Raw genomic sequence first — 115,343 nt, 5'->3', positions numbered from 1 at the left:
AATTGCCGGTATATAAATTGCGCTTTCTGGTATAGAAAGCAATGCTATTTTTTCATTAATAATCACTACAAAAAGCAGCAACCAACTAAACCACAAAGAAGGTTTCATCCAATTATTTGCGGTGGTTTCTGTGGAACGATAAATAGCTAAAAATGAAATGACTAAGAAAAAATAGTCTATAAATTTCCACCAACTAGGTGCAGTTGTTGTGCTACAACAAGCAAGAACACTACTTTGTGCAATAAATATAAAAGGTGTTGCAACACAATGAATCAAACAAAGTGAACTAGCTATAGCACCTATATGATCTGCTTTTTGATTTGTAAATGTCATATTTAATAATAATTTTATATCCTTACGTTTATCTAAGTTCCAACACTATTCCTCAATCTTTATATCTACAGAAGTTCTAGACTGCCAACCAGTTTTATCCGTTACAGAATATGCACAATGATAATCTCCAGTATCTATATCATTTGGAATTGTAATAGCAATATTAATTTCATAACTAGTTACCTCTTCGTCTATAGAATAGTTTTCTATAAATATGAATGGATTTATAGCTTGTTTTATATCTTCTAAATTACATTCAGCTACTTGGTCATCATGTGTATGATGGTCAAAATTATGGTGAATATCGATGCTATAAGCAGCCAATGCCTTATTATCTGTAACTTTAGCTCTAAAACTATAGGTTTCTCCTCTTTTTAATACGGCACAACCTTGCGGAAATCCTTCGTTATAATTAATGCTTATGGTTGGTTTTTCTTCATCTTTATCAATACTATTATCACTAGAACAAGAAGAAATTAGTATTATAAATGATAAAATATAAAAATGTTTTAATCTAAATTTCATGGTAATTCGATTTAAAACCGTACAGTATAAATACTATGCGGTAAATTTTTATTTAATTAAGCAGTAATATCTATATGAGTTTCATACTCTTTGGTATTTCCATCTTCATCTTTTACTGTAAAAATGATATGATACTCGCCAACAGGAGCAGTTGCAGGAACATCTATATGCTCATGAAATTCAATAGAAGTTTGCTCATGGTATTTCCCTAAAAATTCTTGTTCAAAATCCCATTCTACCTCTCCAGCCCCAACAGTTAGTCCGTGTGCTTGAGCATCCACAGAAATACTATGAATACCATTTACAGCATCAATCTTAAATTCTGCATGAAAATCATCGCCTCTGGCGACAGTAGTATCAATAGAAATTTCACTTAAAGTAATAACATCTAAAATTTGAATATGTCCTTCTACTTCTGTGCTGTTTCCTTGTTCATCAGTAACTGTAAGCTCTACATGATATTCTCCTGCCGGCGCATTAGCAGGAACATCTATATGCTCATGAAAAGTAGGATTGATTGCTAAATATTTAGCATCAGTAAATACTTGTTCAAAACCCCACGCTACTTCTCCGTCTCCAGGAGTTAAATCGTGCGCGTGAATAGAAAGCGTAATACTGCTTACAATGGCTTCTGCGTTAATTTCGCCTTCTAAATGAATGTCTGATCCTTTGTAAGCTACTTGATCTGTGGTATGATCACTACCTTTTCCGTACTCAAAATTTGAAATAATTGGGGCATTTAATTCGAGGTTTTCATCACTACTACATGATTGTAAAGTAATTCCGACAAAAGCAATAATTGCTAAAAATTTTAAATTTGATTTCATACTGTTTGTTTTCATTTGTTTTAATTTTACTTGTTGATTATTGATTATTGATTAATTTTAATTGATTATTATTTATTGAACATTGTTAATTGATAACCGATAATTGATTAATGATTTTTCGATAAATTTTAAAAAGGTATGGTTAGGGATAACGATAGATTCCTACCAGCTTCTGGCACATCTATCAATCGGTAAAAACTGGTGTGATTGTAATATTTGGTATTAAATACGTTATTCAGTTTTACACGCATTTCTATGGGAGTCTCCTTTTTAAACACATTTATTTCTGATGAAAAAGACATATTTAAGACTTGATAACCTGCCGTTTTTTCTTCCGGAGGAACAATTTCTTCTTGAGATGCAGTTATTCTATAATCTGCCACTAATTGCGGCTTTTTAAAAAATAACAGTTCTTTAAATTGATAATTGGCAGATAATAACCCCGATAATGGCGGTGAAAAAGGCAAAGTAAATCCTTCTTTTGGTCCGCTTGTTTGTCTAGAATACACATACTCTACAGAAGCATCTACTTGCAAGTTTTTATTAAGGGTGGCATTTGCTCTAAACTCTCCTCCTATTCTAAAAACCTTGGCTTGGGTGTATTCATAAATTTGTAAGGTTTCGTAATAATTAGAAGTCGGATTTAAATAAATATAATTGTCAAAAAAGTTTACAAACGGACTCACACCTACACTAAACCATTTTGTAGTATGATCTATATCCAAATCTAATTGATATGATATTTCTGGGTCTAAATCTAAGTTTCCTCTTTCATAACGATACATGTGATAGTTCACTCCATCAGAAGCCAACTCATTTGCCAAAGGCATTCTAAAACTTCTACCTACATTTACTTTATACGTTGTGTTATTGTTGATATAACTCAAACCCAAAGAAGCGCTTAAATTTCCAAAATTCAACACTTTATCTTTCGCCCTTTGTAAAAAAACAGAAGATGTAGATCCATCGTTATTTTTGACGGTTGATGGAAACCAATCTTTATACGTTTTGGTATCTAACAATCCGTAATCATAACGCACACCTGCTAAAACGTGTAAATTATTATTAATTTCAAATTGATCGTATCCAAATACACCCGCTGTAAAACGATTGTATTCTGGAATTAAAAATCCCCAACCATCAATATTATTATCTTGATATTCCATATTTAATCCAACAACCATATTGTGTTGATTGTTAGGTTTAAATACATCTCTTACATTAAATGAGTAAGTGTTTTTATGAAATACACGTTCTTTTGTATCCGACGGTTTTGGCATATAACCATGCGGAACAGGTTCTGAATGTTCTTCTCTATGATTATTTTGATAACCAAAATCGAAATGCAACGTAGAATTATCTTTCTTTAAAGTCGTATTATTGGTAATTTTAAAGTGATTTACTTTATGAAAAGGTAAATCGATATCTCTACTAGAAGCATCATAATCAATACTAGAAGTTCTTACTTCTAAACCATGCGCATTTGCAAAAAATCCGTTTTTTGCATTTACATTACTAAATACAGTTTCCGATGTAATTTTATCATCAATAAAACCAACACTTACACTTGCATTTGCCTCGTTACCAGCAGTGTTTCTTAAATTATTGTCATGTAAATCAAAAATGTAATTTTCATAATTAATTTTATCCGTAGGCACTTTGTAATCTCCATAATCTCTATAGGTTAATCGTGCGCGATAAAACCAATGCTCTTTTCTAGATTCAACTCCCGTAGAAATTCCTACTAAATCATTATTGGTTTCTCCTAAAATATTGACTTCCCCTTTAAAAGTATTTTCTAACGGAATTTTATTGGGTTGAATATCTACAACACCTGCAATTGCATCAGAACCATACAACAACGAGGCCGGACCTTTTATAATTTGTATATTTTCTATTCCTTGCTGATCAATTTCTAAACCATGATCGTTTCCCCATTGTTGCGCTTCGTGCTTTATGCCGTTTTGCACTACAGCAACTCTGTTAAATCCTAAACCTCTAATAACGGGTTTCGATTGTCCGGAGCCAATATTAATAGTGCTAACTCCAGGTATTTTACTCAAAGTCTGCATCAAACTATTTTCTCTATTATTATTGAGAAACTCTTTAGAAACCGTCTGAGAAACAAACGAAATTTCTTTATTTTTTCTTCCTTTAGACTTGCCCAACACTTTAATTTCTTCTAGCAGTGTAGAAGATTCTTTTAAATAAACAGGAATTGAAATTTTCGCAGATTTAACTTGTACCGTGACAGTTTCGGCATCAAAACCAACATGAGATATTTTAAAAGTATACGTTCCTTGGTCTACATTATTGATGCTGAACTCACCTGTTTCTGATGAAATTGAAAATAGATTTTCGCCAATAATATTAGCACCTTCTATAGGTTGTAAAGTCTTGGAATTTAACACAGATCCTTTTATTTGATAAGAATCTTGCGCAAACGCAATAGAGCACAGGCTAAAAGATAGCCAGATACTCAATATATTTTTAAACATAATAGTATACTATAAGATTTGAAAAAATGCTCTTAAAATAGAACCATCACAAAATCTATACACCGCTATATTTTAAGGATAAAATCTAGGAACTTTATCAACCTTAAAATAAATAGTTTACTAAAATTACAGCTAAGAAAAATAATGCTAGTTATACCCTTTCTTTGATAATGATTATATAACATCATCCAAAAAAAATTATAAAAAGCGCGTTAACTCTTTTAAAATAGTTAGTAATAAAATGTATAGAAAACTTATACCATAAAGGGAGGAGGTCGAGAAAAAAGTTCTCTAGGAATTGCATTATTAAAAATAACACTTCTGTAGTTTATTACTATTTCTTGCTGAATAAAAAAATCAATATTTTTAATTTCAAGATCACTAAAACCTGGCGCAAGTGTTGGCGTTAAATTATGTACAATCGCATGATCACATATAAGACAATACGCTGCATGTTCTTTATCATCTGTATGAGACAACACATGAAGCCCTGCCATTTTCATCGATAGAAAAAGTACAAGAAACAGGTATGTAATATTATTTTTATGGCGACTTAGCTTCATTAATCTATTAAAAAATCTAAAAAACGAGATAACTATTTTATTAAAATTAACTTAATGCTTATAGCATTTCTTACTCTTCAATAATTTCCAATTGGTATAATGAGCAAAAGCAATTAAAGAAGCTCCGATAACTGTATTTATAACCTCAAAAAGCTCCGATAAATTAAGTCTCCCTAAAACTACAAATAGAAACCCAAAAATAGCATAGACCAAAGGTTTTACATTTTGATGTGTCTTTATATAACTTGGCCACAAAGAAATTAAAATAAAAAAAAGTCCGAAACTAATAAACGTACCTTCAATATATTTATTCCCTAAAAAATGCAGACTACTTAAAGATGAAAATGAAAGAATTAATGGTATTGCTGCACAATGCACTGCACAAATTAAGGAGCTTGAAAGCGCAATAATATCTATGGTATTGTTTTTAATTTTCATTTAATTCTATTTTATAGTACTTGCAGTCATTAATAAAACATTACAAGATTACCTGTTAAAGCAACAAAGTCGCATTACAAGTTTGCAAACATATTATATTTTTTATAATATTGCAATAGAATCGCATTAATTATTGCAAATAGATCGCATCAAGATGAAAAGAAGAAGTACTCCTACAAAAGAAGCTGTTTTAAATGTATTAACAAAAACAGGAAAAGCAATGAGTCAGGATGCAATTGAAAAGAAAATAAATATTGACATCAACAGGGCTACCATTTACCGCGTATTGAATCGTTTTTGCGATGATGGAATTTTACATAAAGTGGTTGCAGAAGACGGTAAACAGTATTTTGCATTATGTTTAGATTGCGATAAAGAACATAAAACAGTGCACCACTTTCATTTTAGATGTTTAAAATGTGATACCATAGAATGTTTGCCAGGTGAAGTTAATTTTTCAGTTCCGGAGAATTATTTGGTTGAAAACGTAAATTGCGTTTTAACCGGAACTTGTAAAGATTGTTCTTAGTTTTATGATCACTTAACATTTCTAAATTATACTATTTTTTTTAATCTACAACTATACAGTATTTTGATTACTAAAATTAAAAAATAACAACTTTACGCTCAATTTTAATTAAATTGTTTCTCTACTTGATAAACGATTCAAATATTAATATTCTGCTGATATATCAAAAATAATTACTTTTTTATTTCTTTCTATATATCAATCTTTAACAAAGAAAATTTACTTAAAAAAAATCATATAAACAATAATAGTTTAGTGGTTTATATTTAACAATCCTTTAACTACATCCTTTTAAAGCATCCTCTAATTTCGCATATCTAAACCAAGAAAATATGAAATATTTATTACTTACAACCCTTTTATTAATATCCTTAATAAGCACCACCAAAGCACAAAATAAACCTGCCTATCAATTATTTAAAAATAATGGAAAGACTGCTAATTATAACAAAATGATTAAAGATCTTGCTGATAGCGATATGGTGTTTTTTGGCGAATATCATTACAATCCTATTGCACATTGGATGCAATTAGAAGTGAGTAAAAGTTTGTTTAACATTAAAAAAGACTCATTATTCTTTGGAGCTGAAATGTTAGAAAGCGGAAATCAATTGGTTTTAAATGAATATTTATCTGGATTGTACCCAGAAAGTAAAATGATTCCTGAAATGACACAAATGTGGGGTAATTACCAAACTGATTACAGACCTTTGGTTGAATTTGCAAAAACCAATAATCTTCGATTTATTGCTACAAATATTCCTAGAAGATATGCCGCTATGTTTAATAAAAAAGGAATGGATGCTTTAAAAGAATTAAGTCCGGAAGCTCTTGCTTTAATTGGCCCAGATTTAGAAAAATATTTTGACCCTACCGTAAAAGCGTATGCAGAAATGGCTGATAAAATGGGAGGACACGTGCCACCAAACATGTTAAATATACAAACGGCACAAGCTGCAAAAGACGCTACTATGGCTCATTTTTCTCTTAAAAACTTTAAAAAAGGAGATTTATTACTTCATTTTGAAGGTTCATACCACTCTAACTACGAACAAGGTATCATTTGGTGGATTCAGAAGATTCAACCAGGATTAACACTAAAATCAATTACTACTGTTTCTCAATCTGAATGGAGTAAAATGACTAAAGAAGAAAAAAATACGATAGCCAATTATATACTTGTAGTTGCCGATAATATGACACAAACAAAAAGTTAGTTTACTAAATCTAACTTTCTTTTACAATAAAAAATCCTAGAATTACTTCTAGGATTTTTATATTTTTAGTAAACGTTAAGCTTATTCTATTGTATTTCCTTTTTCATCAAAGTACATTACATCTCCAAATTTTTCTAGCGTTCCTTTTAGTTCAGAAACTTTACCTTTAATATAAATAACAGATTTAAAAGGATCTATGTATTTTTGAGACATTGCCATAATATCATCTACATTTACCTCATAATATTTTTCTACTTTACTTTGTAAATAATCATCAGGTAAATTATAATCATCTTTTTGCATGGCAAACGTAATATATGGTATTGGCGCAATTGCATTTAAAGATCGTGTATAACGACCAATTAAACTGTTTTTAGCTATTTTTAAATCTGATGCGCTTACTTTTCCATTTCTTAATCGCAACATTTCTAAAATAATGTTTTCTATTGCATACGCAGTTTGATTATTACGTACACTTGTACGAACAGTTCCTGTACCACCAACGGCAGAAGCGCCAACAGAAGATCTAATAAAATAACAAAGCCCTTTATCTTCTCTTAAATTTTTATATAAATAGGATAATTGACTTGCTCCAAAAATTTCATTTAACACCTGTAACTTAATATCATCTTTAAAATAAGTATATGCATCCCCTAAATGCCATCTAAAAGAAATATCAGACTGAACTGCATTTGGCGCATCTACAACCACTATTTTCCTTTTTTTAATAATAGAAGTTTTTTTATTTATAGGGCTATTCTTAACATAAGGTTCTCCAGATTTCCAAGCACCAAAATAACGCATCATTAATTCTTTACATTCTTTTTCTGTAAAATCTCCAACAACTACTATTAAAGAATTATTAGATACAATTCTATCATTTTTAAAGTTTTCAATATCAGAAACTGTTAAACCATTATAATTAGCTTTCACTTTTTCTTGAGTTTCAATAACTTTCTTCTCATTGCCAAATAACAAGGAATCTATAATTTTTTCTATCGAAAACTGTTTTTTAGGTGTATTTACTTTTGATATTTTCTTCTTATCTTTTTCAATCTGTTCTTCATGTTTTTTTTGAATGTAACTATCAGTAATAACAGGATGTAATAGCGCATCAGCATAAACATCTAACAACATATTTACATCTTGCTTCATCCCTTTTATTGTACCACCATTCATACTGGCATTTAACATGGCTCCATAATATTTGGTTATAGAATCAATTTCTCCGTTAGGATATTTTGCTGATAGTTTCTCAAAATATGCTGAATTTAAAATTTTCTTTTCTGCAAGCTTTGTTTCTTTATCATAACCTGGCAACTCTATATTTACAGATATTGTAAATTTTGGATACTCTTTTACAGGAGCCAAATAAATACGAAGTCCGTTGTTTAGCTGTATAGGAATTAATTTACCTACATTTAATTTTGCAGGCTCATCTGCTTCTGGAGGCATAGAACGATCTACTTGTGCAATAGCCTTAAAGCTAAAACAAATAGCAAATATTAATATATAAATATTTTTCATTTTTACTAAATTATTCTGGGTGATAAACAATTACTACTTGATTCTTTTTATCTAAATATTTTTTAGCAACTCGCTGAATGTCATCAGTTGTTACCTTATTAAAATCATCTATAAGATTTCTAATGTCTGATGTTTTATTATATAAATGATAATAATTAGTTACCTTATCTGCAAATGTTTCTGCATGATAAAAGTAGTCTACATGAGCAGATTCGAATTGCTTTTTTACTTGTTGCAATACAACAGCATCGACAGGCTCATTTTTTAAAAGCGTTATTTGTGCTTCTATTTTTTCTAGTAAATAAGGTTCACTATTTTTATTCTCAACATTTGCAGTAATACGCAATGTTCCTTCCTTTTCCCAAAAATCAACTGAAGATTTAATACGTTTAATAATGGTGTCTTTCTTTAAATTTAGATGATTTTCAAAATAAGAGTAATTACTACTACCAGATAAAATAGCATTTATTATTTGCATCGCAGGAGCATCTGCATCACTTTGTGACATTAACGGATATCCTACTAATATAGATTCTTCTTTTAAGCCTTTTACAGTTCTTTCCGTATGTTTTTCGACTCCAGATATTCTATCAAATTTTATAGGTCTTTTTATCTTTTTCCCTTTCGGGATATCTTTAAAATAAAGCTTTATCCATTTTTTAGTTTCTTTAATATCAATATTACCGGAAACCACTAAACAGGCATTATTAGGAATGTAATAAGTCTTTAGAAACGCATCAAAATCTTCTTTAGAAGCAACATTAAGGTCTTCCATAGAACCAATCATATTATGTCCGTAAGTTTCATCAGAAAATAGTTTAGACATCATTTCAAAGTAAGAATTACCCAATGGTTTACTATCATAACGCATTCTTTTCTCTTCCTTTACAATCTCTCTTTCACGATTAATACCTTCTGGCGTAATTACAGGGTGTAACATTCTTTCTGACTCTGCCCAAAGCCCCAATTTAAATTCGTGTGCAGGCAATAATTGATAATAATAAGTTACATCATAATTGGTATATGCATTGCAATATCCACCAGCATCTAAAATAATTTTCTCAAATTTTCCTTGCGGAATATTTTTTGTTCCATGGAATAAAAGGTGCTCATAAAAGTGTGCATATCCTGTTTTCCCTATCTCTTCATTTTTAGAACCTACATGGTATTTAGTCCCAACAATTACATTGGGTTCGTTTACATCTTTATGAAGAATAACATGCAATCCGTTTGCTAAATCATATTCTTCAAAATGAACATTGTCCAACTTTTGCCCACAAATAACCAGTGGAATAAAAAAGATGAATACTTTAAATAATGACTTCATTTTTTTAATTTAAATTTTATAATAATACGAACTCTTTATAGCAGAAAGCTTGTGTATCCATTAAAAATACAATTTAAGCCCAACCACTAAACTTAGATAATCATCGCTTTTTGAAACATAATTAATTGCTTCGTTAGATAAGCTTGTCGCTTGCCAATAATCACCAGTAAGAGAACATTCTAAGGTATTCTCGTTTTTAAGTTTTACATTAAAACCTAATTTGGTGTTTAAATTAAAAGAGCTGGTTCCTGTATAATCTGCAACGCTATTTCCAATCCAATCTACATAAATGTTGTTGGCTGCATAAGGGTTATGTTGCATATCTAAAACATGGTGATATAAACCAGAAACATTTGTAAAAAATGCCACTTTTGTAGAAACATCTTTATGCAAGCCAAGAGCTACTTTAGGTTCTAAAAACTGATAATCGAATTGATACGCATAGTTTAAATCTAATTGTTCTACATTAGAATAATTTACTCCTAAGCTCACTTTATTCAATAACTTTTTATAGAATAAAATGTTTGCCTCAGTTTTAAAATTATAGTTTGTAGCATTAAAGTTTTTAGCATAATAAGCACCTAATTCTTGCCAAACTTTCCCTTTCCCTTTTAAATATTCGGCATTTAAATTAATAGATAATAAACTATTTTTTTTATACTGATTAAACACAACATTAAATTGTTGATTTAAAAAACTATACTTCGTTAATTCATCATTCTCTTCTACTCTTACAATGTTTTTATCTATCCATCTTTCTGCACCGTATTTGGTTGCACTTTCTACAGATAAATCCCAATTATTTTGTTTAAAAAGCCAATGCAATTGTAATTGAGGTATTACTCTTTTGGTTTGAAAGCCGTTGTCTATATTTTTTATATAAGACCCTAAACCCGTGTTTAAGTAATAGTTTGCAGTAACCTCTGTATTATTTTCTGGAAACTTATTTCCTAATTCAGAATCTGTTTTAAAAAACTCTGTACTTAAAGCTAAACTCAATAAATGTTTTTCGTTAAACTGATAACTTGCAGAAAGCTTTCCATTAATTTTTAAAGCCGTTAGCTCATTTCTAGTATCTGTTTTTCTAAAATAAAAATTGGTATCATAGTTTAAATAGCCTCCTAAACTTAATTTAGAATTTACTTTATGAGCCGCACTTATTTCAAAATTATAATTCTGATGATTCCATAAACCTGTTGTTTTTTGAAAAAAGTAGTATGGAGAATTATACTCCGAAATTCCGTAGGTTAAATTATTTTCTACATCTTCAATTCTAGTATTTAAATATTCTAGGCTACCATAAAAAGTCCAATTTGTATTTTCTAAGGCCGCTAAAGAAGCTGTTTTAAAATACAATCCGTTTTGTTTTTTATATTCTTGCGGATGTCTTAGTTTTCCTTCACCATACAAATATTTTATGGTTCCATAAGAAAACTTTGTAAGATTAGATTGATTGATTAACGATGGAATTTGAAAATACCTGCCTTCAAACAATTTAAACTGAAAATCTCTCTCAATAACAGAAAGACTATCTATTGTTGATGATTGCGCAAAACTACTGAACACACAAAATAATAAAGAGAATGTTAAAAACACTCTCTTTATTGTTACACGGTTTCTTTTTTTATTTGTTATAACCATATTTATCTGGAAAATCTATTGCTTCAAAATCTATAGTTGAATTGTTTGTATCTAATAAAATAGTTCTACCAAAACGAGCAGTAGCTACTTCATCAATTTTTCTTCTATTACTTAAACCTGTATATGAAATTGCTCCATCAGCATTTAAATAAGTAAAACCACCATCTATAGAAGAAGGCATACGTTTAAAACCTACTGCTGCTGAATTTTCTAAAATATCTACGCCATCTACAATATTTTCAATAGAAATTTTCATTACTTTAAAGGTAGAAGTAGATCCTGGTTCGGTATAATCTACAATAGCAGAAGCATCAAAAGTTGCATCACTGTTAACTAAAACAATACTTCCTGGTGTAGACAATCTAAAAAAGTTAGTCCCTTCAAATATATAAGTGTTAATCATGTTTGGTACCGCTGGGTTATCAAACTCAAAGAAAGAATTTCCAGTACGCCCTTGTGCTTCTAACCAATCTATAGAATAATGCTCTAAAGTTGCATCTGTATTATCTAACTCTCCATCTGGATTTGCACTTGCTTCCTTATAATTAATAGCGTTTAATGCAATTACAATACTTTTACCAGCAGCTACAGGATAATCTGTTCCTGTTCCTGGTATTTGACTCATTACATCTGTATATACATAATTTTCATCAGTTAATACCGAATAAACTGAAACGTCTCCTGTTCTACCAGAATCTCCAAATAGATTCGCGATATACATACCATCTGCATATAATGTTTCTGATGAATTATTAAAGATTTCAACAAACGAATCTTTAAACAAAGTAACATAACCAGATCCAGATGTGTATATTTCTTTAATAACCAAACCACCGTCTTGGTTAACCGCATTTACTTCTACTGTTGTTGCAACAGTTTCTTGTCTTGCGATTATTATATTATTTGCAGTACCACTTAAAGTATATTCATCTGTAGAATGTGCTACTACAGCAGTATAAGTTCCTACAGGAATATCAGAAAAAGTTGCCAAACCATTTGTATCTGTATTCATTGTTAAAGTAGAATTATCTATAGTTTGTGTAATTGTTACATCTATATCTGTTAAGGATATATCACTAAGACCACTTGCTAATGTTACTTTAACTTCTAAATTTCCTAAATTAGGAATATCATCTTCATTATCACAGCTAACAATTACTGATATTAAGAGAAATAATGCAATTAACTTTGTTAAACCTAGTTGTTTTAAAATTGTTTTTTTCATGTTGTTGTTGTTTTACTGTTATTGATTTATTTTTATTTAATTAATAAGGTTAAATTAAAACCTACTGATATTTTATTATTCAATGTTCTTCTACTTCCTAAAAATTCATAAGTTGGGTTGTTCCATGGAGCGTTATTGGCGTAAAAACTAAAAGAATGTCCTTGTTTCGTTTCTTTACGTATCTGCAAATTAAAATTGCTGTAAAAAGGAGTTGCTGTTGTTGTATATGAATTTCGATCTCTTTTTAAGTCATCAAATTCTGGATCCATTCTATTTTCTTCAGGAATTTCTATATAAGTACCATCTATATCATAATATGCAAACGGATATAAACCTACACCAATATACTGGCTACTTTCCTTAAAGTTTAATTCCGCTGAAAGTGTTAACACAAACCTTAAAGAAGGTATATGCTGAATTAAAGTTAAAGTACCAAAACTTCTAATTGCCTTTGTTAAATTATTTTCATAAACACCATATCGTACAGAATTGTCGCCAACAACATAACTAGATTTATCAATATCAAAACCGGTATTTGTTACCACACTTTCTAAATAACTATATCTAAAATTAAACTGCGTATTGGTTGCTTTTATTTTCTTTGGACTTATGGTAGCTTCCACTCCATTGGTAGCAACGTAATAATTGTTATTCATTACACTTACCGTTCTTGGTATGTTATTTACCTCTCCGGTAGGCTCAACTGTTGGTTGCACTCCTATTGGCGCATCTATTACTTCATAAACAGCTTTTGGCAATAGTAATAACTCGTCTGTTGTAGAAATACCTCTGCGCATGTCTTTTTTAAAATAGGTGAAATTAAAATTCATAAAAGAAGGAGACCAGTCAAAACCAACCTCTTTTAAATCGGAATAATTAGGTTTTAAATGCTCGTTTGTAGGTTGATAAACATAGGTTGTTACTATTGCTAAACGTTCGTCTGGATTCTCTGCATAATATTGAAAATTGATATAATCTATGTACGATCTTCCTGGGTATAATTGCACCATTGCCGGTGCTTTGTAAGAAACTCCCCAAGCTCCTCTAACCTTAAAATTATTATGTTTTGATGAAAAAGACATACGTGGAGACAGTAAATTGTAGCGTTCTAACATGTTATCATATCTAAGTCCTAAATTTAATTGTTGGTTAGAAGTCTCACCAGATCTTTTTATAATTGTTTGATGATAAGCAGAAAAGATTTTAGATGCAGGGATTTTTTCAAATGTTGCAGATCTACTCCCAGCAATATCTTGTGTATGCGCAATATTACCAGTAGCAACTCTACCGCTACCTGTATTATCATCAAAAGAATACTGCAAACCAGTTTCAAAATTAAAATCTAAACTCTTATAACTTGCATTTTGAGATGCCTCAATTCTTCCATTTAAATTGATGGGTTTACCTTTAATATCTCTAGTTTGATTAAATGCATTCGGAGAATAGTTGGTATTATAAGTTCCGCTTTCTATAGATTCTATAATAGGAAAAGGACCGTTAATAACGTAAGTATCATAAAAAGAATGTTGATTAACTATACTACCGCTAAAATTATAACTTACTTTCCCTAAAAGTGATGAACGAAAATCTCCTGAAAGCGTTGCTTGATAAGAAGTGCTTTTTACATCTGCTTCATTCTTAAAAACTTCTTCTGGTTCATGACGATTTCCATCATCTGAATGTCCTATTCTTAGAGAGGTAAAATGATTCCATTTAACACCTTTAAATACGGGTAATTTCCAACGTAATCCTAAGTTAAAACTTTGATAAAATAATTTACGTTCTGTTGGCGCGCCAGAAGAATACGCATAAGATAAATCGGTATTTAAAACACCTAATTTATTTAACTCATATCCTTTTGCTACAGAAGCCTGATAATTTGTAGATGAAACATTGGCAGAAACAATATAAGGAGATTTACCAACTTTACTTTTTACTAAAATTCCACCAGAAGATAAATTACCATATTTTGGTGATGCAATACCTGTTATAATTTCTACAGATTCTACATTAGCTAATGTGATGCTTCGTAAATCTACACCGCCACCAACAATAGATTTCCCTCCATTTAAAGTAGATGAATTTTTTGTTTGCATATTTGCATCTGTACTAATTGCCGCACCATCTAAAATAACAGCAGTACCAAAAGAGTTTACATCAGAACTTACTGCACTTCTTAAATTAGCTTGTTTTGTAGAGGTTAAGTTTGTTTGTTCCATTTTATTACCAGGAATTAAACTTAACACATCGCCTAAGTTCATTGCCTGAACTTGTTTCATTGCTTGACTTCCTATTTTATACGTAGATGTTCCTTCTCTACTTACTGTCTTTTTTGCGGTAACTACAACCTCATCTAAACCTAATAAATCTTCATGAAGTATAATTTTAATATTAGATAAATCTGATTCTAAAGACAAATCAATTTCTGCTGTTTTATACCCTAAAAGACTTACATTTAATATAAAATTTTTATGAGGTATGGTCATCAAAAACTCACCATTTTTATTCGTAAAGGTTCCGAGGTTTAAATCTGTAACAATTACGTTTACATCAGAAAGTGGTCTTTTGTTATCGTCTATAATACTACCTCTAACATCTATTTTTTGAGAAAAATCTATTTTTTCGATAGCAATCGTATTATTTTTAAGTAATTCTATGTTATAATATCTTTTAGGTAGCGCTTTTATCAGCAAGGTTTTTGCTTTTATGGTACCTTCTTTTAAATGCATAGGAGAAACATCCTTAAACATATCTGACCGATAAATAAAAGTATAATCTGTTTGTGCTTGAATAATGTCGAAAATTTGATCTACAGTTACGGTTTTATCCTTATTTATTTTAATTTCCGCATTTTGAGAAATAACGTCAATTGAGGTAAAACTAAATACTGTAGAACAAAATAATAAAAATACTGTCCTCATAATAAAATTTTGAGTTCGCTTTTTGAGCCACTCTTGAGTAAAATTAATTTTCATAAATTTGTAAAGTATTAGTTAATCTTTTAATTAATATTTCTTTGGGGATAAAGCGATGTACTTTGAGCGGTATTGACTTTATCCCTTTTTTTTTATTTTAAAATTATTTTGCTATCGTTTACGGTATAATTTAAATTAGAGCTTCTTTTAATCGGAATTAAAATTTCTTCAAGTGTCATTTTTTTACTTAAAAGACCATTAAACTTAATCGTTTCTAATTTTTTATTTTCAAAAACAATATCAACATCATACCACCTAGATAAAACTTTCATAATTTCTTTTAAAGTTTTATTTTTAAATGAAAAAGAACCTAACCTCCAAGCAGTTTCATTGTAAATGTTAACCGTTTTTATAGCAATTTCTCCTGTTGATTTACTAATAATAGATTGTTGCCCTACTTTTAAATTATCTTTAAAAGCAAAATTACTAACAGCTACTTTTCCTTCTGCCAAAGTAGTATATACACTTTCTTCGTCTTTGTAGGCTTTTATATTAAACTCTGTTCCAAAAACTTCTACTTCTTGTAAATTAGAAATAACTTTAAAAGTTGCGCCATTATGATTTTTACTTGACGATACATCAAAATAAGCTTCTCCATAAACCAATTCTACTTGCCTAGTTTCTCCTTTTTTAAATACTGTTGGATATTTTAATTTGGTTTCAGAATTTAACCAAACTTGCGTTCCATCTGCCAACGTAATTTGAAACTCTCCTCCTCTTGGAGTCGTTAAATAATTATAAGCTATTTTAGATTCCGTCTTATTTGTTTCAACTTTATCTTCAAGATTAATTATTGTTTCTTGCTCTTTTTTATAAATAATCTCTTCTCCATTACTTGCTACCGTCTTATTATTATAAACTGTACCTGCTTCTAAAATAATATTAGATCCATCATCTAATGTTAAAGTTGCTTTATCTACACCAGATTCTACAGTTGTTACAAATGTGTTTAAAACCTCTGCAGGTTGTTCTTTATTATCAAAAACATATATGTATGAAAACATAAATACAACCACTGCCGCTGCTGCATATCCAGACCAAACGGGGAGAATCCTTAATTTAGATTTCTTTTTAGAATCAATAGAATGCCTTATTTTTTTATAAGCAGCATCTAAATCTGGTTTATTCATTGCGCTATCTATATCATAAGAGGTTTTTATGTATTGCTCAAATGTATTTTGATTTTTTTCCTTTTTTAACCACAACTTAAGAGCATCCAACTCTTGGTCTGTAATTGTATTGGCGATGTATTTTATTATTATTTTCTTCAACAGATTGTCTGTTTTATTAAATTTATATTAACATTACGTTGATTTTACAAAATACCCTTAGCTAAAATCTAATTATTTTTATCATATTTGTTTTTTTAAAAAAAAATTAACCCAAACAATTTTGAAAATCCCTATAGAAGACTCTATACTAGCTATTAATATAAAAAAAGATGATGAAAAGGCATTTAAAACATTATTTGATCGTTACTATAAAAAACTAGTAGATTATTCCTTCAGTTTTACGCACAATTTGCAAGAAGCAGAAGATATAGTGCAACAAACCTTTATAACCCTTTGGACTAATCGAAAAAAAATAAACACAGAAAAATCAATTAAAAGTTATTTATACAGAATTACTCAAAACAGTTATATAGATACTTATAGAAAACAAAAACATAAGGAGAGTTTTTTTGATGAAATTAAAGAACGTGCTTTAAGCAATAGAATTAATGATGATGATGATTTAATAGAGCAGCGAATTTCAAAATTAAAAATTGTAATTGAATCTTTACCCGAAAAATGTAAAGAAATTTTAAAAATGAATAAATTTCAAGGACTTAAATATAAAGAAATCGCAGATCAATTAGATATATCTGTTAAAACAGTGGAATCTCACATGCATACTGCCTTTAAAAAAATACGTAAAGCTTTTAAAGGTGACGATTTCTTTTTATTTGTTCTCTATAAAATTATTTAATTAAGATTCTTTTAGTTAAAAAGAATCCTTTATTCAATTTTTAATACTCCGTTCTTATTAAACTTCTCTAATTTTAATTACTATACCTTACTAAAAGAAAAAATCCATTTTATGAATCAACATATAATCTAGCTCTTTTAATAGTTTTGCAAACATAACTAATTATTTTTATTTAGACTTAATTTAAATAATAAAACTTTTACGCATAAAAAAGACCTTGAACAAATGTCCAAGGCCTTTTCGTCTAACCAAACTTAGTATAAAAACTAACTACTACTATCTTTAAGGATCTTTTTAGATCCGTATATCAATCCCAAACTTATTAGAAACAACATACCTATTAAATTATCTATAGGTAAACCCGGAGGTGGTGGTGGTCCTGCAGGTGGTGGAGTCATTGTTTGACTAAAACCAAAAAACGGAACCATAAAAACTATTACTATAAGGGTAATCTTTTTAATCATATTTATTGTTTCTTATCTATATGACTCATATTAGTTATAAAAGTCACTACAAATAAAAAATAAAATTGCCTTTTCTGTAAATATTTTCGATGAATGGTACTTTAATGGAGGTATTGCTTAATCATTAAGCGATGTTCAGGAATGCTCTTATCGTAGTTTTCTACTAATAACTCTAGTATTTGCGGGGCATTAACACCAATTTCTTTTTTATGCTGATATCTTGATACATATAAATTATAAATATCATTATTTTTTTCAAAAATTAAAAAATGGGTATCATTTAATTCTGTGAAACTAATTTCATTTCCAGAAAAACTATCTGATCTATCTAAAAAGAAAGGTGAGAACTCGTAATATTTAAAAACATTTTCCATAAATAGATATTTTTTTGAAATTAATTCTTTTCGATTATACCAATTCTGCAGACAAACCTAATTGTAATAATTTAGAACATCTTGGTTCTAAATCTTTAAGTTCCCCAGATTTAACCGTGCATTTTCCTTTATAATGAACCAAGGTTGCACATTGCTCTGCTTGCTCAAATGAATGATCACAAACACTAACTAAAGAATCTATTACGTGGTCAAAAGTATTTACATCATCATTATGTAATACTATTTCATGCTGAAAGACTTCTTGTTCTAAGACATCAACCTCTTCTTGTATTTTTTCTTTTGTACTCATAATCACAAAATTACAATTTATTGTATTTTAATGCAACCCAATTATTTCTTTCTATAACAGTATCTAATTTTAAATTGTATTTAGAAACTTCTGCATCTATAATTGGTATATCTTCTTGATAAAAACCACTTAATAATAGAATTCCATTATCATTAAAACAATTAGCGTACGCTTGCATGTCCATCAATAAAATATTTCTATTGATGTTCGCAATAATCACATCATATTTTTTATTGATTAAAAGAGAAGCATCTCCTTCAAAAACCGAAATATTTTTACAATTATTTCTATCTACATTTTCTATTGAGTTTTCATAACACCAATTATCAATATCAATGGCATCTATTGGGGTTGCGCCTTTCATTTCAGCAAAAATTGCTAAAATTCCGGTTCCACATCCCATATCTAATGTTTTTTTACCTTCTAAATCTAATTGCAATAAATGTTGCACCATCATGTGAGTTGTTTCATGATGACCTGTACCAAAACTCATTTTTGGTTCAATTACAATATCATATTTTAGATTTGGATTTTCATGAAATGGTGCACGAATACTTACGATATCTTCCACCTGAATAGGTGAAAAATTCTTTTCCCATTCTGCATTCCAATTAGTTTGTGCTATTTCACTGTGGTTGTGCTCTATAGAAAACTCTTCTGAATTTATGACAAAAATATCGTTTAAAATATCCGCATTCCAATCGTCTTTTTGAATGTAAGCCGTTACTCCGTTTTCATTTTCAACAAAACTCTCAAAACCAACTTCTCCTAATTCTGCAATTAAAATTTCTGTTGCTGGTTCTTTTGGGGTTACTGTAAAATTGTATTCTATATATATATTGTCCATAAACTTCGTGTAAAAAAAAATGCATCGAGATTTTAAAATCTCGATGCAAATTTATTGTAAATATCTTTAATTACGATGCTTAAATAGCTTTAATAATTCCTGTAAAATCATCTACATTTAATGCTGCTCCACCAATTAAACCACCGTCTACATCTGGTTTAGAGAAAATTTCTTCTGCATTTGCAGGTTTTACACTTCCACCATATAAGATAGAAACAGCATCTGCTACTTCTTTATTGTATTTTTTAGCTACAATACTTCTAATAAAAGCATGCATTTCTTGCGCTTGTTCTGCACTTGCCGTTTCTCCTGTACCAATTGCCCAAACTGGCTCGTATGCCAAAATAATGCTTTTCCAAGCATCTGCTCCTAAATGAAATAATGCATTAGAAATTTGGCTTTCTACTACTGCAAAATGGTTTTCAGATTTTCTATCTTCTAACAATTCTCCAAAACAAAAAATTGTTTCTAAATCATTTTTTAAAATAGCATCCACTTTTGCTGCTAATGATTCATCTGTTTCATTAAAATAAGTTCTTCTTTCAGAATGTCCTAAAATAACCGTTTTAATTCCGATTGCTTTTAACATATCTGCAGAAATCTCTCCGGTATAAGCGCCATTTTTAGCTTGGTGCATATTTTGAGCAACAACTTCAATTGCAGAACCGTCTGCTGCTTTTATTGATGCTGATAAGTTTACAAAAGTAGGAGCAACAATTACACGAGTATTTTTTAATTTCTCTTTTTTAATTGCTTTTTTTAAATCTTTGATAAGTTTTTTACTCTCTTTCTTATCATTGTTCATTTTCCAGTTACCTGCTACTATTTTTGTTCTCATAATTATTATTTTATAACCTAAAAGGTCCTTGTTAATGTTTTTATTAATTTGGATGTAAATTTAAGAAATGAAAAGACAAAAAACACATAGAAACGCAAATAGTTACGATAACGTTTTTTCTAAATAATTTGAAGTACATAAAAAACACTTTAGACTGCTATCTATGCGTAAAATGAAGCTAATAAACTCCTTTATACGATCAATCAAAATCTTTAAACGAACCTGGAATCTTTTAATTTCGCAAAGCTTCTATCATTGCATTATCGGAAGCTTCTGTTGCTTTAAATAACAATATCTTCCTGTTTTCATTAACAACGACATATCTCGGAATCCAACTAAGATTTAAGAAACCAACCAAATCTCCCGTTTTCATTCCTTTTGGTAAATTGTAATGTTCTCCAATAACATTGTAACGTTTTACACCTCTTTTCCATGAACCTTTTTTCTCATCAACAGATAAAAACAAATAAACTACTTCTGGAAACTTCGCTTGTAATTCTTTTACTTTTGGCATTCCTTTTATACAATCTCTGCACCAAGAAGCCCAAACATCAATTAAAATCTTTTTCCCTTTATGTTGATTGATAACTTCTTGAAACGTAGCAACCTCATCGTTTAAATTATATACTTTTTCATTGAGCGCTTCTTCTGAAAATTCGGTTGGTTTTTCGAAATTACAACTCACTAAAATTGATACTAAAATTAGAAATGATATTTTTTTGAACATGAATTATTTTTTATTTTTTGTCATCTAAAATTTCCAATACTTACAATTAGACGCTTTATTTAAAAACAAAAATACCTACTTTTGCGTAACTTTTACAAAACAAATGACAACACAAGAACTTATTGCCCAAATTAAAGAGAAAAAATCATTTTTATGCATTGGATTAGATGTGGATTTGAATAAAATTCCACCTCATCTTTTAAAAGAAGAAGATCCTATTTTTGCCTTTAACAAAGCAATTATCGATGCCACGCATCATTTATGTGTTGCCTACAAACCTAATACTGCTTTTTATGAAGCCTACGGAATAAAAGGATGGCAATCACTTGAAAAAACGATTCAGTATTTAAATACAAATTACCCAGAGATTTACACAATTGCAGATGCAAAACGTGGAGATATAGGTAACACTTCTACCATGTATGCAAAAGCTTTTTTAGAAGACTTAGCGTTCGATTCTGTTACCGTTGCACCTTATATGGGAAAAGATTCTGTAGAGCCATTTTTAGCTTTTAAAAATAAACATACCATTATGTTGGCATTAACTTCTAATGAAGGTGCTTTCGATTTTCAAACCAAAGAGGTAAATGGTAGAGAATTATATAAAGAGGTTTTAGAGACTTCTAAAGGATGGAAAAACTCTGAAAACTTAATGTATGTTGTTGGTGCTACAAAAGCAGAATATTTTGCAGAAATTAGAAAAATTATTCCTAATTCTTTTCTTTTAGTTCCGGGTGTTGGCGCACAAGGCGGAAACTTGCAAGATGTTTGTAAATATGGTTTATCAGAAAATATTGGCTTGCTTATTAACTCATCTAGAGGTATTATTTACGCTTCTAAAGATGAAAGTTTTGCAAAAAATGCAGCTTTAAAAGCTGAAGAATTACAACAAGAAATGGCAACTATTTTAGCAAAATAATTACATGAAACTTCAAGACCAAATAGCACGAATTTTAACGTTTGATAAAACGCCAAAACGTATTATTAGTCTTGTACCTAGTTTAACCGAATTATTGGTAGATTTAGGCTTAGAAGATGCTATTGTTGGCATTACAAAATTTTGTATACATCCTGCTCTCTTAAAAGAAACCAAAACAATTGTTGGCGGAACAAAAAGCATAAATATTGATAAAATAAAGGCTTTACAGCCTGATATTATACTTTGCAACAAAGAAGAAAACTCAAAAGAAATTGTAAAAATCTGCGAAGAAATTGCAACCACGCATGTTTCTGATATCTTTACGGTTGATGATAATTTAGCGCTTATAAAACAATACGGACACATATTTTCGGTAGAAAAAAAAGCCTCAGAAATTATTGAAAAGATCAATTATGAATTCACTAATTTCAAGGAATTCATTACGCATAAAGAAACAAAAACAGCAGTCTATTTTATCTGGAAAGATCCTTGGATGGCCGTAGGAAATAACACTTTTATTAATCATTTGTTAGCATTAAACAAGTTTGATAATATTTATCAAAATAAAGAACGTTATCCAGAAATCGATTTAGAAGAAATGAAACTAAACACAAACCTAGATTTCATCTTATTGTCTTCTGAACCATACCCTTTTAAGAAAGAACACATTTTAGAAATAGAAAATTACACGCACCAAGCAAAAGCAGTATTGGTTGATGGAGAAATGTTTTCTTGGTATGGAAGTAGATTAATTAAAGCTTTTGAATACTTTAAAACGCTTCATTAAAGTAATCGTGATATAGTAGAGATACCACAATTAAGTATAAAAAAGAAAGGCTATTTAATTAAAAATAGCCTTTCTTTTTTATCATTAGTATTATACTATTTAACGTATCCTGTATTCTGAAACATTAAATTATTTGTATCCATTTCTGCCTGAGGAATAGGTAATATTAATTCTTCTGCATCAAAAGACAAAGCACCAACATTTTTTTGAGTTCTCTTTATATCATGAATTAATTGACCTTCAAAAGACAACTCTAATTGTCTTTCATTAAACAATACATCTAAAGTTAATGCAATTAAAGCACTCGCGTTAGATCTTGCTCTAACAGCATTAACTTCATCTAAAGGAGGTAAACCTACACTTGTACCTTCTCTAAAGTTAGACTCTGCTCTCACTAAATGCATATCTGCAATTCTTAAAACAGAAATATTGGCAAACTGATTTGTATACTTTGATGTTAAAGTTCCACCAGTATCTGAACTAACATATGTAAAACTATATCTTTCATCATTTGCAGCATCATCAAACAAATTGAAAAAACCTATTTGTAAATCAATATCTCCCTGTCTACCTCCAAAATCTTGCGAAGCATAAAATGTAATAAAATCATTATCGCCACCTTGAGACGTTACTTGAAAAGCAAAAAGATCTTCTACACTATCAACATCATTGTTAAAAGCACCACTATAAGTTGGCGCTAAAGTATGACCACTGTATAATATTACATCATCTGCGGCATCTCTTGCCGCTGCATAATTACCTTGTTGAAAATATACTTTAGCCAATAAAGCTTCTGCTGCATATTTATCTGCATAAACATCATTAGTTGCTGGTAATTTAGAAAAAGCATCATTTAAATCAGTTATAATCTGAGTGTAAACTTCTTCAACAGTACTTCTAGCAATTGATAAATCTATACCATAATCAATAATACCATTTAAACGTAAAGGCACACCTAACTGAGTATTGCTTGCTCCCGCTACATAAGGTTTACCAAAATGACGAACTAAATCAAAATACATTAAAGCTCTTAAAAATTTAGCCTCTCCTTCTGCAATATCTGCAGCACCATTTGTTATTACCTCTAAATTATCTATAACTAAATTTGCTTGGTTAATTACTTCATAAGAATTTCCCCAAACTTCTTCTACAAAAGCATTGTCTACTAAAACACTTTTAGAATTAAATTGCCTTGGATCTACAAAAGTACCACCCCAACTCATTTGAGTTGTGTTTCCTAACAAATCTGCAATTATCTGAGTTCTACCTCCAAATGTTGCATCTTCTCCGGCCTCTGTATACGTACCTACTAAAATATTAAGAACATTATCTTCTGTAGACAATGCCTTTTCTGAAGATATACTTTGTGCTGGCTCAATATCTAGCTCTTTTTCACAACTAATAGTTGTAAAAAATAAAACTAAAATTAATGTATATTTTATTATTTTCATTTTTATAAAGTTTTTAAATTAAAAAGTTACGTTAAGACCTATTGAAAGCGTTTTTGCTGCAGGAGCAGAATAGAAGGTTTGACCTACACCACCTGCATCACTTCTAGATTCTGGATCATAACCTGTATAATCTGTTATTGTTAACAAATTAAGACCACTAAAATATAGTCTTAACTTAGATAATCCCATTTTAGCAATTACTGATTGAGGAATTGAATACCCTAATGTTATGTTTCTAAGTCTAATAAAATCTCCTTTTTCTAAAAATCTTGTAGAATGACTTGTACCATTACCAGCACCTAATCTTGCTTGTGGTACATTTGTTATATCACCTGGGTTTTGCCATCTATCTAATTGATCTACTGTTTGATTATCAAACCAGTCTCCATTTGCAGATTGAAAACGTCCTCCACCATTATAAATACTTGCTCCCCATTCTCCTTGAAAAGTCATTGTAAAATCGAAATCTTTATAAAGAACAGTATTTGTAAGACCTGCTATAACTTCTGGAAAAGGATTTCCTGCTACAACTCTACTTGCAGCATTAGAATCGTTTGTAGTACCTCTATCTAAGCTTCCACTTCCATCATCTGTATTTAAATAATACAACGCATCTCCATTATCAACATCTACACCAGCATACTCTATAAGATATAAAGAATTTACAGCTTCTCCTTCTCTTAAAATATTCTGACCGTTAACAACATCTTGCCCATCTGGTAATTCAATTATCTCATTATTATTTGTTCCAATATTAAAACTTGTAGTCCATTTTAAATCCTTTGTTTGAATGTTTTTAGAAGTTATAGAGAATTCAATACCATCACTTTTCATTCTACCAATATTATTATTAATCCCCCCTTGCTCTGGTGCTCCAGAAGATAAAGGCAAAGGCTGCTCAAATAATAACTCTTTTGTATCTTTTACATAATATGCTACTTCTCCTGAAAGTACTCCGTTAAAAAGCCCATATTCTATTGCAACATCACTTTGGTCTGATGTTTCCCAACTTAACTCATTATTACCTGCTTGAGTTGGGGCAATACCTGGTTTTTGATTGTATGAAACTCCACCAAATAAACCTCTAGAAGCAAAATTCCCTATTTCTGCATTTCCTACTTGACCGTAACTAGCTCTTAACTTTAAGAAAGATATTGCAGAACTCTCTGATAAAAAGTTTTCTTCAGAAAGAATCCAACCTGCAGAAAAAGCAGGAAAAACACCAAATCTAGAATCACTACCAAATCTTGAAGAACCATCTCTTCTAAAACTTGCTTTAAATAAATATCTATCTTTATAAGCGTAAGTTGCTCTAGTAAAATAAGAAACAAAAGCATATTCTGTAAAACTACCAGAACCTGCAGTAATTTCTGCAGCTGAACTTATTGTTTGAAAATCGTCTGTTGGAAATTGTTGACCAGTAACACTGTTAAATCTTCTTTTACTTTTATTTAATTCTGTACCAAGAATAATATCTAAATCATGATTTTCTCCAAAAGTTTTATTATAGCTCAAATAATTACTAAAAATATAGTTCTCTGTATTAACGTTAGAAGCATAAGCCTCTCCGTTTGTAGATTGAAAAGGAGCTAAACTTCCTGTAAAACTATCTTCTGTCTGAGAATATAGATCATATGCAAAATCTGAATTAAATTTTAAGTTATCAGTAAATTGATATGCCGCAAAAACCTTACCTGTTACTCTTCTAATAATTGTATTGTAATAAGCATGCTTATCTTGTAATAAAAAATTTGCATACGTTGTGTTTGCAAAAGGCTCTCCATCTACAAAATCAGGAGAAATTGGCGCAAGAGCAATTGCTTGTAATGGCGATACAAATGCATTATCATTTCCAATTCTATCAATATCCGTTCTAGAGAAACTTAAGTTCATTCCTGCAGAAAATTTATCTGTTAATTTATGAGTAATGTTTAAACGTGAACTAATTCTGTTCAATTCATTCCCTCTAACAATCCCTTTTGTATCGTTATATGCTCCAGAAAAGAAATAAGTAGTTTTTGCATCTCCTCCAGAAATAGAAAAATCTGCATCTCTAGTATATCCTTTAACTAACGCAAGGTCTTGCCAATCGGTATCATAAGTTCCTTCTCTCCATGTATTATTAGAATATCTATCTAATCTTTCTTCTACATAGCCTTCTGCTGGCCAACCACCAGTGGCTAACCCATTTTTTCCAGCTTCTAAAAACAACTCAACATATTGTTCTGCATTTAACCAATCTCTAGAGTTTGCTTTTTCACTTACTCCATTAGAGATATTTACAGAAAACTTTGCTTTTCCTTCTTTACCAGACTTCGTTGTAATAAGCACAACTCCATTTGCTCCTCTTGCTCCATAAATTGCTGCCGAAGAAGCATCTTTTAAAATATCTATAGATTCTATCTCATTAGGACTCAAAGTTAATAATGGATTTGTTGGAGACCCATTATTAGACTCATTGCTGTTTATTAATGGAATTCCATCTAAAACATACAAAGGATCTGAACCTGCACTAATACTAGACTGCCCTCTAATTCTAAAATTTAGACCACCTTCTACCTTACCATTTGTTTGGCTAATTTGAACACCAGCAGCCTTACCTGCTAATGAATTCATAACACTAGGTGTAGGCACATCTGCAATATCATCTGAACTTAATTTTACAATATTGTCTGTTAATTTTCTCTTGCTTTGAGTACCATATCCAACAATAACAACTTCATCTAACTCACTGCTACCCTCCTTTAACACTACGTTAAATTTGCTAAACTTACCTATTTTTTTTTGATTTGGTTTATAGCCTAAATAGCTAAACACCAAAATATCTCCTTCGGTGACAGAAATAGCATAATTACCTTCAAAATCAGTTTCTGTACCTGTACTAGTACCTTTAACAGCTACACTTACTCCAGGTAGTTTTCCTGACGCATCTGAAACAGTACCAGAAACAGTTTTCTTTTGCGCGAAAGTAATTTGCACAATAAACCCTAAAAATAGTGTTAGGGATGCTTTTAAAATTCTTCTCTCCATTATATCTTATTTGAATTAATTATGTCAAACATCTTAAAATTTTCTTAAAATAAAAAGGGAAATGTTAATTTATTTAAAAATAATTCAATAAAATTAATAATAAAGAGAATATAATACACTAATATGGTAATTTTGATGATAATTCCATAATGAGGAGCCGTTAGCTAAAAAATACAAACAAAAAAGACTCTGCTTTGTAAAAAGCAGAGTCTTTTTTAAAATATGTTATTTATTTTCTATATTCTTAATCTTGCAACGCAAACACCTGCTTTAATAACGCAGTACTGCGTAAACCTACATTTTCTCTAATTCCTTTTTCTTCAACTTCAATCATTGTAAAAACACCTTTTAAGGCTTGATTGGTAACATACTGTGTTAAATCTGGATTTACACTCTTTACAAAAGGAATAGAATTATACTTACTAATTAAGTTACTCCAAACTTTATCTGCCCCTACTTTAGAAAAAGAGTTTTTAATTACTGGACTAAAACTAGCCGTTAAATTATCGGTTGTTTTACCCTGTAAATAAGAAGTTGCAGCATTTTGGTCTCCTAAAAGAATTGTTTTAGCATCTGCAAACGTCATATCTTTTACTGCATTCACAAAAATTGGAGTTGCCGTTTTTACAGCATCTTCTGCCGCTCTGTTTAAAACTTTAATTCCCTCATCTGCCAAATTACTTAAACCTACTTTACGTAAACCTTTGTCTACAGCTTGTAGTTCTTCTGGCAACATAATTTTTACCAAATCGTTTTTATAAAACCCGTTTGTTGCAGTTAATTTAGAAACTTGATCCTTTATTCCTTTATCTAAAGCCTCACGCAAACCATTACCTATTTGCTCTTGACTTAAACCTGTACTTTGTGAAACTTGGTTTGCTACTTTTTGTAATTCTGCACATCCTACTAACTGAATTGCAATTACTAAAACTAAAATTCTTTTTATCATTTTTATCATATCTTATCTACTCTTTGGAAACTATTTCCCTTTAAAAGTCACTATTTACTTAAAACTATCTGTTTTTTTATCATAACCATAAGGGCAATGTTTACACCCACTTTTACAGCAATGACCTCTTTTTAGATGAAACTTTTCTGTAAACACTTTATAACCTTGTTCGTTTACATAAAAATCACCTTCTTCTAATTCTATTCTTTTATTATACACACTACAAAAATAGTTTTTAATCCATTAAAAAAGCGTTCCTAAGAACGCTTTTTAAACTTTTATTTTTCTTTTCCTGGAGGAAATCTAGAAATAATCTCTTTTACAAACTCTTTAATTCTAGCCTCTTTTTTTTCTCTATTCTGAAGTTTTAAAGCCCCAGTTCCTATTCCTTGCCAAATTAATTCTTTTTTCTTTTTATCAATAAAATCAATAAACAAAGTACCTTCTGTATATTGAGAAACATTAATATTATTATTCATACCTCCCATCATCCATGGGCTCCAACCCCAACCGTAGCCATAGCCAAAACCATTATTTTGATTTACGTTTACTTTTTCTCTAGATTTAGTAAAAATACTCACCAACATGTCCGGATTATCGGATTTAGTAAACCCTTGAGTTAATAATTCTGACTCAATAGCTCGTAAAATTCGTTTTTTATCTAAATCGGAAATTTCTGCTTTATCAATTCCTGGTTTGTAAAAAGCAAAGGTTTTATATTGATTAAAATCTACCTTGCTATCATAATCTGTAGTAACTTTTATCGCACTACACGAAGTTAAAAGCGCTGTACTTAACAGAAATAAAAATAGTTTTTTCATGAGATGTGTTTTTAAATTATTGAATCGATTATGGCATCATCTACTAAATTAAGAAGCGTAACAAATAAATATTTTACAACTTATATTACATTTCAAAAGGTTTACAAGATTACCTTATTATTTGTCAAACATCTTCTTAAAACTACATTGTTTACTTTCTAAAAATGTAATTTATAAATGCTTCTACACTTCTTATTACAAGCAATAAACATGCCAAACCACTCGTAAAACTCTAATTAACAAGCAACATGAATCGTATAACAAATAAAACACACCGCTTTTAAAATCTATTGATGCTTCTATGTTTGATTGACAATTATAAAACTAAATAAAGACTTTTTCTTTAATCATCTTTTAAAAAGAAGTTTACACAAATATATTTATTTTGTTATGATTATTGTTTAACTTTAATAAATGATTTTAATTGCTAAATTTCTAATACCAAAAGGTTTTGTAGGCATCACCTTATTTCCTTTTATTTTTCTAAAAAAGGAAGATTTAAAAAACGATAAAGTTTTGGTAAATCATGAAAAAATACATTTAAAACAACAAGCTGAATTGTTACTCATATTCTTCTATATTTTTTATAGTTTAGAATGGATTTTTAAATTTTTAAAACATAAAAATGGATATCTTGCCTATAAAAATTTAAGTTTAGAACGTGAAGCTTATCAAAATGAAAATAATTTTAACTACATAAAAAATAGAAAATTTTGGGCATTTATAAAATACTTATAAAACTAACTGTTGTGTTTTTTTTCTTCGGATGTTTTAATGGCTGCAAGCCAGCACCAAAGAAAATAGCCATACAAACGGTTGACGTTTCAAAGAAAAAAGCCTCAATATTGAAATTTCCAAAATACCTAAATTCAAATTATGTATTGGGAAAATTTGATTATTCTAAAAATATAGACTTTGCTATGGTTCCTAAAGAAAACGCATCAAAAAACATCTATGTACGAAAAGAAGTATTGACTGCTTTTTTACAAATGAATGATGCTGCTCTAAAAGATGGAGTTTCCTTAAAAATAATATCAGGAACTAGAAATTTTGAATACCAAAAACGTATTTGGGATTATAAATGGAATGAAAAATATAAAAACATTCCTCCTTTAAAAAGAGCAAAAAAGATTTTAGAATTTAGTTCTATGCCTTCTACTTCTCGTCATCATTGGGGAACCGATATTGATATCAACAACCTTAATAATTCTTATTTTACAAAAGGAAAAGGGCTAAAAGAATATAATTGGTTGCTTAAAAATGCTCAAAAATATGGTTTTTATCAAGTGTATACTTCCAAAGAAAATGGAAGAACGGGGTATAGTGAAGAAAAATGGCATTGGACTTACCTTCCGCTTTCATCATTATATGTAAAGTTTTACAATGCCAACATCAAACTAAAAGACATTAACGGTTTTAAAGGTTATTCTTACGCCAAAGAATTAAATGTTATTAAAAATTATGTAAATGGAATTAATCCGGAAATTATCAAAAAATCAATAAAAAACTAAAAACTTACATCTTTTTTAATAATTCACTAAATTGCAGTACTAATTCTATACAAATATTACGAATGAAACAAATTCTACCATACAAACCAAAACACAAAGTACGTATTGTAACTGCTGCTGCTCTTTTTGACGGACATGATGCTTCTATAAATATTATGCGTAGAATTATTCAAGCCACTGGCGTGGAAGTTATTCATTTAGGTCATGACAGATCTGTAGAAGAGGTGGTAAACTGTGCCATTCAAGAAGATGTAAATGCTATTGCAATTACATCTTACCAAGGCGGACATAATGAGTATTTTAAATACATGTTTGATTTATTGCACGAAAAAGGAGCTGGACCTATTAAAATTTTTGGAGGTGGTGGCGGTGTAATTCTTCCTAAAGAAATAAAGGAATTAATGGATTACGGAATTACAAAAATCTATTCTCCAGATGATGGTAGAGCATTAGGTTTGCAAGGAATGATAAATGATTTAGTGCAAAAAACAGAAGAAGCCCATCCTAACCTTCCCAAAGGGAAGGAACTCCAATCTGACTTAAAAAATGTTGAAAAAATTTGTAATGAGGATGGTTCTTGGTTACTAGGAATGGGAAGCGACAAAGTTTTAGAAAACTTAAAAAACAAAGACGTAAATACAATTGCAAGGTTAATTTCTCTTGCAGAAAATAACCACACAGATTTTACAAAAATTTTCAACAAAGATTGGAACTCCTCCCCTTCAGGGAAGTCGGGAGAGGCCTCTTCTCCCGTGCTAGGAATTACTGGAACTGGTGGAGCAGGAAAATCTAGTTTAGTTGACGAATTAGTCCGTCGATTTTTAATTGATTTTCCAGAGAAAACAATCGGAATCATTTCTGTTGATCCATCAAAAAGAAAAACAGGAGGCGCACTTTTAGGAGATAGAATTAGAATGAATTCTATAAATAATTCTCGTGTTTATATGCGTTCTTTAGCTACAAGACAATCTAATTTGGCTTTATCAAAAAATGTAAACGAAGCTATTGACGTTTTAAAAGCTGCTGAATTCGATTTAATTATTTTAGAAACTTCCGGAATTGGACAATCTGACACCGAAATAACAGAACATTCTGATACTTCTTTGTATGTAATGACTCCGGAATTTGGCGCTGCAACGCAATTAGAAAAGATTGATATGCTAGATTATGCGGATTTAGTTGCCATTAATAAGTTTGATAAACGTGGTGCTTTAGATGCTGTTAGAGATGTGAAAAAACAGTACATGCGTAACAACAATCTTTGGCACATTCACCAAGATGATTTACCTGTTTATGGAACGATTGCTTCTCAATTTAACGATCCAGGAATGAATACTTTATACAAAAGTATTATGGACAAGTTGGTTGAAAAAACTGGCGTAGATTTAAAGTCGAGCATGGAAATTACCACAGAAATGTCTGAAAAAATCTTTGTAATTCCGCCTGCTAGAGTTCGGTATTTATCTGAAATAGCAGAAAGCAATAGAACGTATGATTTAAATGTTGATAAACAGGTTGTGGTTGCTCAAAAATTATATGGAATTTATCAAACGATATTATCTATTACAGAAAATAATACGTCATTGCGAGGAACGAAGCAATCTCTTCTTACTAAAACAGGACTAAATAGCGACGAGATCCTAAAACAAGTTCAGAATGACAAGTCCAATGTCATTCCGACAGAAGGAGGAACGACTGACGAGGAATCTCAAGCATTCTTCTTAAAATTATTGCTGAACCAATTCGAAAAAGTAAAACTAAACCTCCATCCTTTAAATTGGGAAATTATCTTAAACTGGGATGAGAAAGTTCAGAAATATAAAAACGCAATTTATACGTTTAAAGTACGTGATAAAGAAATTAATATAGAAACGCATAGTGAATCACTTTCGCACACTCAAATTCCTAAAATAGCTTTACCCAAATACAAAGCTTGGGGAGATTTATTACGTTGGAATTTACAAGAAAATGTTCCGGGAGAATTCCCTTACACCGCAGGATTATATCCGTTTAAAAGAACTGGTGAAGACCCAACAAGAATGTTTGCTGGTGAAGGTGGTCCAGAAAGAACAAACAGAAGATTTCATTACGTAAGTTTAGGAATGGATGCAAAACGCCTTTCTACAGCTTTTGATTCGGTTACCTTATATGGAAATGATCCAGGGAAAAGACCTGATGTTTATGGAAAAATTGGTAATGCAGGCGTTTCAATTTGTTGTTTAGACGATGCAAAAAAATTATATTCTGGTTTTGATTTAAGTCATCATATGACTTCTGTTTCTATGACCATCAATGGACCAGCACCAATGTTGTTAGGTTTTTTTATGAATGCTGCGATTGATCAAAATTGCGAGAAATACATTATCGAAAACAAATTAGAAACACAAGTTGAAGCTACTTTTATAGAATTTTATGATTTAAAAGGTTTAGAAAGACCAAAATACCAAGGTGAATTACCTGAAGGAAATAATGGTTTAGGTTTAATGCTTTTAGGTTTAACCGGAGATTTGATTTTACCTTCTGAGGTTTATCAACAAATAAAAAAAGACACATTAACTCAAGTTAGAGGAACGGTACAGGCAGATATTTTAAAAGAAGATCAAGCACAGAATACGTGTATTTTTTCTACAGAATTTGCGTTGCGATTAATGGGTGACGTACAAGAATATTTTATTGAAAAACAAGTGAGAAATTTTTATTCGGTTTCTATATCTGGATATCATATTGCAGAAGCCGGTGCAAACCCAATTACGCAATTGGCGTTGACATTGTCTAACGGATTTACCTATGTAGAATATTATTTAAGTAGAGGAATGGATATTAATAAATTCGGCCCCAATTTATCTTTCTTTTTCTCTAACGGAATTGACCCTGAATATTCTGTAATAGGAAGAGTTGCGCGTAAAATTTGGGCAAAAGCCATGAAAAACAAATACGGCGCAAACCCAAGAGCTCAAATGTTAAAGTATCATATTCAGACTTCTGGTCGTTCTTTACACGCACAAGAAATTGATTTTAATGATATTAGAACAACATTACAAGCATTGTATGCCATTAATGATAATTGTAATTCTCTACACACAAACGCCTATGATGAAGCCATTACAACGCCGACTGAAGAATCCGTAAGAAGAGCGATGGCAATTCAATTAATTATCAATAAAGAATTAGGTTTAACAAAGAATGAAAACCCAATACAAGGTGCATTTATTATTGAAGAATTGACCGATTTAGTAGAAGCTGCAGTTTTAGAAGAATTTGATAGAATTACAGAACGTGGTGGCGTTTTAGGCGCTATGGAAACCATGTATCAGCGTTCTAAAATACAGGAAGAAAGTTTGTACTATGAGACTTTAAAGCACAATGGAGCATTCCCTATTATTGGTGTAAATACTTTTTTAAGTTCTAAAGGATCTCCAACAGTTCAGCCAGCAGAAATTATTAGAGCAACGGAAACAGAAAAGCAACATCAAATTAAAACGAAAGAAAACCTCAACAAAATAAATCCGAAGAAAGTTGAACAGCAAATTGCAATTTTACAAGAAGCAGCAATTAAAAATGAAAATTTATTTGATAAATTAATGGAAGCTACCAAAGTGTGTTCTTTAGGACAAATTACGGAAGCGTTGTTTAAAGTTGGCGGACAGTATAGAAGAAATATGTAGAAGGTAATTTCTTTATAAAAATAAAAATCCGCATAAATTATATGCGGATTTTTTTTGATTTAAATAAATCTACCATTTTTGTTAATAGTGTGTTCGAAAAGATTACCAAAACTAGAAGTTTTAGAATGTTTAGAGTTTTAAAAAAAGGCAGCAATATAAAATTACCACCTTTCTAATTAACTGTAGTAAGAATCCCCCAACTCTTAAACAGTATTTTAAAATTACTTTTTAAACTCCTTGCGCATCACCAATAACACGATCTATAAAATCTGTATTGATATATAAAAGCCTTGCTAAGTTGTACAAAACATTTACTTCGCTATCATCTATTTCTCCATCGGCATAAGAAATAATAGATAAATCTCTTAAAATATTTAGCTTTTGCATTACAGACAACACAACATCTAAATCTTTGGTAAGTTGTTGTACTTCGCTAATCATTTCATCTTCTGTAAGCCCTTTTATGGTCATCATGCAGTTGGCAAAAACTTTGGGAGCCACAATACTGCTTAAGGCTTGTATTTCAGAATCATCTACAACACCATCTGCATTGGAAATTAAATAGCCTCCTAAAAACATTAAACGTTGTATTTTCTCTGAATGTTCGCTTTCATCCTCTAAATTTTCCGGTTCCATTAAAGACATAATTCTTTTAATTTCAACCTCCATAGCCTCTTCTGTAATTTCACCTGAAACAGATGTATTAAAAGCAGCATACGTTTCACTTTTATTAAAAAGTTCTAAAGCTTTAATTCTTAACGGACTGAAAGGATGAGTGCTATACCAGTCTGAAGGATCTAAATTAGAATCATTCAAAACTTCTTCTAAATCTACAAATTGTTCTATGTAGGCATTTAGTTGAAAATCTAAAGAATCTGTGGTTACACCAGATGATAATTTAAAGAAAGTACGCCCTACAGCTTCAAAATTTTGACAACATAACAAGCCTGCTCTATCAGCACTAATTTCTGCATTTCTGTTCCAAGCATATAATTTCATTGCGTGAATTGGAGCTAAATCATTTTCACCAGTATCTAAAATTTGTCTTACAGGATAATCGAAATGTTCAAAAAGCACATGTCCTATTTCATGACCAACTACAAAAGTTAATTCTTCTTTAGAGAAACGTTCTAAAATTCCGGATGATAAAATAATGTATAATTTATTATCGTCTGGCGGATAACAAGAAGCGTTAAAAGTATCTCCTTGGTACACAAAAAACTCAATATCTGCTTTAAGCATTAACGTTTTTTTACAATGCTCTCCTATTTCATGAAGCATTGGCGCTAAGGTTTTTGTTAACCTTAAACTAGATTTTAACAAATGCTTTCTAGACTTAAATTTACCACTATTCTTATTTACTTTTTCTAACGTTTTTTGTATTAAATCGTCTTGTTGAAAAGCAATAACATAATCTCTATCGCCATCATAAACTAATAAGTTTAAGTCGATATCAGCCCTATTATTTGTATAGATTCCTTCTACAGTTTCTGCTTCTGCTTTATGATTTAAAGCATTTATCTCTTCTATACGTTTCGTATATTCTGCTGCTAATTCTGTTGTTAAATTTTGAAAAACAATACTAGCTTCTTGTATTTTATCGAAATTTCCTGATGCTTGTGCATCATTTAAATCGGTTAACATCTTTTCTTGCGCTGTATTTAAAGCCGCTTGATGTTCTTTTTCTAATTCTGAAAGTGTATGTGCTATATATGACATAATATTTTTAGGCTTTAACTGTTATTTTTGAATTAGAAATTTTCATTAACCTTCCTTTTAAATCGAAAATCCCTAAAATTTGATCATCCCCTTTTTTAGCAACAATATTGTTACCTGGTAATTCTACTTCATACCCTTTTCCTTTTAAATAAAAGTACAAACTGTATTTATGAGGAAACGTATAGTTTGCAGCAACCTTTGTAAAATGAGAGCATATTAAAGCAGGTGCTGTTCTAGCTTTACTATCTGCTTCGGCAGATGTAATGGTAACATAAACAGTTAAGCCTTTAAAAGTTAATGGCACATAACAGCTTTCTTTTGCCATTGCAGAAATAATTGTAGAAAAATAAACTCCAGGATCTGAACTAAATTCTCTTTTAGATGTTGTAAAATCTTCAATTTGATAAGCTTCCCCTATCGTTTTTGCCGCTAGAGCAGTTTGTAAAAACTTTTCTGGAATACCACTTTGTGTATTTCCCCAAGCCCATAGCCAACTTTTTTCATTTTCTGAATAAGTACCTAAAACTTGAATATCAAAAACTTTATCGTCTCCATACGTTAATTTACCTTCTAAGATATCACAAGTCCAACCTAAACCTTCTACCATTTCTCCAAAAACCTCTTGTTTTTCGGTAGAAATTACAAACGATTGATTGTACAATTCTTCAATAGTTACTTTATTTTCTTGTTCATCTGTGGTTGCTTGTTTGTTTTCTGTTTCAGATGTTGCCGTTTCAGCTGTTGCTGCTTCTGGGGTTCCTTCTGCAAATTCTTCTAACTTTTCTTCTAATAAATAAATAATTCGAGCAGTTCTACGATCTACATTATCGGCATTCATAACAGGGCTGTGATCAATTTTTAAAACACCTTCTTCAAAAGTAATTGCACGGTCTAAATTATGTTCGTCGTTTTCATTAACGATAACAACTTCTTTTAATCCGGCTTTTAAAAGTTCAATCCCCATATCATCAACACAAATAGCTTTAAAAGCTTCTATTAATGGTTGAAAATAGATTTTAGGAAACGTATCATTATATAAATGAGAAAATCGATCTTCCATTAAAGTGTTCCAAGAAATATTTAATGGAACGGTAAAACCTGCTGCCGTATTAATTTCTGTTTCTAACGCTGGAAATAATTCTTTTTGAAATGCTTGGATAATTCTTTTTTCTTTAAGTCCCATAATTGTATTGTTTTAATTTTATTAATTTTGTATTTACTTTATAATATTTGAAGTAATTTTTCTTCTAAAATAGTCGCTAATTTTTCTGGTAAAGCTTTATCAATATTTATTGATATGGTTAGTGTTTTTCCTTGATATTTAAGAGCTAACTTGTCTGCTTGTTGCAAAATAATAGTATCAACACCTTGCCAAGCTTCTTTACCTAATTCATCTGTTATAATTTGATGTACCGCACTTTTTAATGCTGCAAAAACATCTTGAATATTTAGTCTGTTATTTAATTCACTTAGAGAAATATCATTGATATCGAATTCTTTTATCTGACTTCCAAGTAGACTTTTTTCTCTTTGCAACCAACGTTTTAATTGCAAAACAGTTACAGCTTCTTTTTCTGATGATAAAGGCCTACTTATAGTTCCTTTAGATAACTCTACAACCATTTTTTTAGGTTGTTTTACAGTAATCATTGTAATAGTATGCAGGTTAAAAAAAGTTACTTCTTCTTGCTGAGAAAGCATACAAACCGATTTTTGATGGTTATTGTCTTCTTTAAAATCTAGAATTATGCCTTCTACATAACCTCTGTTGTTAAATGAAATAGCAATTAAAATGTCTTCTTCTTTCTTAAAAACAGATCGTAAGATTTCCTCTGGCGTTTGGGCTACAAACGCTTTATAATAATGTGTGTTTTTCATGATAAAAAATAGTGCTATAAATCTGCTATGAGATATTGGTAATCTTGTGGTAACTGTGTAGATAAAAAAAGAAAAATATCATCTCTATCTGTAGTTTTGTAATCGAAGTAGGTTAAAGTTTTCTTTTTTAAATTAGGATAACTCATTTCAATTAAATACATCCCTACTCCTTCGGTTAAATACTTATTTCTTTCTTGTATTTTTCGTGGTTCATGTTTTTCGAAAGCGATGTAAAAAGAATTTAAATCTTTTTGATTGACCCAAATATTGCTTAAAAAAATAGGAGATTTTGGCTTAGAAAATTCTTTTCTTATAATGTAATCTATATTTTCTGCCTTTACAGATCCATAATTATTTGCAACAATAGCATTTTGCTTATATCTATATAATTCTGTGCTATCATTAAACATAGTAGGTTTTACAATCAATTCATAAAAACCTTTTTCCTCTCTTTTAATTTTAAACTCTACATGCGCTTCTCTAGTCCAAGTATTTGGATATTTATCTAAAACTGTACAAATTTTATTTGAAAAATATTGAAATTTATCAAATGTAGGTTCTGTTCCCAAGTCAATACTAATAGCATGATTAAAGACATTTACATCCATACTTAAAACATCTTTCTCTAAAACGTTGTATAACTCTTCTCTAAGTACAATTTCTTGTTTTTGATAATTCGTTAATGCTTCAATGCTTCTATCCTCTGTGTAATTAAAAGGCACATAGAGCGCTTTATCTTTAGCATTCCATTCAAAATTGATTACAATTTTAGAATTTTCTTTTAGCATTAATTCTACCCAGTATAAATTAGGATTCATATTAGCAGCATTAAAATTTCTTTTAAAAGTCAGAATTTCATATTTGTTATTATGATGCTCTTTTAAATATTTCACAAACCCCTTTTTTGCGTTCGTATTAGAAACTCCGCAACCAACAAACAAGAATAAAATTCCGATTAAAACACTATATAAAATGATTTTACACATACCAATATCTTTTACCAATTACACTAAATTTTAAACGCTCCTTATAAATTATTTTCTAATAACTCTACAAGTACTTTAATTCTACTATTAACGTCTGGTGCATTTATAATAGGACTATGATCTATCGTTAAAACTCCATCTGAAAATGTAAATCCATTTTTAGGATTGTGATGGTCTTTGGTATTTAATATGTGTATTTCTTTTAAGCCTTCAGATAAAGCTTCTTTTCCCATATCGTCTGCAGCAATAGACTTAAAGGCTTCTATAAGTGGTAAGAAATATATTTTTGGATACGAATCTGCATAAAGGTGTAAAAAGCGTTCTTCAAACAAAGTACTCCACTCAATGTTTAAAGCAACATCAAAACCTGCAGCTTCAATTATTTGTGCTTTTAATTGTGGAAATTGTTCTTCTTGAAATGTTTTTGTAAATCTGTTTTCTTTTAATCCCATGATCTTTTAATTTAAAGGTTATTTCTTTGTATACCTCAAAACTAAGATTTGAATAGGATGTTTTTAAAACCGTTTTACATTTGTCGTTCTTCGTTTTATAATTGCGCTTATAAAGTATCTAAAACTTGTTTTAAGTATGATTTTTTACGAGTAGCAACAGGAATTACTTCACCATTTGTTAAGTAAACAGTGTTGTTAGCATTAATGGTTTTTATGTGTTTTATATTTACTAAATGCGATTGATGTATGCGCACAAAAGTGTGTTCGCTTAAAATATTCTCATAGTATTTTAGATTACGAGCACTCATTATTTTTTTATCAACCGTATGAAAAACAGTGTACGCACCATCAGACTGACAACGAACAATGTCTTTTGTCTGAAGAAAATATTGTGCATCCGCAGTTTTTATTAATAAGGTTTTATCAATTTCCTTTTTATTAATTTCAGACACTTGATCTAAAGCATTTTTATATACTTGTTCTTTTTTATAACCTACTCTAAAACGATCTATACATTCAGATAATTCTTCTGAATCTATCGGTTTTAATAAATAATCTATGGTATCAAACTTTATCGCTTTTATTGCAAACTCATCATAAGCTGTTGTAAAAATTATTTTAAAATCGATGCTATCTATCGCTTCCAATATCTGAAAAGCATTACCACCAATCAATTCTATATCTAAAAAAACTAAATCTGGAGTTTCCTCTTTTAAAAATGAAATAGCATCGGTAACATTATCTATTTTAGCAATAACCTCAATGTCTTTTTGAGTATAGGTAATTAGTTTATCTAATGTGTTTAATGCATTAAATTCGTCTTCTATTATAACTGCTTTTATCATTAAATTTTTAATTTAAATACTACTTTTGTTCCTGAAGGATTATTGTTTTCATCAAATAAATCTTGAAGTAGAAATGACTTCTCCTCGCCTTTTTTCCTCATTTTTAAACGCTCCTTAAAAATAGATGTTGCATGTAGGTCTTCTGTTACCTCTTCTTCTTTGGCTTTTGCAGACCTTCCTACTCCATTATCTAAAATAACAAAAAGCAATTCTTCTGCTTCTTTTTTTATGACAAGCAGAAGTTTCCCACCTTCTTTTTTTTCTTTTAAGCCATACTCAATTGCATTTTCTAAAAATGGCTGTAATAACATTGGCGGCACCTGTATTTTAGAAACATCAATAGAATCATCTATTTCTAGAGCATACGTAAAAACATTATTAAAGCGTAATTGTTGTGTTTCTATATAGTTAGAAATCATGGCAATTTCTTTATCAAGCGGTATAGCTTCTTTTCTAACATAATCGAAGTTTTGTCTTATCAACTTAGAAAACTTAGCAATATAATTAGAAGATTTTATAGCATTTCCTTCTAAAGTTATATTCTGAATAGCTGCTAATGTATTGAATATAAAATGTGGATTCATTTGTACACGCAGCAAACTTTGTTCTAAATTAAACGCTTTATTTGCAGCTCTTAACTTAGTGTTATACACATAAAAAGCAGTTGCAATACCAAGTAATACAAATAACAAAATAGTGCTTATTAAAAGCCATTGATTTCGTGTATTTATTTCTTTTTGATGATTAATTTCTGTCTCCTTTTTCTTTACTTCATAATTAACATTTGCAAAATTTAAGAGTCTGTTTTTTTCTAAACTACTCACATTTAACTGCAAACTATCTCTAACTATCTGGTTATCTAATGCTTTCACATAATCTCCATCCATAATAGAAATAGCAATTAATTTATCCCTAACTTCTATCTCGTCTTTTACATTTTTATTAGCAACGTAAATATCTAGTGCTTTTTTATAATTAATTGCTGCTGAATCATTTTTAGATTTTAGCAAAAATAAATTCCCTAATCCTTTATAAGGTGCAGCATTAGTAGCTTTAATATTCTTATTTAAAGTAGCGGCTCCTCTTAAAAATTTTTCTGCATTTTCATATTTCACTGCATCAATATAAGTATAACCAATATTATTTAAAACACTTGCTAATAAAACAGGGTTCCGAATAGATTGACTTAAAGCCATAGCTTCAGAATACGTTTTTAAAGCTTTGTTATATTCCTTTAACTTTAAATAAACACTTGCTTTGTTATTTTTTATTGAAATAATAGAAGTAGTATCAATTTCTTTAGAAAACAAACTATCTGTTATGTTTATATAAGACAATGCTTTTTTATAATCTTTTAACTTAAAATGAAGATTAAATAATTGATTGTAAGCTTTACCTTCTATCCTTTTATCTTCAATTAATTGTGATAAATGCAAGGCCTTAAGTGCATAAACCTGTGCTGTTTCAATATCGCCTACATGCAAATACGCTCCGCTTAACGTAATCAAACAACGGCCTTCATTATACTTATCTTTTAAATCAGTAAATAAATTATACGCTTTTAAATGTGTATTAATTGCCTCTTGATATTTAAAATTCAGGTATAAAACTTCCCCCTTTTTAAACAATAACATTGCGTGTTCTAAGCTTGTTAAGTCTTTAGCATTTATGAGTAAACTATCTAATTCTAGAAAGAAATCTTCTGGTTGCGTTTGCGCAATAGTATCTAAACGAGCAAGTTTACTTTTTATATTCGGGCGAATAATATTTTGTTTAGAACAAGCTAAAAACAAAAGTAATAAAGACATTGCAAAACTTAATTGCCATAATCTTTTCTTTTTTAAAATCATAAAAGCTAAAATAGAAAATGTTTGAATAAGCTAAAATAAGCAATCATCAATACTCTCATAAAAAAATACTTTTATTTTTTGTAAAAACCAACCATTTTATTGAAACAAAATTAGAGTTGTAACTAATATTTATTATTAAAATTTCAGCAATTATTGAAATATAAATAATTTAATTACTTCAATATTAATTATTATCTTTAATCTAAGATAGTTCTTAAGATGAAAATCTAAAGAATAAATTTAAAAAAGACATATCAATAAAACGAAAATAAATACATATGAAATTATTAGGAATAGGTTCTAGAATTCAACATTCTGGATTTGGTTTTGGCGTAGTTACCAACGTAGATAGTAAAAATTATTGGGTTACCTTTCAGGAAAGCGGTTTAGAAACCATTCCTTTAGATAGTGAGTTTGAAGTTATAGAAGCAGTTGTAGATGAATTAGATACTGTTAGTTTTTACGAAGTAGAAAATACTTTAAGAAACCTATTAAAAAAATATAGCGATATTTCTGAAGTAGTGCATATTGCAGATAAATGGAAAGGTGGCACTTTAACCCTAGCTCCTAAAGATTCTAATTTAAGTTCTAAAGAAATTCCTATTGATGGTTTTTTCCATAAAATAGTAATGGTTAGAGATCGTGTTAGAGTTATGGAACAAAAAATAAATGCAAGTAAAACGCTAGACGATCAAGACAAAATTGATTTACAACAATACATCACAAGAATTTATGGTAGTTTAACTACGTTTAATGTGTTGTTCCAGTTAAAATCTGATCATTTTATTGGTTCTAAATCTAAATAAAATAGAATAATTTGCATCTTTTTTAACTAGTCAGCGTCTATTCTATGAATATTAAAACAAATATCATGGAAAATAATAATTGTACTTGTAATTGTGAAGGTTGTAAAACCGGAGATTGTAAAAATTGTAATTGTACAAACTGTACTTGCAGCAATTGTAACTGTTAAAAAAATCGTCATTGCACAGTTTGAAATAATCTACTTATAAATAAAAGATTGCTTCATACTTTGCAATGACGTAAATTTCTATTATGACTACAAAACAAGTTTGGACTTTATATTCTGAAGATTTAAAACGATTTATTATCAGCAAAGTAAAAGATACCACTATTGCAGATGATATTTTGCAGGATACTTTTATAAAAATTCATACTAAAACACATAGCTTAAAAGATATTACAAAACTAAAATCTTGGTGTTTTACAGTGGCTAGAAATTCTATTCTAGATTACTGGAAGTCTACAAATAAAACTTTTGAAATTGCAAATTTTGAAAGTGAATCAAAAATTTCAGAAACGATTCACACAGAAAAAGACTGCTTAAGAAGTATCTTAAAAAACTTACCTAAAAAATACAGAGACCCTTTATTTCTTTCAGATATAAAAGGGATGAAACAACAAGAAGTTGCAAATGAACTTAATCAATCCTTACCAACTACAAAATCTCAAATTCAACGTGCAAGAAAATTAATTGCACAAGGTTTTATGGATTGTTGCGGTTTTGTTTTAAATGATGATGGCAATTTAGTTGGTGAAATTAAAGAAAAAGAAGATTGCAAAGTTTGTAAATAATTTAACCATAAAACTCTATTTATGTTTTATATTAGTTGAAATTCTATTATTCTTTAAAAATCGATAAAATGGCAGCACTTAAAAAAGAAGATATTAGTCAAGAAGTATTTGATTTGTATGATGATTATGCACACAACAAAATAGACCGAAAAGATTTTCTAAAAAAACTTTCTTTATTTGCTGTTGGTGCTATTACATTACCTGCTTTATTAAGTTTTATTTCTCCGAATTATGTAGATGCTATTTTAGTACAACCTACAGATCCAAGATTAAAATCAGAAACCATAAACTACGCCTCTCCAAAAGGAGGATTAAAAATGACGGGCTTATTATCAATTCCAAAAGATGTAACAACTAAATTACCCGGAATTATAGTAGTTCATGAAAACAGAGGCTTAAACCCGTATATAAAAGATGTTGCTAGAAGAGCTGCCTTAGAAGATTTTATAACCTTAGCACCCGATGCACTTTCTCCAATGGGAGGATATCCTGGTAATGATGATGATGGTAGAAATATGCAAAAAAAGCGAGACCAAGGTGAAATGTTAGAAGACTTTATTGCTGGCTACCATTATTTAAAATCTCACAAAGATTGCAACGGAAAAGTAGCGGTTGTAGGTTTTTGTTTTGGAGGATGGATTGCGAATATGATGGCTGTAAAATTACCAGATTTAGCGGCGGCTGTTCCGTATTACGGAAGACAACCAAAAAAAGAAGATGCAGCTAAAATTAAAGCTCCTTTATTATTACAATATGCCGGTTTAGACAAAAGAGTAAATGAAGGTTGGCCAGAATTTGATAAAGTTTTAACAGAAAATAATATTGAACACGAAGCCCATTTTTACCCAGATGTAAACCACGGGTTCCATAATAATACAACACCAAGATATGATGAAGCAGCTGCAGATTTATCTTGGAAAAGAACCATTGATTTTTTTAATAAACACTTAAAAGAATAATTTACTTTTTTATCATTCCTGCAAAAGCAGGAATCTATTTCACTATATTTTAATTACTTTTATACTTTAAATATTTAAGGTGAAAAAGAAAACTCTTATCAGTAAAGAATTAGAAAACTTTTACAACAAAGCTTCAGAAGAAACCAGACTAGAAAAAGGAATGGGAATTTTTGAGTTTGAACGTATAAAAGAACTCATACAACAACATATTTCTAAGCCAAATAGCACCATTATTGATGTTGGTGGTGGAACAGGAAAATATTCTGAATGGCTGGCAAAAAACAACCACACTGTTCATTTGGTAGAGCCAGTTTTAAAACACATAAAATTTGCAGAAAAAAGAGCTAAGAAACTAAAGAACCCTTTTTCTGTTGCCATAGGCGAAGCTAAAAAATTACCTTTTAAAGACAATGTTGCCGATTTAGTAATTTTACACGGACCTTTATATCACTTACAAAAAAGAGAAGATAGAGTCGCTGCTATTTTGGAAGCCAAAAGAGTATTAAAAAAAGGCGGAATTATATTAGGTTTTGCAATTAATGCAACCGCTTCTACCGTGGTTGGTTTAATGAACGGAATGATTCACGCAAATTCATTTTTTGATATGTGCAAAAAAGAACTTACCACAGGAGTTCATGATGCACCAAAAGACTTTCCTTTTTTATTAGCAGATGCTTTTTACCATAAACCAGAAGGCTTAAAAGCTGAGTTTTTAGAACAAAACCTCAACTTTATAAATCTTTTTGCTGTAGAAGGAATGATTTGGTTAGACAATGAATATTTTGCAAACATGTTAAATAAGAAGAAATCGAAGACTTTAAAAGCGCTACAAACTCTTACTCAAAATGATGAATATTTGTTGCCTTTTAGTCCACATATGATGATTGCTGTTAGTAAATAAACCATCTGTTATTATAAAATAATTACAATTAAACTATTTTTGATGATATCTTCTAAATCGAAAAAAATGAAGTTGCTAAAAATCAAAAAAAACTCGTACTTATTATTAGGTCTTATCTTTTTAATTAGTTGTCAGAAAACACAAAAGGAAACCTTTAAATTTACAAAAACAGAAAATCCTTTTATTAAACATATGTATACTGCAGATCCTTCTGCAAGAGTTTTTAAAGATAAATTATATGTATACACGTCTCATGATGAAGATACTGCAACCTATTTTAACATGATAGATTGGCATGTTTTTTCAACCGAAAACATGGTAGATTGGGAAGATCATGGTGCAGTCTTAACGCTAGATGATATTAAATGGGCAAAAAAGTGGGCTTGGGCTCCAGATGCAATCAGCCGAAATGGAAAATATTATTTTTATTACCCTGTTGAACGTTCCAAAATTGGAGTTGCAATTAGCGATTCTCCTACCGGACCGTTTACTGACAAATTAGGAAAACCACTTATTGACAATACAAATCAAATAGAAAAAATAGGTCCAGAACCAATTGACCCCGCATTATTAATTCACAACAATCAAGCATACATGTACTTTGGATGTCGAGAATTACGTGTTGTAAAATTGAAAGAAAATATGATGGAAATTGATGGTGATGTAATGAAGTTGGAGATTAAAGGAATTGAAAATGATAAACAAAATGATGGAGGTTTTTACGGTGAAGGCCCTTGGATCTTTGAAAGAGAAGGTAAATTTTATTTTATGTATTCTAATGGTTGGGGCAAAAAAAGCACCTTAGTTTATGCAATGTCAGACAATCCTTTAGGTCCTTTTGAATTTATTGGCGAAGTTGTAGATCCGGTAAACTCGCCAACTTCTCATGGTTCAATAACCAAATTTAAAAATGAATGGTATTTATTTTATCATAATAAAACACTATCAAACAACAAATATCGTAGATCTGTTTGTTTTGATAAAATTACGTTTGATTCCAATGGAAAAATAAACAAATTAAAACTGAATTAGAAAAAGTAAAAAATTATTAAACACTATTTCAATCCTAAATATTTGTCGCCTTTTAATATCTTAATCATGTAGACTTGTTAGAAAAGAGTTTTACTTGTGCCTAAACTTAAAAAAAGATAACTTCGCTATATGTACTAAACTGATTTCTGTAACTACTATTTATATTAAATCGTTAAAATAGATGTCTAATCAGAATTAATAGCATGCAAAAAGGTGAATAAGAAAGAGAATAATTGGATTCTTTGTAAGAATTGTAAAGGCACAGGAAAAATAAGGAAAAGTCTTCCTAAAAAAGTACGACTCAACTACAAATTTTTATTAGAACAATTTAAAAAATCCAATGGAGAAGGAACCGCTCCAATTCGACCTCTAGGTCAACTACAAAACTGTTTAAATTGTAAAGGATCAGGAATTATAGCATCTAACAATCTACCTATTGCAGACACAGAAAACTATCCGCACGTTGCCATTATTGGAGGTGGAATTGGAGGTATTGCACTAGCAGTAGCTTGTTTGCATCGCGGAATACCTTTTACGCTTTATGAACGAGATATTAACTTCGATGCTCGTTCTCAGGGTTACGGTCTCACACTACAACAAGCAAGTAAAGCTATGGCCGGTTTAGGTATTCTTTCTATAAAAGAAGGAATCACTTCTACCAAGCATGTGGTGCACACTACAGATGGAAAAATTATTGGGGAATGGGGCATTAGAAAATGGGGAAGATCAGACACAAAAGCATCACCAAAACATACTAATATACATATTGCTAGACAATCTTTGCGCCTAACATTACTAGAACAACTTGGTGGACTTGATAAAGTAAAATGGGGACATCAATTCATAAATTATAATGAATCTGATAACGAAGGAGTAAGTCTAAAATTTCAAGTGAACGACGAAATAAAATATGCCAAGGCAGATCTTATAGTTGGAGCTGATGGAATTCGTAGTACGGTAAGAAATCAACTTATTGATGAAGAGGTAACTCCTTTACGTTACTTAGGTTGTATTGTAATTCTAGGCATTTGTCCTCTTAAGAATTTAAAAGATATTGAAAGCCCTTTATTAGATTCAGCCACCGTGTTTCAAACAGCAAATGGTAATGAACGCATCTACATGATGCCGTTTAATTCAGATACCATCATGTGGCAACTTAGTTTTCCTATATCAGAAAAAGAAGCTAAAGAACTCAATTTAAAAGGAGCGAAAGCACTAAAAGAAGAAGCGTGTTTTAGAACGCAGTGGCACAAGCCTATTCCGCAGATTGTAAAAGCAACCAACAAAGCAAATATTTCTGGATATCCTGTGTATGACCGGGAATTACTAAAACCTGAAATGCTAGAAAAAGTAGCAAAAGTTACATTATTAGGAGACGCCGCTCATCCAATGAGTCCATTTAAAGGTCAAGGTGCAAACCAGGCTTTGTTGGATGCATTATCACTGGCAAGAGAAATATCAAAAGAAAACAGTTCTTTATCCCGATGGAAAGAAATAGGAATACGGAAAAGTGTATTAACTGCCTTTGAGGCAGAAATGATAGCACGGAGCGCTACCAAAGTAAAGAGTTCTGCTGAAGCTGCTGAATTATTGCATTCAGAAATTGTACTTCAAGAAGGTAATGGTCCGAGAGGAAAGTATCGAAAAAAAAAGGAAGCATAGTATTGAACTTTATAGTGTTTGTGTATTTAAAGTTACGTTTTAAGTGAACCTCTATTTTCCTCTGAAAAATTGAAGTTTTCAAAAATGCAATTGCTTTTAATTTAGCATTTTTTTACATGGTGTTAACAACTTGGCTTTGTTTCAGTCGTAAATTCTAATTATTTCACCATTTCCTTTTCCGTTTACACTTCTTACATATCCGTTAACTACTTTTTTCATTGGTATCGGATTGTGTCCTGGAAAATAGTCTTTGTACTTTTCATAAGCATCTTCGACCATTCCCGAAGAAACCACATTTACTCTAATTCCATTTTCAATTTCAAGTGCAACCGCTTTTACAAAACTATGAATTCCGCCATTTACCATTGATGCACTCGCCGTTTTTACAACCGGGTCATCTGCCAAAATTCCTGTAGATAAAGTTATTGAACCATTTGGGTTTAAATAATTTTGTCCAATACGAACAAGATTAACTTGTCCCATTAGTTTACTTTTCAGTCCTATATAATAATCGTCTTCGGTAAGTTTATCAAAATCATCCCATTTTGCCTCGCCTGCGAAGCATATAATAGCATCTAACCTTCCAATCTTTTCAAACATAGATTTTATTGACTTGCTATCAGCAATATCTACTAACACTTCTCCATTGGTTCGTCCAGCAATTATTATTTCGTTCTTTTCTTTAAAATGGAAAACTACCCTTTTTCCGATAGTTCCATTTCCTCCAATTATTAAAATTTTCATTGTTTGTGTTTTAACTTGAATTCAAAAATATAATTAAGAAAAAGATAGATTATTAATGTACTGTTAATTAGTAAATTTTTAACTACGCTTTAATTATTATCACATCCAATAAAACAAGTTTTTAATTCTCTATTAATCCCTATTTGAGGATTGTTGTGAGAAAATTTAAATTCTTTTTTTAATTCAACTAAATAAACTTTCCGCTGCTCACAATCAAACTACCGCTTGTCATATTTTCAATTTAAAAATCAATTCTCTTAGATATATTTACAGTATCATTAAAAAAATTAAGATTATGATTGTAATAGTAAACGCTTTAATAAACATCGTTGAAACAGCAATAGAGTTGGTTTTTCAAATACTAATGTGGTAAATCAATTAAAATAATTGATAAAACAAATTAAAAATTTAGAAGTAAATAATCTTAAATTATAATTTGTAAGTTTGAAAATTAGCATTAGTAATAAATGAAATTATCTCTAAATAAATCTTATATAGTATTCAATCTCATTGGATGGCTCCTTTTGTTTACAGCAACATTAGCCGGTCCAAAAATATTTCTTTCAGAAGAAGTATTGGCTAACGAGCGTGTCTTATATTATTGGTTAGAAACTGTTGCGTGTGCAGTTCTGGCTTTTACGTTATCGTTTATAATCTCTATTTTTATTGATGATAAAATTAATTTTAATAACAACTGGAAAAGGATTACTTGGAAAATTTTTATAATTTTTTCAATTGTTCAAGCATTATATACCTTGTTTATATGGCCTATATTAGATTTTGTTCAAGAATGTACAAAGTATGAATCTGATGTGGTTATGGGTTTAGTTGGTAAAATATATAATGTTTTTTACTTTGCAACCTTATTTGTTATCTGGCTTTTTGTTTTTTTAACCATTAAGATTTTCCATCAATTAAAAACAGTACAATTAAAAAAACTTCAACTAGAAACAAATCTAAAAGAGTCTCAGTTAAACACCTTAAAAGGACAAATAAATCCACATTTTATGTTTAACAGTTTAAACAATATTCGTGGGCTCATGTTAGAAGATGTAGATAAAGCTAGAAATATGCTTACAAGCCTATCAGAAACTTTACGATACTCTTTAACAAAAAGTGATGTAAATTCTATTTCATTAGAAGATGAATTAGAAATGGTTGAAAATTATATCGCTATTTCTAAAATTCAATTTGAAAATCGTTTACAATTTGAAACACATATTGATCAAGAGTCTTTAAGTAAACAAATTCCGCCCATGATTATTCAAATGTTAATAGAAAATGCACTGAAACACGGAATATCTAATTTAAAAAATGGAGGTATAGTAAGTTTATCAACCACCATAAAAGGTACTCAATTACAAATAGAAGTAATAAATTCTGGAACACTACAAAAAAGTAAAAACAGTACGCAATTAGGCTTAAAAAACATTAAAAAAAGATTAGCCCTACTTTATGGAGAAGCTGCAACTTTTAATTTAAGAGAAAATAAAAATCAAGTGGTTGCTACGATTAAAATTCCATTGATATGATAAAATTAAAAGCTGTTATTGTAGAAGATTCTCGTTTAGCTCGTAATGAATTAAAAGAATTAATTAAAGCGCACAAAGAAATTGAAATTTTAGGAGAGGCAGAAAATGTAGATGATGGCTTTAAATTGATTAATGATACAAATCCAGACCTACTTTTTTTAGATATTAATATGCCAGAAAAGGATGGATTCGAATTATTAGAAATGTTAGATCAAGTTCCTACAACTATTTTTACAACAGCTTTTGATGAATATGCCATTAAATCTTTTGATTATAATGCTTTTGATTATTTATTAAAACCAATTAATCAAAAACGTTTTTCTAAAAGCATAGAGAAAGTAATCGAAAGCTTCAATAATAATCTAGCAACAGCAGTAAAAAATGAGAGTGCATTAAGTTTAGATAAACAAATATTTATTAAAGATGGAGAAAAATGTTGGTTGGTAAAAATTGAAGATATTTCTTTATTTGAAATTGTAGGAAACTATACGCGTGTCTACTTTGATAACAACAAACCATTAATCTATAAATCGCTGGCGCAAGTAGAAGAAAAGCTACCCAAAGAAGTCTTTTTTAAAGCCAATAGACAACAGATTATTAATATAAATCACGTTAAAAAAGTAGTATCTTGGTTTAATGGAAAATTAAAAGTAGAAATGAATTCTGGAGAAGAAGTAGAAATTTCCAGAAGACAATCTTATCTTTTTAAAGAACAACTGAGTTTTTAAGCATAAAAAAAATAGCCATTATTTTACAACAATGACTATTTTTTATTAAAATTTTAATAGTAAATTAAGCTTATCTCCTTTTTTTCTTAGGAGCTCTACTTACTTTTTTCTTTCGTTTATTAAATGGAACAGGAACTGCATCATCAAAAGTATTCTTTACTTCTTTGGCGTTTTTGTTCTTTTTCCAAGAATTATTTTCTGGTAATAATTTTCTCAATAAATCTTGTCTTCCAACTTTGTTAAGGGTGTTTTTAATCCAATCTTTATTTTCTTTTTTGTACCAAAAGAAAAATTTATGTTGGTCTTCACGCTCTTTTTTTGTCTTAGGTGTTTTAGTAGGTTTTAAAGTATACGGATGATATCCTGAATAATAAATAACCGTTGCAACCGTCATAGGTGTTGGTGTAAAACCTTGCACTTGCTCTAGCTGAAAACCCATATCTTTGGTCTCTGCAGCTAAGTTTGCCATATCTTCTACTTCACTTGCTGGGTGACTAGAAATAAAATACGGAATTAACTGTAAATTTAATTTTTTCTTAATATTTATCTTATCAAAACGCTCTTTAAACATGTGAAAATATTTAAAAGACGGTTTACGCATCAACTTTAAAACAGGATCAGAAGTATGTTCTGGCGCAACTTTTAATCGTCCAGAAACATGTTTGGTCATTACCTCTTCCGTATACGCATCCAATTCTTTTGGATCTGCATTTTTATTGAATTCTGGCACCAACATATCATGTCTAATTCCACTTCCAATAAAAGACTTTTTAATCTTCGGATGTTTATCAACCGCTTGGTATAACTCTGTTAAAGGTTTATGAGACGTATCTAAATTAGAGCAAATTACAGGCGATATACAACTCGGCGCAACACATTTGTCACAAATAGATTGTACTTTTCCTTTCATTTGATACATATTAGCAGAAGGCCCACCAATATCAGATAAATACCCTTTAAAGTCTGGCATATTTGCCACTTTATCCACTTCTCTTAAAACAGATTCCTGACTTCTGCTTGCTATAAATTTTCCTTGATGTGCAGAAATAGTACAAAAACTACATCCACCAAAACATCCTCTATGAATATTAATAGAGAATTTTATCATTTCAAACGCAGGTATGGGACCACGTTTGTTATATTTAGGATGCGGTAAACGCGTAAAAGGCAAATCGAAAGAACCATCTATTTCCTTTTCTGTCATGGTAGGATACGGCGGATTAATCACCATCGTTTTCTCTCCTACTCCTTGTAAAATTCTACGTGCTTTTAACTTGTTAGACTCTTGTTCAATCACTTTAAAGTTAGAAGCAAATGTCTTTTTATCCTTTAAACAAGCCTCATGCGAATTGATAGTTATATCTTCCCAACCATTTACAACAGGCAAACTTTCTTCCTTTTCGTTGATAAAAATAGCCGTTTGTTTAATATTTTTTAAACTAGAAAACGGAACCCCTTTTTGCAATAATTCTACAATTTCTCGCAAAGGTTGTTCTCCCATTCCGTAGACTAACATGTCTGCTTTAGAAGTTTCTAAAATACCAGGTAACAACTTATCAGACCAATAATCATAATGAGTTACACGTCTTAAAGAAGCTTCAATTCCGCCAATTAAAACAGGAATATCTGGAAATTTATCCTTTAAAATCTTAGAATACACAGAAGTTGCATAATCTGGTCTAAAGCCTTTATCGCCATTTGGCGTGTATGCATCTTTATCCCTACTACGTTTACTAGCCGTATAATTACTCACCATCGGATCCATACACCCACCAGTTACAGCAAAAAACAAACGCGGTTTTCCTAATTTTTCAAAATCTTGCAAATTATCATTTACACTTGGTTGCGGCACAATGGCCACTCGCAAGCCGTAACTTTCTAAAATACGACCGATTACTGCAGGTCCAAATGATGGATGATCTACATAAGCGTCTCCGCTAAATAAAATAACGTCTAGTTCTTCCCAACCACGAATTTTCACTTCCTTGTTTGTAGTTGGTAACCAGTCGGTTAATTGATGTCTTTTAGGTTCTTGCATAGTTTGCAAAAATACAAGATTTTTATTTGATTAAAACACAAATTTTATAAATGTATTTTTATTGGTATTCGAAGCTATTTCCCGCTTTCACTACTCGCTTTTTTTATACAGAAAAAGTATAAAAAAGAGCTCAAACAAACCGTTCAATCGGGGCTAGACTTGTTTGCTAACTATTATATTTCTAAAAAATGAATCACTTTGTTTATTTTTTTAGTTTAATCATTAGATTTGTTAGTAGCAATTTAAATTCTAACTTAGCTACTTCCTAATTATAAAAACACCAACAAATAGCAACAATATAAACTGTTAATATCTGTTACCACAAAAGTTCTATTGATTTGCAAACAATCTATTGGCAATTTATAAAACGAGAGAACATTTTACAGAGCCTAAAAAGCAATAATTACAAGTCTGTATTTCATTCTTATAAAATATTAGGAACATGAATAAGTGAAATTAATATCCATATTAATAATTTTAACTCATAAATTAGTAACAATATATTTTTTGATAAAAACTTACTCGAACTAAAAATTGAGGAATTCATTTTAATCTAAAAATGCACAAACATTAAATACACATTCTAATGAAAGAAACCACAGAGGCTATTATTCTTAAAAATATAGCAGCACATAAGTCGTTTTTTGCAACACATCAAACAAAAGATATTCATTTTAGATTAACGCAATTAAAAACGTTAAAAAAAGCCATTCTTCAATATCAAGAAAAAATTGAAACTGCTTTATGGCAAGATTTACACAAATCGCCAGAAGAAGCATATCTAACAGAAATAAGTCTTGTTATTGGTGAAATCGACAACCATCTTAAACATTTAAAAAAATGGGCAGCTCCTAAAAGAGTTGCTTCGTCACTTCATTTAATTCCAGCTTCTAGTAAAATTATTTACGAGCCTTTAGGAACCGCTTTAATTGTTGCTCCTTGGAATTATCCTTTTCAATTATTAATAAACACGTTAGTTGGCGCAATTTCTGCAGGTTGTTGTAGCGTACTAAAACCATCTCCAGACACACCTACCGTTGCCAAAGTGATGGAAGATATGATTTCAGAGAATTTTGATTCAAATTACATTAGTGTTGTGCATGGCGGCAGAGAAACCAACACTACATTGTTTGCGCAACGTTTCGATATTATTTTCTTTACTGGAAGTCCTAAAGTTGGTAAAGTAGTCATGAAAGCTGCTGCAGAAAACCTAACACCTGTCGTTTTAGAATTAGGTGGAAAAAGTCCGTGTATTGTAGATGCAGATGCCAATATAGATATTGCCGCTAAACGAATTATTTGGGGAAAATTAATTAATGCCGGACAAACATGTATTGCTCCAGATTATCTTTTTGCCCACCAATCTATTAAAGCTCAGTTATTAGACAAAATTGCAGAAAATATTAAATTGATGTATGGTGATGATATCAAGAAAAGTCGTTTTTATCCGCGTATTGTAAATAAAGATGCAGTAGAACGCTTAAGTGATTTATTAAACCAAGGAACCATACATACTGGAGGGGAAATTGACATCAAAGAAAAATTTATTGCTCCTACTATTATTGATAACGTTCTGCCAGATTTTAAAATTATGCAAGCAGAAATATTCGGACCAATATTACCTGTAATGAGTTTTAGCCATATTGATGAAACTATAGATTACATCAATAAAAACGAAAAACCTTTGGCTTTCTATTATTTTGGGAAAAATAAAAAAGCGAAAGAAATTTTAGCAAAAACCTCATCGGGTGGCGCTTGTATTAATGACACGTTAATGCATGTAAGCAACCACAATTTACCTTTTGGAGGTGTAGGAAATAGCGGATTAGGAAACTATCACGGACAAGATAGTTTTTTTGCTTTTAGCCATAAAAGAGCCGTTGTTACAAACCCAACTTGGATAGATTTACCTTTAAAATATGTACCTTTTAAGTATTTTAAAATTATTAAGAAACTTCTATAAATTAAAAATATTGGAAGCAAATGAATGGCTTTTACAAATAAAATGAAATCGTTTAATTTCTTTTAAAGGCTATTTATTACCTTGCAACAAAAAGTGAAAAATGTCAAAAAACCCTGAATTAGAACTTGCCCTACAATTTATAGATAAGACTGATAGAAATATCTTTGTTACAGGAAAAGCAGGTACAGGAAAAACTACTTTTTTACATCAAATTAAAAAAGAATCTTTAAAAAGAATGGTTATTGTAGCACCAACTGGTGTTGCTGCAATTAATGCCAAAGGTGTTACTATTCATTCTTTTTTTCAAATGCCTTTTGGTCCTATTTTACCAGATCAGATTGCAAATACAAATCAGCAACGTAAGTTTTCTAAAACAAAAATAGATATTATCAAATCGTTAGATTTGGTAATTATTGATGAAATTTCTATGGTTCGTGCCGATTTGTTAGACGGAATAGACCAAGTGATGCGCCGTTATAAAAACCGAAATAAAGTTTTTGGTGGTGCACAAGTTTTAATGATTGGAGATTTACAACAATTAGCTCCGGTTGTAAGACCTAATGAGTGGAGCTTATTGCAACAACATTATAATACTGTTTACTTTTTTAGCTCTAAAGCCTACCAAGAAGCCAATGTGGTTTCCATAGAATTAAAACATATTTATCGTCAGAAAAACGAAGATTTTATTACCATTTTAAATGAAATTAGAACGGATACTTTATCAGAAAAATCTGCTGAAATTTTAAATAAAAATTACAATCCTACCTTCTCTCCTACTAAAGATGATGGTTATATTACCTTAACAACCCATAATAATAGAGCCAATTTAATTAACAGTTCTGAATTAAATAAACTAAACACCAAAAGTTACTTTTTTAAAGCGGATGTTTCTGGTAAATTCAATGATAATGCTTTTCCGAATGATGAAAAGTTAGAGTTGAAAATGGGAGCGCAAGTAATGTTCATCAAAAATGATTCATCACCAGAAAAAAGATATTACAACGGAAAAATAGGAATTATAACAGATATTTCTCTACAAAATGTAACCGTACAATGTCCCAATGAAATTGATGAGATTGTTACAGAAAGAGAAACTTGGGATAATGTAAATTATTCCATTAATGAAGAAACTAAAGAGATTAAAGAAGATGTAATTGGCTCTTTTTCTCAGATTCCTTTGCGATTGGCTTGGGCAATTACCATTCATAAAAGTCAGGGGTTAACCTTTGAAAAAGCAATTATAGATGCAGAAGCCTCTTTTGCACACGGACAAACCTATGTTGCCTTAAGTAGATGTACTTCTTTAGAAGGTTTAGTCTTAAAAACACCAATTACCAGCAGTGCAATTATTAATGACAGAACCGTTAGTGTTTTTAATGAAAGTGTAGAAGAAAATCATCCGGATGAAAGTGTTTTAAACGAATCTGAAAAACATTTTCAGTTGAATTTAATTTCTGAATTGTTCGATTATCAACCATTTTTATATCCCATTTCTAGATTGATTGATATTTTTTATAAAAATCAATCAAGTATTAAAGGTGATGTTATAGATCATTTACAAACTATAAAAGATGACGGTGTTGTTGCTTTAATGAAAGTTTCTAACGGATTTAAAAATCAGTTAAACGCAATCTCAGAAGACAGTATTCTGCCAGAAAATAGTTCGCAAATTCAAGAACGTTTTACAAAAGCGCTCGATTATTTTGTAACACAAACAAAAGGAAACATTCTAAAACCTTTAAATGCCATTCAGTTTTCTACGGATAATAAAACTGTGAAAAAAGATTTTACGAAGCAATTTGACAGCTTACAAGAAAAGCTATTAGAAAAATTGTTTGCTCTTCAAAAAATGAACAATGGTTTTAAAGTGCAAGACTATTTAAAAATAAGAGCAAAAGCCGTTTTACAAAAATCTGCACCGGTAAAAAAGAAAACAGTTGCTTCTAAACGCGACCCTATTTTAGCCTTAAGATTGCGTGAATTAAGAGACGAAATTTCTAAAGATTTAGGAATTCCGCATTTTCAAATTTTTACACAAGAAACTCTATATGCTATTTGCGATGATTTACCAAGAACGGAAAAAGCGCTATTAAGCACTGTTGGAATGGGAAAAACACGTGTATCTAAATACGGAGTGCAAATCTTAGAAGCCATTGAAGATTATTGTAAAAAAAACGGAATTAATAAATTAAACGAACAGAAAAAAGAGGATAAGAAACCAACCAAACAAATTACTTTTGAGTTGTTTAAATCTGGGCTATCCATAAAAGAAATAGCTAAAGAACGTAGTTTAACTTCCGGAACTATAGAAAGTCATTTAGCTAGTTATATTCCTTCTGGTGATATTGATATTCTAGAATTGATAGATATTAAGAGATACAAGAAAATTGTAAACGCCATAGAGGACACCGAGTTTAAAAGCTTAACAGACCTAAAGGAAAAAGTAGATAAATCTTTTTCTTTTATGGAATTGAGAATGGTTTTAATGTCTATGGAAAATTAATTTAAAATATTTTAAGATAAAGTGTAAGTTTTAATAAAAAGGATCGTCTTAAGAATTATGGTAAGATACTTTCTTATCATTTTCTTTTTCATAGCAATTTTCCCACTTCTAATTTAGGAGTGGGTTTTTTATTACAATAAATATTTATTGAAACTCCTAGATTCCTCGTCGTTCTTACGTCTCTCTTTCGGAATAACACTTATTTCTACTTCAAATCTTTCAACAACAACTGTATCGATTTATTACCATTCCATACGTTTTCATCTAAACCGTATACAATATCAAAATCATTTTGAACTAATTCCATTTTATCTCCTAAACCAAAACCAATGGAATTAAAGGTCCTTTTATTATCACCTTGAAAAACATTCAATTTTAAATGTGTTTTATCTGCTCCTACTTGTTTTCCGTATCCGTTGTCTCTTACACAAGTCGTTTTAAAAGTAGGTCTCATATTCATAGGTCCAAAAGGTGCCATTTGCTGAATAATTCTAAAAAACTTAGGTGTAATTTCTAACAAATCTATTTCTGCATCTATCGAAATTTCTGGCGTTAGCAACTCTTTATCGATGGTAGCTTTTACAACTTCTTCGAACTTATTTTTAAAATTCTCATAATTTTCCGGTAACAACGTTAAACCTGCGGCATATTTATGTCCGCCGAATTGCTCTATAAACTCTTCACAAGCATGCAATGCATTATACACATCAAAACCTTTTACAGAACGTGCGGAAGCCGCTAATTTATCGCCACTTTTGGTAAAAACTAAGGTGGGTCTGTAATATTTTTCTATTAAACGAGAAGCTACAATTCCAATAACTCCTTTGTGCCAATCTTCTTGAAAAACCACCGATGTATAACGGTCTTCTTCCTCATTATCAATAATTTGAATTAAAGCTTGATCTGTTATTTTCTTATCTAAATCTTTTCTATCTGCATTAAAAATTTCTATGGCAGCAGCAAATTCAACAGCTGAATCAAAATCCATTTCTGTTAATAATTCTACTGCGTAATTACCATGCTTCATTCTACCTGCTGCATTTATTCTTGGCGCAATGGTAAAAACAACATCGGTAATTGTTAATTCAGACTTTTTAGTTTGATGAATAATTGCCTTTATTCCGTTTCTTGGACTTTCGTTAATAACCTGTAAACCATGATATGCTAAAACTCTATTTTCTCCATTCATAGGTACAATATCTGCAGCAATTGCAGTAGCCACCAAATCTAAATAAGGAATAAAATCTTCTATGGTTTGACCTCTAGAAACGCCTAAAGCTTGAACTAACTTAAACCCAACACCACAACCACAAAGCTCATCAAAAGGATAAAAACAATCTTCTCTTTTTGCATTTAAAACTGCAACTGCTTTCGGAATTTCATCACCAGGTTTATGGTGATCACAAATAATAAAATCTACATTTTTTTCGGTTGCATACGCAACTTTATCAATGGCTTTTATACCACAATCTAAGGCTATAATTAAAGAAAAATCATTGTCATGCGCAAAATCAATTCCCATATAAGAAACGCCATAACCTTCTGCATATCTATCTGGAATATAGGTTGCAATATTTGGATAAATCGTTTTTAAATAAGACGCAACTAAAGAAACAGCTGTTGTACCATCTACATCATAATCACCAAAAACAAGAATATTTTCATTGTTCGAGATTGCAGTTTCAATTCTGGCAACAGCAAGATCCATATCCTTCATTAAAAAAGGATCATGAATTTCATCTAAACTCGGGCGAAAATAATTCTTTGCAGCCTCAAATGTTTCAATATTTCTTTGACATAGTATAGACGCTATTGTTTTATCAACTTGAAGTTCTTTTGCTAATTCTTCTATTTTTTCTTTATCTGCTTTTGGTTTCAACGTCCATCTCATAGCTACTTTCTCTATTAAATCTCTATTTTATGCAAATGTATTTCAATCTCTACTTCTGCAAATTGACGAAACATTTCCATAACTCCGCAATATTTTGTAACCGATAAATTAACTGCTTTCTGAATTTTATCTGGTTTTAAATCACTATCCGAAAAATGATAATCTACTTTTACTTTATTATAAAACTTTGGGTGTTCATCTGTTAACTCTGCAGTAACATCAATTTTAAAATCTGCAACTTCTGCACGCATTTTTGTTAACAAAGACACTACATCTAAACCAGAACATCCGGCCAATGAAGCTAACATTAAAGCTTTTGGTCTGTACCCTTTTCCTTCTCCTCCACTTTCTTCTCCTGCATCCATGGTCAAATTTAATCCACTCGGATTGTCAGATTCAAATTGCATGTTTTCTTTCCAGGTAGTTTTTACAATATTTGTAGCCATATTAGATGATTTTGTTATTTTATTTAAAAATTACTTCTTGAACAAAAATAAGAAAACCTAAAGACTTAAAAGAAGTATCCTTTTTTATATTTATTTAACGAACTTTAAATCAACAATTATTAAAACCTAAATTATATTTAATATTTATTAACTTAAACTGCGATTAAACTGTTAAAAATGGTTAATTTTATAAAATATTTTAATCAAAAACGCATTTTCATGAGAAAAAAATTATTATTTATAGTTTCTATTCTCTTCCTATTTACATTAAATTTTGTTGCTCAAGATATTACTGTAAAAGGGAAGGTAAAAGACAAAACAGGAGAATTACCAGGAGTAAGTGTACTAATTAAAGGTACAACAAAAGGTACAAGTACAGATTTTAATGGAACGTATTCTATTAAAGCAAAAAAAGGAGCCATTTTAGTATTTTCTTCTTTAGGATATAAAACTAAAAAAGTTATTATTCAGTCTGCAACTCTTAACGTAACATTAATAGAAGATGCTAATATTTTAGATGAAGTAGTAGTAACTGCCTTAGGTATTACAAGAGAAAAAAAATCTTTAGGATATGCAATTCAAGAAGTAGACGGAGATAACCTTAATAAGGCCTCTGAAACAAATGTTGTAAATACCTTAGCAGGTAAAGTTTCTGGTGTTCAAATTCAGGGAACAGGTAATATTGGTGGTTCTTCTAGAATTCTTTTAAGAGGAGCTTCTTCTTTAACAGGTAACAACCAACCGTTATTTGTTGTAGATGGTGTACCTATAGATAATTCTAATTTTGGAAGTGCTACCCAAGCTTATGGAGATAGAGATGATACTAGTGGAAATGTAGATTATGGTAATGCTGCACAAGACATTAACCCAGATGATATTGAATCTGTAAGTGTTTTAAAAGGAGCAAATGCTGCTGCACTTTATGGTTCTAGAGCAGGAAATGGAGTTATTTTAATTACCACTAAAAAAGGAAAAAAGAATAAAGGTTTAGGCATCTCTATCAATAATAGTTTTTCTTTAGAAACGGCTTTCGATTTCCCGGAATTACAAAATGAATATGGTGGAGGGCAATCTTTAACCTTTGCAAATATTGGTACTGACGGTATTCCTATTCAGAATGTATCTACAGATGAAAGTTGGGGACCAAAATTAGATGGAAGATTAGTAAGACAATGGGACGGAGAAGGAAATGGTGGAGAAGTACGACCTTGGATTGCACACCCAGATAATTATAAAAATTTCTTTAATACTGGTCAAATTAGTAAAACAAACATTGCTATTAGTAATGCAAGTGAAGACGTAAATTACAGAGTGTCTTATACCAACTTAAACCACAAAGGTATTGTACCAAATAGTAGTATAAAGAGAAATACTATTAATTTAAATTTAAATGGAAAAATTGATAAATTATCTATTTCTACAAACCTTAGTTATATTAATACAAAGGGAGAAGGAAGACCAAAAGGTGGTGGTAGTAGCGATAATTTAACTTACAACATGGTAATTTGGACACAAAGACAATTAGATATTGATAAATTAAGAAATTATGAAAGAGCAGATGGTTCTCAACTTACTTGGAGAACAGACGATCTTAATTCTACAAATGTAAGAGCAAATAACCCTTTTTGGTTAGCTTACAAAGATTATCAAGATGATGAAAAAGACAGAATTATTGGTAATGTAAAAGTTAAATATGACATTACAGAGAAGTTAAATGCCTCTGTAAGATATGGTTTTGATAGTTATAATGATAACAGAAGAGATCGTAGATCTGTAGGTAGTAGATATACTCCTTACTATCTTAGTAAAATTTACGATTTTAAAGAAGAAAATATAGATGCAATCTTAAACTATAATAACAGAGAATTAACTTCCGATATTTCTTTAATAGCTACTTTAGGTATGAATACGATGAGTAGAACTCTTGAGTCTAACATAGGTGCAACACAAGGTGGTTTAACAGTTTCAGATATTTATTCATTAGCCAATTCTGTAGATGCTGCTTTTTTAGAAAGATCTTTAGTCAATAAAAAGACAAGTAGTATTTATGCAAGTACTTCTTTTGGATTTAAAGATTTAGCATATTTAGATTTAACAGCAAGAAATGATTGGTCTTCTACACTACCAAAAGACAATTGGTCCTATTTCTACCCTTCTGCCACAGCAAGTGTAATTTTTTCTAAATTTATAGAAAGTGACGTATTATCATTTGGTAAATTTAGAGCAGGTTGGGCTCAAGTTGGTAATGATACAGAACCTTACAGACTTACAAATAACTATACTCAAGGTTCTGCCGTTGGCGGAAACCCGGTATTTACAATTCCATCTACATTAAACAACGCAGAATTAAAACCAGAATTAACTTCTTCTTTTGAAACTGGTGTAGATCTTAAATTATTTAGTAATAGATTAAGTGTAGACGCTACTTATTACACGGGTAAAACTACCAATCAAATTATGCCTATAACAGTTTCTGAAACAACAGGATATACTCAAAAATGGGTTAATGCAGGAGAAATTAAAAATAGTGGTATCGAATTACAATTACAAGGATCACCAATTAGAACTAAAGATTTTTCTTGGGATATTGGTATCAATTGGGCAAAAAACAATAATGAAGTTGTAGAATTGGCTGAAGGATTGGATACATACTTAATGAGTACGTTCTACACTTCAGGACCAGCAAGTGTTACTTTAGAATCTAGAGTTGGAGAATCATTTAGTTCCATTTATGCAACAAAAGTAGCAAGAGACCCTGATGGAAATAAAATAGTAGATGCTAACGGATATTATATTAGTGGAGAACAAGAATTTATAGGTAGTGTTTTACCAGATTGGACTTCTGGTATTACAAACACATTTACGTATAAAAACTTCACTTTATCGGCTTTAATTGATATTCAAAAAGGAGGAGTGTTTTACGCTAGAGGTTACCAAACTGCTGTCTATGCAGGTACTATGGCAGTAACTGCTGCAAATGGTGTTCGTGAAAATGGAATCGTTGCAGAAGGTGTAATGTCTGATGGAAATGGAGGCTATGTTACCAATACAACTCCTGCTGCTTCCGTAGATCAATACTTTAGACTTTACAGAAGAAACCCAGGAGATTTTACAACATTTGATGCTAGTTTTGTTAAGTTAAGAGAAGTTTCTTTCAATTATACTTTTCCATCAAAATTAACAGAAAAATTAAAGTTAAATAGTTTAAACCTTTCATTGGTTGGTAGAAACCTTGCAATTCTTCACAGAAATACTCCAAAAGGATACGATCCAGAATCTGCAGGTAATGCTTCTGGTAATATTCAAGGTAGAGAATATGGTCAATTACCGTCTGCACGTACTATAGGAATGAATTTGAAACTAACATTTTAAATAAAAAAACATGAAGAAAATTATAATAATATGTATATTATTTGTTAGTATAAGTTCTTGTACTAGCGATTATGAAGAACTAAATAAAGATCCCTTAGCGGCAACAAAAGTACCTACTACAGCACTTTTAACCGCTGCAACACAAAGTTTAATTAATGTTAATTCTGGGCTAGGTTATAACAAAACCATGATGTTTTATTCGCAACAATGGGCGCAAAGAGAAACAACTACTAGAAGTGTGTACGGTCTTTCTCCTGATGGTGATTGGAGTGCTTTTTATGGTATTTTACCTGAAATTATGGAAATAATTAAACTAAATACAGGAGAAGACAAAGATAGTTACGCAGCTTATGGAAAAAACGAAAACCAAATAGCAGTTGCCACCATATTAAAAGTATGGGTTTTTCATAACCTAACAGATACTTGGGGAAATGTACCTTATTCAGAAACTTTTAATGATGATATTACTTCTCCTAAATTTGACAATCAAGAAGATATCTACCCTGCATTATTACAAGAATTAAAAGATGCAGTTGCATTAATAGATACAAATGCTTCTGGTTTTACAAGTGGAGATTTAATGTATAATGGAGATATGACTAAATGGAAAACTTTTGCAAACTCTATGAGAGCAAGAATTGCCATGAGAATGTCTGAAGTAAACCCTGGCTTAGCCAAAACTGAAGTTGCTGATGCTTTAGGAGCTTCTGTATTTACGAGTAATAATGACAATGCAGTTATTGCATTTCAAAATGAAGAAGCCAATGCAAACCCATTGTATATAGAATTTTTAACGCAAAAATGGACTTTTATTGCAGAACCATTAACTGATTTAATGAATTCTTATGGTTCTGGTACAGCTTCAACACCTTCAGACCCAAGAACATCTAAATATGCAGATCCCAATGATGCAGGAGAATATATTGGCTTTCCTTATGGTTTAGAAACTACAGACACCTTTAATTACGCAATAGGAGACCGTTCATTACCAAATGCAACCACAAGAGCTATTGATTTTAACAGCTATATTATGACGTATTCTGAATTGCTGTTTATTAAAGCAGAAGCCGAACAAAGAGGTTGGTTTGGCACTGCAGGAAATGCTGCAACAACATACAAACAAGCCATTACAGCAAGTATGGAGCAATGGGGAGTTAGTTCTACTGCTACCACTTCTTATTTGACTCAAACAGATGTTCTGTATAACGCATCTAACTGGAAAAAGTATATTGGAGAGCAAAAATATCTTGCATTATTTTCTCAAGGAGGAAATGCTTGGAGCGAATGGAGAAGGTTAGATTACCCTATTTTAAATTTCCCTACCGCAGGTTTACTTAACACAACCGAAATTCCTAGAAGATATTTTTATCCGACGAATGAAGGCATTATAAATGGAGATAATCTAGACCAAGCTGTTATAGATATGGGTGGAGATACTTTCTCTACAAGAATGTGGTGGGATCAATAAAAAACTCAAATTAATTAAATTGCAAAAGACCTCTTTAAAAGTGGTCTTTTTTTTTGATTATTTTTTATAATGATAAAATTAAAACATCCAACTGCTCTTTTGTATGATTTGCATTCACAACAATTCGATTAAACTTTTTAGTACTTGTAGCATAATAAAAAGAGGTTATTAAAATATTTTTATTTAATAAAATTTGTTCTATTTGTTCATCAGAATGAAAGAAAACAGGATACATTTTATCTATAGTAATTGCTGTATTATCTTTTAATTGATGATACACGTACTCCATATTACTTTTCAGTTTTAATAATTGATTTTTATAAATTTCTTGTGCATTTACAAAAACCTCTAAAAAAGCAGGACTCATACCTGCACAACCAATAAAAAGATTGTCTTTTTTGATTAGGTTTATAAAAGTTAAATCTCCAGCAATTACGCCTCCGTTAATTCCGTAAGCTTTTCCTAAAGAAGAAGTAATAATCACTTTTATATGAGCTTTTTTCGGTATCAAATTAGAAATTCCGTTTCCTTTATCACCCAAAACACCTAAACTATGAGATTCATCTACAAGAATATAAATGGTGTTCGAAGCATCTATTTCCTTTAAAAAACCGAAAGAAAACGGAGTTGTTTCAAAAGCAGCAATTCCATCTAAAACAATACTTATTTTTTTATTTTTTAAAGATTTTAAAGATGTATGTAATTCTGAATCATTAAAAACAGGCAACGCATTTTTTGGCAAAATTGCTGGATGCGTTTTTGGCATAAAATAAAAAGCATCTACAAACCTGTCTAATGTATTTATAGCAAATTGACCCGCTAAAGTTCCTGATGAAAGTGTTACAGCCGATTCTGTCTGTAAAAAATTGGCTAAAAAAGTTTCACCTTTCTGATAAATTGCTAGTTTAATATTTGCACTTCTAGAACTTCCGTAAGAAACGCCCCATTTTTTAATTGCTTTAAAAACCAATTCTTGAAACTCCGGTAAAGCAGCAACTCCTAAATAAGAAGTTCCACTAAAATACAAATATTCTTTTCCGTTTAAAGAAGCTGTTGTGTTTGGTACTTTTTCTAATTGCATATTTATAATAATGAAACTCCTGTTCCGTTTTTATCAGCATAAGAAATTACACCATTGTGTATGGTAATTCCTTTAGCAATATCTTTTTTTAACAACAAGCCACCATCCATATCAACATAATCTAAAAGTGGTAATAAATGTGCAATGGCAGAAATACCAACGGTAGATTCTGTCATGCAACCAACCATTGTTTTTAAACCTAATTCTTTTGCTTTTTCTAACATTCTTTTACCCGGAGTTAAACCTCCACATTTTGTAAGTTTTACGTTTACACCATGAAACAAACCAAAACATTTTTCTACATCACTTTCTACAATACAGCTTTCATCTGCAATAATGGGTAAAGCAGAATTTAGGTATAACTTCTTTGCTCCTTCAATATCATCTGCTTTTAAAGGTTGCTCTAAAAATTCTACCCCTAATTCTTTTAGTTTTATCGAATTTTCTATCGCCTCATCTGCTGTCCAACCACAATTTGCATCAATTCTAAAAATGGCATCAGAATGTTTTCTTAATTCTGTAACTATTTCAATATCGTTTTTTGTTCCTAATTTTATTTTATAAATCGGCCAAGGAAGTTCTTTCATCTTCGCTACCATTTTCTCTACAGAATCGATACCTATTGTATAATCTGTCATTGGATTTTTATTAATATTAAAACCCCAAACCTCATATAATTTTTTATGTAGTTTACGTGCATACAAATCATTAAAAGCCATATCTAAAGCACATAATGCGAACATATTTTCTTTAAATAACGGTTGTAACTTTTGCCAAAAAATAGAAGGATTTTCGCCTGATAAAGATTCAATAACATTTTTATTTTCTAAAATAATTTTCATCATTTTATCAACTGTAATATTATAATAAGGGTTTGAAGTTGCTTCACCAAAACCAGAAAAACCATCTGAAACCAACTCTACAACTAAACTTGGTTGAAAATCGTGAGACTCTCTAGAAATTGTAAATGTGTGTTTTAATTGAAGATTATAAGAATGTAGTTTTATTTCCATTTTTTACAGTTATATTTATCGTAAAGTTATAAAATTAGAATTCTATAAATAAATTTAAAATCATAAAAATGCCATTAGTAACCCCATTATCTGCAGAACACGATATAGAAACAAAAGAATTAGCATTATTTTTTAATGAGACCTTAGGTTTTTGTCCAAATTCTGTATTAACAATGCAACGAAGACCCGCTATTTCTAAAGCTTTTATCAATTTAAACAAAGCGGTTATGGCAAATGAAGGTAAGGTAACCTCTGCATTAAAAAGGATGATTGCTTGGGTATCTAGTAATGCAACAGGTTGCAGATATTGCCAAGCACATGCAATAAGAGCCGCAGAACGTTATGGAGCTGAACAAGAGCAATTAGATAATATTTGGGAATACAAAACGCATGCAGCTTTTTCTGATGCAGAAAGAGCGGCTTTAGATTTTTCTTTGGCTGCTTCTATGGTACCAAATGCTGTAGATGAAACTATTAAAAAAGAACTCTATAAATATTGGGATGAGGGAGAAATTGTAGAAATGTTAGGAGTAATTTCTTTATTTGGATATTTAAATCGTTGGAATGACTCTATGGGAACAACGTTAGAAATAGGAGCTATTGAAAGTGGAAATCAATATTTAGGTAAACATGGTTTTGAAGTAGGCAAACATCAATAAAAAAAGACCCTCTCATAATAAAATGAGAAGATCAATATAAATTATTAAGGTCCCCCAACCTATTCAAATTTAGATCACAAAAGTAGTAAAAATATTACCTATTACAATTGTGTTTTTCACAAAAAACAAATTTTTTTTTTGTGAATTTTATATAAAAAAAAGGCTTAAATGAAAAGTTCAGAAGAAAAATTATTTAATTATATTAAAAAGAAACTCCCTAAAAACGTTTCTTTTATAGATAGAATTGCAGAGGTTTTAAATATAAGTTACGACGCAGCATATAGAAGAGTTAGTAGAAAGACCGCGTTAAATTTAACGGAAACTTTAAAACTTGCAAATCATTACAATATAGATTTAAATACTTTATTATTATCTACTAAAAATGATAATAAAAAAATTGTTGTAGAAAAAACGCATCATTTAATTGAAGAAAACTTTTTACAAACTTTTTTTGACAAATCAACTAACGAGATTAAAAACTTACAGCAGTCTAAGGGAGCATTATTAATAAACTCTCTTAAAGACTTCCCACTCTACCATGCTGGCAATGGCTTTTTTTCTATGTTTAGAATATTTGCTTTAATTAATATTTCTAGCAGAAATTCTAAAACAAAAAAAATGCCTTTTTCAGAATTTACTACTTCTTCTAAAATTTTAAAAAAACACAATACTTTTTTAAAAGAATACAATAAAGTTGCGTTAATAGAAATATGGAGTGATTCTAGTATAGATAATATTTTAAATCAAATTCAGTATTTTTTTGAAATTGGACTTATCACAAAATCCGAATCTTTAATGATTGCTGATAGTTTAGTAGATTCTTTAAAATTAATTGAAGAACAAGCAAAAAATCAAAAAAGAAACCATAGTAAAAATAGCTATCAATTGTATCATAACAATTTAGTTCCGCTATTAAATACAGTGCTTATGCAATCTGAAAACCAAAAAAATATTTTTGTCCCCTATACTAATTTAAGTTATTTTAGAGTGAGTGATGAGAATACCACCCAACAGATAGAACAACATTTTAAAACGCAAATAGAATTTTCTAACAACCTTTCTGGTGATGCCTCTGTAGAAAGACAAAAGTTTTTTAATACATTATATCAAAAAATTGAAAACAGAAAAACAAGACTTTCATTTTCTACTAATGATGCTTTGAACCCTGTTTTTTAATTCTGGAATCACATTTTTCTCAAACCACGGGTTTTTAGTCAGCCAAAAACGGTTTCTTGGAGATGGATGCGGAAGTGTAAAATAGGTAGGTAAATATTCTGGGTAATTATCTACTGTTTCTGTAAGTGTACGTTTGGCCTTGTCTTTTAAATAATAATTCTGAGCGTACATTCCGATAAGGATAATCAATTCTAAATTTGGCATTTTGTCAATGATTTGCTGATGCCATTGTGGAGCACATTCCTTTCTTGGAGGTTTATCGCCACTTCTCCCTTTTCCGGGATAACAAAACCCCATGGGTACAATAGCAAATTTTTCTACATCGTAAAAATCTTCATCAGAAACATTGAGCCATTTACGTAATTGCTTTCCGCTTGCATCATCCCAAGGAATTCCAGATTTATGAACCTTAATTCCAGGAGCTTGACCAATAATTACAATTTTAGAATTTTGATGACCTGTAACCACAGGATTTGCTTCCAAATCTAAATGTGGTTCGCAAATTGTGCATTTTTTTATTTCAGATAAAAGATTTTGCATACTCTAAAAATACAGTTTTTTGTCATTCCGATGGAGGAACGACGAGGAATCTCATTTTAAATTTCTATGTTATTAAAGATGAGATTTCTCATTAGTTTATCTTGAGCGGAGTCGAAAGGCGAAAAGCTCATTTCGAAATGATCTGTGTTAGAAATCTTACTTTAATTCCAAAGCTTCACCTTCAAAAGACAATCCTTCGAAACCAGATTTCATAAAGTTTCTAATATTTTGATGCGAAATACCATTTTCATCTTCTAAAACATTTTTATAGTGTTCTCCAAAACAAAATAAAGCTTCTTCTTTTGTCAATTTTTGAATCTTCGCAAATGCAAATAACTTACAAGAACCAGAATTTTCGCCTGTTTTGTTTTTAATATCTCCGTTTGTAAATGTGGTTGGCGTAAAATTATAATTATCCTCAATTACTTGCATGGTTTCTGCAAAGTTAATTTGGGTTGGGTTTACTTTTAATTTTGTTATGAATTGTTGGATGATCATATCTAAAGATTGTAAAATGATTAATTCTATTTAGGTTTGTTCTAGCTATTTTACCATAAATCTTGCACTTCTGCCTTAATATATTTATCGTAAATACTTTTTGTTTGCGCGAGTTGGGTATCCGAAATCGGACTTATATTACTTGTATTTAAGTTAGAAACTAATTGCTCTACGCTAGAAGTTCCAGGAATTACACAACTTATTTCATTAAAAGACAAAATCCATTGTAATGCTTTATGCACAAGACTTTCGTCTTCATTAAAAATTGTTTTTAACTCTTCTACAGCCTGTAAACCTAAATTATAATCTATTCCAGAGAACGTTTCTCCTTTATCAAAGGCAGCTCCGTCACGGTTAAAGAATCTATGATCTTCTTTGTTAAAGGTTGTTGTTTTAGTAAATTTCCCTGTCAATAATCCACTAGCTAATGGAACACGAGCAATAATACCAACATTTTTCTTCTTTGCTTCCTCAAAAAATATTTCACTTGGTTTTTGACGAAACATGTTAAAAATAAGTTGAACGGTACTTACTCCTTCAAATTCTATTGCTTTTAATGCTTCTTCAACTTTCTCTACACTTACTCCGTAATTTCTAATTTTACCTTCTTTAGTTAAATCATCGAACAAACCAAAAATTTCTGGACGACTATACACTTCTGTAGGCGGACAATGTAATTGAATTAAATCAATCCTATCAACACCTAAGTTAGATAAACTATCTTCTACAAATTTCCTTAAAGCTGCAGTTGTGTATGATGCATTTATATGAGGATTTAATTGACGACCACATTTTGTAGCAATAAATACTTCTTCAGAACTTGCACGTACAATTTTACCTACCGCTTTTTCACTTAATCCATCACTATAAACATCTGCGGTATCGATAAAATTAATTCCATTATCAATTGCTGTGTTAATAATTTTTTCTGCATTCGATAAACTAAAGTCACTTCCCCATTTCCCTCCTACTTGCCAAGTACCTAAACTTATTTCTGAGATGTTTAAGTTTGTTTTTCCTAATTTTCTGTAATTCATTTTTGCTATTATTTATTGTGATTTTTTGAAAATTAATTTAAATTCTTTGTTCGTAAATATTGTTGGTGTAAAATTATAATTATTTTCAATTACTTACATGGTTTCAGTAAAGTTAATTTGGGTTGGGTTTACTTTTAGTTTTGTTTTGAATTGTTGGGTGATCATTTATATTTTTTTTGATAAAAATAATAAAACCCATCTCTCTACTTGAAGTAATTCTAATGAAAAAATATTCATAAATACCTTATAACAAACTATATAGTTGTTTTTTTTCATATTAACAACCCTTTTATTTATAAGGGTTTTAGATGTTTCTAAAAGTCTGAACTATTTTAAAGTTTATGGTTTTTGTAATCTTGAAAACAATAAATCAATGAAACTACGAATTTCAATATATTATTTATTCGTAAGATTCTTGATTGTAATTTATTTTTGAGTAATGATTTTCTTTAAAAGTCAAAACCCTTTGATTTTACTAAGTAAATTTCATGTCTTAAAAAATAATTGATTTCGATTTACTTTAGTAAAATAAGATTATAAATTATGGAAACATACCAAGTCATAACTTTAATAATATCTGGAATCATCCTTCAAATTGGATTGACTCTAAGGTTGAAAATTAAAGAAAAATCAAAAGAAAAAAGGATTGAAAAGTTTGAGAAAATGGATGATGCTAAAGTTAATGCCATTGGAAATTATGAAGAAAAATCAAAATCTAAAAATTTCAAATAATTAATTTTAACGCATTGGCAAATATTAATATTGATTTCATCACTTTCTGTGATAGTATTACAAATAAGGATTAATGTAAACAAAAATATTGATGAGAAATCAATTTTAAAGAAGATGAATAAAGTGAAAAACTTATTTCCGAATTTAACAATAAAGGAGTTAGATAGCTTTATTATAAATACTAAAGAAAACCCTATTGATAAAAAAGAAACTTAATATTCTTTTCCCCTCTTCAATAGCATCATTCTATTTTTTTTCAAATAAAAACGCATTTCACTGTTATAAATACACATACTTTAACGTTATTAAAATAGAATGACCAAACAAGACTTTAAATACAAAGTATTTTCATTATCAGCACTCATATTTCCTATGATAGCTCGTATGCTAAGCAGTAATTCTAATGCAGAAGATGCGATTCAAGAGATAATGATAAAACTATGGAATAAGAGAAAACAACTTGATAAACACCCAAACATAAAAGGTTTTGTCATTTTAACAGCTCGTAATTATTGTTTAGATATTTTAAGAAAAAAAACAGTGTTGTTAGAAGATTCTACCGCAACTCTTAAAATTATAAAATCGCCAAATGAACATACAGCATTAGAATGGAAAGAATTAAATACTATTATTGATGAAATTCTAACTACTCTACCAGAACAACAAAAAGAAGTTTTTATAATGCGAGACTTAGATGGCTATGAATTTGATGAAATAGCTGCTGCATTACAAATAAAAATAGAACATGTTAGAGTTTTACTTTCTAGAGCAAGAAAACAAATAAGTATCACCTTAGAAAAAACATATAGTTATGAAAGAGGTAAATATTAAAGACCTTATAGAAAAATACAAATCAGGAAAAAGCTCTTTAAAAGAAGAAGAATTTTTATTTGATAACATCGATGATTCTGAAACAGGAATTAAAGCATGGTCTTCTTTTGTAAAGAAAAATAAAAAAGTTGTTCCAGATAATTTTAATGATGATTTATGGCAATCGTTTGATAAAAAAACGACAAAAACCAATCGATTTAAAATTGGTTTGATGTCTGCCGTAGCTTCCATATTATTACTGAGTACACTTTATCTTAATAATCTAAGAAACCAAGGCTTAAGTAATAACGAAAAAGAAGCTTTGCTTAACGAAGCAAAAAAAATGTTTATAGTGACCGAACAAACAAAACCAATACTTAGAATTATTGTAGAAAGTGATTTATTAATTGTCTACACCAAAATAGAATAAACCCATTAAATATAATTACTAATCTTAAATATAATAAAAATGAAAAAAATATTATTTATCGCTGCTGTTATGTTGTTTTCAACAACCATTGTTAATGCACAAGAAGAAAAAAAAGACGGAAAAGAAAAAATCTATATAAAATTAAAAGACGGTGCTAAACCTACTATTTATGTAAATGATAAACTATTCGACTTCCCAATGGAACTGATAGATCAAAATAAAATAGCATCTGTTAATGTTATAAAAGGAGAGAAAGCAAAACAAAAATACAATGCTCCAAATGGTGTTGTTCTAATAAAAACAAAAGAGTTAGAAACGACCTCTATTCCTATGCCTAAAGTAGCAAAAAAAGATACAGAAATCGGAGGTAAAAATGGACCAATGGTAATTGTTGATGGTAAAGTTACAGACAAAGCAATGTTAGATACCATAAGTCCTAATACTATTGATAAAATGGAAGTTTTAAAAGGAGAAAAAGCAATACAACAATACAACGCTCCGAATGGTGTGATAATTATTACCACAAAAAAACTGTAACTACTTAGCTGTTTTTTGCATCAATTCTCAATAAGTAGAAAATCTATTGATTGGGAATTTTGTATATAATTTATTTTGTAGACTTCCCTTCCACAATCACAACAATTTCTCCTTTTGGTGGTTTTGCTGTAAAATGTGCTAAAACTTCAGTTGCAGTTCCTCTAATGGTTTCTTCAAACATTTTTGTGAGTTCTCTTGATACAGAAACTTGCCTATCTGCTCCAAAATACTCTACAAAATGCCCTAAAGTTTTTACTAATTTATGAGGAGATTCATAAATAATCATGGTTCTTTTTTCTTCTGCCAACAATAAAAAACGAGTTTGTCTTCCTTTTTTTACGGGTAAAAAACCTTCAAAAACAAATTTATCATTTGGTAAACCAGAATTTACCAAAGCAGGCACAAAAGCCGTTGCTCCAGGTAAACAATCCACCTCAATATTATTTTCCACACAAGCTCTTGTCAATAAAAAACCAGGATCTGAAATTGCAGGAGTTCCCGCATCAGAGATTAATGCACAAGTTTCTCCGTTTTGAATTCTTTGTACAATTCCTTTTACAGATTTATGCTCATTGTGCATGTGGTGACTGTGCATTTGCGTTTCAATCTCAAAATGTTTTAAGAGTTTTCCACTGGTACGTGTGTCTTCTGCTAAAATAAAATCGACTTCTTTTAGAATTCTAACAGCTCTAAACGTCATGTCTTCTAAATTACCAATTGGTGTTGGCACTAAATATAGTTTACTCATGGTATCATTTACATTATCACAACAAACTTACAAAAGAATTAAATAAAACCCCTTTGTAAGTTTGGTAAATGAATTCAGAAAAGAAGTATTCTTTTGAAACCTTCAATATATTAATGAATACCTCTATTTTATTTCTATTAATTCTGTTATCGAATAATCTACATTATTAAAAGCGTCTATATCTTCACGAATTACTTTGGCAAAAACACCTGGTTTATTTATAATCATCCAATATTTAAGTTTTACTTCTCCATAAAAACCTTCCACTACTTTACATTCAAATTCTCCTGCAATTACTTTTATAGTTTCCGTTGTTATTACTCTAAACGGACCTAGTTTTTCTTGTGGAAAAAAATCATTGGTCATATTTAAAAAGCCTCCTTTAAAACTTTCAGCACCTTTTAAGGTGTCTTTTTCTGTTATGATTAAATTATTTACAGTGATACTTTTTCTTTTTTTATTTATGTTGATTTTTGACAATAAAGTGTCTTGTTTAAAACTTGTTGTGTTTGGTATTAACCTACTTTGTTTATACTTTAAATAGTTTACATGTTCTAGTTCTACTAATAAAGCATTAAAATCTAACCAAGGAGGGTTTTCGTTTGGTCTTGCTGGAAAATTATCAATATTAAAAATTAAACGCTCTAAATTAGTGGAGGATACTTCTTTTTTAGCAATGATTTCTTTTCCATTTAAATTTAGTACAAATACATTTTCTGATTGCTCTTTTAACGTACTTTTCCCTTTTAACAATTCCGATTCCCCTATAAAGGTTATAGATTTCTCATCAGAATTGTACATCCACGTTCCATTAGTTGTTGATTTTATGCTATCTTTTGAAGAAATTGTAGTTAACGAAAAAACATCTGGTAGTTCCATTTTTAGCAACTGAATATCATCAAAATCATTTTCTAATTTCCAAGCTCCTTTTAATTTTGACATTGCGTTTTCTTTAGCAATTTTATTTAGATCTAATTTTAAATAGGTTGTTTTTATGCCCTCTTTTTCTAACACGAGTTCTTTATTGGTACTACTTAAAATTTTGCTCATGCCATTAAAATCTTTTTTAATATTAGATCTCATTTGAATTTCATTACTTCTAATATTGTAACGCCAAGTTGCAATCAATACACTTTCCATCAATACTCTTCCCCTATTAGAGAACTCTATAACTTTAAATGGATATTGTGTATTGGTCGGTAATTCTACTTTGGTTATAAGCCAACTTCCAATAATTTTTGCTTTTTGTGCTTTAGAAGAAAAACTACAACCAATAATTATAAGCGTGATAACCATTTTTTTCATGAGTCTTTATTTTTATCTGGTTAAACATTAAAACATCTCAAGACAAGCAAGCAGTTTAGTATTCCCCCTACTAAACACTAAACTTTTAGCCTGCTCGTTTCATAACAATTTATTCTTTTTTTTAGGTACTATTTTCCCTTAAACTTCCATTGTACTATAAATTATATAATTATCAAAAACTCTAAAATATGTTGAACACTTTTTTATAGTACAGCAATCGATTACATAGATTAAAGTTTGACTATTAGTTATAAATTTAGGTAAGGATGTCTAAACTTTTTTTAACTACCAAAGAATTAGTAATTGCACTTTAAAGATAATAAAAAAACCATAATCACCCTAATATCAAAATCTTAAAATAATATATTTCTACAAACTTCCAAAATTTTCATTTTACTCAACTAATTTCACTCTTATGAGAGCGCTTTTTAAAATTAAGAAAACAAATACTATCCTTTATTTTCTATTTTTTTTGCATTTTCATTTTTATCACTTTTTGCATCATTTCGTAAGTTTGATGCAGCTCTTGATCACTCATTTTTTGCATTTCTTCGTTCTCTTTATCCCCTAAAGCCATTTTTTTCCATTCTTCAAAAGACATTTTACTAAGCATCAACATTTTGGCATCCATATTTTCTATTTCATCTTCATACTCCTCATTGTCCATAAAACCTTCTTCCTTAATAATAGGAAAATCTGGTAGGTTAAAGTTGCTATCTTTTAAACTTATATTAAATTTAGCATCAATAGCTTCTTTAACAGTTCTAATTCCCATCATAGTCATTTCTAATTTTAATACAACACCTTTATACATTAATTGTTTAGCACCGTGTATATCCCAAACTTCGCAATTGTATCCAAGAAAATTTTCAGTACCAATTAATTTACCGCCCATACCTTCTAACATTGATTTACCCGTTTTATGAACATTACCATTGGCAAAAGTTTTGTTTAATTCCATTGCCATATCACGTCTCAAGAAAATTTGTTGTTTGTTAAAATCTACGTGATAACTTTCGCCATTATTTAGTTTATACATGGAATGTGTAGTAGCTATATCTGTGTTTTTTTTACCAAAAATATCCGTATTTGTTGTTCTTGTAGATTTTTCTTCTACAAGTTCTAAATTACCCCAATCTTTAAAGTATAAACTCTCAGATCCTCCACCAACAATTTCACTTCCCATAACACTACCGTTTATGGTTAATTTGTATTTAATAATACCCGATTGTACTTCGTATCTTTTTAATTTAGATTTTAGTTGTTCTGCATGTACAGATAAACTATCTCCAATTTTTTTTTCGTTTCCTTTGCAACTTACTGTTGCAATAAATAGTGCTAGTATGATATATAAATTTCTCATTTTCTTTAAGTTTTGTAATCATTCTTAATTGCCTTTTAATTTAATTCTTTTGTCGTTTATTGATTGTTAGAACAGCTATTTTATTATAATGGATTTGCTATAATATTTAATTCGGCTGTAACCTCCACTTTAAAATCTGTTACCTTTCCACTTCTGTAATCTCCAGTTACTCTAATTGTTAATTGTTTGTTGTTTTTAAGAAGATTTGCTATTTCATTTATTTTAGCGATATCTACAACTTAAAAAATAGTTTGATTGGTATAGGCTTGGTAAATGTTAAACTCTAGATTACTCAACAATTTAATACTGTCTGCATAAAAATCGACAAAAGCTATGTCTGAAGACGTATCATCTCCTGAAAACTCAACAATTTTAAATGTCATTTTTTTTATACTAACATCTTCAAATTGATGTAAATAATCGTGTGTATCAGTATTATCTAAACTTAATACTTTTGTTAAATCTAGACTTTCTTGACTTACATTTTCATTAAAATGGACTGGAATTTTAGCCGTAATTTCTGTGCCAAATTCTACATCGGCTAACTCTTTTATTTGTTTACAAGATGTAAATGTAAAACTGGCTACAATTACTACTAATACCGCTAAAACTTTGATTGACTTTTTCATTATATTTTTTTAAAGTTTTTTTTCAGAACACTCTTTACTCCTTTTTACAGTGTTAAGAAAAAGGAGTAAAAAGTGTTTTTCTTAAAATAATTAGCTTTTAAAGCTGATACAATACTCCTACACTCACTTGCATATATCCACCATTGTTTACTGCATATTTAGCTTCTCCCATGCCAAATAAATTGTCTGATAATTGATAACGACCACCAACACCTAAATTAAAACCGGTATCTGTACTACTTATAGACCCAGAAGACATATACTCTTGTTCATTATACATATAATCATCATAAGGCGTATATTCTTCATCATAAGAATAATCGAAACCAGGAATAGTAATACGCATAATATTTACCCCTGCGATACCATAAATTTCAAAGTTATCTTTTGCAGAAAAAACATAATGAGCATCTAAATCAAAGCCCATCCATTTAATTTCAAAATCTCCTTCTCCTTTCGGAAAAAAGTAGTTAATACCTAGCGATCCTTCCCATTTATCATTTATTTGATAAACTCCTTTTGCTAAAATTGCTACAGAATTTATTTCGGTTGCGTACGCAACACCACCTCCTAATAAAATTTCAGATTCTTGTGCTTTTAATTGATTTGTTGATAATGCAACTATTGATATAATTGCGAATACTAATTTTAACTTTTTCATGATTATTTAATTTAAATTTATATTAATTGATTTATTTAAAAATTTTACTTGCTACTTTAAAAAACCTAAATGGTTTTAAAATCTACTCAAAACTTAACAAATTCAACTCTTCTATTATTTGCTTTTCCTTCCGGAGTACTATTATTGTCTATTGGTTTAGATTCTCCAAAACCATCTGATTTTAATCTGTTTGTTGAAATCCCCATAGAAACATCTTTTTATTATCAATAATTCTAATACAGGAATAAACTTAGTTGTACGTTTAAATAAAATTATTTTGTTAAGACTATTCACAGGGTGCTGCTATTTCTTCTTCTAATTCTTTTATTAGTTCATTAATACTCTGTTCTTCTGAAGCAGGAATGCAATCTTTAAGTTTATTCAAAAAATCAATCACATTTTGTGCTTCCTTTTTTACATTGTTACAGTTTGCAGTAGAAGGAGTTTGATATTGCACCATAGTGGCATCGCTATATTTTTTTAAAGTGGTTTGAAACTCGGCAGTATATTCATCGCAAATACCACTTGTAGGATCATCATTGCTACTAGAACAAGAAACATTAAATAACAAAACTGTTAATAATAATACGAGTACTCTTTTAAAATTTTTCATAATAATTTGTTTTTAATTATACTACAAATTTAGGCGTAGAATTAAAAAAACAGACCATTAGAATAGGTGATTTCTATCACCCTAAAGGGTGATTTAAGAAAGGAAAAACCCTATTAAACCTAACAATAGAAGGGTTTTTACAATTACACTACTAAAAAAGGTGAATAAAAATTTTGATAATGAAGTTAAATCTAAAAGGCTACTTTTTAGCCTCTAAAAAGTGTGCATCTTGAGCTAAAAAGTTAATTGGTAAGATCATTTTTCTCGAAAACTATCATCAGATTTCAAAAAAACAGGTACGTTTAAGAAGAAATTTTTTGAACTGCTTGAACTCTATTTTTTACATCGAGTTTTGTGTAAATATGAGAGATATGTGTTTTAATGGTATTGTTAGAAACAAACATTTTTTCTGCAATTTGGGCATTGCTCAATCCATTAGATATATGTTTAAGAACTTCTATTTCTCTTTTAGATAGTTCAAATTCTTTTAACTCTTTATTAGAAAAAGAAGGATCTTTTGAATTACTAGTTTTTAATTTTTTAATTTGAAGTAAATAATTTTTTATTTCATTATTTTTTTGATCTAATTCTAATAATTTATTTCTTCTCAATAATATTAAAATAAGAATAGTAGTAATACCAATTGCAACACTCGCTATAAAAAGCCAAAAATTAGAATTTGCTTTTTGATCACTTTTATTTTTTTCTTTTGCCAATAATTGAATTCTAGTATCTTTTTTAGACGACTCATAACTAATTTGTGTGCTAATAAAACTTTTCTGAGAAGCTTCATTAAGAATACTGTCTCTAAAAGCCAATACTTGCTTTTGAGCACTTAAGGCTTTTTTATATTGATTGGTTTTAGAGTAATAATCCGTTAGAGTTTCATAACCTAACAAAATATTTTCTTTAGAATTTATTTGCTTTGCTTTATCTAACCCAGCGTTAATACACTTTTTCGATTCCTCAAACTTGTTTAAATGCAGATTATTAATACCAATATTTAGGTAGCTTTTACTTAAATAGCGGGTATTTTTAAATTTTTCTAATTGCGGAATTGATTTTATATAGTATTCGTTAGATTTTTTATAATCTTCTTTTCTTTGATATAATTTTCCGAATAAGGTGTATTTAATAGCAACACCTTCTTTTCTTGGGTACTTTATGGCTAATTTTAACGCTTTATCAATATAAAAATAGGCAGAATCAAACAGCTTTTTTTCTATAAATATTTCACCCAAATTAGCATAACCATATTCTTGCCCTTTGTTATTGTTTCTTTCTTTTTCGAGTAAAATTCCTTTTCTTAAATAATAAAGTGCTTTATCATATTGGTGGGTATCAATAAAAACATTCCCTATTCCGTTTAATGCAATAGATTTACTACGGTTATCCCTAAATTTTTCGGAGAGTTTTAATGCTTCAAAATAATAATTAAAAGCTTCTTTTTCTAAATTTACTTTTCTATAAGTAACTCCTAAATTATTTAAACAGATAAGTATTAACAAAGTATCTGTAGTTTGTGTTAAATAAGATAAAGCTCTTTTATGATTGGTTATAGAACTGCTATAATCTTGCTCGTACCTTGCAGTAATACCTTTTCGGTCATAACAAGTACCTATACCTTTAATATAAAAAATATGCTTAGAAATAGTTAAAGCATCTTCTAAAACACTTTTATTAATTTCTTTTTGTCTGATAGATTGTTTGTATAAGGCTATTAAATCATCTACCTTTTTTATAGAATTCGGAGTATTTTTTAGAACTTGATAGGCACTATCTATTTGTATGTTCTTTTTTTGAGAAAATATGGAAATTGGTAAAATTAAAATACACAAAAGTAGATATAAGTACCTCATACTTAGATTATATCTTTCAAAGATAGTTCTAAATCCTTAAAATAATTAATTACAACAGCCTTTTTTAGTCAAATTTATAATGATTATTTATAACTAATTTTAGTGAATTAAACGGGTTCTGCGTTACCGATTGTAGTACTTCGACGACGCTCAGTATAAACTAATGTTTGAGCTCTTTTGAGGCACGAAAAAAGCGAGTGCGGAAAGCGGGGCATTTCTCTTTAGAAATGAACGCCCAAAAACCTCATATTAAATAGAAAATGATTAATTTTGCAGCTTGAATAAATGAGACTTCTGTCTTCGAAGGAATGGCAGATAAGAATATAAAAATAAAGAAATGTATAGAAGTCATTCTTGTGGCGAGTTAAGAGCATCGCATATAAATACAGAAGTAACCTTAGCGGGTTGGGTACAAAAAAGCCGTGATAAAGGTTTTATGGTTTGGGTAGATTTACGTGATAGGTACGGAATTACACAACTTATTTTTGATGAAGAGCGTACGCCAAAAGAAATGATGGAGAAAGCAAAATCTCTAGGTAGAGAGTTTGTTATTCAGGTTACAGGTACTGTAATTGAGCGTGAAGCAAAGAATTCTAAAATGAAAACAGGAGACGTAGAACTGTTGGTTTCTAAGTTAGAAATCTTAAATGCATCTGTTACTCCGCCTTTTACAATTGAAGATGAAACTGATGGTGGTGAAGATATTAGAATGAAATATCGTTATTTAGACATTAGAAGAAACCCGGTAAAAGACAGTTTAATTTTCCGTCATAAAGTGGCAATGGAAGTTAGAAAATACATGTCTGACCAAGATTTTATAGAAGTAGAAACTCCTTATTTAATAAAATCTACGCCAGAAGGTGCAAGAGATTTTGTGGTACCTTCTCGTATGAATGAAGGTCAGTTTTATGCGTTACCTCAATCTCCACAAACCTTTAAACAATTGTTGATGGTTGGTGGAATGGATAAATATTTTCAGATTGTAAAATGTTTTAGAGACGAAGATTTACGTGCAGACAGACAGCCAGAATTTACACAAATTGACTGTGAAATGGCATTTGTGGAGCAAGAAGATATTTTAAATGTTTTTGAAGGATTAACGCGTCACTTACTAAAAGAAGTAAATAATGTGGAGGTCGAGAAATTCCCGAGAATGTTATATGACGATGCCATGCGTTTGTATGGAAACGACAAACCAGATATCCGTTTTGGAATGGAGTTTGGCGAGTTAAATGCCGTTACGCAACATAAAGATTTTGGTGTTTTTAATAGCGCAGAATTAGTGGTTGGTATTGCTGTACCTGGCGGAAACGCATACACAAGAAAAGAAATAGACAATATTATTAAATGGGTTAAGCGTCCGCAAGTTGGTGCTTTAGGAATGATTTACGCACGTGTAAACGAAGACGGAACATTCAAATCTTCTGTAGATAAATTCTACAATCAAGAAGATTTAGCTAAATGGGCAGAAATTACAGGCGCAAAACCTGGAGATTTAGTGTGTGTGTTATCTGGTGACACCAATAAAGTTAGAGCACAATTATCTGCTTTACGTATGGAATTGGCAACACGTTTAGGCTTGAGAGATCCTAAAGTATTTGCTCCGCTTTGGGTAATAGATTTCCCATTACTAGAATTAGATGAAGAAACAGGTCATTACCATGCAATGCATCACCCGTTTACCTCACCTAAACCTGGGCAAATGGAATTATTAGATACAGATCCTGGAGCCGTAAAAGCAAATGCGTACGATTTGGTTTTAAACGGAAACGAAATTGGTGGTGGATCTATTAGAATTCACGACAAGCAAATGCAAGCAACCATGTTAAAGCATTTAGGTTTTTCTGAAGAAGATGCAAAAGCACAGTTTGGTTTCTTAATGGATGCTTTTGAGTATGGAGCACCACCTCACGGTGGATTGGCTTTTGGATTAGACAGATTAGTTGCTATTTTAGGTGGACAAGAAACTATTCGTGATTTTATTGCATTCCCAAAAAACAATTCTGGCCGCGACGTAATGATCGATGCACCTGCATTTATAGATGATGATCAATTGAAAGAACTAAGCTTAAAATTAGATATTAAAATATAAAGATTTAAATCCCGCTGCTAAAGCGGGATTTTTTATGAACTTTAAAAAAATCAGAAACTATAAAAGAAAATGAATTTTAACAAACTCCTGTTTTTATGTGAGTTTGTATTATTTTTGCCCGCGAATTAATTTCTTAATGTACATAAGACTTATTAAAAGGCAATTAACATCAAGAAAAAATAAATTTATAACAACAATTACTTATACATACAGTGCCTACAACTAAAGATATTTACAGAAAAATCCTAAAGTGGAAATATAGAAATATTTCTAACAAACAATTTACAAACATTGCAAGTGCCATTATTGGGTTATTGGCTGGTTTAGGTGCCGTTACTCTAAAAAATGCAACCCACTTAATTCAACATTTATTAGAAGGCGAATTTATTAAAGAAATTCATAGTGCATTTTATTTTATTTTTCCAATTATTGGATTATTAATCGTTCTATTTTTAGTGAAGTTCGTCATAAAAAAAAGAGTTGGACACGGAATACCATCTACATTATATGCTATTTCTAAGCAAAAAGGAATTATGCCAAAACATCAAATGTGGGCATCTATTCTTACAGCTCCTATAACCGTTGGTTTTGGAGGTTCTGTTGGGCTAGAGGGACCAACAGTTGCTACAGGTGCTGCATTAGGTTCTAATTTTGCACAACTTTTTAGATTAAACCAAACAACCAAAACATTATTAATAGGTGCAGCGGCAGCAGGTGCTATGTCTTCTATATTTAAAGCACCAATTGCAGCGATTGTTTTTGCTGTAGAAATTTTTAGTTTAGAGTTAACTTTAGCATCCATGATTCCGTTATTATTGGCTTCTATTACCGCTATTTTAACCTCTTATTTCTTTTTAGGAGATGATGTACTATTACACTTTAATATACAAGACAAATTTGAACTTAATGATGTCCTTTTTTATATTTCGCTAGGTGTTTTTACGGCTTTAATTTCAGTCTATTTTAGTAAAGTCTATTTTGCCATTGCTAAATTATTTAGAAAAATAGAAAAACCTTATCAAAAATTATTAGTAGGAGGAATCTCTTTAGGAGTGTTGGTTTTTTTAATTCCACCATTATTTGGAGAAGGGTACGAAACAATCAATAATGTATTAAAAGGAAATATATTAGAAGTGGTACAAAATAATATTTTTAATTCCATTTCAGATAATATTTACTTAGTTATTTTATTTTTATTAGGTTTAATTATCTTTAAAATAGTAGCAACTTCTTTAACTTTTGGAGCCGGAGGAATTGGAGGTATTTTTGCTCCAACATTATTTACGGGTAGTTTAGCAGGCTATGTTTTTGCACTGTTTATAAACTACACCAACGTATTTGGACATAAATTATCCTTAATAAATTTTGCTATGGTTGGTATGGCAGGTTTAATGGCAGGAGTTTTATTAGCTCCCTTAACCGCTATCTTTTTAATTGCAGAAATTACAGGAGGCTATGAGCTGTTTATTCCTTTAATGATTGTAAGTTCAATTTCATTTATCATAACCAAACGCTACATCCCTCATAATATTTATGCTGCCCAATTAGCTAAAAAAGGAGAATTGATAACACATAATAAAGACAAAAATGTACTTATGTTTTTAGATACTGATTCGCTTATTGAAAAAGATTTTATATCTACAAAACCTAAAAAAACACTAGGAGAATTGCTAAAAGAAAATGTCGCAAAATCTAGTAGAAACATATATCCTGTATTAGATGATGAACAACATTTTATGGGTATTGTTTTATTAGATGATATTAGACCTGTAATGTTTAACCAAACAATGTACGATAAAATTAGAGTTTCTGATGTTATGACGAGTGCACCAGAAGTAATTTTAAGTGCAGATAATACAGAAAAAGTAATGCAGAAATTTAAAGAAAGTGGTGCTTGGAACCTGCCCGTTGTTAAAGGTGGAATATATGTAGGTTTTATCTCTAAATCTAAATTATTAACGGCATATAGAAATAAATTAATAGAAGTAACTGCATAAAACTATTGAAAAAAAATGAGGACAAATAGTTTTACAACAAATATGAGGACAAAATCTAACAAAGAGTTAGAGACCATTCTAAAAGAGAAGAATAATTACACGAAAGAAGCCATACAAGCTGTAACCTGGGAATTAGAAGACAGAAATATCATAGAAAAAACAGTTGATATTTCTAAAGAAATAACCGAAGAAGATCAAATTACGGATACTTCTATTGCTAAAAAAACTTTAGAAAATAACGAAAGTCCTTTTAAAGAATTAGAAGTACCTTTTTTATATTCTAAAAAAGCAATACTAGGTTTTACCATCTTCTTTTCTACCATATTTGGTGCCGTGTTATTAATGCAAAATTTAAAAGAAATGAACAAGCCAAAAGCAAGAATTGAGGTTCTTGTTTTTGGAATATTATACATTCTTTTTTCAGCGGTACTTTCAACCTACCTGCCTCAAATGATGTTTATCCCATTATTATTTAACATAATTGGATATGCAGTACTAACAGAATATTATTGGAACAAAAATTTAGGTAAAGATTTCGCATACCAAAAGAAACCTATTTGGCAACCATTAGCAACTTCAATACTAATTGTACTTCTACTAGTTATATTACTTTATTTTACCACAACTTTTGGATAAATAACTTAGTTTTAAATAGGCAAAAAAGTAGAGGCTCTAATTATTAAATTCGTTTTAATTTCAATTGTTTTACTATTTGCATAGCTATTATGTTCTTGAATTTCTCTAATTAAATAATCTACCGCCAACTCACCTATTCTTTTACCAGGTTGATCTGTAGTTGTTAAATTTGGTTCTACTATTGTAGATATTAAAGAATTACTAAAACCTACCACAGCAATTTCTTCTGGGATTGTAATATTAAATTTTTTTAAAGTTTGTATTACGCCCACAGCTGCTGCATCTGTTATAGAAAATATAGCATCTGGTCTTTCCTTTAAACTAATTAACTGACTCGCTAACATTTTTCCTTTATTTAAAGAAATATCATCTGTACTTAAAATAAGTTTTTCATCAATAGGAATGTTATGCGTTTTTAAGGCTCTCAAATATCCTTGAAACCTTTTTTCTGAATTATAAGAATGCTCAAACTCTTTTATAATAGCAATTCTTTTTTTACCAATATTTATTAAATGTTCAACCGCATTAAAAGCAGCTTCTTCTCCATTAATTATAATTTGAGTACAAGGAACTTTATTAGAAACTTTATCAAACAACACCAATGGTTTTTGATTTAATGCATATAAAATAGGATCTACATCTTTCGTATTTTTAGATAAAGACATTAAAATACCATCTACACCAAACTGCAACATGGTTAATAACATTTCTTTTTCCCGGGCAATGTCGTTATTAGATTCAGAGATAATAACCCGATAGCCTTTCATTTCAGATTGCAATAAAATTTCTTTTAAAATTGTTGATGTAAAGTAAGAAGTAATATTTGGTACAATAACTCCAATAATATTTGTTTTATGCAGTCTAAATCCCTTTGCAAAAATATTAGGCATGTAATTTAGTTTTTTTGCCAAATCTTGCACACTCTTAGTTGTTGCCGGACTAATATCTGGATGGTCGTTTAAGGCTCTAGAAATAGTAGAAGTGGATAAACTCAGAATTTGAGCCATTTTTTTAAGTGTTACAACCTCTTTTTTCAAAATACATCGTTTTCGTAAAAATACTAAAAACAAACGTTCCCGCAAACGTTTGCGTAACATTTCCGTAAAAAAAAGCATTTAAAACGTTGTAATTGTTAATAAATTTGGCTTATAATTAACTAATTCTTAAAAACATGAAATATTCATTACTTACATTATTATGTGTCTTTAGTTTTTCTGTAGTAGCAGCTCAGACAAATATAAAGGGAACAATTAAAGATAATACAGGCGAAGGAATTCCGAGTGCAAGTATTATTATTAAAGGAACTACATCCGGAGGAACATCTGATTTTGATGGAAATTATAGTTTTACATCTTCAGCAAATGGCGCTCAAACAATTCAAGTATCCTATATTGGATTTACAACTTTCGAAAAGAAAGTGAATCTAAATGGAACTACAATAAAAGTTGATGTTGTTTTACAAGAAGGAGGCGCAGAACTAGATGAAATAGTACTTACTGCCTCTGCAACTTTTAGATCTCAAAAAGAAACACCAATGTCTATTAGTTCTATTAAGCAAAAAGAAATTACAAAACTTTCTGCCAATAGTCAGGCAGATATCCTTAGAAGTGTACCTGGTATTACTGCAGAAGGTGGTGGTGGTGAAACAGCAACCAACGTTTTTGTTAGAGGTTTACCTTCAGGAGGACAATATGTATTTAATCCACTACAATATGATGGAATGCCATTAATGAGTACGTTTGGTTTAAACTCGTCTGCACATGATGTTTACGCAAGACCAGATATTGGTTTTAAAGGTGTAGAATTTGTAAGAGGTGGTGCAGCTGTTTTATACGGTGCTGGTTCTGTAGCCGGAATTATTAACTATACAAGTAAAACCGGAGATTCAAATCCTGGTAATATCGTAAATGTAGAATGGGCAGATAAAGGTCGTTTAAAAACAGATTTTTATTCTGGAGGAAGATTAGGAGGAGAAGATTCTAATACTTTTTATGCTTTTACGGGGTTTGTTAGAAAAGATGACGGACCAATAGAAACAGGTATGCCAACAAAAGGTGTACAGTTTAGAGCCAACATTAAAAAGAAATTTGATAAAGGATCTTTTACATTACATGGTCAGTTTATTAATGACAGAGCTCAATTCTTTTTGCCACTTCCATTAGATGGTGATAGAAATAGAATTGACGGAAATGATGGACAACCAGTTTCTCAGTTATTATCTAGCGAATTAGCACATACCTCATTTTTAACTGCAGGTGGCGCTTATGAAAGCCCTATAGAAGATGGTGTTTACACCGCTGGTGGATATTTAATGGGAGATTTTGATTATAAGTTTTCTGATGATTTAAAATTTAAATCAAAAATAAAATACGCTAATTATAAACATAATTTTGCTTTATATGTTGGTGGTAACGGAGACAACGGAAACCCAATTAAATTAAGTGATTACGTTGCAAATGTTGCTCCGGGAAACCAAGGATATACAGCACAATATCAAGGAAGTGCAGCTGGTTCATCTGTAAGCAATTCAGATTTAGTGGTAGATAATTTACATGTAGATAGATTACGCCCAATGACAGACTATTCTGGAGAAGCGTCTTTTACTAAAACCTTAGAAACAATTAAAGGAACTCATAATATTACAGCAGGTGTTTATTTAGCACTTACCGAAGCAGAAGATGTTAACTATCAATACAGAGTTTTATCAGAATTTAACAACGATCCACGTTTAGTAAACTTAAGTTATGTAGATGCTAGCGGTAATGATGTTACTTTCTCTGAAGGAGGATTGTATAATAGAATTGGTATGACATCTAACAAGTTTTTAACGCAAAACAAAACAGCGTTCTATTTAACAGATGAAATTGTATATGATAAATGGCGTTTTGATGCTGGTATTAGAATAGAAAATACAAATGGTACTTTTAGTAACGGAAACATAGTAAGCACTAAAGTATACGATGATGCTACTTTAACTGCAGAATTAGCAAACGTTAATTATGCCGATGGAAGTTTTACAAGAGGAAATATTGATGCTACGGACTGGGCTTTATCTTTAGCTGCATTGCATAATTTAACAGATGAAGTTAATTTATATGCTAACTTTTCAAAAGGTTTTTTCTTTCCACAAATTAGAAGTTTTGCTCCTGTAGCAGGTATAAAAAACACAAATTACGATTCAGAAAAAATTATTCAATTTGAAGCTGGTGTAAAATTAGGTAAAGAAAGATTATCTGGGTCTTTGGCTGCATACTATGTAAGTTTAAGCGATAGAATTAAAATAACGCAAGCATTTAATACTGCTGGTGCTTTAATTGATAAAACGAGATCTGAACAAGCAACAAAAACTTTAGGTTTAGAAGCAAACTGGTCTTATAAACTAGCAGATCATTTAGATTTTAGAGGTACTGCTACTTACCAAGAACATGAAATTACAAAAAACATTGATGAAGATTTAGAAAATGGTGGATCTACAGAAATTAATGTTGGTAATAAATTAGCAAGACAACCTAATTTCCTAGCAAGTTTAGGTTTAAACTATGACAATAATAGTTTTGATGCGCTGCTTTCTTTAAATCATACAGGAAAAAAGTTTGCTGCAGATAACAACAACGTAGAGTTAGAAGCAATAAACATTGTTAGATTAGGTGCAGGTTACACCTTTGGTTTAAATAAATCGGAAGACAGCCAAGAAAACTTAAGAATAGGTGTCTCTTTCTTTAACTTATTTGATAGTTCTGGTATTACAGAAGGAGATCCAAGGAATGTAAACCAATCTGGTGATGCCGAATTTTTTAACGGAAGACCAATTCTACCAAGAAGAATGTTTGTAACAGCAACCCTTAATTTTTAATCCCCCAACCTTTTATAAATAAGTTTCATTTTTAGGTTACTCACTATTCTAAGTAACATCTGAATAGTGAGTTTTTAAATTATTATAATCCATTTTTAAATATGAACAAATTAGAAAAACAAGCAATAGAAGTACTTAATAATAACTGGACAGGAAGTTTTAGTATTCCCTGTGCTAATTTATATCCTTTTCAATGGAAATGGGATTCTGGTTTTATAGCCATCGGTTTTGCACATTTTGATATGCCAAAAGCAGAAAAAGAAATAGAAACCTTATTAGATGCTCAATGGGGAAACGGATTTATACCACATATTGTATTTCATACAGATAATGATAGTTATTTTCCTGGGCCAGACTTTCATCGTTCAGACCTACATCCATTAGCATCAAAAAAATATAAATCTACAGGAATGACACAACCACCCGTAACAGGTTTTGTGTTAGAAGAAATGTATAAAATAAGTACAAATAAAGAAGCTTCTTTAAAATATATTGAAACTGTAATTGATAAAGTATATTTTAATCACCAATATTTTTATAAAAATAGAGACCCACAGAACGAAGGATTAGTTTATATTTATCATAATTGGGAATCTGGTACAGACAACTCTCCTATTTGGGATGATATTTGGGCAACCATGAATCCGCCAGAATATACTTTTGAAAGAAGAGACACCACGCATGTAGATGCAGCTCAACGTCCGTCTAAAAGAGAATACGATCATTATTTACATATTATAGAAATTGCTAAAGCGAATAATTATAGTGATGAAAAAATAGCAGAATTATCGCCTTTTTTAGTTCAAGATCCATTGTTTAACGCAATGCTTATAAAATCTAACCAGAGTTTAATCGCTTTGTATAAATTTCTTGGAGATAACAGTGATAAAGTAGCACAGTTAGAGAAATGGCAAGCAAAAAGTAAAGAATCGTTTAACAACAAATTATTTGATGAAGAAATAGGCGCTTATATTCATTATGATTTAAGAAACGAAAAACCTTTACGATATTTATCATCATCATCATTTTCACCTTTATTTGCTGGTATTCCATCAAAAGAAAGAGCAGAAAGAATGGTAAATGTTATGCTAGAAAAATTTGGTAATGAGAACCAATATCTATGTGCTTCTTTCGATCCAACAAGTGATCGTTTTAATCCTAAAAAATACTGGAGAGGTCCTGTTTGGATCAATTTAAATTGGATGCTTTTTAACGGATTAAAAGAATATGGCTATAATGATATCTCTAAACGTGTAAAACAAGATTCTATAGATATGATTGAAAAAAATGGCTTTTATGAATATTTCGATTCTAGAAAAGAAATGCATAAAGAGGGTAAAGCAGGTTATGGAGGTAATCATTTTTCTTGGAGTGCCGCTTTATTAATAGATATGCTTAAAAATTAAATTCACATAAAAACAAACTGATTATGAATTGGCTAGATTATAGTATCGTAATATTTTATATCATTTTCTTTTTAGGAATGGGTTTCTTCTTTAAAGACAATAAAGACTCAAAAGATTATTTTTTAGGAGGCAAAAGCATGGGATGGTTTCCTTTGAGTTTATCTACAATGGCTACACAATTATCTGCCATCAGTTTTATTTCTGCACCCGCTTTTGTTGGCTTAAAATTAGGTGGAGGAATGAAATGGTTAACCTTTGAGTTTGCCGTTCCTTTGGCAATGATTTTTATTATGATTGTTATAATTCCGCCTTTATTTAGGTCTGGAGTCGTTAGTATTTATGAGTTTGTAGAAAAGCGTTTTAGTACTTCTACACGTTTAATTTTAAGTATTGTTTTTCAGATAAGTCGTGCATTGGGTACAGGTGTTATGGTGTATACTATTGCCATTATTTTACAAGCGGTTTTAGACATCGATTTTATGTACACCATTTTAATAATTAGTGTTATTACTATTATCTATTCTTGGCAAGGCGGCATGAAAGCCGTAGTTTGGGGAGATGCTATACAGATGATTATTCTCTTCGCAGGTTTAATTATATGCTTATATTTCGGTTGGACTCTTTTACAAGAACATGGTGGTTTGCCAAATGGTTTTGATCCTGAAAGGTTAAAAGTAATCGACTATAATCTAGGAATTGGTGAAGGAAACGAATATGGTTTGTTACCAATGATTATTGGTGGTTTCTTTTTATATGCTTCTTATTATGGTTGCGACCAAACACAAGCACAAAGAATGTTATCTGCTAAAGATGAAAAAACCATTAAACAACTTTTACTAGCCAACGGACTTTTAAGATTCCCTGTCGTTTTAATCTATTGTATTATGGGGTTAGTAATTGGTGGCTTAATAACACAAGCTCCAGGTTTCTTAGAAGAAATAGCCATGACTACCCAAAAATATTTTCCAGAAGAATTTGCAACGCATGGTGTAAAAGCAGATTTAATGATTCCTGTTTTTATCATGAAATATTTGCCTCATGGTTTAATTGGTATTTTAATGGTAGGTATTTTATCGGCAGCAATGTCTTCTTTAAGTTCTACTGTTAATTCTTTATCTGCAGTAACTGTAGAAGATTTCTTTAACAGAGGAACCAAAAAATTAAGCAATAAAAAATACATGTTAATTTCTAAAGGATCAGTTGTATTTTGGGGTGTAATTTGTATTGCTGCAGCCTTTCTTTTTGGAGGAAGTAAAAGTGCGGTGATAGAAATAATTAACGCAATTGGTTCTGTATTTTACGGGCCAGTATTAGTGACGTTCTTTTTGGCTTTCTTTTCTAAAAAAGTAAATCACATTGGTATGAATGCTGCAATTATATCTGCCGTATTAATCAACCTTATATTTTCTAAAACCATTCAAGAATTGTTTCATATAGATTTAGGATTTAACATTTTTTGGATTTGGCTAAACTTTACGGGCGTAATAATTGCATTGGTAGTTGCCTATACTGTTAGTGCATTTACACGTAGCACAGAAGTAAAACGTATTTCCAATTTTAATGTAAGCATTAAAAAAGAAGATTTCATGATAAAAGAAGTATATATTCTTGTCGCTTTTTTTGTTTTTATAGTTGTATTAAGTTATTTCCTTCCAACTATTTTAAGTTAAAATTTAAGCAAATGAAAATAGTACTAGCACCAGATAAATTTAAAAATTCTTTAACAGGATTAGAATTTTGCAATATTGTTGAAAAAGGAATTTTAGAAGAATTCCCCAATACAGAAATTCTTAAATTACCACTAGCAGATGGTGGTGACGGTACTATTGAAGTTGTAGAATACTACCTTAAAGGAAGTACCATAAATGTAAAAGTGAACAACCCCTTTTTTGAAACTATAAATGCAACTTACATTTATTCAGAAAAAACAAAAACGGCTTTTATTGAAATGGCAGAAGCATCTGGTGTTAAGTTGCTAAAACCAACACAATTCGATTGTAAAAATGCGACTACATTAGGTACAGGAGAAATGATTGTTGACGCCATTAACAAGGGTGCTAAAACTATTATTATAGGTATTGGCGGCAGTGCAACCAACGATTGTGGTATTGGAATGGCAACGGCTTTAGGTTATCAGTTTTTAGATAAAAACAATAAATCAGTAAAACCTATTGGCGCAAATTTATCGAATATAAAAGCGATAGATGTTACTAATGTTCATCCTAAATTAAGTGCTGTAGATTTTAAAATAGCTTGTGATGTTACCAATCCCTTATACGGAAAAAATGGTGCAGCCTATGTTTATGGTGCTCAAAAAGGTGCATCAGAAGAAGATATTGTAATGTTAGATAAAGGCTTACAAGATTTTTCTGAAATTCTAAATGCTATTTTCACGATCGATGTTCAGTCAGTAAAAGGTGCTGGTGCTGCAGGTGGAATGGGAATTGCTAGTAAAATATTCTTAAACGGAACTTTAGAACCCGGTATTCAATTGATAAAAAATATCGCGAATTTTGATACTCAAATTGAAGGTGCAGATTGGATTATTACTGGTGAAGGAAAACTAGACACACAAACCATGTCTGGCAAAACAATACAAGGAGTGTTGACTTCTGCGGTAGCTAAAAAAATAAAAGTAGCAGCTTTTTGTGGCGCGATAGATTTAGATGGAAAACAACCTGCTAATTTTGGAATTCAATATACGGATGCTGTTATAAATTATGCAAAGAGCCTAAAAGATTCTATGGAAAACAGCAGAGAATACCTGCGTTTATTATCAAGAAAATTCGCAGAAAAAAACCTTTAAAATACTAACTCCAAGGTTCGTCGTTGGGTTCTAATTGTTTTTGACTGGTAATAATTGTTTTACCTCTTTGTTCTACTTCTCCTATTTTTAAGCAAGAAAACAATAAAAAAGAAATTTCTAAATCTTTTTCTTCCAAAAGTTGAAGTTTTATTCGATCACTAAAATCGGTATCTAAAAAAGATTCGTCTATCTCTGCTATTTTATCACCATTTTTAAACACAGATCTTTTCTTATTATGATGAATTTTTAGCTCATAAGTAATATCATTTACATCAATAGCATAAATGGTTTTTTTAGCATTCATAGAAATTAATTCTGTTACCACTCCATGATCATTTTTTATGGTAAACACCATTTTCCACTTCCAAAATTTGAACTTTTTAGAAACATAAAAAATTATTTTTTCTTGCTCATTAAAGAATTCAGAACCAAATTTACCAAACTCCATAAACCATTTAGAGCTGTATAATTTATCCTCAGCATTAAAAAGATCTAAAATATTATTAGCGTGTTTTATAGAATAGATTTTTGTGCTCATAATACATATATATTTAAAAATAAAAATACTGCAACTAAATAGAAATTCAATTTATTTATGGCACTTTTTAATTTATTTTTTACTTTTTTAAGAATATTGAAACTTTGTCTGGAAAATCAGTAAAAGCACCATCTACCTTTGCATCAATTAAAAGTGTTTTTAGCATTTCATCAAAACTAGCAAACTCATCTAAATCATCTACTCTAAAAGTATACGGATGCACTTTTAACCCGAGTTTGTGAGCATCGGTAACTAAAGAAGTAAATTGCCATTTCCCCTCTACTTTCTTATCTAAAATTTGTTTATACCAAGGTCCTATTCCGTCTGCATAGCTAGCAAAATCGGCTAATTGTTTTGTTTCTTCTTCAAATTCCATAAGTTGAATTAAAAACAAATCAGACTTTAATTCTTTCCGAATCCTTTCTAATTCTTTAGCATCAAAACATTGTAAAATACAATTGTCTGCTTTGGTTTTGTAACCATAATCCGCAAGTATTTTTAGTACAATTTCCGTTAGGTTTTTACCTTCTTTTTGATGAAAACCAGGATCTTTAATTTCTGGGTAAATACCGATATTTTTTCCTGTAGATGTATTTAAACCTTGAATCAACTCTATTTCTTCTTGCAAAGAATGGAGTTTAAAATTTCCTTTTCCTATCGGAAAACGATTTGGATATACTTGGGCTCCCGTTTCAGGATTAAATCGTTCTGTAACTGTAAGCGTTTGTAGCTCCTTAAACGTAAAATCAATTACATAATAACGATTGTCATTTCTTTTCCTATCCAGAAATTTTAGGGCAACATCCGTTACATCATCTAAATAAATATCATGAATTACAATTGGCACATCATCCTTACTCAACACCAAATCTTGCTCAATAAAATCAGGATTCATAGCATAAGCCATTACTTTTGCTTCCATGGTATGTTCTGGCAAGTAACCAGAAGCACCTCTATGGGCAATCACAATTTTTGTGTTCATCTGTAAATCTTTTTTAGGTGAATTGCATGAAAAAAGTAGCAAACCAATCAAAAATAATGAAAATGATTTCATTTCGCTAAAAATTAGAAATTAAAGATATAACTTTTGTAATTTTGCAATATGAAGTTAACGTTAAAAATAATGTTTGCCATCTTTTTAGTTTGGATGGCTATTGGAATCTATCTCGTAAATACAGATCATGAAAAAGCACAAATTGTAATGGGGTTAGGCGTATTTTACTTTTCCTTTCTATTTATGCCTTTCTTTATTTATTACAGATATAGAGACGGCAAATACAAAAAGTATATTTTAAATGATGAAAAGCTAAAAAATGCTTTTAAAGATTTTGGAAAAGAATAATTAGTTTAAACGATGAAAATCAATTGTAGAATAAAGATAATTAAAACATCTATTTTTAATTTTCTTCTACAATTTCTTTAAAGTATCTCATATTTATTCTCCCTTTTTAAAGAAAGCATACACCGGAAAATGATCTGAGAAACCTCCTTGATACCAAGGACCAATATACGTTCTAAAGGGACTTCCTTTTAATTTTCCTTTAAATATTTTTAGCCATTTTTTATTAAAAACTTCGGCATGTTTAAAATACAATCTACCTTTTTTCTTATCCAAAAAGTTTTTTGTGATAATAATTTGATCAAATAAATTCCATTTACCCTCATAAGTTAAAGAACCAACGGCATCTCTATCCAATATTTTTTCCATAGGATTAAATAAATCATCTGTCATTAAAAATTCTTTAACAGACTTATTTGTTGGATCATCGTTAAAATCGCCCATAATGATAATCTTAGCATCAAAATTATTTGCTTGTATTCCCTCTATAATTACTCTGGCTAATTTTGCTGCAGCAATCCTTTTGGGTTCAGACACATCCACACCTTCACTTCTAGATGGCCAATGATTTACTAAAATATGGACTAATTCTCCGTTTAAATTACCAGAAACAACTAAGATATCTCTAGTATAATCTCGTTCTCCCTTTTCATCTTCTAAATACAATGGAAAGTGTTCGGAATCTATTAATTCAAATATTTGTTTATTATACAAAAGAGCCACATCAATTCCTCTTTCATCTGGCGAATTGTAATGCACAAAACCATAATGATACTTTTTTAGGTATTTAGAGTTTACCAAATCTTTTACAACTTTTGCATTTTCTACTTCAACCAAACCAACAATTGCCGGTACATTATAAGATTTTTCTGCACCCAATTGAGAAATTACAGAACCTAATTTTTTAATCTTATCTCTGTAACGTTTATTGTTCCAATGATTTTTTCCGTTTGTTGTAAAATCATCATCAAAAGTTTTGGGATCATTTACAGTATCAAATAAGTTCTCTACATTATAAAATCCGACTGTAAGAATGTCTTTACTCCTTTTTGAGGATGAAAAAAATGAAAGCATTGATGATTTTTTAGGTGAAATGTAAAAATAAGAAAATATTCCATCTGTATTCATAACTTAAATTATATGTTTTGTTAACATTAAGCTATAGTATATTATCTTATTCTCTTATAAATTTGCAATGATTAAAATCTGAATAAAGTATAAACCTATAAAAACCCATTGCTATAAGAAGAAAAAGTATTGAATTTGAATTTGAATTAATTATTAAAACCTCTACTATCTTGAGGTTTTTTTTATGCTTTTACAAATCAAATCTTTGTATTTTTGTATTCTATGATAGACGAACGCGAAGTTATTTCTGAAAAAGCCGTTTTAATCGGTATTATATCTCAGCAACAAGATGAAATTCAATCTACAGAGTATTTAGATGAATTAGAATTTTTAACGTTAACTGCAGGTGGAGTTGCCGTTAAACGTTTTGTACAAAAGATGGAGAAACCAAATCCTAAAACCTTTTTAGGTGTAGGTAAGTTAGAAGAAGTTAGAGATTATATTGAATCGAATCATATTGGAACAGCCATTTTTGATGATGAATTGTCTCCTGCACAAATACGTAACATTGAGAAAGTTTTAGATTGTAAAATTCTAGACAGAACCAACTTAATATTAGATATTTTTGCACAAAGAGCACAAACAAGTTCGGCTAAAACGCAAGTAGAATTGGCACAATGTCAATATTTATTACCTCGTTTAACAAGACTTTGGACTCACCTTGACAAGCAAAAAGGGGGAATTGGAATGCGTGGACCTGGTGAAACCGAAATAGAAACAGATAGACGTATTATCCGTGATAAAATAACCATCCTAAAAAAGAAATTATTAACCATTGATAAACAAATGGCGGTGCAACGTAAAAATCGTGGTAAAATGGTTAGAGTTGCTTTAGTTGGATACACCAATGTTGGTAAATCTACCTTAATGAATGTGATTAGCAAAAGTGATGTTTTTGCTGAAAATAAGTTATTTGCAACCTTAGATACCACGGTTAGAAAAGTGGTAATAAAGAACATTCCGTTTTTATTAACAGATACGGTTGGTTTTATAAGAAAGCTACCTACACAATTGATAGAGTCTTTTAAATCTACCTTAGATGAAGTACGTGAAGCAGATTTATTGTTACACGTTGTAGATATTTCTCACCCAAATTTTGAAGACCATATTGCTTCTGTAAACACTATTTTGGCAGATATAAAGTGTGCAGACAAACCAACTCTAATGGTTTTTAATAAGATTGATGCCTATTCTCATGAAACTATTGATGAAGACGATATCGTTACAGAAAGAGATAAAAAACATTATACGTTACAAGATTGGGAAAAAACTTGGATGAATGATTATGATGTAGAATCTATCTTTATTTCTGCATTAAACAAAGATAATTTAGAAGAATTTAAAGAAAAAACATACGAGGAAGTGAAGAAAATTCATATTCAACGTTTTCCTTATAATGACTTTTTATATTATGAATATAAAGAAGAATAAATAGTTATAATTTATTAAATTAAACTTTTTAGAAATGAACAAGAGCTCTATTGAATTAAACGACCATTTAGACTACCATTACATACACAGAAGTAATTGGTTAAGGGCTACTGTTTTAGGAGCAAATGACGGTATTTTATCTACCGCAAGTTTGGCTATTGGAGTTGCAGCTGCAAGTGATTTAAGAGAACCTGTAATTTTGGCAACTTTAGCAGGTTTAGTTGCCGGAGCATTATCTATGGCGGCAGGAGAATATGTTTCTGTAAGTTCTCAAACAGATATTGAAAACGCCGACATTGAAAGGGAAAAAATAGAATTAGAAGAAATGCCAGAACTGGAACTACAAATGTTGGCAAGTATTTATGAAAATAGAGGTCTTAAAAAAGAAACTGCTTTAATTGTTGCTAAAGAATTGACAGAAAAAGACGCCTTAGCTGCACATATTAGAGATGAATTAGGTATCAATGAAATTAGTCAAGCAAACCCTATACAAGCTGCAATGGCTTCTGGAGCCGCTTTTACCCTCGGCGGAATACTTCCGTTTTTAGTGACTCTTTTTCTTCCTCTAAAAAGTTTGGAATATTCAATTTATGGTTTTTCCATCCTTTTTTTAATGCTTTTAGGAGCATTTTCTGCTAAGGCAGGAGGTTCTAATATTGGAAAAGCTATTTTACGAATTACCTTTTGGGGTACCGTTGCTATGGGCTTAACTGCTTTAGTTGGATATTTTTTTAATGTAACCCTCTAAGAAAAATAATTACTGCTGTTTGTTGGTAATAAATAATTGTTTTAAAAAACTTGTAGTATAAAAATACTACTCTTTTTTATCTTCAATTATCCCCATTCTTTTAGCACGTTTTTCCCAAGATTTTCTGGCATGAGCTTGCAAGTCTGCAACAGAATCACTTTCATCCATAATTTCTAAACCTAGTAAAGTTTCTATAACATCTTCTTGAGAAACGAGACCACTTACAGAGCCATATTCATCTACCACTAAAGCAATATGTTCTTTCTCATTAATCAATCTTTCAAATAAATCTGGAATGTATAAATCTCTTTCTACGATTATAATATTTCTTTTTATAGAGGCTAAAGTTGCTTCTCCTTTTCCACTAATCATGGCTTCTAACAAATTGTCTTTTAGAAAATACCCTGTAATTTCATCTGGATTTTCAGCAAAAACAGGAATTCTAGAAAAACGCAAGTTTTTATGCTCTTTATAAAAAGATTGAACGGTTTGGCTTTCATCTGCAATTTCTAAAACAGATCTTGGTGTCATTACATCATTTACTTTTATCTCTTTAAAACCTAATAAATTTCTAATAACTTTACTTTCACTTTCATGAAAAACACCATCTTTTTCTGCCATTTCTGTCATCACCAAAAAACCTTCTCTACTTAAAATACTTCCATGTCCTTTACCGCCTATCAATTTTGTGGTAAGTTGTAATACCCATAAAAAACCAGTCCACTTTAGTGGAAAAATCATAATTTTTAACGCTTTAGAAGTAAAATTAGCTAACTGTTTCCAATACGTAGCCCCAATAGTTTTAGGTATTATTTCTGAAGCTACTAAAATTAAAATGGTCATTATAGTAGATACAATACCTACCATAACATCTTCTGTTAATTTAATACCTAAAATTGTTTTCACAGAAGTACCATACATTTCTGCATAGGCTACTTTAGCTTGTACACCTACCAAAATTGCACCAACCGTATGCGCAATGGTATTAATAGTTAAAATTGCAATTAAAGGTTTGTCTACATCTTTTTTTAGTATTTCTAATTGTGTAGCATACTCATAACCCTCTTTCTTTTTAAGATTGATAAAAGTTGGGGTAATACTTAACAGAACTGCTTCTAATATAGAACACAAAAATGAAAAGAAAATAGAAATAGTAGCGAAAATTATTAATAATGTCATCAACAAAGGTTTAGACTGTAAAAGTAAGGAAAATAAAAAACCTCAAGAATTTCTTCTTGAGGTTTTGTTAGAAAATTATATTTTATATTTAGAAACCGTAGTTAAGACCAAATAACCAGTAAGATTGTAATTTGTTATCTACAGTAGCAAAAGTTTCAGCTGGCACAGGTACAGGGTTAACGCTATTAGCATTGTTTAATGCTTCTTGTTTGTTGCTTCTTAAACCAAATTCAAAACCTAAACCAATACCTCTCCATAATGTATAACCGAAAGAGTTGGTCCAAGTAATGTTAGATAAATCGTTAGATTTATAACTTTGAAAAGCAGAAACGTTAGATTTAAAGTTAATTGCACCAATTTTTCTAGTATAATCTGCATAAATCTTAGCACCTAAAGAAGATGTGTAATCTGATGCTCCATTACTAAATACAAAATTGTAGTTTAATGGGTGAATAACAACTACTAAATTTTTAATAGGAGTCCATGTTGCACCAATACCAAGATCTAAATATCCTGGATCATTAAAATTATCTATTAAAGTAGTTCTGTATTCTCCTAAAGCAGAAATAGCCCATTTGCTTGAAAGCTTGTAACCGTATAAAGATGTTAATGTAAATACATCGTTAGTTCCATCAAAACTGTCACTATCAGTACCTATATCTGTATCATCATTTTTTACCCAGCTTAAATTTACATTTAAAGAGTTTCTCCAAAAATATTTTTCTCTATCTAAGTTTGCATAACCATTACCAATAATAGCAATATTACCTGCAGATGAGTTTGGAGATCCTTTTGCGTACCAATTGTTAAAACCAGAAATATTAACACCTAAAGTACCAAAAGCACCATATTTCCAACCTGGAAAAGCATCAATTTTTGCTTGTAAAGCACCTACTTCTCCGTTTAATTTAGAAATCTCACCTTTTTTAGATGATACTTCTTTTTTTAATTCTTCTACTGTTTGAGCATTCATAAATGTATATGAAAATGCAAAAACGAATACTAAAATAACTTTTTTCATTTTTGTTTATTTTTAAGAGTACAAAAGTACCCTTTTTCTTAATTTAGACAATAAAAAAATTAATAAGTCACTTTTTCATGAAAACTATAATTTAACCCCAATCCAAATAATTGTCTAAACTGCACTTTACTAGAGGCATTATCATCTACAATTGCATGAAAAGTCATGTTCATTTTAATATGATTATTTACTTTAAACTTAAGATTAGTTTGGTTTTCTATATCTACATTCTCTGGTTTTTCTAGGTAATCTGAGTAAACGGCTACAATATTTTCCATTTCAATATTCTCCATCACACGAAACTTAAAATAACCAGATAGATTAAAACCTAAACTAAACGCTGTATTGTCTCCTTCATCTACCCCATACTGCCCAGAAAAAAAGTCACTAACCATTGTTAATCTGGCCGTAGCTGGAGCAATGTTTATACTTGAATTATCAGATTTTTTCCATAACATACCTGTTCCTATACTTAGGTATGCCGGTGATAAAAAATCTGAAACTGGTAAAGCGGGTTCTTTTTTATAATTATAACCTCTTGTATACTGAGTTTTAAAATTAATAAATTGAGAAAGAAACCAATCTTTACCTGATTTTATTCCTAATAGTGAATTTAATTCGAATCTATCATTTGTTTTTCGATATCCCTTGTCATTTAAATGACTCAATCCATACCCCGTTAAAATTCTAGTATCCCAGTTTACATTCTTTTTTTTGTAATTAATATCGTAGTGAATATTTAAATCTCCAGCAACGGTATTTTCTCCACCAGATGCCCAATTAGAAAAAGTAGATTGGTTAAAAACAAAATCAAACTTGCCAAGAATCTTCCATTTAGGTATAGGTAGTGTATCTTTTTTCTTTTTTTGTGCATAAAAAGAACTAGACATAACAAGTAATACTAGAAGTAGCAATGGTCTTCTCATTGTAATTTAAATTGCAAAAACAATAGCATAATTAAAATACTATTGTTTTTTAGTTTTATATAAAGGCACTGTTGAGCAAGCTTCTCCAAACATGATAGACCTTGCTACTGGTTGTAATTTTTCTATTAAAAAAATGTAAGCGGAATTAGGTATGGGCTTATTAGCACATCCTTTTATAATAACGGGTGCATCTGCAAATTCTTTAAAATCTAAGAACCCTATTAATTCTTGATAAAGTACAGTTTCTAATAATTCTAAATTACCAATAACTACTTTATTTGCAAACGGAATTAACTCTGAAGCCACCAACATAAAAGCCCAAGAAGGAATTATGGCATCTACAGAACAAGAAATAGCTACAAAAGAATTTTTGTATTGAGACCAATCATGGTTTTTTACAGATTCTCTAAAGTCTTTTTCTTTTAAAATCAATTCTTGAAACAACCAATCTTTTACATCAAATACCACTCTTTTTCCTTCTGGATAGATTTCTTCCAAATCAAAGGTTTTAAGCTTACTATTTGATACCCTATTTATAATTTCTTCTGCCATGTAAAAAGTTTAAAAAATGAGATTTCTCAATCGCTTAAAAAAGCTCATTTCGAAATGACGTTAGTTGTTTTTATTTCTGAGAACTGAATACTATTTTAAAGCATTCCTAATTCTAGTTTTGCCTCTTCGCTCATCATATCTTGTGTCCAAGTAGGATCGAAAGTGATTTCTACTTCACACTCGTTAATTTCCTTTAAAGTTTTTACTTTATCTTCAACCTCAACAGGTAAACTTTCTGCAACCGGGCAGTTAGGTGATGTTAAAGTCATTAATATTTTTGCATTATTTTCTTCGGATACAAAAACATCATAAATTAAACCTAATTCGTAAATATCTACAGGGATTTCTGGATCGTAAATTGTTTTTAAAACATTTACTATTTTATCTCCTACTATTTCTAACTCTTTATCTGTCATTATATTTCTTTTAACAATGGCTTTATACCCCTTGTATTTTTAATTCATTAATTTAGTTTGTTGTGCTATTGCATACATTTTTATATACTTAATCATAGAAACTAAACCATTAGCTCTTGTTGGCGATAAATGTTCTTTTAAACCAATTTCATCAATAAAATCTGTATTTGCAGCTAAAATATCTACTGGTTTTTGATTTGAGTAAACCCTCAATAATAATGCCACAATTCCCTTTGTTAAAATAGCATCACTATCCGCAGAAAACTTAATAACATCATTATCTAATTCAGAAAATAACCAAACTTTAGACTGACATCCTTTTATTAAATTCTCATCTAATTTATGTGCATCATCAATAATTGGTAAAGATTTCCCTAGCTCTATAATGTACTCATAGCGTTCCATCCAATCATCAAACATAGAAAACTCATCAATAATTTCTTCTTGTATTTCTTTGATAGTCATTTTTAAAACTTATTTTTGCCTTTTTTAAAACGCATTTTTATAAAATGCAAAATTACGTATAAAATCTAAGAAATGAGTAAATTATTAGCAGTTGGTACAGTAGCTTTTGATGCAATTGAAACCCCTTTTGGGAAAACTGATAAAATATTGGGGGGTTCTGGAACCTATGTAGGTCTAGCTGCAAGTCAGTTTGGAGTAAAAACAGGCGTTGTTTCTGTAGTTGGTGGAGATTTTCCATCTTCTTATCTAGAAATGATGAATTCTAAAGGAATTAATACTGATGGAATTGAAGTAGACAAAGAAGGTAAAACTTTTTTCTGGAGTGGTAAATATCATAATGATATGAACTCTAGAGATACCTTAATTACAGAATTAAATGTATTAGAAACATTTACACCTGTTGTACCAGAAAACTTTAAAGACGCAGGTATTGTTATGTTAGGAAACTTACATCCGTTAACTCAAGCCTCTGTTATAGACCAAATGTCTGAAAGACCAAAATTAGTAGTATTAGATACTATGAATTTTTGGATGGATATTGCTTTAGATGATTTACATACTGTTTTAAAAAGAGTAGATGTAATTACTATTAATGATGAAGAAGCACGTCAATTATCTGGAGAATATTCTTTAGTAAATGCTGCTAAAAAGATTCATGAAATGGGACCAAAATACGTGGTTATTAAAAAAGGAGAACATGGCGCATTATTATTTAATGAAGGAAACATGTTTTATGCACCTGCATTACCTTTAGCAGAAGTATTTGATCCTACAGGAGCAGGAGACACATTTGCTGGTGGTTTTTGTGGATATTTAGCTAAAACAGAAGACATTTCATTTAACAACATGAAAAATGCAATTATATATGGTTCTAACTTAGCTTCTTTCTGTGTAGAAAAGTTTGGTACAGAACGTATGCAAGAGCTTACTGCAAAAGAAGTTAAAAAGCGATTACAAGCTTTTAAAGAATTAACACAATTTGATATAGAAATATCTTAATTTTAATCCGCGGTTTTTGCTGCGGATTTTTTTTTACAACAACACAACAAAAAAACCATAAATACCAATGAGTGATGCTATTAAACATGAATGTGGAATTGCACTTGTTAGATTAAAGAAACCGTTACAATTTTATAAAGACAAATACGGTTCTGCTTTCTACGGAATTAATAAAATGTATTTATTAATGGAAAAACAGCACAATCGCGGACAAGATGGTGCCGGTTTTGCTAGTGTAAAATTTAATGTAGCTCCAGGTACAAGATATATTAGTAGAGTTCGTTCTAACCAATCGCAACCTATACAAGACGTGTTTGCTCAAATTAACGAGCGTTTAAATGGTGTTTTAGAACAAAACCCAGATAAAAAAGACGATGTTGCTTGGCAAGAAGAAAACATGCCTTATGTTGGTAATTTGTTTTTAGGACACGTACGTTATGGAACTTTTGGTAAAAACAGTATAGAAAGCGTACATCCGTTTTTACGCCAAAGTAACTGGAAACATAAAAATTTAATAGTTGCGGGTAACTTTAACATGACCAATTCTAATCAAATATTAGAAGAATTAATTGAGTTAGGGCAACACCCAAAAGAATTTACAGACACGGTAACTGTAATGGAGAAAATTGGTCATTTCTTAGAAGATGAAGTAGGCAAGTTATACTTAGAAGCAAAGAAAAAAGGATTTAATAAAAAAGATGCTTCACCCTATATCGAAGAAAATTTAAAACTTAAAAAAGTTTTAAAGAGATCTTCTAGAAACTGGGATGGTGGTTACGCCATGGCTGGTATAGTTGGGCATGGAGATGCTTTTGTATTAAGAGATCCAAACGGAATTAGACCTACCTATTTTTACGAAGATGATGAAGTTGTTGTAGTTGCTTCCGAAAGACCTGTTATTCAAACAGTATTCAATGTAAAAATTGACCAGGTACAAGAATTAGAAAGAGGGCATGCTTTAATCATTAAAAAAAGTGGAAAAACTTCGATAAAATTAGTCAACGAACCTAAAGAAAATTTAGCCTGTTCTTTTGAGCGTATTTACTTCTCTAGAGGAAGTGATGCTTCTATTTATGAAGAACGTAAAAACTTAGGAAAATATGTTTTTCCGGAAGTTCTAAAATCTATAGATAACGATATCTCTAACACTGTTTTTTCTTTTATTCCTAATACCGCAGAAACTTCATTCTACGGAATGACAGAAGCTGCAGAAGACTTTTTAAATCAGCAAAAAACAGCAAAAATTTTAGCAGGGGTTGGTAAGTTATCAGCCGAAAAAGTTACAGAAATATTATCTGCAAGACCTCGTTTTGAAAAAATAGCCATTAAAGACGCCAAACTAAGAACTTTTATTGCAGATGATAGCAGTAGAGATGACTTGGTAGAACATGTATATGACATTACTTATGGTGTAGTAAAACCAACAGACAATCTTGTAATTATAGATGATAGTATTGTTAGAGGTACTACTTTAAAGAAAAGTATTATTAGAATTTTAGACAGACTAAGCCCTAAAAAAATAGTAGTAGTTTCTTCTGCTCCACAAATTCGTTATCCAGATTGTTACGGAATAGACATGGCAAAAATTGATGGTTTTATTGCTTTTAATGCAGCTCTAGAGTTATTAAAAGACACCAATCAATATCATATTGTAGACGAAGTTTACAAAAAATGTAAAGCGCAACAATCTAAATCTGACACCGAAATTATAAACTATGTAAAAGGAATTTACACCCCCTTTACTGCTGTAGAAATTTCTGCAAAGATTGCCGAAATGTTAAAAACAGAAGATATTAAAGCTGAAGTTGAAGTTATTTATCAAACTATAGAAGGCTTGCATAAAGCTTGCCCAGATAATCTAGGTGATTGGTATTTTACCGGTAATTATCCTACTCCAGGAGGAATGAGAGTTGTAAACCAAGCTTACATTAACTTTTACGAAGGAAATAACGAAAGAGCGTATTAAATTAATAACAATCTTAACAGTATTAAATAGTATTAAAAGTAGGAAGTTAAAATTCCTACTTTTTTATTGCACTAAAAATCAGAATTTAAAAAAGCATCCTAAAATTTTGGATGCTTTTTTTTGGTATTACAAGTAGTTTGTCTTTAACATATAATTAAGATTGCTATTTTTTTAGATTCCTTAACTTCGAAACCAATTCAAACAACATTTTAATGATAATAAAAAAACTACTCACTAAACTACTATTAGTTGCTTTTGTTTTTGGTTTTACAACCAAAACAGAAGCCCAATTTTGGAAGAAAAAAAAGGACGAAACTCCTAAAGAAGCTCCAAAAAAGAAACCCGAAAAAGGAGACTTACAACCTTATAACAAAGTAGTAACCAAAGACTTTACAACGGACGAGGGTTTATTTAAAGTTCATTCAAAAGACAATACATATCTTTTTGAAATACCAGATTCCCTTTTAACAAGAGAAATGTTAATGGTAACAAGAATAGCAAAAACAGCAACCGGAATTGGTTTTGGTGGCGGAAAAACTAACACACAAGTTTTACGATGGGAGAAGAAAAAAAAACAAATACTCTTAAGAATTGTTTCTTATGATATCGTTGCAGATACTATTTTACCGGTTCATGAAGCTGTTGTTAATTCTAACTTAGAACCTATCTTATTTTCTTTTACTATAAAAGCTATTAGTAAAGATTCTACTGCAACAGTTATAGATGCTACTGCCCTATTTTCTGCAGATATAAAACCGTTAGGTCTTCCTGGGTTTTACAGAAAAACATATGGGGTTACAAGAATGGATAAAGATCGTTCTTACATCGATCGTGTTAGTAGTTACCCACAAAATATAGAAATTAGACATGTAAAAACATATTTTGCAAGTAAGGCACCTTCTAATAATGCCCTAGGTTCTATTACCTTAGAAATGAGTAATTCAATGGTTTTGCTACCAAAGGTTCCTATGAAACGTAGATATTTTGATGAACGTGTAGGTTGGTTTGCACGCGGACAAACAGATTATGGTTTAGAAGCTCAAAAAAGCAAAACAGTTACTTATTTAGACAGATATCGTTTAGAAGTAAAAGATGAAGATATCGAAAAATTTAAAAGAGGAGAGTTAGTAGAACCTAAAAAACAAATTATTTACTACGTAGACAGAGCAACTCCAGAAGAGTGGGTTCCTTATATTATACAAGGAGTAAATGATTGGCAAGTTGCTTTTGAAGCAGCAGGTTTTAAAAATGCAATTGTAGGTAAAAGAGCACCTAGTAAAGAAGAAGACCCAGAGTATAGCCCAGAAGATATTCGTTATTCTGTAATTAGATATTTAGCGTCTCCTATTCCTAATGCAAACGGTCCTCATGTTAGTGATCCCCGTTCTGGAGAAATTTTAGAATCAGATATTAACTGGTATCATAATGTAATGTCTTTATTACACAATTGGTTCTTTATTCAAACTGCAGCGATTAATCCCGATGCAAGAGGAAACAATTTTAAAACAAAAACCATGGGAGAATTAATCAAATTTGTGTCTTCTCATGAGCTAGGGCACACGTTAGGTTTACCACACAACATGGGGAGCTCTACTGCATATCCTGTAGATTCTTTACGCTCTGCATCTTTCACTAAAAAATACGGAACAGCTCCATCAATTATGGATTATGCTCGTTTTAATTATGTGGCACAACCAGAAGATAAAGGTGTTGCTTTAATGCCAAATATTGGTGTGTATGATAAATATGCTATTTCTTGGGGATATAGACCAATTCTTGATAAAACTGCTAAAGAAGAAAAACCAATTTTAGATGCTTGGATTTTAAAACATGCGGGAGACCCAATGTACAGATTCGGACATCAACAAGCTACAGGTGTTGTAGACCCAAGCTCTCAAACGGAAGATTTAGGAGACAATGCTATGAAAGCTTCTATGTACGGTATTAAAAACTTACAAAGAATTTTACCGAGATTAGAAGAATGGACTTCTGAAAAAGGTAAAAATTATGATGAATTATCTACGATGTACGGACAAGTTTTAAGTCAGTTTAATAGATATATGGGGCATGTAACAGCCAATGTTGGTGGTGTTTATGAAAACTTTAAAACTACCGACCAAGAAGGTGCTGTTTACACGTGTGTAGACAAAGCAACTCAAAAAGAAGCTTTACAATTTGTAATTGATGAATTATTTAAAACACCTACTTGGATGCTAGATAAAAATATTTTTAACAAAACCGAATTTTCTGGTTCTGTAGAAAGAGTGCGTGGTTTACAAGCTAAGACTTTAAATAATATATTAGATGCTGGAAGAATGGCTCGTATGATAGAAAATGAAACTTCTAATGGTACTAGTGCTTATTCATTAATTAATATGATGAGCGATTTAAGAAAAGGAGTTTGGAGCGAAATCTATGCTGGTAAATCTATTGATACCTATAGAAGAAACTTACAAAGAGCATATTTAGATCGGTTAGATTATTTATTAAATAAAGCAACTGACCAAAAAGGTTATAATAGCGGTTATAGAAAAAGTACTGGTATTACTATCAATCAATCTGATGTAAAATCTGTAGCAAGAGGCGAGTTGAAACGTTTACAACGTGATGCAAAATCTGCTTCTAACAGAGGGAACACTTTAACACGCTACCACTTGCAAGATGTTGTAGACAGAATTGATACTATTTTAGATCCTAAATAATTTAAAATATTCATCACATAGAATTATAAAACCTCATCAAATTTGATGAGGTTTTTGTTTAAACTAAAGTTCTACATAAGTCATCCGATACCGGAAATTCAAAAATTCTAAAACTCAAAATCTTTTACATCTTTAGTTTTTTTTGAGGGCCTAGCTCAAACAAGTGGTACCATAAACAAGGTATCGCTGCAATACCAAAGAAACTTATTTGCTTTATCACTTTTTATAATAAACGCATTAAAAAGTATTCTATATTTGCAGCACAATATTTTTTATGAGTCAAACTCTTTTATCATCTCCTTTACAAGGCTTTACAGATTACAAATTTAGAAATGCTTTCAATCATTTTTTTGGTGGAATAGACTCTTTTTATTCGCCTTATATCCGTTTAAACGGAAAATTAGTGATTAAAAATTCTTACAAAAAAGACATTCAATTAGATAACAATAATGAGTTAGAAGTAATTCCGCAAATTATTACCAATGATGTAGATGAATTTCTATTTGTTTCTAAATATGTAAGAGAATTAGGTTATAAAGAATTAAACTGGAATTTAGGCTGCCCCTACCCGATGGTTACCAAACGTGGTATGGGTTCTGGACTAATTGCCGATCCAGAAAAAATAAATAGCATTCTTCATAAAATTCATAATGAATCAGACATTTTAGTTTCAATGAAAATGAGAATGGGGTATGATACGCCAGAAGAAATATTGGAGACTTTACCTGTTTTAGATAAATATCCGCTAAAAAACATTGCCATTCACGCAAGAATAGGAAAACAATTATACAAAGGCGGAACAGATTTAGATTCTTTTCAGAAATGTGTAGACAATACAAAGCACAAATTGTATTATAATGGTGATATAACTTCTGTTGCGACATTTAAAAAACTACAAGAACGTTTTCCATCCATAGATCATTGGATGATTGGTAGAGGCTTAATTGCCGATCCTTTTTTACCAAGTATGATAAAAAACGACACCACAGAATACCCTAAAAATAGATACGATCTTTTTAACGAATTTCATGATCGAATTTTCACAGAATATGATGCTGCGCTTTCTGGACCAACACCTATTAAAATGAAAATGCTAGGTTTTTGGGAATACTTTTCTCAGAGCTTTTCCAATCCTCAAAAGACTTTTAAAAAGATTAAAAAAGCAGGAAATTCAAAAAAATATGAAATTGCTGTTAAAGAAATTATTAAAGAAGCTAAAAATGGCTAATTAAATTCGGCATTGCGAGGTACGAAGCAATCAGCTTGATCTATTAGCCGCTTGTTTCGTATACTCGAAATGAGATTCCTCTTCGTCCCTCATTCGGAATGACATCCGTTTTAAAATTGACTTTTCTAATTAATAAAGTTATCCTCCAAAAACAGATAATAGTGCTATTTTAACTACAGATTGCTTCGTAAACTTTCTATGAAAAGTTATTCAGTTTCACTAGGGTTTTCTTTATTAAAATCGCTAACAACAGTTGCAATTACAGTATCTATTCGTTCTTTATCAATATCGTATTTTGGGTTTAAACCTTTTTTCTCTGGAAAAGTTTCTATAGTAACCGTAGTAGAAGGAAAAGCAAAATCTACCCCTAATTCTTTCGCTAATTTTACGATTGCTATATGCAATCTGTGTTTAGAAGACTGCTCTACTCCCCAAGTTAAACTCTTAAAATACACATTTACCATAATCAATAAAGCAGAATCTCCAAAACCTGTAAACTCTACATTATAAGAGTCAGAACGAGTCTCTGGATGTGCAATAATAATTTCCCTTACACCTTTTACAAAAGCTTCTATTAATTCTGGAGGTGTATCATAACGCAAACCTAAGTTTGTATTGTAACGTCTAAATAAACGCAAGCCTTTATTATTGATAACCAATTCAGACAATCTACTATTTGGTATTTGATAAATAGAAGTATCTGCTGCACGTACTTGTGTAGACCTAAACCCTACTCTTTCTACAGTACCCACAACTTCACCTGCTTCAATCCAATCATCTATATGAAAAGGTTTATCAAGAAAAATCATAATGGTACCAATTAGGTTTTTTACAGTGTCTTGAGAAGCCAACGCAAATGCCAAACCTCCAATAGTTGCACCAGCAATCATTGTTGTAGTATCTACACCAAAAAGAACTAATAATTTTAATACACCAGCTACAAGAACCAAACCTGTTAAGAAACTATGTAAAATAGGTACTAATTGATCATCTAATCTACCATGAGTTCTCTCTGTAAACTCTGCATAAATACGCATTACAACTTGCACTAATTTTAAGAAAACATAAATCCAGAAAACTGTTTCTGCAATATTTAAAGCTAAAAACACCCATGTATTTGTGGTTAACCCAAATTGTAAGGATGGAAAAACTTTATCTATAAAGGTTAACGTAACCAATAAACTTATTGGATGCGCCAATTTCTTAATCACTTTATTAACTTCAAAATTAGTGTTTTTGGTAATTTGATGTTGTAATTTTAGTAGTAGAAAAAAAGCGAATCTCTTTGCTATTAAAAAAATAAAATACCCTAGAACAAGCATTAATAACAAACCTGCTATTTGCCAAAGCTCTAAACCTACTATTTTTTTTCGTCCAGAAACAGGAATTAATTTCTGTAATTTTTGAATATACCAAGGGTACACCTCTTTGTATAAACTTTCTATTTTTGTTATTGTTTCTGTTGAGTAATACCAATTATTACCTATTTTTTCTACATAAATCTGAGGCATCCTTTCAGGAAAAATTACATATTTAGAATAAGAAGAATACCCTACAGTATCTTTATAATTAGGACTAGTAGGAATCTTGTTCATATCTACATATAAACCTTTACCATCTAAAACTTGTTTTATTTTAATTGCTTTTTCAACTGCTTTCTCTTTAGAGAATCCTAAAATAGTTTTCGCAGCTTTTTCAGGCTCGTAAGAATCTGATTGTAAAAAATATAAATGTGTATAAATGGTAGCGTGAGGGTTACTCAAATCTACACGAATACTATCTTGTGCTATGGTAAATGTTGGTAATAAAAAAAGGAGCCACAAAAATTTTTTCATCTTTTTTTCTTAAAATTGTGTTAAACAGAAATACAAATTTAAACCTTTTCCTTTTTTAAGTGTCAAAGATGTGTAATTATTAAATAACAAAAAAAAAAAATGAAAAACATAGTAACTATTTTAGTATTTGTATTAGCTTTTACATTTACTGCGCAAGCGCAAAAAAAAGGAGGAAAACCTTCTGCTGAAAAGATGCTTAAAAAAATAACAAAAGATTTAAGTTTATCAGAAGATCAACAAAGTAAAATTAAACCTTTATTAGAAGGACAAATGGCTGATAGAAAAGCTGCGATGGAAAAAAGAAAAGCCACACAAGAGTCTGGAGAAAAACCTAGTAAAGAAGAGCGCAAACAATTAAATGCTGATAGAAAAGAAAAAGCTGCTACTTTCAATACTGAAATGGCAAGTATTCTAGACAAAGATCAATTTGCTAAGTTTGAAGCAATGGCTAAGGAGAAAAAAGGAAATGCTAAAAATAGAGTTAAAAAACAAAAAAATTAAAAATTTTATGTAACTAGTTTTGGGTTGATTAGTTTATTAAAAAACTCGGTTTCTTTATTGAAACCGAGTTTTTGCTTTTTAAACACTTTTTATCTGTTAAATACTTGTTAAACAAAAAATTACATTAAACCTTTTTATTTATAAACAGTCAAAGAAGTATAAAACAAAACATTAAATTTATATAGATATGAAAAAATTAGCAAGCATCTTAGTATTAGTTTTTGCAGTAACATTTACTACACAAGCACAGAAAAAAAGACAAGGAAACGGAGAAAGAATCTCTAAATTATCAATAGAACAACATGCTTCTTTAGCTGTTAAAAAAATGTCACTAACTTTAGATTTATCTAAAAATCAACAAGAGCAAATTAAACCTCTTTTGATGGCTCAAATGGCAGAAAGAAAAGCGTCTATGGCAAAAAGAAAAGCGAATAGAACAGCCAACAAAAGACCAACAGCAGATGAAATGTATGCTATGCAAAACAAGCAATTAGATAATAAGATTACCATGAAAAATCGTATGAAAGACATTTTAGATAAAGAACAACTGGTAAAATTTGAAGAAATGCAAAAAGCCAGAGGTAAAATGGCGATGAATAATAGAAAAGGATCAAAAAATAAAAAAGGGAATAAAAAAGGAAATAAAACTCAACAAGGAAAGTAAACTAGTTTTGGTTGATTAGTTGATTGAAAAAACCCGATTTCTTAATTGAAATCGGGTTTTTGTGTATATAACGAATTGGTGTTTTGCGTTAGGGATTGAACGGTCTGTTTGAGCTCTTTTTTGTGTTTACAAAAAAAGCGAGTAGTGAAAGCCCGACCTTGTGTAACGCCCAAAATTTACTCTTTAAACCAACTTGAGTATTTTACATAATTGTTAGCAATTCTATCTATCTCACCAGAAATTAATTCTTGAGAAATATCTTTTACTTTTTTAGCAGGAACTCCAGCATAAATACTTCCACTTTTTACGTGCGTATTTTTAGTGACTACTGCTCCTGCAGCAATAATTGAGTTAGATTCTACCACACAATCGTCCATAATAATGGAGCCCATACCCACCAAAACATTGTCGTGAATTGTACAACCATGTACCATGGCATTGTGCCCAATGGAAACGTTATTACCTATTGTTGTAGGCGATTTTTGATATGTTGCGTGTATAACTGCCCCATCTTGAATGTTGACTTTATTACCAATTTTTATATAATGCACATCGCCACGAATTACTGCATTAAACCAAATACTACATTCTTTACCTAGAGAAACATCGCCAACAATAGTTGCGTTTTCTGCTACATAACAATCTTCTGGTATTTGTGGGTGTTTTCCTTGTACGGATTTTATTAGTGCCATTTTTTAAGTTCTAAAATTGAACTATAAATTTACTTAAAATATGACAATAAATTTCCTTTTTGAGAGGCAGAAACTAAAATTTCTTTTCCGTTAGAAACAATTACGCTTCCTCCTTTTCCTTTTTTATATTTGGTAATGGCATTTACATTTACCAAATACGATTTATGAATTCTTGCAAACGTATATTCGGTTAAGGCTTCTTCGAAATATTTTAAGGTTTTACTTACTAATTTCTTTGAGTTAGCCAAATGAATTTCGGTATAATTATCGTCTGCTTTACAGAAAACAATATCGTTGATATCTAAAACTTCAAAACCGTCTTGTTGCGGAATGGTTATTTTACCCGTTGCAGAATTTGCTTTTGGTGCTAATATTTGATTTTGTAGCTGGTTTTCTTTTTCCTTAATTTCGGTAACAATATTTACTGCTTTTATAAGTTCGTCTATAGAAATTGGTTTTAGTAAATAGTAACTTGCATGACTATTTAAGGCTTCTATTGCATAATGATCGTACGCGGTTACAAAAACAGTTTCAAACGTTCTGTTTTCTACTTTTTCTAACAAATCAAACGCATTACCAAAAGGCATTTCTACGTCTAAAAACACCAAATCTAATTCGTGTTCTTTAATTAATTTGTAACCATCATCAATATTACTTGCTTCGCCCAACAACTGAACATTAGGGCAGTATTTACCAATATAATTTCGCAGAATATCTCTACTTATTTGTTCGTCTTCTACAATAATTGCTTTTAATTTCATAGACTTATTTATTTTTTTTGAAGCTATTTCCTGCTTTCCGCACTCGCTTTTTTAATTCTGAAAAAGAATTAAAAAGAGCTCAAACAATTGCTCCAATCAGGGCTAAACTTATTTGTCAACTTTTTTAATATTAATAAATTAAAGAATATTTAAAAGCCAATTATAGATTCCTGCCTACGCAAAAATGACAAACTATTCTCAATCTATATCTTATTTCTTGATTAAAGAAGTAAAGCTTATTTGGCTAAAAACTGTAATTGAGTACTGTTTTACTGTTACTGAAAACTGCGACTGACTACTTCTTTTTCAATAACAACTCAACCTTAGTTCCTTCTCCGTTTTCTAAAACATTAGAAACAACCACAGAAATTCTGTCTTTATACATATCATTTAAAATAGCAATTCTATTTTTTATGTTATTCATTCCTTTTGATTGCTGTTTCAGTTGATTTTTGGTCTTTAATTCTTGTGATCTCTTTCTTCCTATTCCGTTATCTTTTATGATAACCGAAACCGTTTCATTGTCTTTTTTAGCAAATGAAACCTCTAAACTCCCAACGTCTTTTCTGTATCTTAATCCATGCCAAATGGCATTTTCTATATAAGGTTGTAGCAGCATCGGCGGAATAGAAAACTGTTCTAAATTGATGTTTTCATCTACAGAAATTTGATACTCGAATTTTTCCTTAAAACGATTATGCTCTAACTTTACATACAATTCTAGTAATTCTATTTCTTTTGTTAAAGGAATAAAATCTTCATCAGAATTTTCTAAAACGGCACGCATTAAAGCCGAAAATTCTGATAAATATCGGTTAGCATTCCGTTCGTCATTTACTGCAATAAAACTGTTAACGGAGTTTAAAGCATTAAAAATAAAATGCGGATTCATTTGAGAGCGCATCGATTTTAATGCCAAT

102 protein-coding genes (2 of these 102 cut by a window edge) are annotated in these 115,343 nt (G+C 30.3%); 42 read left to right on the top strand and 60 right to left on the bottom strand.

Annotation, left to right across the window (positions count from 1 at the left end; translation table 11 throughout):
- From JOP69_RS15895 to JOP69_RS15870, 6 genes are all read right to left on the bottom strand, one after another.
- Positions 1–333: the 5' portion of a MerC domain-containing protein gene (locus JOP69_RS15895; RefSeq protein WP_203391887.1), read on the bottom strand. The gene continues 78 nt to the left of window position 1, outside the view; 333 of the gene's 411 nt are visible here — the first part of the coding sequence; it begins with the start codon at positions 331–333; its stop codon lies off the left edge, out of view.
- Between the two features lie 45 nt (positions 334–378).
- Positions 379–858 (bottom strand): DUF4625 domain-containing protein, encoded by a 480-nt coding sequence (locus JOP69_RS15890; protein WP_203391886.1) that lies wholly within the window; start codon positions 856–858, stop codon positions 379–381.
- A gap of 56 nt (positions 859–914) precedes the next feature.
- Positions 915–1,685, bottom strand: coding sequence for a DUF4625 domain-containing protein (locus JOP69_RS15885; RefSeq protein ID WP_203391885.1), 771 nt, complete (start codon positions 1,683–1,685; stop codon positions 915–917).
- A 128-nt stretch (positions 1,686–1,813) separates the two neighbouring features.
- Positions 1,814–4,183: a TonB-dependent receptor gene (locus tag JOP69_RS15880; protein ID WP_203391884.1), complete on the bottom strand. Its 2,370-nt coding sequence runs from the start codon at positions 4,181–4,183 to the stop codon at positions 1,814–1,816.
- 254 nt (positions 4,184–4,437) lie between these two features.
- Positions 4,438–4,680: a hypothetical protein gene (locus tag JOP69_RS15875; protein ID WP_203391883.1), complete on the bottom strand. Its 243-nt coding sequence runs from the start codon at positions 4,678–4,680 to the stop codon at positions 4,438–4,440.
- A 117-nt stretch (positions 4,681–4,797) separates the two neighbouring features.
- Positions 4,798–5,184 carry a MerC domain-containing protein gene (locus JOP69_RS15870; protein ID WP_203391882.1) on the bottom strand — a complete coding sequence of 129 codons (387 nt, stop codon included), beginning with the start codon at positions 5,182–5,184 and terminating at the stop codon, positions 4,798–4,800.
- Between the two features lie 154 nt (positions 5,185–5,338).
- On the opposite strand from JOP69_RS15870, the gene JOP69_RS15865 reads away from it, so the two are divergent.
- Positions 5,339–5,713, top strand: a complete 375-nt coding sequence (locus JOP69_RS15865; RefSeq protein ID WP_203391881.1) for a Fur family transcriptional regulator — start codon at positions 5,339–5,341, stop codon at positions 5,711–5,713.
- Positions 5,714–6,045: 332 nt separating this feature from the next.
- On the top strand, positions 6,046–6,930 hold the full coding sequence (locus JOP69_RS15860; RefSeq protein WP_203391880.1) for a ChaN family lipoprotein: 885 nt from the start codon (positions 6,046–6,048) through the stop codon (positions 6,928–6,930).
- 81 nt (positions 6,931–7,011) lie between these two features.
- On the opposite strand, the gene JOP69_RS15855 is transcribed toward JOP69_RS15860, so the two are convergent.
- The 6 genes from JOP69_RS15855 to JOP69_RS15830 all read right to left on the bottom strand — a co-directional run bounded on the left by JOP69_RS15855 (position 7,012) and on the right by JOP69_RS15830 (position 16,896).
- On the bottom strand, positions 7,012–8,457 hold the full coding sequence (locus JOP69_RS15855; RefSeq protein ID WP_203391879.1) for a pitrilysin family protein: 1,446 nt from the start codon (positions 8,455–8,457) through the stop codon (positions 7,012–7,014).
- 10 nt (positions 8,458–8,467) lie between these two features.
- Positions 8,468–9,784 carry a pitrilysin family protein gene (locus tag JOP69_RS15850; protein ID WP_203391878.1) on the bottom strand — a complete coding sequence of 439 codons (1,317 nt, stop codon included), beginning with the start codon at positions 9,782–9,784 and terminating at the stop codon, positions 8,468–8,470.
- Between the two features lie 60 nt (positions 9,785–9,844).
- Positions 9,845–11,380 (bottom strand): DUF6850 family outer membrane beta-barrel protein, encoded by a 1,536-nt coding sequence (locus JOP69_RS15845; protein ID WP_203391877.1) that lies wholly within the window; start codon positions 11,378–11,380, stop codon positions 9,845–9,847.
- Between the two features lie 28 nt (positions 11,381–11,408).
- Positions 11,409–12,650 carry a DUF4876 domain-containing protein gene (locus tag JOP69_RS15840; RefSeq protein ID WP_203391876.1) on the bottom strand — a complete coding sequence of 414 codons (1,242 nt, stop codon included), beginning with the start codon at positions 12,648–12,650 and terminating at the stop codon, positions 11,409–11,411.
- A 32-nt stretch (positions 12,651–12,682) separates the two neighbouring features.
- Positions 12,683–15,571: a TonB-dependent receptor gene (locus JOP69_RS15835; protein WP_203391875.1), complete on the bottom strand. Its 2,889-nt coding sequence runs from the start codon at positions 15,569–15,571 to the stop codon at positions 12,683–12,685.
- Positions 15,572–15,717: 146 nt separating this feature from the next.
- Entirely contained in the window at positions 15,718–16,896 is a 1,179-nt protein-coding gene (locus tag JOP69_RS15830; RefSeq protein WP_203391874.1) for a FecR family protein, read from the bottom strand.
- Between the two features lie 121 nt (positions 16,897–17,017).
- On the opposite strand from JOP69_RS15830, the gene JOP69_RS15825 reads away from it, so the two are divergent.
- Positions 17,018–17,593, top strand: a complete 576-nt coding sequence (locus tag JOP69_RS15825; RefSeq protein WP_249988406.1) for an RNA polymerase sigma factor — start codon at positions 17,018–17,020, stop codon at positions 17,591–17,593.
- A 266-nt stretch (positions 17,594–17,859) separates the two neighbouring features.
- Here the strand turns inward: JOP69_RS15825 and JOP69_RS15820 are convergent, their stop codons facing one another.
- The 6 genes from JOP69_RS15820 to JOP69_RS15795 all read right to left on the bottom strand — a co-directional run bounded on the left by JOP69_RS15820 (position 17,860) and on the right by JOP69_RS15795 (position 21,153).
- On the bottom strand, positions 17,860–18,057 hold the full coding sequence (locus tag JOP69_RS15820) for a hypothetical protein (RefSeq protein WP_252191133.1): 198 nt from the start codon (positions 18,055–18,057) through the stop codon (positions 17,860–17,862).
- Between the two features lie 101 nt (positions 18,058–18,158).
- Complete coding sequence (locus tag JOP69_RS15815) at positions 18,159–18,431, bottom strand: hypothetical protein (RefSeq protein ID WP_203391873.1); 273 nt, start codon at positions 18,429–18,431, stop codon at positions 18,159–18,161.
- A gap of 34 nt (positions 18,432–18,465) precedes the next feature.
- A complete protein-coding gene (locus JOP69_RS15810; RefSeq protein WP_203391872.1) occupies positions 18,466–18,741 on the bottom strand; it encodes an ATP-dependent Clp protease adaptor ClpS in 276 nt (91 codons plus the stop codon).
- Positions 18,742–18,751: 10 nt separating this feature from the next.
- The gene (prmA, locus tag JOP69_RS15805; RefSeq protein WP_203391871.1) at positions 18,752–19,588 is read right to left on the bottom strand and encodes a 50S ribosomal protein L11 methyltransferase; all 837 of its coding nucleotides are present in this window, start codon (positions 19,586–19,588) and stop codon (positions 18,752–18,754) included.
- A 79-nt stretch (positions 19,589–19,667) separates the two neighbouring features.
- Positions 19,668–20,426, bottom strand: coding sequence for a triose-phosphate isomerase (gene tpiA / locus JOP69_RS15800; protein WP_203391870.1), 759 nt, complete (start codon positions 20,424–20,426; stop codon positions 19,668–19,670).
- A 232-nt stretch (positions 20,427–20,658) separates the two neighbouring features.
- Positions 20,659–21,153 carry a thioredoxin-like domain-containing protein gene (locus tag JOP69_RS15795; RefSeq protein ID WP_203391869.1) on the bottom strand — a complete coding sequence of 165 codons (495 nt, stop codon included), beginning with the start codon at positions 21,151–21,153 and terminating at the stop codon, positions 20,659–20,661.
- A gap of 103 nt (positions 21,154–21,256) precedes the next feature.
- On the opposite strand from JOP69_RS15795, the gene pyrF reads away from it, so the two are divergent.
- Both pyrF and JOP69_RS15785 read left to right on the top strand, forming a co-directional pair.
- Positions 21,257–22,072: an orotidine-5'-phosphate decarboxylase gene (gene pyrF, locus JOP69_RS15790; RefSeq protein ID WP_203391868.1), complete on the top strand. Its 816-nt coding sequence runs from the start codon at positions 21,257–21,259 to the stop codon at positions 22,070–22,072.
- Positions 22,073–22,076: 4 nt separating this feature from the next.
- On the top strand, positions 22,077–22,859 hold the full coding sequence (locus tag JOP69_RS15785; protein ID WP_203391867.1) for an ABC transporter substrate-binding protein: 783 nt from the start codon (positions 22,077–22,079) through the stop codon (positions 22,857–22,859).
- Positions 22,860–22,954: 95 nt separating this feature from the next.
- On the opposite strand, the gene JOP69_RS15780 is transcribed toward JOP69_RS15785, so the two are convergent.
- From JOP69_RS15780 to JOP69_RS15760, 5 genes are all read right to left on the bottom strand, one after another.
- Entirely contained in the window at positions 22,955–24,310 is a 1,356-nt protein-coding gene (locus tag JOP69_RS15780) for a RagB/SusD family nutrient uptake outer membrane protein (protein WP_203391866.1), read from the bottom strand.
- 18 nt (positions 24,311–24,328) lie between these two features.
- Positions 24,329–27,340, bottom strand: coding sequence for a TonB-dependent receptor (locus JOP69_RS15775; RefSeq protein ID WP_203391865.1), 3,012 nt, complete (start codon positions 27,338–27,340; stop codon positions 24,329–24,331).
- Between the two features lie 244 nt (positions 27,341–27,584).
- On the bottom strand, positions 27,585–28,289 hold the full coding sequence (locus JOP69_RS15770) for a DUF4197 domain-containing protein (protein WP_203391864.1): 705 nt from the start codon (positions 28,287–28,289) through the stop codon (positions 27,585–27,587).
- 54 nt (positions 28,290–28,343) lie between these two features.
- Entirely contained in the window at positions 28,344–28,508 is a 165-nt protein-coding gene (locus JOP69_RS15765; protein ID WP_203391863.1) for a DUF5522 domain-containing protein, read from the bottom strand.
- A gap of 59 nt (positions 28,509–28,567) precedes the next feature.
- Positions 28,568–29,110, bottom strand: a complete 543-nt coding sequence (locus tag JOP69_RS15760) for a DUF4136 domain-containing protein (RefSeq protein ID WP_203391862.1) — start codon at positions 29,108–29,110, stop codon at positions 28,568–28,570.
- A 414-nt stretch (positions 29,111–29,524) separates the two neighbouring features.
- Here JOP69_RS15760 and JOP69_RS15755 point away from each other — a divergent pair, with 414 nt between their 5' ends.
- The 3 genes from JOP69_RS15755 to JOP69_RS15745 all read left to right on the top strand — a co-directional run bounded on the left by JOP69_RS15755 (position 29,525) and on the right by JOP69_RS15745 (position 34,286).
- Complete coding sequence (locus JOP69_RS15755; RefSeq protein ID WP_203391861.1) at positions 29,525–29,848, top strand: hypothetical protein; 324 nt, start codon at positions 29,525–29,527, stop codon at positions 29,846–29,848.
- A gap of 107 nt (positions 29,849–29,955) precedes the next feature.
- Positions 29,956–30,621 carry a M15 family metallopeptidase gene (locus JOP69_RS15750; RefSeq protein WP_252191132.1) on the top strand — a complete coding sequence of 222 codons (666 nt, stop codon included), beginning with the start codon at positions 29,956–29,958 and terminating at the stop codon, positions 30,619–30,621.
- A 62-nt stretch (positions 30,622–30,683) separates the two neighbouring features.
- Positions 30,684–34,286, top strand: a complete 3,603-nt coding sequence (locus tag JOP69_RS15745) for a methylmalonyl-CoA mutase family protein (protein ID WP_203391860.1) — start codon at positions 30,684–30,686, stop codon at positions 34,284–34,286.
- A 228-nt stretch (positions 34,287–34,514) separates the two neighbouring features.
- On the opposite strand, the gene JOP69_RS15740 is transcribed toward JOP69_RS15745, so the two are convergent.
- The 7 genes from JOP69_RS15740 to JOP69_RS15710 all read right to left on the bottom strand — a co-directional run bounded on the left by JOP69_RS15740 (position 34,515) and on the right by JOP69_RS15710 (position 42,016).
- Positions 34,515–36,005, bottom strand: coding sequence for a M48 family metallopeptidase (locus JOP69_RS15740; RefSeq protein ID WP_203391859.1), 1,491 nt, complete (start codon positions 36,003–36,005; stop codon positions 34,515–34,517).
- Positions 36,006–36,012: 7 nt separating this feature from the next.
- The gene (locus tag JOP69_RS15735; RefSeq protein ID WP_203391858.1) at positions 36,013–37,188 is read right to left on the bottom strand and encodes a DUF6882 domain-containing protein; all 1,176 of its coding nucleotides are present in this window, start codon (positions 37,186–37,188) and stop codon (positions 36,013–36,015) included.
- Positions 37,189–37,226: 38 nt separating this feature from the next.
- Positions 37,227–37,883 carry a hypothetical protein gene (locus JOP69_RS15730; RefSeq protein ID WP_203391857.1) on the bottom strand — a complete coding sequence of 219 codons (657 nt, stop codon included), beginning with the start codon at positions 37,881–37,883 and terminating at the stop codon, positions 37,227–37,229.
- Between the two features lie 14 nt (positions 37,884–37,897).
- The gene (locus JOP69_RS15725; RefSeq protein ID WP_203391856.1) at positions 37,898–38,887 is read right to left on the bottom strand and encodes a hypothetical protein; all 990 of its coding nucleotides are present in this window, start codon (positions 38,885–38,887) and stop codon (positions 37,898–37,900) included.
- Between the two features lie 23 nt (positions 38,888–38,910).
- A complete protein-coding gene (locus tag JOP69_RS15720; RefSeq protein WP_203391855.1) occupies positions 38,911–39,321 on the bottom strand; it encodes a hypothetical protein in 411 nt (136 codons plus the stop codon).
- Positions 39,322–39,428: 107 nt separating this feature from the next.
- Positions 39,429–40,166, bottom strand: a complete 738-nt coding sequence (locus JOP69_RS15715; protein ID WP_203391854.1) for a LytTR family DNA-binding domain-containing protein — start codon at positions 40,164–40,166, stop codon at positions 39,429–39,431.
- Positions 40,166–42,016 (bottom strand): tetratricopeptide repeat protein, encoded by a 1,851-nt coding sequence (locus JOP69_RS15710; RefSeq protein WP_203391853.1) that lies wholly within the window; start codon positions 42,014–42,016, stop codon positions 40,166–40,168. Before JOP69_RS15710 ends, JOP69_RS15715 begins: the two co-directional genes overlap by 1 nt.
- A gap of 278 nt (positions 42,017–42,294) precedes the next feature.
- On the opposite strand from JOP69_RS15710, the gene JOP69_RS15705 reads away from it, so the two are divergent.
- The 6 genes from JOP69_RS15705 (at position 42,295) to JOP69_RS15680 (ending at position 48,166) form a co-directional block, all read left to right on the top strand.
- Entirely contained in the window at positions 42,295–42,822 is a 528-nt protein-coding gene (locus JOP69_RS15705; protein ID WP_203391852.1) for a hypothetical protein, read from the top strand.
- A gap of 250 nt (positions 42,823–43,072) precedes the next feature.
- The gene (locus tag JOP69_RS15700) at positions 43,073–43,612 is read left to right on the top strand and encodes a sigma-70 family RNA polymerase sigma factor (RefSeq protein WP_203391851.1); all 540 of its coding nucleotides are present in this window, start codon (positions 43,073–43,075) and stop codon (positions 43,610–43,612) included.
- Between the two features lie 68 nt (positions 43,613–43,680).
- Entirely contained in the window at positions 43,681–44,571 is an 891-nt protein-coding gene (locus tag JOP69_RS15695; RefSeq protein WP_203391850.1) for a dienelactone hydrolase family protein, read from the top strand.
- A gap of 79 nt (positions 44,572–44,650) precedes the next feature.
- The gene (locus tag JOP69_RS15690; RefSeq protein ID WP_203391849.1) at positions 44,651–45,472 is read left to right on the top strand and encodes a class I SAM-dependent methyltransferase; all 822 of its coding nucleotides are present in this window, start codon (positions 44,651–44,653) and stop codon (positions 45,470–45,472) included.
- A gap of 66 nt (positions 45,473–45,538) precedes the next feature.
- Complete coding sequence (locus JOP69_RS15685) at positions 45,539–46,504, top strand: family 43 glycosylhydrolase (RefSeq protein ID WP_203391848.1); 966 nt, start codon at positions 45,539–45,541, stop codon at positions 46,502–46,504.
- Positions 46,505–46,717: 213 nt separating this feature from the next.
- Complete coding sequence (locus tag JOP69_RS15680) at positions 46,718–48,166, top strand: NAD(P)/FAD-dependent oxidoreductase (RefSeq protein WP_252191131.1); 1,449 nt, start codon at positions 46,718–46,720, stop codon at positions 48,164–48,166.
- A 141-nt stretch (positions 48,167–48,307) separates the two neighbouring features.
- Here the strand turns inward: JOP69_RS15680 and JOP69_RS15675 are convergent, their stop codons facing one another.
- Complete coding sequence (locus JOP69_RS15675) at positions 48,308–48,910, bottom strand: short chain dehydrogenase (RefSeq protein WP_203391847.1); 603 nt, start codon at positions 48,908–48,910, stop codon at positions 48,308–48,310.
- A 467-nt stretch (positions 48,911–49,377) separates the two neighbouring features.
- Between JOP69_RS15675 and JOP69_RS15670 the strand changes: the two genes are divergently transcribed.
- Positions 49,378–50,442: a sensor histidine kinase gene (locus JOP69_RS15670; RefSeq protein ID WP_203391846.1), complete on the top strand. Its 1,065-nt coding sequence runs from the start codon at positions 49,378–49,380 to the stop codon at positions 50,440–50,442.
- Positions 50,439–51,170, top strand: coding sequence for a LytTR family DNA-binding domain-containing protein (locus JOP69_RS15665; protein WP_203391845.1), 732 nt, complete (start codon positions 50,439–50,441; stop codon positions 51,168–51,170). The genes JOP69_RS15670 and JOP69_RS15665 overlap by 4 nt, the downstream gene beginning before the upstream one ends.
- 70 nt (positions 51,171–51,240) lie before the next feature.
- Here JOP69_RS15665 and JOP69_RS15660 read toward each other — a convergent pair whose 3' ends face one another.
- Complete coding sequence (locus JOP69_RS15660; RefSeq protein ID WP_203391844.1) at positions 51,241–53,208, bottom strand: YgiQ family radical SAM protein; 1,968 nt, start codon at positions 53,206–53,208, stop codon at positions 51,241–51,243.
- Positions 53,209–53,794: 586 nt separating this feature from the next.
- Between JOP69_RS15660 and JOP69_RS15655 the strand changes: the two genes are divergently transcribed.
- Positions 53,795–55,171 carry an aldehyde dehydrogenase gene (locus JOP69_RS15655; RefSeq protein WP_203391843.1) on the top strand — a complete coding sequence of 459 codons (1,377 nt, stop codon included), beginning with the start codon at positions 53,795–53,797 and terminating at the stop codon, positions 55,169–55,171.
- A 100-nt stretch (positions 55,172–55,271) separates the two neighbouring features.
- Positions 55,272–57,674: a helix-turn-helix domain-containing protein gene (locus JOP69_RS15650; protein ID WP_203391842.1), complete on the top strand. Its 2,403-nt coding sequence runs from the start codon at positions 55,272–55,274 to the stop codon at positions 57,672–57,674.
- A gap of 205 nt (positions 57,675–57,879) precedes the next feature.
- On the opposite strand, the gene recJ is transcribed toward JOP69_RS15650, so the two are convergent.
- Both recJ and JOP69_RS15640 read right to left on the bottom strand, forming a co-directional pair.
- Positions 57,880–59,565 (bottom strand): single-stranded-DNA-specific exonuclease RecJ, encoded by a 1,686-nt coding sequence (gene recJ, locus JOP69_RS15645; RefSeq protein WP_203391841.1) that lies wholly within the window; start codon positions 59,563–59,565, stop codon positions 57,880–57,882.
- A 14-nt stretch (positions 59,566–59,579) separates the two neighbouring features.
- Complete coding sequence (locus tag JOP69_RS15640) at positions 59,580–60,011, bottom strand: OsmC family protein (protein WP_203391840.1); 432 nt, start codon at positions 60,009–60,011, stop codon at positions 59,580–59,582.
- A gap of 219 nt (positions 60,012–60,230) precedes the next feature.
- Here JOP69_RS15640 and JOP69_RS15635 point away from each other — a divergent pair, with 219 nt between their 5' ends.
- Both JOP69_RS15635 and JOP69_RS15630 read left to right on the top strand, forming a co-directional pair.
- On the top strand, positions 60,231–63,383 hold the full coding sequence (locus JOP69_RS15635; RefSeq protein ID WP_203391839.1) for a SusC/RagA family TonB-linked outer membrane protein: 3,153 nt from the start codon (positions 60,231–60,233) through the stop codon (positions 63,381–63,383).
- A 10-nt stretch (positions 63,384–63,393) separates the two neighbouring features.
- Positions 63,394–64,851 (top strand): SusD/RagB family nutrient-binding outer membrane lipoprotein, encoded by a 1,458-nt coding sequence (locus JOP69_RS15630; protein ID WP_203391838.1) that lies wholly within the window; start codon positions 63,394–63,396, stop codon positions 64,849–64,851.
- A 64-nt stretch (positions 64,852–64,915) separates the two neighbouring features.
- On the opposite strand, the gene JOP69_RS15625 is transcribed toward JOP69_RS15630, so the two are convergent.
- Both JOP69_RS15625 and JOP69_RS15620 read right to left on the bottom strand, forming a co-directional pair.
- On the bottom strand, positions 64,916–65,932 hold the full coding sequence (locus tag JOP69_RS15625) for an aminotransferase class I/II-fold pyridoxal phosphate-dependent enzyme (RefSeq protein ID WP_203391837.1): 1,017 nt from the start codon (positions 65,930–65,932) through the stop codon (positions 64,916–64,918).
- 2 nt (positions 65,933–65,934) lie between these two features.
- Positions 65,935–66,945, bottom strand: coding sequence for a dipeptide epimerase (locus tag JOP69_RS15620; RefSeq protein WP_203391836.1), 1,011 nt, complete (start codon positions 66,943–66,945; stop codon positions 65,935–65,937).
- Between the two features lie 68 nt (positions 66,946–67,013).
- Between JOP69_RS15620 and JOP69_RS15615 the strand changes: the two genes are divergently transcribed.
- Both JOP69_RS15615 and JOP69_RS15610 read left to right on the top strand, forming a co-directional pair.
- Entirely contained in the window at positions 67,014–67,604 is a 591-nt protein-coding gene (locus JOP69_RS15615) for a carboxymuconolactone decarboxylase family protein (RefSeq protein ID WP_203391835.1), read from the top strand.
- A 168-nt stretch (positions 67,605–67,772) separates the two neighbouring features.
- Positions 67,773–68,780 (top strand): hypothetical protein, encoded by a 1,008-nt coding sequence (locus JOP69_RS15610; protein WP_203391834.1) that lies wholly within the window; start codon positions 67,773–67,775, stop codon positions 68,778–68,780.
- Here JOP69_RS15610 and JOP69_RS15605 read toward each other — a convergent pair.
- The 3 genes from JOP69_RS15605 to JOP69_RS15595 all read right to left on the bottom strand — a co-directional run bounded on the left by JOP69_RS15605 (position 68,742) and on the right by JOP69_RS15595 (position 70,855).
- A complete protein-coding gene (locus tag JOP69_RS15605; RefSeq protein WP_203391833.1) occupies positions 68,742–69,320 on the bottom strand; it encodes a uracil-DNA glycosylase family protein in 579 nt (192 codons plus the stop codon). The two genes, JOP69_RS15610 and JOP69_RS15605, sit on opposite strands and share 39 nt — an antisense overlap.
- 156 nt (positions 69,321–69,476) lie before the next feature.
- Positions 69,477–69,818 (bottom strand): HopJ type III effector protein, encoded by a 342-nt coding sequence (locus JOP69_RS15600; RefSeq protein ID WP_203391832.1) that lies wholly within the window; start codon positions 69,816–69,818, stop codon positions 69,477–69,479.
- Positions 69,819–69,868: 50 nt separating this feature from the next.
- The gene (locus JOP69_RS15595) at positions 69,869–70,855 is read right to left on the bottom strand and encodes an aldo/keto reductase (protein WP_203391831.1); all 987 of its coding nucleotides are present in this window, start codon (positions 70,853–70,855) and stop codon (positions 69,869–69,871) included.
- 543 nt (positions 70,856–71,398) lie between these two features.
- Here JOP69_RS15595 and JOP69_RS15590 point away from each other — a divergent pair.
- The 4 genes from JOP69_RS15590 (at position 71,399) to JOP69_RS15575 (ending at position 73,364) form a co-directional block, all read left to right on the top strand.
- Positions 71,399–71,587, top strand: a complete 189-nt coding sequence (locus JOP69_RS15590) for a hypothetical protein (RefSeq protein WP_203391830.1) — start codon at positions 71,399–71,401, stop codon at positions 71,585–71,587.
- Positions 71,588–71,902: 315 nt separating this feature from the next.
- Positions 71,903–72,418, top strand: coding sequence for an RNA polymerase sigma factor (locus tag JOP69_RS15585; protein ID WP_203391829.1), 516 nt, complete (start codon positions 71,903–71,905; stop codon positions 72,416–72,418).
- Positions 72,399–72,827 carry a hypothetical protein gene (locus JOP69_RS15580; protein ID WP_203391828.1) on the top strand — a complete coding sequence of 143 codons (429 nt, stop codon included), beginning with the start codon at positions 72,399–72,401 and terminating at the stop codon, positions 72,825–72,827. The genes JOP69_RS15585 and JOP69_RS15580 overlap by 20 nt, the downstream gene beginning before the upstream one ends.
- Before the next feature lie 39 nt (positions 72,828–72,866).
- Positions 72,867–73,364: a hypothetical protein gene (locus JOP69_RS15575; RefSeq protein WP_203391827.1), complete on the top strand. Its 498-nt coding sequence runs from the start codon at positions 72,867–72,869 to the stop codon at positions 73,362–73,364.
- Positions 73,365–73,434: 70 nt separating this feature from the next.
- Here JOP69_RS15575 and rsmI read toward each other — a convergent pair whose 3' ends face one another.
- From rsmI to JOP69_RS15540, 7 genes are all read right to left on the bottom strand, one after another.
- Positions 73,435–74,112 (bottom strand): 16S rRNA (cytidine(1402)-2'-O)-methyltransferase, encoded by a 678-nt coding sequence (gene rsmI / locus JOP69_RS15570; RefSeq protein ID WP_203391826.1) that lies wholly within the window; start codon positions 74,110–74,112, stop codon positions 73,435–73,437.
- A 123-nt stretch (positions 74,113–74,235) separates the two neighbouring features.
- Complete coding sequence (locus JOP69_RS15565; RefSeq protein WP_203391825.1) at positions 74,236–75,417, bottom strand: hypothetical protein; 1,182 nt, start codon at positions 75,415–75,417, stop codon at positions 74,236–74,238.
- A gap of 463 nt (positions 75,418–75,880) precedes the next feature.
- Complete coding sequence (locus tag JOP69_RS15560) at positions 75,881–76,780, bottom strand: hypothetical protein (protein ID WP_203391824.1); 900 nt, start codon at positions 76,778–76,780, stop codon at positions 75,881–75,883.
- Positions 76,781–77,019: 239 nt separating this feature from the next.
- Positions 77,020–77,409: a hypothetical protein gene (locus JOP69_RS15555; RefSeq protein ID WP_203391823.1), complete on the bottom strand. Its 390-nt coding sequence runs from the start codon at positions 77,407–77,409 to the stop codon at positions 77,020–77,022.
- Positions 77,410–77,506: 97 nt separating this feature from the next.
- Positions 77,507–78,070: an outer membrane beta-barrel protein gene (locus JOP69_RS15550; RefSeq protein WP_203391822.1), complete on the bottom strand. Its 564-nt coding sequence runs from the start codon at positions 78,068–78,070 to the stop codon at positions 77,507–77,509.
- A 286-nt stretch (positions 78,071–78,356) separates the two neighbouring features.
- A complete protein-coding gene (locus JOP69_RS15545) occupies positions 78,357–78,683 on the bottom strand; it encodes a hypothetical protein (protein WP_203391821.1) in 327 nt (108 codons plus the stop codon).
- Between the two features lie 302 nt (positions 78,684–78,985).
- Positions 78,986–80,542: a response regulator transcription factor gene (locus tag JOP69_RS15540; protein WP_203391820.1), complete on the bottom strand. Its 1,557-nt coding sequence runs from the start codon at positions 80,540–80,542 to the stop codon at positions 78,986–78,988.
- 337 nt (positions 80,543–80,879) lie between these two features.
- Here JOP69_RS15540 and aspS point away from each other — a divergent pair, with 337 nt between their 5' ends.
- The 3 genes from aspS to JOP69_RS15525 all read left to right on the top strand — a co-directional run bounded on the left by aspS (position 80,880) and on the right by JOP69_RS15525 (position 85,267).
- Entirely contained in the window at positions 80,880–82,634 is a 1,755-nt protein-coding gene (gene aspS, locus JOP69_RS15535) for an aspartate--tRNA ligase (RefSeq protein ID WP_203391819.1), read from the top strand.
- 212 nt (positions 82,635–82,846) lie between these two features.
- Positions 82,847–84,631: a chloride channel protein gene (locus tag JOP69_RS15530; RefSeq protein WP_203391818.1), complete on the top strand. Its 1,785-nt coding sequence runs from the start codon at positions 82,847–82,849 to the stop codon at positions 84,629–84,631.
- Between the two features lie 15 nt (positions 84,632–84,646).
- Positions 84,647–85,267, top strand: a complete 621-nt coding sequence (locus JOP69_RS15525; protein WP_203391817.1) for a hypothetical protein — start codon at positions 84,647–84,649, stop codon at positions 85,265–85,267.
- A gap of 11 nt (positions 85,268–85,278) precedes the next feature.
- On the opposite strand, the gene JOP69_RS15520 is transcribed toward JOP69_RS15525, so the two are convergent.
- Complete coding sequence (locus tag JOP69_RS15520) at positions 85,279–86,304, bottom strand: LacI family DNA-binding transcriptional regulator (protein ID WP_203391816.1); 1,026 nt, start codon at positions 86,302–86,304, stop codon at positions 85,279–85,281.
- A 134-nt stretch (positions 86,305–86,438) separates the two neighbouring features.
- Between JOP69_RS15520 and JOP69_RS15515 the strand changes: the two genes are divergently transcribed.
- The 4 genes from JOP69_RS15515 (at position 86,439) to JOP69_RS15500 (ending at position 93,332) form a co-directional block, all read left to right on the top strand.
- Positions 86,439–89,120, top strand: coding sequence for a TonB-dependent siderophore receptor (locus JOP69_RS15515; RefSeq protein WP_203391815.1), 2,682 nt, complete (start codon positions 86,439–86,441; stop codon positions 89,118–89,120).
- Between the two features lie 101 nt (positions 89,121–89,221).
- On the top strand, positions 89,222–90,526 hold the full coding sequence (locus tag JOP69_RS15510; protein ID WP_203391814.1) for a trehalase family glycosidase: 1,305 nt from the start codon (positions 89,222–89,224) through the stop codon (positions 90,524–90,526).
- A gap of 23 nt (positions 90,527–90,549) precedes the next feature.
- Positions 90,550–92,196, top strand: coding sequence for a sodium/solute symporter (locus tag JOP69_RS15505; protein ID WP_203391813.1), 1,647 nt, complete (start codon positions 90,550–90,552; stop codon positions 92,194–92,196).
- 11 nt (positions 92,197–92,207) lie between these two features.
- Positions 92,208–93,332: a glycerate kinase gene (locus JOP69_RS15500; protein WP_203391812.1), complete on the top strand. Its 1,125-nt coding sequence runs from the start codon at positions 92,208–92,210 to the stop codon at positions 93,330–93,332.
- 4 nt (positions 93,333–93,336) lie between these two features.
- On the opposite strand, the gene JOP69_RS15495 is transcribed toward JOP69_RS15500, so the two are convergent.
- Both JOP69_RS15495 and glpQ read right to left on the bottom strand, forming a co-directional pair.
- The gene (locus JOP69_RS15495; RefSeq protein ID WP_203391811.1) at positions 93,337–93,870 is read right to left on the bottom strand and encodes a hypothetical protein; all 534 of its coding nucleotides are present in this window, start codon (positions 93,868–93,870) and stop codon (positions 93,337–93,339) included.
- Positions 93,871–93,949: 79 nt separating this feature from the next.
- Positions 93,950–94,924, bottom strand: a complete 975-nt coding sequence (gene glpQ / locus JOP69_RS15490; protein ID WP_203391810.1) for a glycerophosphodiester phosphodiesterase — start codon at positions 94,922–94,924, stop codon at positions 93,950–93,952.
- 48 nt (positions 94,925–94,972) lie between these two features.
- On the opposite strand from glpQ, the gene JOP69_RS15485 reads away from it, so the two are divergent.
- A complete protein-coding gene (locus tag JOP69_RS15485) occupies positions 94,973–95,212 on the top strand; it encodes a hypothetical protein (RefSeq protein ID WP_203391809.1) in 240 nt (79 codons plus the stop codon).
- A 93-nt stretch (positions 95,213–95,305) separates the two neighbouring features.
- On the opposite strand, the gene JOP69_RS15480 is transcribed toward JOP69_RS15485, so the two are convergent.
- Positions 95,306–96,283 carry an endonuclease/exonuclease/phosphatase family protein gene (locus tag JOP69_RS15480; RefSeq protein ID WP_203392093.1) on the bottom strand — a complete coding sequence of 326 codons (978 nt, stop codon included), beginning with the start codon at positions 96,281–96,283 and terminating at the stop codon, positions 95,306–95,308.
- Between the two features lie 276 nt (positions 96,284–96,559).
- On the opposite strand from JOP69_RS15480, the gene hflX reads away from it, so the two are divergent.
- Together hflX and JOP69_RS15470 are read left to right on the top strand one after the other, a co-directional pair.
- Positions 96,560–97,768, top strand: a complete 1,209-nt coding sequence (gene hflX / locus JOP69_RS15475) for a GTPase HflX (RefSeq protein ID WP_203391808.1) — start codon at positions 96,560–96,562, stop codon at positions 97,766–97,768.
- 34 nt (positions 97,769–97,802) lie between these two features.
- Positions 97,803–98,516, top strand: a complete 714-nt coding sequence (locus JOP69_RS15470) for a VIT family protein (protein WP_203391807.1) — start codon at positions 97,803–97,805, stop codon at positions 98,514–98,516.
- A gap of 66 nt (positions 98,517–98,582) precedes the next feature.
- Here the strand turns inward: JOP69_RS15470 and JOP69_RS15465 are convergent, their stop codons facing one another.
- The 6 genes from JOP69_RS15465 to JOP69_RS15440 form a co-directional block, all read right to left on the bottom strand.
- A complete protein-coding gene (locus tag JOP69_RS15465) occupies positions 98,583–99,695 on the bottom strand; it encodes a CNNM domain-containing protein (protein WP_203391806.1) in 1,113 nt (370 codons plus the stop codon).
- 88 nt (positions 99,696–99,783) lie between these two features.
- On the bottom strand, positions 99,784–100,716 hold the full coding sequence (locus tag JOP69_RS15460) for a DUF3078 domain-containing protein (RefSeq protein ID WP_203391805.1): 933 nt from the start codon (positions 100,714–100,716) through the stop codon (positions 99,784–99,786).
- Positions 100,717–100,775: 59 nt separating this feature from the next.
- Positions 100,776–101,642 (bottom strand): DUF3078 domain-containing protein, encoded by an 867-nt coding sequence (locus JOP69_RS15455; protein WP_203391804.1) that lies wholly within the window; start codon positions 101,640–101,642, stop codon positions 100,776–100,778.
- 39 nt (positions 101,643–101,681) lie between these two features.
- A complete protein-coding gene (locus JOP69_RS15450; RefSeq protein ID WP_203391803.1) occupies positions 101,682–102,194 on the bottom strand; it encodes a DUF2480 family protein in 513 nt (170 codons plus the stop codon).
- A gap of 95 nt (positions 102,195–102,289) precedes the next feature.
- Positions 102,290–102,610, bottom strand: a complete 321-nt coding sequence (locus JOP69_RS15445; RefSeq protein ID WP_203391802.1) for a DUF59 domain-containing protein — start codon at positions 102,608–102,610, stop codon at positions 102,290–102,292.
- 39 nt (positions 102,611–102,649) lie between these two features.
- Positions 102,650–103,075: a SufE family protein gene (locus JOP69_RS15440; RefSeq protein ID WP_203391801.1), complete on the bottom strand. Its 426-nt coding sequence runs from the start codon at positions 103,073–103,075 to the stop codon at positions 102,650–102,652.
- Positions 103,076–103,147: 72 nt separating this feature from the next.
- Here JOP69_RS15440 and JOP69_RS15435 point away from each other — a divergent pair, with 72 nt between their 5' ends.
- The 4 genes from JOP69_RS15435 (at position 103,148) to JOP69_RS15420 (ending at position 109,970) form a co-directional block, all read left to right on the top strand.
- A complete protein-coding gene (locus JOP69_RS15435; protein ID WP_203391800.1) occupies positions 103,148–104,074 on the top strand; it encodes a PfkB family carbohydrate kinase in 927 nt (308 codons plus the stop codon).
- Between the two features lie 67 nt (positions 104,075–104,141).
- The gene (locus JOP69_RS15430; protein WP_203391799.1) at positions 104,142–106,040 is read left to right on the top strand and encodes an amidophosphoribosyltransferase; all 1,899 of its coding nucleotides are present in this window, start codon (positions 104,142–104,144) and stop codon (positions 106,038–106,040) included.
- Between the two features lie 215 nt (positions 106,041–106,255).
- Positions 106,256–108,742, top strand: coding sequence for a zinc-dependent metalloprotease (locus tag JOP69_RS15425; RefSeq protein ID WP_203392092.1), 2,487 nt, complete (start codon positions 106,256–106,258; stop codon positions 108,740–108,742).
- A 274-nt stretch (positions 108,743–109,016) separates the two neighbouring features.
- Positions 109,017–109,970 (top strand): tRNA-dihydrouridine synthase, encoded by a 954-nt coding sequence (locus JOP69_RS15420; protein WP_203391798.1) that lies wholly within the window; start codon positions 109,017–109,019, stop codon positions 109,968–109,970.
- 206 nt (positions 109,971–110,176) lie between these two features.
- Here JOP69_RS15420 and JOP69_RS15415 read toward each other — a convergent pair whose 3' ends face one another.
- Positions 110,177–111,805 (bottom strand): mechanosensitive ion channel family protein, encoded by a 1,629-nt coding sequence (locus JOP69_RS15415; RefSeq protein WP_203391797.1) that lies wholly within the window; start codon positions 111,803–111,805, stop codon positions 110,177–110,179.
- Between the two features lie 99 nt (positions 111,806–111,904).
- Between JOP69_RS15415 and JOP69_RS15410 the strand changes: the two genes are divergently transcribed.
- Together JOP69_RS15410 and JOP69_RS15405 are read left to right on the top strand one after the other, a co-directional pair.
- Complete coding sequence (locus tag JOP69_RS15410) at positions 111,905–112,306, top strand: Spy/CpxP family protein refolding chaperone (RefSeq protein WP_203391796.1); 402 nt, start codon at positions 111,905–111,907, stop codon at positions 112,304–112,306.
- Between the two features lie 187 nt (positions 112,307–112,493).
- Positions 112,494–112,970: a hypothetical protein gene (locus JOP69_RS15405; protein WP_203391795.1), complete on the top strand. Its 477-nt coding sequence runs from the start codon at positions 112,494–112,496 to the stop codon at positions 112,968–112,970.
- Between the two features lie 176 nt (positions 112,971–113,146).
- Here the strand turns inward: JOP69_RS15405 and JOP69_RS15400 are convergent, their stop codons facing one another.
- The 3 genes from JOP69_RS15400 to JOP69_RS15390 form a co-directional block, all read right to left on the bottom strand.
- Positions 113,147–113,662 carry a gamma carbonic anhydrase family protein gene (locus tag JOP69_RS15400; protein ID WP_203391794.1) on the bottom strand — a complete coding sequence of 172 codons (516 nt, stop codon included), beginning with the start codon at positions 113,660–113,662 and terminating at the stop codon, positions 113,147–113,149.
- Between the two features lie 29 nt (positions 113,663–113,691).
- Positions 113,692–114,423, bottom strand: coding sequence for a LytTR family DNA-binding domain-containing protein (locus tag JOP69_RS15395; RefSeq protein ID WP_203391793.1), 732 nt, complete (start codon positions 114,421–114,423; stop codon positions 113,692–113,694).
- 295 nt (positions 114,424–114,718) lie between these two features.
- Positions 114,719–115,343 carry the final stretch of a histidine kinase gene (locus JOP69_RS15390; protein WP_203391792.1) on the bottom strand. 1,580 nt of this gene lie beyond the right edge of the window, so 625 of the gene's 2,205 nt are visible here — the last part of the coding sequence; its start codon lies off the right edge, out of view — the gene reads right to left on this strand; it ends in the stop codon at positions 114,719–114,721.

Source organism: Polaribacter sp. Q13 (assembly GCF_016858305.2).
In the GTDB taxonomy this organism is placed as follows: Bacteria; Bacteroidota; Bacteroidia; order Flavobacteriales; family Flavobacteriaceae; genus Polaribacter.
Note: the sequence above shows the minus strand (reverse complement) of the source record. Positions and strands in the feature narration are given on the sequence as shown.

Bases quoted from the DNA above. Each gene is read 5' to 3' on its own strand.
- JOP69_RS15890 (WP_203391886.1), bottom strand. From the start codon at position 858: ATGAAATTTAGATTAAAACATTTTTATATTTTATCATTTATAATACTA.
- JOP69_RS15885 (WP_203391885.1), bottom strand. From the start codon at position 1,685: ATGAAATCAAATTTAAAATTTTTAGCAATTATTGCTTTTGTCGGAATT.
- JOP69_RS15880 (WP_203391884.1), bottom strand. From the start codon at position 4,183: ATGTTTAAAAATATATTGAGTATCTGGCTATCTTTTAGCCTGTGCTCT.
- JOP69_RS15875 (WP_203391883.1), bottom strand. From the start codon at position 4,680: ATGGCAGGGCTTCATGTGTTGTCTCATACAGATGATAAAGAACATGCA.
- JOP69_RS15870 (WP_203391882.1), bottom strand. From the start codon at position 5,184: ATGAAAATTAAAAACAATACCATAGATATTATTGCGCTTTCAAGCTCC.
- JOP69_RS15865 (WP_203391881.1), top strand. From the start codon at position 5,339: ATGAAAAGAAGAAGTACTCCTACAAAAGAAGCTGTTTTAAATGTATTA.
- JOP69_RS15860 (WP_203391880.1), top strand. From the start codon at position 6,046: ATGAAATATTTATTACTTACAACCCTTTTATTAATATCCTTAATAAGC.
- JOP69_RS15855 (WP_203391879.1), bottom strand. From the start codon at position 8,457: ATGAAAAATATTTATATATTAATATTTGCTATTTGTTTTAGCTTTAAG.
- JOP69_RS15850 (WP_203391878.1), bottom strand. From the start codon at position 9,784: ATGAAGTCATTATTTAAAGTATTCATCTTTTTTATTCCACTGGTTATT.
- JOP69_RS15840 (WP_203391876.1), bottom strand. From the start codon at position 12,650: ATGAAAAAAACAATTTTAAAACAACTAGGTTTAACAAAGTTAATTGCA.
- JOP69_RS15835 (WP_203391875.1), bottom strand. From the start codon at position 15,571: ATGAGGACAGTATTTTTATTATTTTGTTCTACAGTATTTAGTTTTACC.
- JOP69_RS15820 (WP_252191133.1), bottom strand. From the start codon at position 18,057: ATGATTAAAAAGATTACCCTTATAGTAATAGTTTTTATGGTTCCGTTT.
- JOP69_RS15815 (WP_203391873.1), bottom strand. From the start codon at position 18,431: ATGGAAAATGTTTTTAAATATTACGAGTTCTCACCTTTCTTTTTAGAT.
- JOP69_RS15810 (WP_203391872.1), bottom strand. From the start codon at position 18,741: ATGAGTACAAAAGAAAAAATACAAGAAGAGGTTGATGTCTTAGAACAA.
- prmA (WP_203391871.1), bottom strand. From the start codon at position 19,588: ATGGACAATATATATATAGAATACAATTTTACAGTAACCCCAAAAGAA.
- tpiA (WP_203391870.1), bottom strand. From the start codon at position 20,426: ATGAGAACAAAAATAGTAGCAGGTAACTGGAAAATGAACAATGATAAG.
- JOP69_RS15795 (WP_203391869.1), bottom strand. From the start codon at position 21,153: ATGTTCAAAAAAATATCATTTCTAATTTTAGTATCAATTTTAGTGAGT.
- pyrF (WP_203391868.1), top strand. From the start codon at position 21,257: ATGACAACACAAGAACTTATTGCCCAAATTAAAGAGAAAAAATCATTT.
- JOP69_RS15785 (WP_203391867.1), top strand. From the start codon at position 22,077: ATGAAACTTCAAGACCAAATAGCACGAATTTTAACGTTTGATAAAACG.
- JOP69_RS15780 (WP_203391866.1), bottom strand. From the start codon at position 24,310: ATGAAAATAATAAAATATACATTAATTTTAGTTTTATTTTTTACAACT.
- JOP69_RS15775 (WP_203391865.1), bottom strand. From the start codon at position 27,340: ATGGAGAGAAGAATTTTAAAAGCATCCCTAACACTATTTTTAGGGTTT.
- JOP69_RS15770 (WP_203391864.1), bottom strand. From the start codon at position 28,289: ATGATAAAAAGAATTTTAGTTTTAGTAATTGCAATTCAGTTAGTAGGA.
- JOP69_RS15760 (WP_203391862.1), bottom strand. From the start codon at position 29,110: ATGAAAAAACTATTTTTATTTCTGTTAAGTACAGCGCTTTTAACTTCG.
- JOP69_RS15755 (WP_203391861.1), top strand. From the start codon at position 29,525: ATGATTTTAATTGCTAAATTTCTAATACCAAAAGGTTTTGTAGGCATC.
- JOP69_RS15745 (WP_203391860.1), top strand. From the start codon at position 30,684: ATGAAACAAATTCTACCATACAAACCAAAACACAAAGTACGTATTGTA.
- JOP69_RS15740 (WP_203391859.1), bottom strand. From the start codon at position 36,005: ATGTCATATATAGCACATACACTTTCAGAATTAGAAAAAGAACATCAA.
- JOP69_RS15735 (WP_203391858.1), bottom strand. From the start codon at position 37,188: ATGGGACTTAAAGAAAAAAGAATTATCCAAGCATTTCAAAAAGAATTA.
- JOP69_RS15730 (WP_203391857.1), bottom strand. From the start codon at position 37,883: ATGAAAAACACACATTATTATAAAGCGTTTGTAGCCCAAACGCCAGAG.
- JOP69_RS15720 (WP_203391855.1), bottom strand. From the start codon at position 39,321: ATGGGATTAAAAGAAAACAGATTTACAAAAACATTTCAAGAAGAACAA.
- JOP69_RS15715 (WP_203391854.1), bottom strand. From the start codon at position 40,166: ATGATAAAAGCAGTTATAATAGAAGACGAATTTAATGCATTAAACACA.
- JOP69_RS15710 (WP_203391853.1), bottom strand. From the start codon at position 42,016: ATGATTTTAAAAAAGAAAAGATTATGGCAATTAAGTTTTGCAATGTCT.
- JOP69_RS15705 (WP_203391852.1), top strand. From the start codon at position 42,295: ATGAAATTATTAGGAATAGGTTCTAGAATTCAACATTCTGGATTTGGT.
- JOP69_RS15700 (WP_203391851.1), top strand. From the start codon at position 43,073: ATGACTACAAAACAAGTTTGGACTTTATATTCTGAAGATTTAAAACGA.
- JOP69_RS15695 (WP_203391850.1), top strand. From the start codon at position 43,681: ATGGCAGCACTTAAAAAAGAAGATATTAGTCAAGAAGTATTTGATTTG.
- JOP69_RS15685 (WP_203391848.1), top strand. From the start codon at position 45,539: ATGAAGTTGCTAAAAATCAAAAAAAACTCGTACTTATTATTAGGTCTT.
- JOP69_RS15675 (WP_203391847.1), bottom strand. From the start codon at position 48,910: ATGAAAATTTTAATAATTGGAGGAAATGGAACTATCGGAAAAAGGGTA.
- JOP69_RS15670 (WP_203391846.1), top strand. From the start codon at position 49,378: ATGAAATTATCTCTAAATAAATCTTATATAGTATTCAATCTCATTGGA.
- JOP69_RS15665 (WP_203391845.1), top strand. From the start codon at position 50,439: ATGATAAAATTAAAAGCTGTTATTGTAGAAGATTCTCGTTTAGCTCGT.
- JOP69_RS15660 (WP_203391844.1), bottom strand. From the start codon at position 53,208: ATGCAAGAACCTAAAAGACATCAATTAACCGACTGGTTACCAACTACA.
- JOP69_RS15655 (WP_203391843.1), top strand. From the start codon at position 53,795: ATGAAAGAAACCACAGAGGCTATTATTCTTAAAAATATAGCAGCACAT.
- JOP69_RS15650 (WP_203391842.1), top strand. From the start codon at position 55,272: ATGTCAAAAAACCCTGAATTAGAACTTGCCCTACAATTTATAGATAAG.
- recJ (WP_203391841.1), bottom strand. From the start codon at position 59,565: ATGAGATGGACGTTGAAACCAAAAGCAGATAAAGAAAAAATAGAAGAA.
- JOP69_RS15640 (WP_203391840.1), bottom strand. From the start codon at position 60,011: ATGGCTACAAATATTGTAAAAACTACCTGGAAAGAAAACATGCAATTT.
- JOP69_RS15635 (WP_203391839.1), top strand. From the start codon at position 60,231: ATGAGAAAAAAATTATTATTTATAGTTTCTATTCTCTTCCTATTTACA.
- JOP69_RS15630 (WP_203391838.1), top strand. From the start codon at position 63,394: ATGAAGAAAATTATAATAATATGTATATTATTTGTTAGTATAAGTTCT.
- JOP69_RS15625 (WP_203391837.1), bottom strand. From the start codon at position 65,932: ATGCAATTAGAAAAAGTACCAAACACAACAGCTTCTTTAAACGGAAAA.
- JOP69_RS15620 (WP_203391836.1), bottom strand. From the start codon at position 66,945: ATGGAAATAAAACTACATTCTTATAATCTTCAATTAAAACACACATTT.
- JOP69_RS15615 (WP_203391835.1), top strand. From the start codon at position 67,014: ATGCCATTAGTAACCCCATTATCTGCAGAACACGATATAGAAACAAAA.
- JOP69_RS15610 (WP_203391834.1), top strand. From the start codon at position 67,773: ATGAAAAGTTCAGAAGAAAAATTATTTAATTATATTAAAAAGAAACTC.
- JOP69_RS15605 (WP_203391833.1), bottom strand. From the start codon at position 69,320: ATGCAAAATCTTTTATCTGAAATAAAAAAATGCACAATTTGCGAACCA.
- JOP69_RS15600 (WP_203391832.1), bottom strand. From the start codon at position 69,818: ATGATCATCCAACAATTCATAACAAAATTAAAAGTAAACCCAACCCAA.
- JOP69_RS15595 (WP_203391831.1), bottom strand. From the start codon at position 70,855: ATGAATTACAGAAAATTAGGAAAAACAAACTTAAACATCTCAGAAATA.
- JOP69_RS15590 (WP_203391830.1), top strand. From the start codon at position 71,399: ATGGAAACATACCAAGTCATAACTTTAATAATATCTGGAATCATCCTT.
- JOP69_RS15585 (WP_203391829.1), top strand. From the start codon at position 71,903: ATGACCAAACAAGACTTTAAATACAAAGTATTTTCATTATCAGCACTC.
- JOP69_RS15580 (WP_203391828.1), top strand. From the start codon at position 72,399: ATGAAAGAGGTAAATATTAAAGACCTTATAGAAAAATACAAATCAGGA.
- JOP69_RS15575 (WP_203391827.1), top strand. From the start codon at position 72,867: ATGAAAAAAATATTATTTATCGCTGCTGTTATGTTGTTTTCAACAACC.
- rsmI (WP_203391826.1), bottom strand. From the start codon at position 74,112: ATGAGTAAACTATATTTAGTGCCAACACCAATTGGTAATTTAGAAGAC.
- JOP69_RS15565 (WP_203391825.1), bottom strand. From the start codon at position 75,417: ATGAAAAAAATGGTTATCACGCTTATAATTATTGGTTGTAGTTTTTCT.
- JOP69_RS15560 (WP_203391824.1), bottom strand. From the start codon at position 76,780: ATGAGAAATTTATATATCATACTAGCACTATTTATTGCAACAGTAAGT.
- JOP69_RS15555 (WP_203391823.1), bottom strand. From the start codon at position 77,409: ATGAAAAAGTCAATCAAAGTTTTAGCGGTATTAGTAGTAATTGTAGCC.
- JOP69_RS15550 (WP_203391822.1), bottom strand. From the start codon at position 78,070: ATGAAAAAGTTAAAATTAGTATTCGCAATTATATCAATAGTTGCATTA.
- JOP69_RS15545 (WP_203391821.1), bottom strand. From the start codon at position 78,683: ATGAAAAATTTTAAAAGAGTACTCGTATTATTATTAACAGTTTTGTTA.
- JOP69_RS15540 (WP_203391820.1), bottom strand. From the start codon at position 80,542: ATGAGGTACTTATATCTACTTTTGTGTATTTTAATTTTACCAATTTCC.
- aspS (WP_203391819.1), top strand. From the start codon at position 80,880: ATGTATAGAAGTCATTCTTGTGGCGAGTTAAGAGCATCGCATATAAAT.
- JOP69_RS15525 (WP_203391817.1), top strand. From the start codon at position 84,647: ATGAGGACAAATAGTTTTACAACAAATATGAGGACAAAATCTAACAAA.
- JOP69_RS15515 (WP_203391815.1), top strand. From the start codon at position 86,439: ATGAAATATTCATTACTTACATTATTATGTGTCTTTAGTTTTTCTGTA.
- JOP69_RS15510 (WP_203391814.1), top strand. From the start codon at position 89,222: ATGAACAAATTAGAAAAACAAGCAATAGAAGTACTTAATAATAACTGG.
- JOP69_RS15505 (WP_203391813.1), top strand. From the start codon at position 90,550: ATGAATTGGCTAGATTATAGTATCGTAATATTTTATATCATTTTCTTT.
- JOP69_RS15500 (WP_203391812.1), top strand. From the start codon at position 92,208: ATGAAAATAGTACTAGCACCAGATAAATTTAAAAATTCTTTAACAGGA.
- JOP69_RS15495 (WP_203391811.1), bottom strand. From the start codon at position 93,870: ATGAGCACAAAAATCTATTCTATAAAACACGCTAATAATATTTTAGAT.
- glpQ (WP_203391810.1), bottom strand. From the start codon at position 94,924: ATGAAATCATTTTCATTATTTTTGATTGGTTTGCTACTTTTTTCATGC.
- JOP69_RS15485 (WP_203391809.1), top strand. From the start codon at position 94,973: ATGAAGTTAACGTTAAAAATAATGTTTGCCATCTTTTTAGTTTGGATG.
- JOP69_RS15480 (WP_203392093.1), bottom strand. From the start codon at position 96,283: ATGCTTTCATTTTTTTCATCCTCAAAAAGGAGTAAAGACATTCTTACA.
- hflX (WP_203391808.1), top strand. From the start codon at position 96,560: ATGATAGACGAACGCGAAGTTATTTCTGAAAAAGCCGTTTTAATCGGT.
- JOP69_RS15470 (WP_203391807.1), top strand. From the start codon at position 97,803: ATGAACAAGAGCTCTATTGAATTAAACGACCATTTAGACTACCATTAC.
- JOP69_RS15465 (WP_203391806.1), bottom strand. From the start codon at position 99,695: ATGACATTATTAATAATTTTCGCTACTATTTCTATTTTCTTTTCATTT.
- JOP69_RS15460 (WP_203391805.1), bottom strand. From the start codon at position 100,716: ATGAAAAAAGTTATTTTAGTATTCGTTTTTGCATTTTCATATACATTT.
- JOP69_RS15455 (WP_203391804.1), bottom strand. From the start codon at position 101,642: ATGAGAAGACCATTGCTACTTCTAGTATTACTTGTTATGTCTAGTTCT.
- JOP69_RS15450 (WP_203391803.1), bottom strand. From the start codon at position 102,194: ATGGCAGAAGAAATTATAAATAGGGTATCAAATAGTAAGCTTAAAACC.
- JOP69_RS15445 (WP_203391802.1), bottom strand. From the start codon at position 102,610: ATGACAGATAAAGAGTTAGAAATAGTAGGAGATAAAATAGTAAATGTT.
- JOP69_RS15440 (WP_203391801.1), bottom strand. From the start codon at position 103,075: ATGACTATCAAAGAAATACAAGAAGAAATTATTGATGAGTTTTCTATG.
- JOP69_RS15435 (WP_203391800.1), top strand. From the start codon at position 103,148: ATGAGTAAATTATTAGCAGTTGGTACAGTAGCTTTTGATGCAATTGAA.
- JOP69_RS15430 (WP_203391799.1), top strand. From the start codon at position 104,142: ATGAGTGATGCTATTAAACATGAATGTGGAATTGCACTTGTTAGATTA.
- JOP69_RS15420 (WP_203391798.1), top strand. From the start codon at position 109,017: ATGAGTCAAACTCTTTTATCATCTCCTTTACAAGGCTTTACAGATTAC.
- JOP69_RS15415 (WP_203391797.1), bottom strand. From the start codon at position 111,805: ATGAAAAAATTTTTGTGGCTCCTTTTTTTATTACCAACATTTACCATA.
- JOP69_RS15410 (WP_203391796.1), top strand. From the start codon at position 111,905: ATGAAAAACATAGTAACTATTTTAGTATTTGTATTAGCTTTTACATTT.
- JOP69_RS15405 (WP_203391795.1), top strand. From the start codon at position 112,494: ATGAAAAAATTAGCAAGCATCTTAGTATTAGTTTTTGCAGTAACATTT.
- JOP69_RS15400 (WP_203391794.1), bottom strand. From the start codon at position 113,662: ATGGCACTAATAAAATCCGTACAAGGAAAACACCCACAAATACCAGAA.
- JOP69_RS15395 (WP_203391793.1), bottom strand. From the start codon at position 114,423: ATGAAATTAAAAGCAATTATTGTAGAAGACGAACAAATAAGTAGAGAT.